The following is a 115343-nucleotide window of genomic DNA, read 5'->3' as shown; positions in this document are numbered from 1 at the left end:
CGACCTCGTCTGCCAACTGCGTGCCGCGCCGGGTGTGCGTCTCGGTGATCGGCACCACCTTCAGCCCCGGCGCGAAGCGTTCCGCCTCCGCCGCCCAGGTGCCGATGACGGAGGTGGGGGCGACGACGAGGGCCGGGTGGGTGAGCTCGCCGCGTTCGTGGGCCGCCTGGAGGAACGCCAGCGACTGGAGTGTCTTGCCCAGGCCCATCTCGTCGGCGAGGATGCCGCCGAGGCGGGTCTGCCACAGGAACGTCAGCCAGCGGAAGCCGGTGTCCTGGTACGGCCGTAGCTCGGCGTCGAGCCCCTGGGGCGGCTCGACCGGCGGCAGCGATTCCGGGTCCAGCAACCCCTGCACCGACTGGCGCCACGCCGCGGACTGCTGGGCGACCACACCCAACGAGACCAGTTCGTCCCAGAGGCCGGCGTGTTCGGGCCGCAGCCGGATGGTGTCGCCGTCGTGGTCGACCAGCATCCTGGCCTCCTCGAGCAGCTCGCGCAGCTGGGTCAGCTCGGGCACGTCGAGCGAGAACCAGACGCCGGAGTCGAGGACGAGGTGGTCGTCGCCGGCGGTCAGCGCGGCCAGCAGCTCGGCGAGCGGGACGGGTTCCCCGCCCACCTTGACGTCGACGCCCAGGTCGAACCAGTCGCCCCGCTCGGATTCGGTGACGTTGAGCTCGATCTCCGGTTCCTCGAGCGACTCCCGGTAGTCGCGCGGGGCGCCGGTGAGCTCCACCTCGACGTCCGGGTCGGCCTCGAGGCCAGGGAGCGTGTCGCTGACGAAACCGATCAGCGTGCGCCCGGTCAGGGTGGTGAGCTCGGGGCGGCGCTGGTTGAGCGGCTCGAGCCACGGGCTGGCGGCCAGCGGGAGGAGCTTGGCCTCGGCGGCGTAGTCGCGGGGGTGGGGTTCGGACGCCCTGGCGTGGAGCGGGACGTCCACGACGGTGGCGCCCACGCGGTAGCGGAAGCCCCAGGCCAGCGTCGCCGCGTCGGTGGTGAACTCGGCCCGCAGCAGCAGTTTGGGCGGCTCGGGCTCGGCGAGGTCGACGCCCTCGGCCACCTCCACCGCGAGCCGCCGCCGCAGCTGGGGCAGGAAGCCGGCGGCGAACGCGGCCTCCTCCGCGTCCGGGACGGTGATCGCGCCATGGGCGAAGACGCGCTGCTCCGACTGGTCCAGCGGACGTGCGAGCGCGCCCAGCACCATGTCGCCGCCACGGGCGAACGAGACGCCGTGCGCGGGGCGGCCCAGCAGTGCGCGGCCCGAGACCTCGACGGTGCCGGCGCCGTCGTGGACGGCCGGGACCAGCCGCAGCCCGCCGTCGTCGCGGCGCACCAGGAGCGTGGGCTCGAACGGCCCGGCCAGCACCGGCTGCGGCATGGACCGGCCGGAGGCGGCCGTGCCGGGCACGATGTCGACTCCGGCGGCAGCCGCGCGGCGCAGCGCCGCCCACACGCCGGGGTTGAGGTCGTTGAAGGCCAGCACCTGCGGCGCCCAGTTGCCGCCGCCGCGGGAGAGGTCGCGCGATTCGAGCACCGCGCGGACCGCCTCGAGGTGCGAGGGGTCGAGGTGTCCGGGGTCCCGCAGGATGTCGGCCCAGCTGACGCCGGAGCGCACCCAGTTGCCCCGCGCGCCCATCCGTGCGGGGGTGAGCCCCAACTCGGCGCCGTCCTCGGTGAGGATGAGGGCCATGGGCGCGCCGTCGGTGACGGCCGGCTGCTCCATCAGGGGTTGCAACAGGGCCCGCCAGGACACCTGCGGCCGGCTCAGCGACGGCGTGCGCATGCTGAGGATGAGGGCCACGGCGTGCTTGCAGTCCGCACGCATGGGGCAGCTGCAGGTGGCCGTGAGGACGCCGCGGCTGAGGGCGACGCTGGTCTGGTACTGCCGGAAGTTGCTGCCCCGCACCTGTGCGGTGGCGAGCGCGCCGGCCGTCTGGATGTTGGAGACGCGTCCCAGGTTGGCATAGTGCGCCCCCCGCGCCACCGTGGGGGCGCCGAAGTGGAGGGTGAGGTCCGCGTCGGTCAGCCGCGGTACCCAGTCCGGGTAGGTCGTCGTCATTGCTCGGGCGAGTCTAGCCGCCCGAGCCCACAGGGCCGTAGCGCACTAGACTCTGACGCATGCTCACGGCACGCGACTGGTTCGACGACGGCGACATCTTCGTCGTCGACGTGCCGCTTGCCTGTTGCGCGCTCGAGTCGCAGTCAGCGGCCGGCTCGCGCCCGGCCGTGGACGTCTCCTCGATCCCCGCCGGAGCCCGCGTGGTGGTGACGCTGTCGGGCACCATCACCGAACCGATGGTCCCCGCCATCCGCCACGCGCTGGGCCAGTTGCCGGGCGCCACGGTCGTCGCCTTCGGGGCCTGCGCCTGCGTCGGCGGGCCCTACTGGGATTCCTACGCAGTGGTCAAGGGTGGCGAGGAACTGGTGCGCGTCGACCACTTCATCGCCGGCTGCCCGCCGCCCCCGTCGGCGCTCGACGAGTACCTCACGGGGCTGCGCCGTGGCTGAGTACCAGATCCCGCCCGAGGAATGGGCCAATGAGGCGGCCGCCGCGAGGCGCGCGGGCTTCGCCCTCCTGATCAACCTCACGGCGGTCGACGAACTCGGCCGCTCGGACGAGATCCGGGTGATCCTCACGCTCGAGAACCCCGATACCCGTGCGAGGGCGGACCTGGTGACCCGCACGCCCCGGGCCGGCGCCCACCTGCCCGACATCGCGCAGGTCTTCCCCGGCGCGGCGTGGCTGCAGCGCCAGGTGCACGACTTCTTCGGCGTCGCGTTCGACGGCGGGGACAACCGGCCCCTGATCCACCACGGCGGCGGAGCCCCCCTGCGCAAGGACGTCCTGCTGGAACCCCGCCAGGCCAAGCCCTGGCCCGGTGCGGTCGAGCCCGGCTCCTCGGAACCCGGGCGCCGCAAGCTGCTGCCACCCGGCGTGGAGGGCACCCGATGATCCACGGCTCCATCGACCTCATCGAGGAACGCTGCACCTCCTGCATGATCTGCGCCCGCGAATGCCCCACCTGGTGCATCACGCTCACGTCGCACCAGGAGCAGACGGTGCCGGCCCCCGGTGCCCGCCCGCGCACCCACAACGTGCTCGACACCTTCAGCATCGACTGGTCGCTGTGCATGTACTGCGGCGTGTGCATCGAGCAGTGCCCCACCGACGCGCTCGTGTGGGGCGGCGCCCACGTGCCCTCGGCGGACCGGCTGGTCGACCTGCTGCACGACCGAGAGCAGTTGGCCCCTGATGCCCCGCGTGGGTGAGGTCACCCGCGCGGCGTGGGCAGGTCTGAGGCAGGCCGCCGCCACGCGCGCCGTGTGGTTCGGTTTCCTCGGCAGCCTGTTCATCCTGATCGGCTCGCTCAGCCCCGCCTACCTACCGCAGGCCTCGCCGGTCTGGGACGCCCTGCGCGCGTGGCGCATCGACGGCCCCACCACCAGGTGGTTCGGCACCATCGCCACCCTGGTGGGCCTGGCGCTGATGCTCGAGGCATGGTTCCGGCTGCGCCCGGCCCGCCGTCGAGCCCTGGGACAGCCGCAGCTGCGGCACTGGGCCGTCCTGGCGATCGTGAGCCTTCCATTCCTGTTGGGCCCGCCGATCTTCTCGCACGACGCCTACTCCTACGCCGCCCACGGCTGGCTGATCCACAACCAGTTGAGCCCCTACGCCGTCGGCCCCGGAATCCTGCCCGGCTACTACGCCGACCAGGTGGCCTGGGTGTGGCGCGGCACCACCGCGCCGTACGGGCCGTTGTCGCTGTGGCTCAGCCACGGCATCGTCAACATCGCAGGCTTCGACCCGTACCTCTCCGCAGTGCTGATGCGCATCCCCGCGCTGCTCGGCGTGATGCTGATCGGCCTCCTGGTGCCGCGCATCGCCGAGCGGGTCGGGGTCGACCCGGCCATGGCCAGCTGGTTCGCGGTGCTCAACCCCATCCTCGTGATCGACTTCATCGGCGGCGCGCACAACGACTCGCAGATGACGGGGCTGATGCTGCTGGGCATCTGGGTCACCCTCAGGTGGCGACATTGGTGGCCCGGCGCCCTCATCATCGGCCTCGCCGCGTCCATCAAGCAGCCCGCGTTCCTCGCCGCGGTCGCCCTGCCGTTCCTCGTGCACCCCTGGACGTCGTGGCGCTGGCGGCCGACGGCGTGGGCGGCGCTGAAGTCGATCACCTCGCTGGGCCTGTCGGTGGCCGTGTTCGCCGGCATCTCCGTGATCTCCGGGCTCGGCTTCGGCTGGATCAACGCCATCAACGTGCCCGGCATGGTCGACACGGTCTCGCCGTTCACGGTCGCGGGCTTCATCGTCCAGTACCCCGTCACGTGGGCGGGCCTCGACCCCACGGGCCGCGCGGTCATCACGATCTTCCGCGGCATCGGCGCCGTGGCCGCGGTGCTGGGCATCGTCTGGTTCGCGTGGCGCCACCTGGGCAGGCGACCCCTGCACTTCATCAGCTATTCGTTCCTGTGGTTCGCGTTCTGCGCGCCCGCCATCCACTCCTGGTACCTGCTGTGGGGCGCGGTGCTCCTCCCGGTGACGCGCCCGTCGTCACGTGCGCTGCGCTGGGCGATCGTGGCCACCGTGATCCTGCTGGGCTTCAACGCGATGAACTTCGGCATCCGCAACGGGCTGTGGATGATGGTGCTGATCTCGTTCGGTGCGTCCTACTGGGCGGTGCACACCCACGAGCTCAGCCAGCCGATCACAGCGAGTAGTCGACCAGTACCGGAGAGTGGTCGCTGATCCGCCCCTCGTAGGTCTCCTCCCGGCCCACCCACGCGCGGGTCGCCCGGCCCGCCAGGCCGGGGGAGGCCAGGTGGTAGTCGATACGCCACCCGGCGTCGGTCGTCCACGACTGGCCCCGCCACGACCACCAGCTGTAGGGGCCGTTGGCGTCGGGGTGCAGCCGACGCACCACGTCGACGAGGCTGCGGGGGCTCAGCAGCGTGCCGAACCACTCGCGCTCCTCGGGCAGGAACCCCTCCGAGCGCTGGTTGGTGCGCCACGCCTTGAGGTCCTGCCTGGTGTGGGCGACGTTGAAGTCGCCCATGACGAGGAACTCGCGGCCCTGGGCCGCGGCCTCGCGGCGCGACGCCGTCAGCACGCGGGCGAGGCCGCGCATGAAGCGCATCTTGCGCTGGTACTTCTCCTCGCCGTCCTCCGCGTAGGGCCACGCGGACCCCTTGGGCAGGTAGAGCGAGGCCACGCGCAGCGGGGCGTCGGCCAGGTCGACCTCGACGTAGCGGCCCTCGCCCGCGAACGTGGCGAGGTCGCGGCTGATGATCCGTTCGGCGTCGACCTCCTCGGGCTCGCCGTCGGGCGCCACCGTGGTGGCCGACTCCGACAGCGCCCGCACGTGCGCCGGCTTCTCGCGGGTGAGGACTGCCACGCCGTTGCGCCCCGCCAGCTCGCCGGCGTCGAGCGTCACGTGGTAGCCCGCGAACGCCTCCAACGGGAGGTCGCCCACGCGGCAGCGCACCTCCTGCAGGGCGATGACGTCGGCACCGGTGCGGTCCCAGTAATCGCGGAAGCCGCGGCGCAGGGCCGCGCGGATGCCGTTGACGTTGTGGGTGCCGATGCGCATGGTGCCGAAGCTTAGCGTCAGCGGTAGTTGACGAACTGGACGGCGAAGTCCAGGTCTGCCTCCTTGATCAGCGCCTGCACGGCCTGGAGGTCGTCGCGGCTCTTCGACGAGATCCGCAGCTCCTCGCCCTGGATCTGCGCCTTGACACCCTTGGGGCCCTCGTCGCGGATCAGCTTCGAGACCTTCTTGGCGTCGTCCTGCTTGATGCCCTGCTTCGTGGTGGCGGTGATCTTCCAGAGCTTGCCCGACACGCGGGGGTCGCCCGCCTCGAGCGCCTTGAGGCTGACGCCACGACGGATGAGCTTGGTCTGGAACACGTCGAGGATGGCCTTGACCCGCTCCTCGGAGTTGGCCTCCATCTCGATGGCCTCGCCGGACCAGGCGATCTTCGCCTCCACGTTCTTGAAGTCGTAGCGCTGGCTCACCTCCTTGGCGGCCTGGTTGAGGGCGTTGTCCACCTCCTGCCGGTCCACCTTGCTGACGACGTCGAATGAGCTCTCTGCAGCCATGGTTGTCCTTCCTCCGGGGCGGTCATGAGTGGTGCCATTGTGCCAGCACGCGCGCTCCCGGACCCGCTTTGTGCCCGTCCGTTTCCTCCTGCTACAGTTGTGCGTCGCCGGGTCAACCGGCGACATGGCAAGTTGCCCGAGCGGCCAAAGGGAGCGGTCTGTAAAACCGTCGGCGTAGCCTACGTTGGTTCGAATCCAACACTTGCCACCAGGCCCCGAATCGGATTGATTCGGGGCCTTATTGTGTTGTCTGGAAGAAAGGACCGACGATGGCCACACCCCACATCGCCTGTGAACGCGGCGACATCGCACCCCTCGTGATCATGCCGGGCGACCCGAAGCGCGCCGAGCGCATCGCCCGAGACCACATGGAGGGCGTCAAGCTCGTCTCCGACGTGCGCGGCATCGGCGCCTGGACCGGCACCTTCGACGGCGTCCCGGTCACCGCCATGGCCTCCGGGATGGGTGTGCCGTCGCTGTCGATCTACGCCACCGAGTTGTACTCCCAGTTCGGCGTGGAGCGCATCTGCCGCGTCGGCACCTGCGGCGGCATCTCGTCGAAGGTCAAGGTCAAGGACGTCATCGTGGCGGTGTCGGCGCACACCAACTCCAGCGTCGCCACCATCGACGTGCCGGGCGTGAGCCTGTCGCTGGCGGCCAGCTACGAGATGCTGCGCGGCGCCGTCGACCAGGCGCGCCGCGCCGGCCGCACCGTGCACGTGGGCCCCGTGTACACCAGCGACTTCTTCTACTCCGCCCGCACCGACATCATCCCGGCGCTCGACAGGCTCGGCACGCTGGGCGTCGAGATGGAGGCGGCCGGGCTGTACGCCTGCGCCGCGGCCCACGGCAAGGAGGCGCTCGCCGTGTTGACCGTGTCGGACCACCTGAAGGACGGCTCCGGCGACCTCACCGCCGACGAACGCGAGACGATGTTCGCCGACTCGCTGCAGGCCGCCGTCGCGGCCCTCAAGGCCTGAGTCAGGCCCTCGACGCGACGACGGCTTCCTCGAACGCCTCGACCACCTCGGCGGACGGGGGAGCCGTCAACAGCGACACCACCACGGCGATCACCAGGTTCGCGATGAACCCCGGCACGATCTCGTAGAGGGTGCTGCTCAGGGCCTCCGTGCGGCCCCAGATGAACGCGACGAGCAGCAACACCGCAGGGTTGTCGTCGTTGAGCGCCAGCAGCCCGACGACCACGACGGCCAACACGGCCAGCACGCCGCACGGATGCCCTCCATGACCTCGCCGGGGCGGATTTTGAGCGAGGCGGAGGGCCGAGGAACCCTCGATTTGTGCACTGCGATTCGGGTGATGTACTGTTGGTCGTCGGCTGGCCCCTATAGCTCAGTAGGCAGAGCGTCTCCATGGTAAGGAGAAGGTCTGCGGTTCGATTCCGCATGGGGGCTCTGTTCTTGCCCTGCTCCACCAGGGGGAGAACTCCTGACGGGGTAGCTCAGTCGGTAGAGCAAGCGGCTCATAATCGCTGTGTCGCGGGTTCAAATCCCGCCCTCGTCACCAAGACTGACAGAAGAGTACAAGCGCTACGCGCCGCAAGCACAAGGAAGATCATGGCCAAGAAGTCCGGGGACATCCGTCCGATCATCACGCTCGCCTGCACCGAATGCAAGGAGCGCAACTACGTCACGAAGAAGAACCGTCGCAACACGCCGGATCGTCTCGAGCTCAAGAAGTTCTGCCCGCGCTGCCGTGTGCACCAGGCGCACCGCGAGACCCGCTGAACCATCGCTGGCCCGCCAGCATCGAACGGCCGCTCCCTCAGGGGGCGGCCGTTTTCGTCGTCCCCGGCGGTGGGGCGGGGGGCGGCGCAGGCGGTAACCTTGCCCCCATGCCGATTTCCGCCGAACACGTGGGCCGTCGTTACCCGGCCGCCCCGCCGTACGTGGTCAGCCGCGCCAAGATCGCCGAGTTCGCCGAGGCCGTGCGTGACGACAACCCCGCCTACTCCGGGGACGACCCCATCGCCCCGCCGACCTTCGCCGCCGTCATCGCGGCCCAGGCGTGGGGCGCCCTCTTCGGTGACGAGGAACTCGGGCTGGCGCTCAACCGCACGATGCACACGGACCAGAACTTCACCTTCCACCGCCCGCTGCGCCCCGGCGACGCCGTCGTGGCGGAACTCAGCATCGAGAAGGTGCGGGCACGTGGCAACCTCGAGATGATCACCGTCCTGGTGGACCTCGCCGTCGACGGCGAACAGGTCTGCGAGGCCCGCTCCACCCTGATGCACACCCGCCCCGAGGAGGCAGGCGATGAGTGAGCCCACCGTCGGAACACAACTGCCGGAGCTGCGCGTGCGGGTCACGCGTTCCACCGTCGTGCGCTACTCCGGGGCCTCCACGGACTTCAACGAGATCCACTTCTCCGATCGCCACGCCCAGGCCATCGGGCTGCCGGGCGTCGTGGCGCACGGGATGTGGACGATGGGCGCCGGGCTCAAGGTCGTCACCGACTGGGTGGGCGACCCGGCCAGGGTGCTCAGCTACTTCGTGCGGTTCACCCGCCCGGTCGTGGTGCCCGACACCGACGAGGGCACCGAGGTGGTCTACACCGCCAAGGTCACCGAGGTGGCCGACGGCGTGGCGAAGCTCGCCATCACCGCCACGTGCGGCGACGACGCGGTGCTGGGCGCCGCCCGCGCCGAGGTCCGCCTTGGCTGACGACACCGCCGGCACCGACGGCGGCGCGTGCGCCGTGGACCGGGTCACCTTAGACACCCCGGCCCCGCCCATCCCCGACACCCCGGTGCTCGCGCGGCACACCACCCTGCGCGTCGGGGGGCCGGCTGAGCGGTTCGTGGTGGCCCGCACGGAGCGTGAACTCATCGACGTCGTGGCGGACTGCGACCACCGGGGCGAGCCGGTGCTCGTGCTCGGCGGCGGTTCCAACTTGCTCATCGGCGACGACGGCTTCCCCGGCACGGTGGTGCGCGTCGGCACCACCGGCATCAGGGCCGACGTGTCCGACTGCGGGGGAGCTGCGGTGCGCGTGGCGGCGGGGGAGAACTGGGACACGTTCGTGGCCCACGCCGTCGCGCAGGAGTGGAGCGGCGTCGAGATGCTCTCGGGCATCCCCGGCAGCGTCGGCGCCACGCCCATCCAGAACGTGGGGGCCTACGGCTCCGACGTGGCGCAGACCATCACCGCCGTGCGCACCTGGGACCGCAGGGAGCGCACACAGCGCACGTTCCCCGTGACCGACTGCGGCTTCGGCTACCGCACCTCCCGCTTCAAGCAGGAACCCGGCCGCTACCTGGTGCTCGAGGTGGGCTTCCAGTTCCCGCTGGGCTCGCTCGGCGCGCCCATCGCCTACGCGGAGCTCGCCGGGCGCCTCGACACGGTGCCGGGCAGGCGCGTCGACGCCGCCCGCGTCCGGGAGGCGGTGCTGGAGATCCGCCGGGGCAAGGGCATGGTCCTCGACGAGGCGGACCACGACTCGTGGAGCGCAGGCTCGTTCTTCACCAACCCCATCCTCGACGAGCAGCAGGCGGCTGCGCTGCCGCCGGAGGCGCCCCGGTTCCCCGACGCCGGGGGCAGGGTCAAGACCAGCGCCGCCTGGCTGATCCAGCACGCCGGCTTCGCCAAGGGACACGGCGACGGCGAGGCGCGGCTGTCGACCAAGCACGTGCTCGCGCTGACCAACCGCGGGGCAGCGTCGGCGTCGGACCTGGTGGCGCTGGCAGCGGAGGTGCGAGACGGCGTCGAGGAGCGGTTCGGCATCCGTCTGGTGCCCGAGGTCAACCTCGTCGGGGTGGCGTTGCCCGACCTCAAGTGATCCTTGAGAGATTTCCGGGCGCGCGCGATGTGCCGTTAGCCTCCTCGGGTGAAGATCATGCGATGGCTCAAGCTGGCCGCGGTGGCGACGGTGCTGGCGGTCGTGGCCGTGCCCATGCTGCAACGTCAGCCTGAGGCCGCGGGCAGCACGGCCAGCGAGTTCATCGCCAAGCTCGTCAAGGACGCCCAGCAGACCGAACGCGAGTCGGGCATCCCCACGTCGGTGACCATCGGCATGGCCGCGCTCGAGACCGGCTGGGGGCGCTCGTCGATGACCGGCCAGGTCACCGTCGACGGCAAGGTCTACGACGTCAACACGCTGTTCAACATCAAGTGCACCTCGACCGTGTCGCCGTACCAGACCGGCTGCGTGCCGATCCGCACCGCCGAGTACCGCTCCGACGGCACGAAGTACTACATCGTCGACGAGTTCCGCACCTACGCCAACTGGCTGGACTCCACGCGCGACTTCGCCCGGCTGCTCACCACCGCCACGCGCTACGCGGCCGCCTTCCAGTACGTCGACTACCCGGACCAGTTCGTCACCGAGGTCCGCAAGGGCGGCTACGCGACCGACCCGAAGTACTCCGAGCTGGTGATCAGCATCATGCGCACGCACAACCTGTACCAGTACAACCTGCGGGGGCAGGGGCCCGGCTACCCCGAGGGCATGGACGGTACCGCCCCCACGCCGGCGGTCACGGCGGTGGAGATGACGATGTTCCCCCGCCTGCTGACCGGGAGCCGCGGGGAGGCCGTCAAGTCGCTGCAGCGGTTGCTCAACACGCATTCCGCGGGCATCGGGGTCGACGGCATCTTCGGCTCGCAGACCTCGTCGGCGGTCAGCGCCTTCCAGCGCGCGCAGAAGCTCCCCGTCACCGGCAAGATGGACGACCCCACCTGGCAGGCGCTGCTGCCGGAGCTCAACCCCGGCGCGAAGGGCGAGGGCGTGCGGGTGCTGCAGACGCACCTCCAGCTGAAGGGCGGCAGCGTGGCCATCACCGGCACGTTCGACGCGGCCACGGCGAAGGCGCTGACGGCCTTCCAGCAACTGCACCGCATCGAGGGCAGCGGGCACTCCAGCTACGCCACCTGGGCGCGCCTGCTGGGCTGACCTCAGCCCGTGATCAGGCCAGCGGCTGCCACGTAGCCGGCGGCGAAGGCGTGCGCGGCCAGCTGCAGCGACTCGCGCCCCGGCAGGAACGCACCGTGGTGGAGGCCCACGCCGTCGACGTGGCCGGTGCCGATGAAGCACATCACCGAAGCCGCCTCCCGCCCGTACTCGGCGAAGTCGTCCGAACCGCAGGACCGGAACGGCGTCTCCGCGACGGTGAGCCCCATGCCCTTCAGGAGCGGGTCGACGCGCTTCACGAGGCCGGGGTCGTTGACGAGCGCCGGGCCGCCGCGGACGAACCTCGTGGTCGCCTGGCCGCCGCGGGACTCGGCCACGGCGGAGGCCAGCCGCGCCACCGCGTCGTGCAGCAGGTTCCTGTCGGCCTCGGAGAACGTGCGGATCGAGCCCTGGCAGCTGGCCTGGTCGGCGATGACGTTGTGCGCCGTGCCGCCGGTGATCTGGCCCACTGAGATCACCGTCGGGTGCGTGGGGCTGATGATGCGCCCCGGGAGGCTGTGGAGTTCGCCGATGATGGTCGCGAGCGCGCTGATGGGGTCGACGGCGACGTGGGGGTAGGCGCCATGGCCCGGGCGTCCGCGCACGACGATCTCGAAGGAGTCGTAGGCCGCGTTGACGGCGCCCGCCCCGGTCGACACGATGCCCCTGTCCACCTGCGGCTGCAGGTGCACGCCGATCATCGCCTCGATCTCCTGCTCGTCGAGCAGCCCCGAGCGCACGACGTCGCCCGCCCCCGGCGGGGTGACCTCCTCGCGCGGCTGGAGGATGGGCAGCAAGCCGACCGGGAGCGCCAAGTCCCGGGCCGCCGTCGCGACTGCCCACAACGCGGCCATGTGCACGTCGTGCCCGCAGGCGTGCGCGACCCCGGGCCGGCGCGACTCCCACTCGACGCCCGTGGCCTCCATGACCGGCAGCGCGTCCAGTTCGGCCCGCAGCCCCACGGCGGGCCCGTCGGGCCCCAGCCTCGCCCAGGCGCCGGTGCCGGCGACCGGGGTCCAGTCGAGCCACTCCATGGACTTCACCAGGCGGTCCCGCGTGGGGCCCTCCTCGCCGCTGATGTACGGATTGGCGTGGATGGCGCGCCGCAGCGCCGCCGCATCGGGCAGCACGACGTCGATGCGCGCCGTCAGCGCGTGGAGGAGTTCGGCGCTCATAGCGGTCTAGGCTACCGAAGCGGGACGCTCAACGGCTGGCAGCGACGGCGTCGGCTGCCGGGCGACCGCCTGCGACGGCGCGCGCCATGAGCTCGATCGTGGGCGCCGCGTGCGTGAAGAAGGCGAAGTAGCCGGCGCACAGGTAGTTCTGCCCCGGCTCGCCGTCGACCGACTTCGCGAACCTGTCCTTCGGGCACCCACCGTGGCACGCCCAGCGCACGGGGCAGCGGCGGCACTGCTCGGTGAGCGACGTCCGCTTCGACCGCCCGAATTCGCGCTGCGCCGGCAACTGCAGGTACTGCTGGAACCCGCCGTCGGCCAGGTTGCCCAGCCTGTAGCCGGGCTCGACGTAGTGGTCGCAGCTGTACACGTCGCCGTTGTGTTCCACCGCGAGCGCCGTGCCGCACTCAGGGGAGTGGACGCACAGCGAGTACTGGCCGAAGCGCGCCGCCAACATGACGTCGAAGTGCTGGACGAAGACCTTGCCGACGTCGCCGTCCAGCCACTCGTCGAAGACGGCGGACAGGAACCGGCCCCACTGCGCCGGCGCGACGGAGCGGTCGGTCACGTCGTCGCCCTGCTGGAGGTACAGCAGCCGCTTGCCGTCGGGCGCCTCGTAGCCGGCGCGCTCGACGATGGGGATGAACTGCAGGAACGTGGCGCCCAGCTCGTCGCGGAAGTAGCGGTACACCTCGGCACCGTGGTCGGCGTTGGCGGAGTTCACGGTGCAGAGGATGTTGGTCTCGACGCCGTGCTTGCGCAGGTACTCCCAGCCGCGGATGACCTGGGCGTGGGTGCCCCGGCCGGCCTTGTTGACCCGGTGGGCGTCATGGAGTGGCTGCGGCCCGTCCACCGACAACCCGACGAGGAACCCCTCCTCGGCCAGGAACTGGCACCACTGGTCGTCCAGCAGCGTGCCGTTGGTCTGCATGGTCTGCTGCACCCGCTGCCCGGGGCGCCTGTACCGCCGCGTCAGCTCGACGGCGGTGCGGTAGAAGTCCAGGCCCCTCAGCGTCGGTTCGCCACCCTGCCAGGCGAGGGTGACCTCGCCGTCGGGCTGGCCGGCGAGGAACTCGCGGACGTAGCGGTCCAACGTCTCCAGCGACATCCGCTGCCCGTCCTCGTCGTACAGCAGTTCCTTGGAGAGGAAGAAGCAATACGTGCAGTCGAGGTTGCACGCCGCGCCCGTCGGCTTGGTGACGACGCTGAAGGGGACGGGGATCACCCCCCAAGCCTACAGCTGGGCCGTCTTCGTCGCCCCCCACAAGGCAGTAGGGTGGGTCGGTGCTCCCAGCCCAGACCCCCCGTCGCCACTCGTTGGCCGCGGCGCAACCGGGGCGGGCTGACGTGCTGCGCTTCCTGCCGTACCTGCGGCCCTTCGCCCCGCAGTTCATCACCTCGTTCGCGTTGGCGCCGCTCCAGGTGCTGGCCAGCGTCGCGATCCCGCTGCTGCTCGGCGCCGTCGTCGACGGGCCCATCCGCAACCGCGACGTGGTCGGCGTGCTGTGGTACGCATTGGCGCTGCTGGGCGTGGGTGCCTTCGAGGCGCTCATGAGCTTCGTGCGCCGCTGGATCATGTCGCGGGCCACCTCGCACATCGAGGCCAACATCCGCCTCGACCTCTTCGAGCAGCTCCAACGCCTACCGCTGGGCTTCCACAAGTCATGGGAGTCGGGACAGCTGCTCAGCCGCATCATGAGTGACCTGGGGCTGCTGCGCCGCTTCATGTCGTTCGGCCTGGTGATGCTGGCCATGAGCTCGCTGCACATCGTGGTGGTCGTCGCGATCATGGTGGTGACGCTGTGGCAGGTGGGCCTGGCGGTACTGCTCTCGGTGGTCCCCGTGGTCATCGCCGTGTTCGCGCTCATGGGTCGTTTCGGCCGCATCTCGCGGCAGGTGCAGGACCAGACGGGCGACGTTGCCTCGGCGGCGGAGGAGTCCCTGCACGGCGTGCGGGTCATCCGGTCCTTCGGTCGCACCCGCCACTCGTTCGAGGGCTTCGACACGCGCGCCACCGCGCTGGCTGAGAGCGGCGTGCGCCGGATGAACCTCGCCTCGGTGCTGTGGACGCTGCTCGAGGTGTTCCCCTCCGTCCTGCTGCTCATCGTCCTGTTCGGCGTCAGCTACGGGGTCACGGCCGGCGGGCTCAGCCTCGGCGCCGCCGTCGCGTTCGTGACCCTGCTGCTCTCGCTGGCCTGGCCGGTCGGCAGCCTCGGCTTCCTCCTGTCGTTCGCCCGCGAGGCGGCCACCGCCGCCAACCGCGTCACCGAGGTGTTCGACGCGCCCGTGAGCATCGTGAGCGGCGACCGGCGAATCGAGGAGCCCCGCGGGCACCTCCAACTGCGCGGCGTCACCTTCCAGTTCCCGGACGCCGACGAACCCACGTTGAGCGACCTCGACCTCGACATCGCGCCCGGCGAGACCGTCGCGCTGGTCGGCGGCACCGGCTCCGGCAAGTCCACGCTGGTCTCCCTCATCCCCCGGCTGGTCGAAGTCACCGGCGGCCAGATCCTCCTCGACGGCGTCGACCTGCGCGACCTCGACCTCCGCCAGCTGCGCAGCCTCGTCGGCACCGCGTTCGAGGACCCCATCCTGTTCTCGATGTCGGCGCGCGAGAACCTCACGCTCGGCCGGCCCGACGCCACCGACGAGGAGATCGCCGCGGCCGTGCGCGTCGCCCGCGCCGAATTCGTCCACGACCTGCCCTGGGGGCTCGAGACGCGGCTGGGCGAGCAGGGGCTGAGCCTGTCGGGTGGCCAACGCCAGCGGCTCGCCCTGGCGCGCGCCATCCTCGTGCGGCCGCGGGTCCTCGTCCTCGACGACACGCTCAGCGCGCTGGACATCCACACCGAGGCGGAGGTGGAGGAGGCGCTCACCTCGACGCTCGTCGGGGTCACCGGCATCGTCGTGGCGCACCGTGCCTCCACCGTCCTGCTCGCGGACCGCGTCGCCATGCTGGTGGAGGGGCGCATCGCCCACACCGGCACGCACGCCGAACTCCTCGCCAGCGTGCCGGAGTACCGCGAACTGCTCTCGGCCGACTACGCGATCGCGATGGAGGGCGACAACGGTGGGCGCTGACCAGCACACTCCAGACCTGAACCCCACCTGGCGCGGTGTCAAGCACGAGATCGACGACGAGCGCGACGCGTCCGCCGGCCTGCGCGCCCCGTCGAGGCGGCTCCTCGCCATGCTCGTGCGGCCGTGGCGCACGTGGTTGCTCATCCTCGTCGGCGTGGTCGTCGTCGAGGCCGCGGCGCGCCTCGTCGTGCCGGTGCTGGTGCGCGACGTGCTCGACGAGGGGCTCACCGACGTCGACGTGCTGCTGCCCGCCCTCGGCTGGATGGCGGTGGCGATCGTCGTACAGGTCATCGCCCGGGTGGTGTTCCTGCGCGCCTCGGGCCGCATCGGCAACGCCATCCTGCTGGACCTGCGCCGCCGCCTGTACCGGAAGTTCCAGCGCCTCAGCATCGGCTTCCACGACCGCTACACGTCCGGCCGCGCCGTCTCGCGCATGACCAGCGACGTCGAGGCGGTGCAGGAGTTGGTCCTCCAGGGCCTCGACGTGGTCATCATCGCCGCACTCACCATCCTGGGCTCCAGCGTCATCATGCTCACCCTCGACTGGCGGCTCGCGCTGGTGGCGTTCCTCAGCTACCCGCCGCTGCTGCTGCTCATGCGTTGGTTCGCGCGCGCCTCGACCCGCGCGTTCCGGGCGGTGCGGACGCAGTCGGCCATCGTGATCGTGCAGTTCATCGAGACGATGACCGGCATCAAGGCGGTGCAGGCGTTCCGCCGCGAGCCGCGCGCCGCGGAGATCTTCGAGGACGTGGCCCTGGCGTACCGCGACTCCAACGTGCGCGCCATGCGCATCTTCGCCCGCGCGATGCCCGGCATCCAGTTCATCGGCAACCTCGGCATCGTGCTGGTGGTGCTCGCCGGCGGATACCTCGCCGTCGGCGGCACCGTCAGCGTGGGCACCATGGCCGCGTTCGTGCTGTACCTGCGGATGTTCTTCGACCCCATGCAGGACCTCAGCCAGTTCATCTCGACGCTGCAGTCGGCGCTGACCGCGCTCGAGAAGATCGCCGGAGTGATGGAGGAGGACGACGACGTGGCAGACCCTGCCCACCCCGTCGCCCTCCCGGAGGCCAGGGGCGAGGTGCGCTTCGACGGCGTGGACTTCTCCTACGTGCCGGACGTGCCCGTCCTGCCAGGGCTGGACCTGGCCATCCCCGCCGGCCAGACCGTCGCGCTCGTCGGCACCACCGGCGCCGGCAAGACGACCATCGCCAAGCTCATCGCCCGCTTCTACGACCCGCAGGCCGGGGCCGTGCGGCTCGACGGCGTCGACGTGCGCGAACTCGACGACGCCACGCTGCGCCGCCACGTCACTCTCCTGACGCAGGAGAACTTCATCTTCGCCGGCAGCATCGCCGACAACGTCGCCTTCGGACGCCCCGGTGCCACCCGCGAGGAGGTCGTAGCGGCCGCGCGCGCCGTCGGTGCGCACACGTTCATCGAGGCCATGCCCGACGGGTTCGACACCGACACCGGCAAGCGGGGGTCGCGGCTGTCGGCAGGGCAACGGCAGCTGGTCGCCTTCGCGCGCGTGGTGCTGGCAGACCCGCGGGTGCTCATCCTCGACGAGGCCACCAGCTCGCTCGACATCCCCACCGAACGGCTGGTGCAGGCGGCCCTGTCCACGATCCTCGCCGACCGCACGGCGATCATCATCGCCCACCGGCTCTCGACGGTGGAGATCGCCGACCGCGTCCTGGTGCTGAGCCACGGCAGGGTCGTCGAGGACGGAGCCCCGTCGGACCTGATCGCCGGCGGTGGCCGCTATGCCGACCTGCACTCCGCCTGGCTGGCCTCCCTGGCCTGAGCCGCCCGCGGCCGATGCGGGCGTTCGGGGCCCGACGCGCTACTGTGGTCGCAGCGCCCGGATGTTCTGCTCCGGGTCCCTCTGATCTTTTCCCTCGATGCCATCGCGCTGCGGATGAGTTCCGCGCCGGGCAGAACCGCCGCATCACCCCTATCTGGAGAACCACTCTTGACCTCCAAGTCCTTCGGCGCGCTCGGCGTGCCCGCGCAACTGGCTGCCGTCCTCGAGGCGCGCAACATCACCATCCCCACCCCCATCCAGGCCGCGACGCTGCCTGACTCGCTGCAGGGCCGCGACGTGCTCGGCCGCGGCCGCACCGGCTCCGGCAAGACGTACGCGTTCCTGCTGCCGATGGTCGCCAGGCTGCTGGAGAGCGGCACCCGCCGCGCCCCCAAGCGGCCCCGCGCCCTCATCCTCGCGCCGACGCGCGAACTCGCCACCCAGATCGACGAGGCCCTCGCCCCGCTCGCCGAGACCGCCGGCCTCACCTCGCGCACCGTCTTCGGCGGCGTGAAGGAGAGCCCCCAGGTGACGGCGTTGGCCAAGGGCGTCGACGTGGTGGTCGCCTGCCCCGGCCGCCTCGAGAGCCTCATCGAGCAGGGCCACGTGAGCCTTGAGTCGGTGGAGATCACGATCCTCGACGAGGCCGACCACATGGCAGACCTCGGCTTCCTGCCGTCGGTGCGCCGCCTCCTTGCCGCCACGCCCGCCACCGGCCAGCGCATGCTGTTCTCGGCGACGCTGGACAAGGCCGTCGACACGCTGGTCAAGCAGTTCTTGCACCAGCCGAAGGTCCACGAGGCGGACTCGGCCGAGTCCCCGGTGCCGACGCTGCACCACCACGTGCTGCACGTCACCAATGACCAGCACCTTCCCGTCCTCCTCAGCCTCGTGGCTGCGCCCGGGCGCACCGTGGTGTTCACCCGCACCAAGCACCGCGCGAAGAAGCTCGCCCGCCAGCTCAACGCAGCGGGCATCCCCGCCGTCGAGCTGCAGGGCAACATGAGCCAGAACGACCGCGAGCGCTCCATGCAGGCGTTCCATTCCGGCGCCGCCCAGACCCTGGTCGCCACCGACATCGCGGCCCGCGGCATCCACGTCGACGACGTGGGCCTGGTCATCCACGCCGACCCGCCGGTCGAGCACAAGGCCTACACCCACCGTTCGGGCCGCACCGCCCGGGCCGGCGCCGAGGGCACCGTCGTGACCCTGATGCTCGACGCGCAGCAGGGCGACGTGCGCACCCTCACCCGCAAGGCGGGCGTCAAGCCCACCGTCACCCGGGCCGACGAGCGGCATCCCGTGCTGCTCGAGATCGCCCCCGGCGAGCGTTCCTTCCCGGGTGGGATCGTGAAGCGCACGCCGCAGCAGCCCGCCGGCGGCAACTCCGGTGGCGGCGGCAACGGCGGTCGGCGTCGACGTGGGTCGCGTGGCACCGGCAAGCCCGCCGGCCAGCGTTCCCACAACGGCGAACAGCCGCGCTCCCAGCGGCAGCGCAGCGGACGACGCGCCGAGACCCCGACCCGCGCCGGCGGCACCGGCGGTGTCGCCGCCTTCTCCGCCAGCGGCGGGGGACGTCGGCGCGGCCGCTGACGAAAGACCCGCCGTCGGTACCAGTGACGCCGACCTTGAGTCGGATGTCGGCGGATGTCGCGGCCACGTACATTGACCCCCATGCAAGCCGCCCATGCCCGCCCCGAGAGCGTCGAGTGGGGTCTCCTCGCCGACCGGATCGCACTCGCGGTCGCCGTCGTGATCGGCGTGCCCACGTTCCTGCTCTACGCCTTCTCCAGCCCGCTGCCCGAGCGGGCGATCGGAGCGCTGTTCATGGCCGCGGTGCTGATCCTGGCGCGGCGGCAGCCCGGCGCGTCGCTCGCGGTGTTCTGGGCGGGCAGCCTGTTCATCGTGATGGCCCGGCCCGACACGGTCCCCCTGCTCATCCAGGTCGTGGCCGGTGCCTGGCTCGCCTACACCGTCACCCGCTTCGGGGCGCGTGCCACGGTCATCGTGTCCGGCGTCTCGCTGGCGTTCGGTGCGATGATCGCGGCCTCCATCATCGGCCGCCAGTTCTTCCCCGACGCCTCCTACGGCTCGACGTTCGGGCTGGGCGGTACGGCCTTCACCTTCGTGGTGGTCGCAGGCTTCCTGGGCGCGCCGTGGCTGCTGGGCCTGCGCCAACGCGCCAAGGCCCAGGTGCGGGTCCAACAGGCCCGCGCCGAGGACGCCGAGTGGCAGCGCAGGCGGGCGATCGAGGCCCAGCGGCACGCCGTCATCGAGGAGCAGCGGATGTCGCGCGTGGCGGCGGCAGAGGCGGCCAATGCCAGGCTGGCCCGCGACGTGCACGACGTCGTCGGCCACTCCCTTGCCGTGATCCTGATGCAGGCCGAATCGGCGCAGTACCTCACCAACACGCAGGACCTGCACGAATCGATGAACAACATCGCCTCCTGCGCCCGTCGCTCGCTGGGCGAGATCCGCGAGGTCCTCCAGGCCGCCCGGGGCGAGCACCCGCCGGTCCCCGCCCCGCCGGGCGGCCTCGGGGCGCTCCTCGACAGCGTGCGGGCCTCGGGGGTCGACCTGGAGGTGACCCAACTGGGGCAGGGCCGGGCACTGCCACCCGATGCCGAGACGGTCGCCTACCGGGTGCTGCAGGAGATGCTCACCAACGCCATCAAGCACGGCGAGCACGGCCAACCGATCGCCGTGGCGCTCACCTGGGCCGACCGGTTGACGATGGAGGTGCGCAACATCGACGGCGGCCACACGCTGTCGCGCGCCCTGCACGGAGGCGGCATCCCGGGCATGACCGCGCGGCTGCAGGCCGTTGGCGGTAGTTTCGAACTCAACCGGCACCCGGGCGAGGACGGCGACGTGGTCACCGCCACCGCCTGGCTGCCGCTGCGAACCAACTAGGAGTAGCCGATGCCCATCCGCGTCATGCTGGTCGACGACCAGGAACTGTTCCGCTCCGCCATCCGGGTCATCGTCAACGCGCAGGACGACCTCGAGGTGGTGGGGGAGGCCTCCGACGGCGAGGAAGCCGTCGCGCTCGCCACGCAGGTGGACCCCGACGTCATCCTGATGGACATCCGCATGCCCGGCGTCGACGGCGTCGAGGCCACGCGCCGCATCCTGGGCAACGCCGTCGCCACCGGCTCGGCCGTCAAGGTGCTGGTCCTGACCACGTTCAACCTCGACGACCGCGCGGCCACGGCCATCCGGCACGGCGCCAGCGGCTTCCTGCTCAAGGACATCACGCCGCAGATGCTCACCGACTCCATCCGGACGGTGCACAGCGGCAACGGCGTGATCGCACCGGAGGACCTGGCCGCGCTGCTGGACTCGTCGTTCCAGGAGAAGCCAGCCCCGCCCGCCGGCTTCACGGAGCTGTCCGAGAAGGAGCGCGAGGTCTTCGGTCTGGTGGCGCAGGGCCTCAGCAACGTCGAGATCGGGCAGACGATCTTCGCCTCGGAGTCCACCATCAAGTCGCACGTCGGCGCGATCCTGCGCAAGATGGGCCTGCGGGACCGGGTGCAGGTGGTGGTGGCCGCATACCAGCACGGGCTGGTCGGTCACCAGTAGTGCGCACATGGGCCCTGGTTCGACTCATCGCCGGAAAACCCCTATAGTGGACGAGCACCGGTTCAGTTGCAAAGGTCGGAGCGTGCACACCGAAAGCACGTCCCGCCCGGTCAACCAACCGCCAAAGGGTAGTAGCTCAATTGGCAGAGCAGCGGTCTCCAAAACCGCAGGTTGGGGGTTCGAGTCCCTCCTGCCCTGCTAGGTAGCCAGCACGGTTATCTCGCCCCGCCTACGGCTTCCCGGCCGGAGGCATTTTGTTTGTCAAGCGAAGGGAACGAGCGTGAGCGACAAGTCGCACGACGCGGAACCGGAGATCGAGGAGACCGTCTCCGGCGAGCCCGACGCGCCCGAAGACGACGCCGTCGAGATCGACGATCCCGAAGCGCTCGCCGCAGCCGAAGAGGAAGTGGCCGAAGCCGACGAGGACATCACCCTCGGCGAGCTCGAGAAGGACTTCACGCCCGAGGAGCAGGAGGCCGCCGCTGCGCTGGCCCCCGTCCGTCGCACCGTGAAGGCCCCCGTCCGCAAGAAGGACACCGCAACGCGCAAGCGCTCCGATGCGCTCGCCGAGCACGAGGACCCCTACCGGGCGTCCAACCCCGTCGAGTTCGCCAAGCAGTCGGGCTCGGAGCTGAGGAAGGTCGTGTGGCCCACCTGGCCCCAGACCGTGACGATGTTCACGGCCGTGTTGGTCTTCGTGCTGATCATGATCGCCATCGTCGGCCTGCTGGACCTTTTCTTCGGCTGGTCGCTGCTGCAGCTGTTTGGGAGCTGATCCATGACTGACAACCAAGATTTCGAGGTCGACCTCGGCCCGATCGAGGAGACCCCCACCGACGACGTGGAGATCGACCTCGGCGCCCTGGGCGTGACCGAGGACGACGACACCTCCATCGACCTCGGCCCGCTGGCCGGGGACGAGGGCGACGAGGCCGGGGAAGAGGCCTCCCAGGACCGCGATGAGGCCCTCGAGGCCGCCATCCGGGAACTCCGCGAGGAACTCGAGGCCAAGTTCGGCGACTGGTACGTGATCCACACGTACTCCGGCATGGAGAACCGCGTCAAGCAGAACGTGGACGCCCGTGTCACCACGCTGAACATGGAGGACTACATCTTCGAGACGGTCGTCCCCACCGAGGACGTCGTCGAGGTCCGCAACAACGGCCGCAAGACCGTCACCCGTTGCGTGCTGCCCGGTTACGTGCTCGTGCGGATGGAACTGACCGACGACTCGTGGAGCGCCGTGCGCCAGACCCCCTCCGTGACCGGCTTCGTGGGCCAGGGCCAGCAGCCCGTCCCGCTGTCGATCGACGAGGTCGTCAACATGCTGACTCCTTCCGTGGTCGCCAAGGTCAACGCCGCTCACGCGGGTGCCGAGGCGTCGCGGAAGAAGAAGGTCGAGGTCGTCGACTTGGCTGTCGGCGACTCCGTCATGGTGACGGACGGCCCCTTCACCGGGGTGCACGCCACGATCACCGAAATCAACGCCAACAATCAGCGGCTCATCGCTCTCGTCGAGATCCTCGGCCGCGAGACCCCTGTCGACCTGGATTTCAAGCAGGTCGAGAAGGTCGTCTAAGATTGTGCGTCGCGCCTGTTCCCAGGCGCGCCAACCATCCGTTTAGGTAAAGGACCCACCCATGCCTCCCAAGAAGAAGGTCGCGGCCCTCGTCAAGGTCGCCCTGCAGGCCGGCGCTGCCACGCCTGCCCCGCCGGTCGGTACCGCTCTCGGTCCCCACGGCGTCAACATCATGGAGTTCGTGAAGGCGTACAACGCCCAGACCGAATCCCAGCGCGGCAACATCATCCCCGTCGAGATCACCATCTACGAGGACCGCACGTTCACCTTCATCACGAAGACGCCGCCGGCGTCGGAACTGATCAAGAAGGCTGCGGGCCTCAAGTCGGGCTCGGCCAACCCCCTGGCTGACAAGGTCGGCAAGATCACCAAGGACCAGGTCCGCGAGATCGCCACCACGAAGCTCCCCGACCTCAACGCCAACGACGTCGAGGCCGCCATGAAGATCATCGAAGGCACCGCCCGCTCCATGGGCGTCACCGTCGCCGAGTGATCTGACCCCCAACCGAAATCCCTGGTAGGGGAGTGCTCCCCGCGCCAGAACTGGTGGACCGGGCTGCGAGCCCGGCACGAACACAAGGAACCAGCATGAAGCACAGCAAGGCATACAAGGCAGCCGCCGACAAGCGCGCCGAGGGCCAGGCGTACAGCCCTGAGGAGGCCATCCGCCTCGTCAAGGAGATGGCCTCGGCCAAGTTCGACGAGTCGATCGACGTGGCCATGCGCCTCGGCGTCGACCCCCGCAAGGCGGACCAGCTCGTCCGCGGCACCATCAACCTTCCGCACGGCACTGGCAAGACGGCACGGGTCCTCGTCTTCGCCGCCGGTGACAAGGCTGACGCCGCCCGCGCGGCCGGCGCCGACGAGGTCGGCACCGACGAGCTCATCGAGAAGGTCGCCGGTGGCTACCTCGACTTCGATGCAGTCGTCGCCACCCCTGACCTCATGGGCAAGGTCGGCCGCCTCGGCCGCGTCCTCGGCCCCCGTGGCCTGATGCCGAACCCCAAGACCGGCACCGTCACCATGGACACCGGCAAGGCCGTCGCCGACATCAAGGGCGGCAAGATCGAGTTCCGCGTCGACCGTCACGCGAACCTGCAGTTCATCATCGGCCGCGCCTCGTTCACCGAGAAGCAGCTCGCTGAGAACTACTTCGCAGTGCTCGACGAGGTCCTCCGCCTCAAGCCGTCGGCTGCCAAGGGTCGGTACCTCCGCAAGGTCGCCGTCTCCGCCACGATGAGCCCCTCGGTCAGCATCGACGCCTCCGCCGTCAAGCCGGCCGCCGAGGCCTGATCACCAACTCCGAAGAACTGCGCATGGGTGTCACAATGACACCCATGCGCATTCTCGTTTCCGGCTTCGAGCCGTTCGGCGGCGACGTGGCCAACGCCAGCGGTGACGCCGTGGAGCAGCTGGGTGCCACGTGGGACGACCCTGCGGTCGACCTGCACGTCGTGACGCTGCCGGTCTCGTTCGACCGTGCCCCGACGGCGTTGGCAGCAGCGATCGCCGCCACCCGGCCCGACGCGGTGATCTGCGTGGGGGAGGCCGGCGGGCGCACTGCCGTCACCCCCGAGCGGTGGGCGGTCAACGAGCGCAGCGCCCGCATCCCGGACAACGACGGCGCGCAGCCCTCAGGGCCCATCGACGACCTTGCGCCCTCGCTCGCCTCGCGCATCGACGTCGACGGCATCGTCGAGGCCATGCGGGCGGCAGGGATCGAGGCCCAGCCCAGCCAGGACGCTGGGCGCTACGTCTGCAACGCGGTCTTCCGGGCGGCGCTGACCGGCTTCGACGGGCCGGCCGGCTTCATCCACGTGCCGGCGCTGCGCGCCACGGGCGAGGCGCTCGTCGGAGCCGAGACTGACGGCGCCGAACCGCGCCCTGCGGACCGCGGCGGCGTCGCCGGAGTCAGCGCGCTTCCCGAACTGGTCACGGCACTCCGGGCCGCCGTCGAGGTGGTCAGCCGGAGTCGCGCTTGATCAGGTGCCAGTTGAGGTCGTGGGCGCGGGGGCTCAGACCGGGGTCGTCGATGCGGTCGAGCAGCCCGTCGATGGTCTCGGAGTAGTCCGTCTGCCGAGCGCCGAGGGTCGTGAGCCTGGGCGCCGTGGAGTTGCCCTCGTCGATGTTGCCCATGCCGGTGATGCGGACCTCCGCCGGCACGCTGATCCCGTCGCGCACGGCGCGCCACAGCAACGAGATCGCCGCGCGGTCCGAGGAACACACGATCGCAGCGCGTCCGTCCCTCCCGGCGGCGCCGAAGAGCGCACGGGCGTCCTCACCGCTGGGCGAACGCTGGTCGAAGTCGTGAAGCGCCGGCGCGGGGAAGCCGACGTCGGCCGCTGCGGCGAGGAGCCACTGCGTGCGACGCGCCGTAGTGGCCTGCCGCTGATGCGCGGCGAACGGGTCGCCTGGCGTGACGAGATCCATGGTGAGCACACCTACCGGCTGAACGGGTGGGAGTCGATGCACTGGGTCACCGACGGCCATCGCAAGCTGGTGTGGTGGTCGGGCTCCGGCATCGAGTAGTTCTTCGACCTCGACGACGATCCCCGGGAGCTGCACAACCTCGTCCACGACGCGACGCGGACCGAGGAGGTCGACGGCTGGCGGCAGCGGTTGATCCGGCACCTCGCGGGCAGGGAGGAGGGTTTCGTGGCCGACGGTCGACTCGTGGCCGGGCGGCCCGTCCGCACGGAAGCCTCGTGGGTGGAGAGCCGCCTCGCAGGGGCAGATGGCCGCCACTAGCGCAACTGACATCGGCGCAACTCACCCGTTTGGGGGTGACGCCGGGGTCTGGGACGCGGGAAAGCTAGTAAAAAGAGCGGTCCCCGCTCACAATAGTCAACAACCCGGAAGGAGTTGACCATCATGGTGATCCTCGGAATCATCCTGCTCATCATTGGCCTGATCGCGAACATCTCGATCCTCACCTGGATCGGAATCATCCTGATCGTGGTGGGTCTGATCTTGAACTTCGTGCCGCTCGGTGGCGGCCGGAGCATGAGAGTCTGGTAACCGCCTCGCAGCCACACGACGGAGGCCCCGGCAGATCGCGGATCTGCCGGGGCTTCTGCGTTCCCACCCCCAGGGGTAGAAGTGTCCTGATGCGCCGGAGAACCCTAGGCATGCCCGGAGGGCGGGGTTATGGTGCTCGGACGAAACCGATGCGGCCCTGACAGCCGCAGATGGGTGGTGGACACATGCGTTACGTGAAGATGATGGGAGTCGCCGCAGCAGTGGCGCTCACGCTGACGGCCTGTGGGGGCGGCAACGGCGACGGTGACGGAACGGCCGAGGGGAGCGACGTCGACTTCTCGGGCGAGGCCAGCGGCACGCTGAAGACCCTCGCCTTCAACCCGGGCGACGAGGTGGGGCAGTCCCGCGCCGACCTGGCCGAGGAGAAACTCGGCGGCGTCACCGTCGAGATGGACACCGCCAACTTCGACGCCCAGAAGTTCGCGACGTTGGCCGCCGCGGGGAACCTGCCCGACGTGGTGCAGATGGACCGTGCATTCATCGCGACCTACGCCCAGAAGGGCCTCCTCATGCCGATGGACGACTGCTTCGCCGCGCAGGAGGTCGACGCGGGCGAGTACTGGTACCCGGCGGTGGTGGAGGATGTCACCTGGGACGGCAACATCTACGCGGCACCGCAGTTCTTCCAGCCCTCGATCATCATCGTGAACAAGGCCGTGACGGAGCCCGCCGGTGTCACCGCGGACCAGTTCGACACCTCCAAGCCGGATGAGCTCGTGGCACTGGCGGGGGAGCTGACCCAGATGAAGGGCGCTCAGCCGACGACGCTGGGGTTCGACCCCGACATGCCCGGCTCGATCGCGACCTGGTTCACCGTCTTCGGTGGCGGCGTCATGGACGACGACGGCAAGCCCGTGATCGACGACCCCAAGAACGTCGAGGCCCTCACGTTCCTCAAGGAACTGATGGAGGCGCAGGGCGGCTACGCCGAGGTCTCGTCCTTCAAGCAGACGTGGGACGTGTTCGGTGACCAGAACCAGTACGTCGCCAACCAGACCGCCGCCGGCCTGTGGGCCCAGTGGTACATCAACGTGCTCGCCGGTGCCAAGGACGACGTCCAGCTCGACGCGGTTCCGATCAAGGACCTCGAGGGCAACCCGTTCGCGATGGCCGGCGGCACCGCACTGGCGATCCCCGCCCAGGCCAAGAACCCCGTCGCCGCCTGCCAGTGGATCACCACCGTGACCAGCCAGGAGGCCTGGGAGGCGGCCGGCGACGCCCGGGCCAAGACCGTGACCGAGAACGACTCGATCAACACCGGTCTCTTCACCGGCTCGCCGGCGGCAGACCAGGCGGTGCGGGACGCGCACGTCAAGGAGAGCGGGAACGCCGACTTCGACAAGCTCATCACCACGGCCTACGACTCGCTGGCCGACACCCGCACCCTGGGTGCCTCGCCGGTGGGCCAGCCGATCGACGAGGCCATCAAGAACGCCGCCGGTGCAGCGCTGGCCGGTGACAAGACGCCCGAGCAGGCGCTCGCAGATGCGCAGGCGCAGGCGATGACCGCATGGGACGCGTTGGACAACGGCTGATCCACCGGACGCGACGGAGGGCGGGAGCATCTCTCCCGCCCTCCGTCGTGCCCCGTCAGCCCTTCATGCCGCCGGCCGAGATGCCCTTGATGAAGTACTTCTGCCCGAAGGCGAACAGGATCAGCATCGGCAGCGTGACGAGCAGGGCGGCCACCATCACGTACTGGTAGTCGCCCTGGCCGCCGGCGGTGGGGGAGTACTTGGTCATCGCGTAGTTGATGCCCAGGGGCACCGTGAAGTTCTCCGGCGTGCCGAAGTTGAGGTAGATCAGCGCACCGGTGAAGTTGTTCCAGGACGCCTGGAACTCGAACAGGAAGATGATGATGGCGCTGGGCAACGTCAGGGGGAAGGCGATCCTGCGGAACAGGGCCCAGTAGCCGCACCCGTCGATCCGCGCGGCCTCGAACAGTTCGCGGGGCACGCCCAGGTAGAACTGGCGCATCAGGAAGATGTAGAAGGCCGATCCGAACAGGGCACCACCCCACAGCGGGATGTTGGTGCCCAGGGCGCCGAAGAACTTCCAGATGAGGTAGTTGGGGATCAGCGTGACGGCGCCGGGCAGCATCATGGTGGCCAGGACCAGCCCGAACAGGAGGTTGCGGCCGGGGAAGCGGAAGTAGGCGAAGCCGAAGGCCACCATGGACGAGGAGATCGTCATGAGGAAGGCGGCGGCGAGCGCGATGAACACCGAGTTGCCCAGCCAGGCCAGCAGCGGCAGCTGGTCCCACACCTCGACGTAGTTGGTGGGGGTGAATGTCTTGGGGATCAAGGCGTTGTCGAACACCTCGCCGCGGGGCTTGAAGCTCGCGCTGAGCAGCCAGAGCAGCGGGTACAGGAACGCGATCCCCAGCGCCAGGAGCAGTACCCAGCGCAGCACCTCGGAGACGCCGGCCCGGATGCGCCACCACTGGATGCCTGATCCGGTGTGGCTGCCTGCCGCGGACCGCGCCGCGGCCTCCTCCACGGTGGTCATCGGGCACCTCCTTCGTAGTAGACCATGCGGTTGCCCACCTTGAGTTGGACGATCGTGATGACGAGGATGATCAGGAACAGCAGCCACGCCATGGCGGCGGCTAGCCCGAAGTTGAACTGCTGGAACGCCTGTTGGTACAGGTAGACGCCGAAGAACAGTGCGGCGTCGGGGGCGGCGGAACTGGCGTCGCGGTAGAACAGCAGGTACGCCTGGTCGAACACCTGCAGCGAGGCGATCGTCAGGGTGATCGTGATGAAGAAGAGCGTGGGGGAGATCATCGGCAGCGTGATCGTCACGAACTGGCGCAACCTCCCGGCACCGTCGATCGCCGCGGACTCGTACAGTTCCTGCGGGACGCTCTGCAGCGCCGCGAGGAAGATCATGGCGGAACCGGCCACGGCCCAGGCAGCCATGATGACGATCGACGGCTTGACCCACGCCGGATCCAGCAGCCATTGGGGGCCGTCGATGCCGATGGCGGCCAGCGCCTTGTTGATCGCGCCCTGGTTGCCGTTGAGGAGCAGCAGGAACACCGCCGCCGTCGCGACGGCGGGCGTCATCTTGGGCAGGTAGTAGATCACCCGGAAGAGGCCGGCGCCGCGGTTGACGGAGTTGAGCAGCATCGCGATGAGCAGGGCCACGGCGATCTCGAGGGGCACGGCCATCACGGCATAGGTGAAGGTGTTGCCCAGGGAGGTGAGCACCTTGGGATCCGAGACGAGCGCCTCGTAGTTGCGGATGCCGCTGGGGTTCATGGTGTTGGTGACCAGGTCGTAGTTCGTGAACGACAGCACCAGGCTGTAGGTCATCGAGACCACAGTGAAGATGAGGAAGCCGACGATCCACGGCGAGATGAACAGGAAGGCGGCGAGGATCTCGCGCCGGTTGTACTTCTCCCTGGGGCCGCGTCGCCTCCTGGCCGCGCCCCGTCGCGCCGCGCCAGCGGCCGTCTCCACCTGGTCCGGTGCTGGTAGCAGCGCACCCTGTGCGGTTGAGGACATGATCACTCCCTCCCGGGTCAGCCGACGATGTTGCGCTGACTGTAATCCCGGGGGAGGGCGACCACTAGGTCCTTTAGGTCAGGGAGTGGCTCAGAGGACCTTGTTGAAGAAATCCGCAGTCCGCTGCTGCCGGGGGTGGTCGATGACGTCGCGGGGGGCGCCGCGCTCGACGATGACGCCGTCGTCCATGAACACGACCTGGTCGCCGACCTCGCGCGCGAAGCCCACCTCGTGCGTCACCACGACCATGGTCATGCCGCTGGCGGCCAACTCCTGCATCACGGCCAGCACCTCGCCCACCAGTTCGGGGTCCAGGGCGGACGTCGGCTCGTCGAACAGCATCAGGTCCGGCTGCATCGCCAGGGCGCGAGCGATCGCGACGCGCTGCTGCTGCCCGCCGGAGAGCTGCGACGGGTAGTGGTCTGCCCGCTCCGAGAGCCCGACGCGGGCGAGCTGCTCGTCGGCTAGCTGCGCCGCCTCCGCCCGGCCGAGCCCGCGCACCTGCCGCGGCGCCTCCATGACGTTCTCGCGCGCGGTCATGTGGGGGAACAGGTTGAAGCGCTGGAAGACCATGCCGACGCGCTCGCGCTGCTTGGCGATCTGCTTGTCGCTGAGGCGGTGGAGCACACCGTCGACCTCGCGCAGGCCCATGAGTTCGCCGTCGACGTACAGCCGGCCGGCGCTGATCTGCTCGAGCTCGTTGATGCAGCGGATCAGGGTGGACTTGCCGGAGCCGGACGGGCCCAGCACCACGCAGACCTCGCCCTTCTGCACCTGCAGGTCGATGCCCTTGAGGACGTGGAGTTCACCGAAGAACTTGTGCACGCCCTGGATGTCGACCATGGGGGTTGTGGCGGTCACGGGGTCACCTCCAGGTTGGGGTCGGCATGGACGGTACCGGACGCGAGGATGGCCTGCTGCTTCTTCGACATGCCCTTGGCCCTGCCGGCCGGGGCCTCGGAATCGTCGAAGCCGCGGCCGTAGTAGCGTTCCAGGCGGGCCTGGCCCACCATGAGGATCGAGGTGATCGACAGGTACCAGATGGCCGCCACGATCAGCAGCGGCACGGGGAGGAAGCTCTTGTTGCCGATGGCGTTGGTGACGAACGTCAGTTCGAGGGAGAACGGCACGGCCAGCACCAGCGACGTGGTCTTCAGCATCGAGATGGTCTCGTTGCCTGTCGGCGGCACGATGACACGCATGGCCTGCGGGATCACGATGCGACGAAGGGTCGTCGAGCGCTTCATGCCGAGGGCGGTCGACGCCTCCCACTGGCCCTTGTCGACCGAGCTGAGGCCGCCGCGGACGATCTCGGAGAGGTAGGCGCCCTCGTTGAGGCCCAGGCCGAGGATGGCGGCGACGGTGGCGTTGATGACGTCCTGGGTGTCGAACTGGAGCCACTCGGGGCCGAACGGTACGCCGATGCGCGGGTAGAGCACGGCGATGAGGCCCCAGAACACCAGCTGCGTGTAGATGGGGGTGCCGCGGAAGAACCAGATGTAGAGGTAGGCGACCCAGCGCAGGATGGGGTTGGTGCCCATCCGCATGATCGCCGTGGTGACGGCCAGGACGATGCCGAGCGCCATGGCCGCCACCGTCAGGATGAGGGTCCACCCCACGCCGGCGATCACGCGCGCGTCGAACAGGTACTGCGCGACGACGTCCCAGCGGTAGTTCGGGTTGGTGATGAGGCTGTACACCAACAGCGCGAACAGCGCGGCGACGACGACCGCCCAGATCCAGACGCTGGGCCTGGGGACGGGGCGGGCGCGGATCAGTTCCGGCTGGGGGGTGTCCATGCTCAGCTGCCGGGGTTCAGCTCGGCCGTGGTGAGGCCGGCTTCCTCGACGCCCCAGGAGTCGAGGATGGCCTGCCAGGTGCCGTCGTCCATGAGGTGCTGCATCGCCTTCTGGACGGCCTCGGTGAGTTCGGCGTCGTCCTGCGGCACCACGATGCCCTGCGGGGCCGCGTCGCGGACGCCCCCGACGACCTCGAGCTGGTCACCGGTGATGGCCACCGAGTAGCTGGCGACGGTGGAGTCGGCGTAGAAGGCCTTGGCCTTGCCGCCCACCACGTTGGTGGTGACGTCGCTCTGGCGCGGGTAGGAGAGGATGTCGATGGCCTCCTTGCCGGCGGCGGCGCACTCCTCGCTGAACGCGGTCAGCTCCTCCTCCTGCCAGGTGCCGGTCTGCACGCCGATGGACTCGCCGCACACGTCGTCGGGGTTGAGGCCCTCGGGGTTGCCCTTCTTGACGGCGTAGCTCGAGCCGACCTCGATGTAGCTGATCATGTTGTAGGCGGCGGTGCGCTCCGGCGAGATCGTGAACGACGAGATGCCGATGTCGTACTTGGAGCCCATCCCGGCCAGCAGCGAGGCGAACTCGCCGTCGACGACCTCGGCCTCGAGGCCCAGGACGCGGCCGAGCGCCTTGCTCAGGTCGACGTCGTAGCCGATGGCGGTCTGCAGGTCGTCGGCGCGGAACTCCGCGGGGGCGTAGTCGGTGGCGGCCCCGACGATGAGGGTGCCCTTCTCGGCGACGTCCTGGGGGAGGAGGGCGGCGATCTCGTCCACCTTCTCGACGCCGGAGACGTCGTGGGTGCGGTCGGTCGAGTCTGCCGACTCGGTTGCGTCCTGGCCGCCGCAGGCGGTCAGGGTGAGGGCGGCCAGCAGGCCGGTGGCGAGGATTCGGCGCATGTGATTCTCCCGATGCGGATACAAGGTGGTCTCAACTGCCAAATCCTAATGGACGCCGCTGCCCGCGCCGCATCCGCGGGGTGACCAACGTGCGGGGGGATGCGATTTGGTGCGCGGCGCGAGGTCGGGTATCGTTTCGCGAGCCGAAGACCGCAGGTGGCTCAACAGCCATAAAGCCGCAAGGCACCCGCGCAGGTGAACGTAGAAGCTTACAGGCCCAGTCCTGTCCGCCCCGCGCCGCCTGCGCAGGGGCGTTTTTTTGTGTCACGCGTCACTTCGGCCCTCGGGCCGCCCCTTCCAGGGCGGGCAGAGGTGTTAGACCGGAAGGAGACTCATATGGCGAGGCCGGACAAGGCTGCCAAGGTTTCGGAGCTTACTGAGGCATTCAGCAAGTCCGAAGCGACAGTGCTGACCGAGTACCGCGGTCTCACCGTGGCGCAGCTCAAGGAACTGCGCCGTTCGCTCGGTGAGAACGCCACCTACGCCGTTGCGAAGAACACCCTGACGGCGATCGCGGCCAAGGAAGCCGGCATCGAGGGTCTCGACGAGACCCTGACCGGCCCCACCGCCATCGCATTCGTCACCGGTGACATCGCAGCCGCCACCAAGGGGCTGCGTGACTTCGCGAAGGCGAATCCGTCTCTGGCAATCAAGGGTGGTGTCCTGGAAGGCAAGTTCCTCGACGCCCAGGCTGTCCTGAAGCTGGCTGACCTCGAATCCCGCGAGGTCCTGCTGTCGAAGATGGCAGGCGCGCTCCAGGCCAACCTGGCCAAGGCCGCCTACCTGCTGGCCGCCCCGCTGTCGCAGGGCGCTCGCGTCCTCGGCGCGCTGCGCGACGCTGCAGAGGCCAACCCCTCCCTGATCGGTGGCGCAGGCTCCGCGCCGGCCGCCGAAGCCACGGACGAGACCCCCGCCGCGGAAGCGGCACCCGAAGCAGCGGAAGCTGCGGAATAACAACTGTTCCGCACGCTGCGGACAAATCTGAAAGGAAAGCCTCATGGCTAAGCTCACCAACGACGAGCTCCTTGACGCCTTCAAGGAGATGACCCTGATCGAGCTCTCCGAGTTCGTCAAGCTGTTCGAGGACACCTTCGGCGTGACCGCCGCTGCCCCGGTGGCCGTCGCCGCCGCTGCTCCGGCCGCTGCCGCCGGCGACGCCGCTGGCGACGCTGGCGACGAGGGTGGCTCGGACAAGGTCGACGTCATCCTGACCTCCGGTGGCGACAAGAAGATCGCCGTCATCAAGGAGGTGCGCGCTCTGACCTCCCTCGGCCTGAAGGAGGCCAAGGACCTCGTCGAGGGCGCCCCGAAGCCGGTGCTCGAGGGCGTCGACAAGGACACCGCTGCCAAGGCGAAGGAGGCCCTCGAGGCCGCCGGCGGCACCGTCGAGTTCAAGTGATCTAGCGTCACCCACTCGTTCCGACGGCCCGTTCCCGCGAGGGGGCGGGCCGTTGGTCGTCTCCACCGACGCGCCCACTTGCGGGCGGCCCGTGTGCCGGTATGATTCGTAACGCGACTCGACGTGGAGTCGCTTTCACCGCAGGCTGAAATTCCCGAGCCGGCGGCTGTTGCCGTCTGCTGCTGTTTGGTGTACTGTGGTTCCTTGCCCCGCTATGCGTTGCGCCCGTGATTTGACACGGGCCGTTCGCCATGCACGGATATTTGCTTCAAGCGTTCTTGGAAGGACCCAATCTTGGCCGCCTCGCGCTCTGCGTTGAAGAACACCAATGTCGTCTCGTCCACAGGCAGGATCTCGTTCGCGAAGATTCACGAGCCCCTGGAGGTGCCCAACCTCCTGGACCTGCAGATCGACGCATACAACTGGTTGATCGGGAATGAGACATGGCGGGCGAAGGTCGAGGAGCAGCTCGCCTCCGGCCGTACCGACGTCAACACCCGTTCCGGCTTGGAGGAGATCTTCGCCGAGATCTCGCCCATCTCCGATTTCCAGGACTCGATGCAGCTGTCGTTCCGCGACCACCGCTTCGAGGAGCCCAAGTGGACCATCGAGGAGTGCAAGGACCGCGACACCACCTACGCCGCGCCGCTCTTCGTCACCGCCGAGTTCACCAACAACGAGACCGGTGAGATCAAGTCGCAGACCGTGTTCATCGGCGATTTCCCGCTGATGACCGACCGCGGCACCTTCATCATCAACGGCACCGAGCGCGTCGTGGTGTCGCAGCTCGTGCGCTCGCCGGGCGTCTACTTCGAGCAGACCCCCGACAAGACCTCCGACAAGGACATCTACTCCTGCAAGGTCATCCCGTCGCGCGGCGCGTGGCTGGAGTTCGAGATCGACAAGCGCGACATGGTGTTCGTGCGCCTCGACCGCAAGCGCAAGCAGAACGTCACCGTGCTGCTCAAGGCGCTCGGCTGGACCGAGGACCGCATCCTGGCGGAGTTCGGCGACTCCGAGTCGATGCGCCTCACGCTCGAGAAGGACACCGTCAAGACGCAGGACGAGGCCCTTCTCGACATCTACCGCAAGCTCCGCCCGGGTGAACCCCCGGCGCGTGACGCGGCGCAGCAGCTGTTGGAGAACTACTACTTCAACGACAAGCGCTACGACCTCGCGAAGGTTGGTCGCTACAAGATCAACAAGAAGCTCGGCCTGGACCTGCCGTTCGACCAGCAGGTGCTCACCGAGGAGGACATCGCCGCGGCCATCCGCTACGTCGTCGCCCTGCACGAGCACAAGGAGCTCCTGGGTGACCTCCCCGTCGAGGCCGATGACATCGACCACTTCGGCAACCGTCGACTCCGCACCGTGGGCGAGCTGATCCAGAACCAGCTGCGCACCGGCCTCGGCCGCATGGAGCGCGTCGTCCGTGACCGCATGACCACGCAGGACATCGAGGCGATCACGCCGCAGACGCTGATCAACATCCGTCCCGTGACCGCGGCGCTGAAGGAGTTCTTCGGCACCTCGCAGCTGTCGCAGTTCATGGACCAGAACAACCCGCTCGCCGGCCTGACGCACAAGCGTCGCCTGTCCGCGCTGGGCCCCGGTGGTCTGTCCCGTGACCGCGCCGGCATGGAGGTCCGAGACGTCCACCCGTCGCACTACGGCCGCATGTGCCCCATCGAAACCCCTGAAGGCCCGAACATCGGCCTGATCGGCTCGCTCGCCTCGTTCGCGCGCGTCAACGCGTTCGGCTTCATCGAGACCCCGTACCGCAAGGTCGTCGACGGCCACGTGACGGACCAGATCGACTACCTCACTGCTGACGAGGAGGACCGTTACTCCATTGCGCAGGCCAACGCGGCAGTCGACCAGGACGGCCGCCTGACGGAGGAGCGCGTGCTCGTCCGACTCAAGCACGGTGACGCCGACGAGGTGCCCGTGGCCGAGGTCGAGTACATGGACGTGTCCCCGCGCCAGATGGTCTCCATCGCCACCGCGCTGATCCCGTTCCTCGAGCACGACGACGCATCGCGTGCGCTCATGGGCGCCAACATGCAGCGCCAGGCCGTGCCGCTGCTGCGCAACGAGTCGCCGCTGGTGGGCACCGGCATGGAGTACCGAGCCGCGGTCGACGTCGGTGACGTGACCCTGGCCCGCAAGCCCGGCGTCGTGAGCTCCGTCTCGGCAGACCTCCTCGAGATCGCCAACGACGACGGCACCTACTCCAGCTTCAAGCTGGACAAGTTCGTGCGGTCGAACGCCGGCACCTGCATCAACCAGCGCCCGCTGGTCGGCCCCGGTGACCGCGTCGAGGTCGGCACCCCGCTGGCCGACGGCCCCTGCACCGACCAGGGCGAGCTCGCGCTGGGCAAGAACCTCCTCGTCGCGTTCATGCCGTGGGAGGGCCTCAACTACGAGGACGCCATCATCCTGTCGCAGCGCATCGTGCAGGACGACGTCCTCACCTCGATCCACATCGAGGAGCACGAGGTCGACGCCCGCGACACCAAGCTGGGCGCCGAGGAGATCACCCGCGAGATCCCCAACGTCTCCGACGAGATGCTGGCAGACCTCGACGAGCGCGGCATCGTGCGCATCGGCGCCGAGGTCTCGGCGGGCGACATCCTGGTCGGCAAGGTCACGCCCAAGGGCGAGACCGAGCTCACCCCTGAGGAGCGCCTGCTGCGCGCCATCTTCGGTGAGAAGGCCCGCGAGGTCCGCGACACCTCGCTGAAGGTGCCCCACGGCGAGTCCGGCACCGTCATCGGCGTGCGCGTGTTCAACCGCGAGGACGACGACGAACTGCCCCCCGGCGTGAACCAGCTGGTCCGCGTGCACGTGGCGCAGAAGCGCAAGATCTCCGACGGCGACAAGCTCGCCGGCCGCCACGGCAACAAGGGCGTCATCTCGAAGATCCTGCCGGTGGAGGACATGCCGTTCCTGGAGGACGGCACCCCCGTCGACATCGTGCTGAACCCGCTCGGCGTGCCCTCGCGCATGAACGTGGGCCAGGTCCTCGAGAACCACCTCGGCTGGATCGCCAAGACCGGTTGGGACATCACCGAGGTGCAGGCCGACTGGGCCGAGCGTCTCCGCGACGTCGGCCTCGGCCGCGTGGAGGCCGACGCCAAGGTCGCCAGCCCCGTCTTCGACGGCGCCAACGAGCAGGAGATCGCAGGCCTGCTGGAGAACTCGCTGACCACCCGTGACGGCGACCGCCTGATCGACGCCAGCGGCAAGGCCCGGCTCTACGACGGCCGCTCCGGCGAGCCGTACCCGGAGAAGATCGGCGTGGGCTACATGTACATGCTGAAGCTCCACCACCTGGTCGACGACAAGATCCACGCCCGTTCGACCGGCCCGTACTCGATGATCACCCAGCAGCCGCTCGGCGGCAAGGCCCAGTTCGGTGGCCAGCGCTTCGGTGAGATGGAGGTGTGGGCGCTCGAGGCCTACGGCGCCGCCTGGGCGCTGCAGGAGCTGCTCACCATCAAGTCCGACGACGTGCCCGGCCGCGTCAAGGTCTACGAGGCGATCGTCAAGGGCGAGAACATCCCCGAGCCCGGCATCCCTGAGTCCTTCAAGGTGCTCGTCAAGGAGATGAAGTCGCTCTGCCTGAACGTCGAGGTGCTCTCCGGCGACGGAACCGTCATCGACCTGACCGAGTCGGAGGACGACATCCGCTCGGCCGAGGACTTCGGCATCGATCTCGGCCGCCGTCCCGGAAGCGACAACTTCATGGACGTCGACGAAGTCTGAGTTCCACTCAGCCACCCGAAACTCAGACCTTTCAGACAAGGCGCCCACTGCCCAAGTGGGGGAAAGAGAAGCCCAACGTGCTGGACGTGAACTTCTACGACGAACTCCGGATCGGTCTCGCGAGCACCGAGCAGATCCAGAAGTGGTCCGAGGGCGAGGTCAAGAAGCCCGAGACCATCAACTACCGCACGCTCAAGCCCGAGCGTGACGGCCTCTTCTGCGAGAAGATCTTCGGCCCCACCCGTGACTGGGAGTGCTACTGCGGCAAGTACAAGCGGGTCCGCTTCAAGGGCATCGTCTGCGAGCGCTGCGGCGTCCAGGTGAGCCGCAGCAACGTGCGCCGCGAGCGCATGGGCCACATCGAGCTGGCCGCACCCGTGACCCACATCTGGTACTTCAAGGGCGTCCCGAGCCGTCTCGGCTACCTGCTGGACATCGCCCCGAAGGACCTGGAGAAGGTCATCTACTTCGCCGCGCACATGATCACGTCCGTGGACGAGGAGGGCCGCCACCGCGACCTGTCCTCGCTGCAGGCGAAGGTCGAGGCCGAGTCGAAGCAGGTCGCCAGCAAGCGCGACGCGGACATCGAGACCCGCATGCGCAAGCTGGAGGAGGACCTGGCCGAGCTCGAGGAGGAGGGCGCCAAGGCCGACGTCAAGCGCAAGGTGCGCGAGGCGGGGGAGAAGGAAGCCAACCTCATCCGCACCCGCGCCCAGCGTCAGCTCGACCGCATCGACGAGGTGTGGCAGCGCTTCAAGGGCCTGAAGGTCCAGGACCTCGAGGGTGACGAGATCCTCTACCGCGAGATGAAGAAGCGCTTCGGCAAGTACTTCGAGGGCTCCATGGGCGCCGAGGCCATCCAGAAGCGCCTCCAGGACTTCGACCTCAAGGCCGAGTCCGAGTCGCTGCGCGAGACCATCGCCACCGGCAAGGGCCAGCGCAAGACCCGCGCCCTGAAGCGCCTCAAGGTCGTCAGCGCCTTCCTCAACGGCCAGAACGCGCCGTCGTCGATGGTGCTCGACGTCGTCCCGGTCATCCCGCCGGACCTGCGCCCCATGGTCCAGCTCGACGGTGGCCGCTTCGCCACCTCGGACCTCAACGACCTCTACCGCCGCGTCATCAACCGCAACAACCGTCTCAAGAGGCTGATCGACCTCGGTGCCCCCGAGATCATCGTCAACAACGAGAAGCGGATGCTGCAGGAGGCCGTCGACTCCCTGTTCGACAACGGCCGTCGTGGCCGCCCGGTCACGGGTCCCGGCAACCGTCCCCTGAAGTCGATCTCCGACATGCTCAAGGGCAAGCAGGGCCGTTTCCGCCAGAACCTGCTCGGCAAGCGCGTCGACTACTCGGGCCGCTCCGTCATCGTGGTCGGCCCGCAGCTCAAGCTGCACCAGTGCGGCCTGCCGAAGGCCATGGCGCTGGAGCTGTTCAAGCCGTTCGTGATGAAGCGTCTCGACGACCTCAACCACGCGCAGAACATCAAGGCCGCCAAGCGCATGGTGGAGCGTCAGCGCCCCGTCGTGTGGGACGTCCTCGAAGAGGTCATCGCGGAGCACCCGGTGCTGCTGAACCGTGCACCAACCCTGCACCGCCTCGGCATCCAGGCGTTCGAGCCGCAGCTCATCGAGGGCAAGGCCATCCAGATCCACCCGCTCGTCTGCACGGCGTTCAACGCTGACTTCGACGGTGACCAGATGGCAGTGCACCTCCCGCTGTCGGCCGAGGCTCAGGCCGAGGCCCGCGTGCTGATGCTGTCGACGAACAACATCCTCAAGCCCGCAGACGGCCGCCCCGTGACCATGCCCACCCAGGACATGATCATCGGCCACTACTTCCTGACGTCCGAGCGTGAGGGCAAGGGGCAGGGCCGGGTGTTCTCGTCCCTGGCCGAGGCCGTCATGGCGTTCGACCGTGGCGACCTGGAGATCGGCGCGAAGATCCGCGTCGTCCTGCGTGACGTCGTGGTCGACGGTGTCGAGCCCCGTCCAGACGGCTCGCTGCTGGTCGAGACGACGCTCGGCCGCGCGCTGTTCAACGAGGCGTTGCCGGTGGACTTCCCGTTCGTCAACGCCGTCGTGGGCAAGCGTGTCCTCGGCCAGATCATCAACGAGCTGGCCGAGAGCTACCCGAAGGTACAGGTGGCCAACGCTCTGGACAACCTGAAGGACATGGGCTTCAAGTGGGCCTCCCGCTCCGGCGTGACCGTGTCCATCTCGGACGTCCAGACCCCGCCGCAGAAGGCCGAGATCCTCGACGTCTACGAGCGTCGCGCCACGAAGATCGACAAGCTCTACGACCGCGGTCAGCTGACCGAGGACGAGCGTCGCTCGGAGCTCATCGGCATCTGGGGTGACGCCACCACGGAGCTGACCGAGGCCATGAAGGCGAACTTCACCACGGACAACCCGATCTACATGATGGTCGACTCGGGTGCCCGAGGAAACATGACGCAGATGCGTCAGATCGCCGCCATGCGAGGCCTCGTGGCCAACCCGAAGGGCGAGATCATCGCGCGTCCGATCAAGTCGAACTTCCGCGAGGGCCTCTCCGTGCTCGAGTACTTCATCTCGACCCACGGTGGCCGAAAGGGTCAGGCCGACACCGCTCTGCGCACCGCAGACTCCGGTTACCTGACCCGTCGTCTGGTCGACGTGTCGCAGGACGTCATCATCCGCGAGGAGGACTGTGGCACCGAGCGTGGCCTGACCAAGGTCATCGCCAAGTGGACGGTCCCGGGCACCGATGAGACCGGCCGCCCGATCGAGGTGCCGGCCGAGCCGTTCGCCGAGGGTGCGTCCGTCGAGACGACGGTCGACGTCGAGACCGCCGTCTACGCCCGTTCGCTCGCCGTCGACGCCGTCGACGCGCAGGGCAACGTGCTGGTCACCGCAGGCACCGACCTGGGCGACGCCGAGATCCGCCAGCTGGTGGAGGCCGGTGTCACGGAGGTCAAGGTGCGCTCGGTGCTGACCTGTGAGTCGGCTGCCGGTACCTGCGCCATGTGCTACGGCCGTTCGCTGGCCTCCGGCAAGCTCGTCGACGTCGGCGAGGCCGTGGGCATCGTCGCGGCCCAGTCGATCGGTGAGCCCGGCACCCAGCTGACGATGCGTACCTTCCACACCGGTGGTGTGGCCGGTGACGACATCACGCAGGGTCTGCCCCGTGTCACCGAACTCTTCGAGGCCCGCCAGCCCAAGGGCAAGGCCCCGATCGCCGAGGCCGACGGCGTCGTGCGCATCGAGGACGGCGACCGTTCGCGCAAGATCATCATCGTGCGTGACGACGGTGGCGAGGACCTGGAGTACCCGGTGGCACGCCGTACCCGCCTCGAGTTCGAGGACGGCACGGGCCAGCGCATCCACATCCAGGACGGTGTCCGCGTGTCGATCGGCCAGCAGCTGACGGCCGGTCAGGTGGACCCGCAGGACGTGCTGCGCGTGCGCGGCCTCCGCAAGGTGCAGGAGCACCTCGTCGAGGAGGTCCAGCGCGTGTACCGCACGCAGGGTGCCCCCATCCACGACAAGCACATCGAGATCATCATCCGGCAGATGCTGCGCCGCGTGACGGTCATCGATTCCGGCGACACCACGATGATGCCGGGTGAGCTCGTGGACCGTCCCAGCTACGAGGCGGCCAACCGCAAGGCCCTGTCCGAGGGCGGCAAGCCCGCTGAGGGCCGCCCGGTGCTGATGGGCATCACGAAGGCGTCGCTCGCGACGGAGTCGTGGCTGTCCGCCGCCTCCTTCCAGGAGACGACGAAGGTGCTCACCGACGCCGCCATCCAGGGCAAGAGCGACCAGCTCCTCGGCCTGAAGGAGAACGTCATCCTCGGCAAGCTGATCCCGGCGGGTACCGGTCTCGACCGCTACCGCAACATCCGGGTGGAGCCCACCGAGGAGGCCCGAGCCACCGCCTACACGATGAGCTACGACCCGTATGACTACGCGTTCGGCTCTGACGTGGTCGGCCCGGCCGTGCCGCTCGACGAGATGGACTTCGGCGAGATCCGCTGATCCCACGCACGAGGGCCCGAGACCGCCTGGTCTCGGGCCCTTCTACGTTGTGGGGGAACTAGCCCTTGGACACCGCGCGGCGCTTGTTGAGGAGGTCGAACGCGACCGCGAACAGCAGCACGAGGCCCTTGACCACCTGCTGGGTGGGGGTCTCGACGCCGAGGAGCTGCATGCCGTTGGTCATCACGGCCATGATGGTGCCGCCGATGATCGCCCCGACGACGCGCCCGACGCCACCGGTGACGGCCGCGCCGCCGATGAAGCAGGCGGCGATGGCGTCGAGCTCGATGCCGTTGCCTGCTGCAGGCTGGGCGCCGTTGGCGCGCGACGAGTAGATGATGCCGGCGATGGCCGACAGCAGGCCCATGTTGACGTAGACCAGCATGATCGTGCGCTTCACGTTGACGCCGGAGAGGCGAGCCGCGTGGATGTTGCCGCCGATGGCGTAGGTGTGGCGCCCGTAGATGGTGTTCTGCGACACGAACGCGTAGATGATGATCAACGCCGCGAGGATGAACAGCACGATCGGGAAGCCGCGGCTGGCGGCGAGCTGGAACGCGAAGAACAGCACTGCGGCGGCGATCGCGACGAACTTCACGATCACGAGGCCCATGCTGTCGACGGGCTGCTCGTAGCGGATGCGTGCGGCGCGGTTGCGCAGGACGCTGACGATGAAGCCCACCACCGCGACGATGCCGATCAGCAGTGTGAAGATGTCCACGTTCGCGCCGAAGATCGGCACGGTGCCGAAGAGCCCCTGGATGAACCCGGTGGCGATCTGCTTGTACTCGTAGCTCATGGGGGACAGCGAGATGGAGCCCAGCACCATGAACGTGGCGCCGCGGAACAGGAGCATGGAGGCCAACGTCACGATGAAGCCGGGGATGCCCACGTAGGCCACCCAGAAGCCGTGCCAGATGCCGATCAGCAGGCCCACGACGATGCCGGCGATGACCGCGATCCACCAGGCCTGGCCCATCTTGATCACCAGCGTCGCCGCGATGGCGCCGACCAGGGCGATCACGGAACCGACCGACAGGTCGATGTGGCCGACGACGATGACGAAGAGCATGCCGATGGCCAGCACAAGGATGTAGGAGTACTGCAGCACCAAGTTAGTCACGTTGGGCGGGCTGAGCAGCAGACCCTGTGTCCAGACTTGAAAGAGGATGACGATGGCCACCAGAGCCAGGAAGATGCCGCTCTGGCGGAGGTTCACCGCCCCCAGCAGGTTCTTGACGGTCGCCATCAGGCAGCCTCCCTTTCCTTGGTCATGAGTGTCATGAGGTTTTCCTGGTTCGCTTCGCCGCGATCCAGCACGCCGGTGATCCGCCCGAAGGCCAACGTGTAGATGCGGTCGCAGATGCCGAGCAGTTCGGGCAGCTCGGAGGAGATCACGATGACGCCCTTGCCCGCGTCGGCGAGCGCGTTGATGATCGTGTAGATCTCGTACTTGGCGCCGACGTCGATGCCTCGCGTCGGCTCGTCGAGGATGAGCACCTCGGGCTCGGTCATCATCCACTTGGAGAGGACGACCTTCTGCTGGTTGCCGCCGGACAGCTGCCCGGCGAGCGTCATCACCGACGGGGCCTTGATGCGCATGCTGCCGCGGAAGCCCTCGGCGCGCTTGATCTCCTCGTTGGCGTTGACGGCGCCCAGCGGCGTCTTGAGCCGCTCGAGCGAGGCGGCCGAGATGTTGCGGCGGATGTCGTCGATGAGGTTGAGGCCGAAACGCTTGCGGTCCTCGGTGGCGTAGGCCAGTCCCGCGTCGATCGCCTCGTGGACGGTGGGGAGCTTGACCTCCTTGCCACGCAGGTATGCGGTGCCACTGACCTTGTGGCCCCACGCCTCACCGAAGATGCTCATGGCCAGTTCGGTGCGGCCGGCGCCCATGAGGCCCGCGATGCCGACGATCTCGCCGGCGCGGACGTTGAGGCTGGCGCCGTCGATGGTCTTGCGGCCCGGGATCGTGGGGTGCATGACCGACCAGTCCTCGATCCGGAACAGTTCCTCACCGATGTTCGGCGTGTGGTCCGGGTAGAGGTGCTCCAGGTCTCGACCCACCATGCCCTTGATGATGCGGCTCTGCTGCATCTCCGGGCCCTTCTGGATGGTCTCGATCGTCATGCCGTCACGGATGATGGTGTTCGCGTCGGCGATGGAGATGATCTCGCCCAGCTTGTGGGAGATCATGATCGACGTGATGCCGTCCTCGCGCAGCGCGCGCAGGAGCCCGAGCAGGTGCGCCGAATCGGTGTCGTTGAGGGCCGCGGTGGGCTCGTCGAGGATCAGCAGCTTCACCTCCTTGGAGAGCGCCTTGGCGATCTCCACGAGCTGCTGCTTGCCGACGCCGATGTCCTGGATGAGGGTCGTCGGGTTCTCGTCGAGACCGACCTGGCGCAGCAGCTGGGCCGCGCGCTGGTTGGTCTTGTTCCAGTTGATGTAGCCGTTCTCCCGCTGCTCGTTGCCGAGGAAGATGTTCTCCGCGATGGAGAGCTGGGGGACCAGCGCCAACTCCTGGTGGATGATGACGATGCCCTTGGCTTCGGACTGGTTGATCGAGTTGAACTTGACCTCTTCACCGTCGAAGAAGATCTGGCCGTCGTAGGTGCCGTGGGGGTAGACACCGGACAGCACCTTCATGAGGGTGGACTTGCCCGCGCCGTTCTCGCCGCAGATGGCGTGGATGTCGCCGCGCTGCACGCTGAGGTTCACGTCCGACAGCGCCTTCACACCAGGGAACTCCTTGGTGATGTTGCGCATCTCAAGAATGATGTCGCTCAAGGTATGCCTGCTTTCAATTGGGACGGGGCCGGTGGTTGATATTCAACCACCGGCCCCATGGCGTCAGATACCGGGATCAGGCAACGCCGGAGTCGACCTGCTCCTGCGTCCAGTAACCGGTGTCGACAAGGGCTTCGGTGACGTTGTCCTTGGTGACCGTGGTGACGTCGAGGAGGTACGACGGAACGACCTTCACGCCGTTGTCGTAGGTCTCGGTGTCGTTGGCCTCGGGCTCGTTGCCCTCGAGCAGCGCCACGGCCGCCTTGACGGCCTGCTCGGCCAGGAGGCGGGTGTCCTTGAAGATCGTCGAGTACTGGATGCCGTCGTTGATCAGCTTGACCGAGGCGATCTCGGCGTCCTGGCCGGTGACGATCGGGAAGGTCTCGCCGCTGTAGCCGTTGTTCTCCAGGGCGGTGATGATGCCACGCGACAGGCCGTCGTACGCGGACAGCGCGCCATGGAGCTTCTTGTCGCCGTAGTTGGCGGTCAGGAGGTCCTCCATGCGCTTCTGTGCGGCCTCCTGCTGCCAGCGGAGGATCGTGGCCTGCTCGATGGTGGTTTGGCCCGACGGGACGACGAACTCGCCCGAGTCGATCTTCGGCTGCAGCACCGACATGGCGCCGTTGAAGAAGAAGTGGGCGTTGTTGTCATCCAGCGAGCCGGCGAACAGCTCGATGTTGGCGGGGTTCTCCGAGCTGAAGCGCTCGGCGAGGCCGTCGATCAGCGACTGGCCCTGGGCGACGCCGACCTTGAAGTTGTCGAAGGAGACGTAGAAGTCGACGTTCTCCGAGTCGCGGATCAGGCGGTCGTACGAGATGACCTTGATGCCTGCTGCTGCAGCGGCGTCGAGCTGCGGTGCGAGGGCGGTGCCGTCGATGGCGGCGATGATGAGCACCTTGACGCCCTGCGTGATCATCTGGTCGACCTGCTGCGACTGGGTCGGGATGTCATCGTTGGCGAACTGCAGGTCGACCTCGAAGCCGGCCTCCTCCAACTGGGACTTGACGGCGTCGCCGTCAGCGATCCAGCGCTCGGAGGTCTGGGTGGGCATCGAGACGCCGACCTTGCCACCGGCGCCCGAGCCGCCGCCGTTGGTGGCGCCGGTGCTGGTTTCGGTGCCAGGCGTGGTGGCGTCGTTACCGCAGGCCGCCAGGCCCAGGGCAGCGACGCTGGCAGCGCCAAGGCTGATGAACCCGCGACGATTGATGTTCATTTGATGTTTCCTCCTTGAAACAGATCAGTGGAAGACCACGTTCGGTCATCCCTGCTGAGGCCGGTGGGCCTCTTCCCGACGAATCGGAAGGTGGTGACACGGAGTGGAAGAAACACCCGTGTCCGGTTTCCTCGCTGTCATGGTGCTCAACCGGGGAGGCCTCCGTCAACGCGAAAGGCCCATTCACTCATCTCGATTTCATAACGATCCTTGCCACTGCCCCGGCCATCCGTCATGGAGTAGAGGCGCTACAATCCGGCCCGCGCTCAGGATCGTTCGCGGCCGCCCGCAGCGAAGGCTCCCCGGGTGCCGGGGCCCCGGTGCTCAGGATTCCCCTGTGCAGCTCCTCTGCCGAGGCCGCTCAATTCCTGCGAGCGTGTTGCCGCGAGTGGGTGCCTCGTCGACTGCGCGGAGTGTTGACTGCGGCTACTCGAAAGGACCTCCATGAGCAGACCCCTCCTCCAGATACTCATCGTCGCCCTCTTCGGCAGTGTTGCCGTGGTGACGCCGGCCGACGCGCAACCCAACGACGCCCCGCTCATCGTCCCTGAGCTCCAGCAGTGGCGCGGAGGGGAGGGCGTGTTCACACTCGAGGCGGGGTCACCCACTCTGGTGGCGTCGGACGGTGCGGCAGAGTTGGCCACCCGATTCGCAGCTGATCTCACGGCCTACACCAGCTTTCCGTCGGAGGTCACTTCGGCGTCCGAGGAAGCAGACGTCGTCCTGCTGCTCGACCCGCAGCTGGCTGTCGATGGAACCGGCCAACTCTTCGCTGCGGAAGGGTACGAGCTCGTGGCCGATGCGGACCGGGTGACCATCACGGCCCGCACGGAGAACGGCCTCTACTACGGCACGCGCACGCTCCTCCAAGGGTTGATGCAGGCTGCCGGTCGCGACGAGTTCCCCGTCGGCGTGGCCGTCGACTGGCCTGACTATGCCGATCGGGGCTTCATGCTCGACGTCGGCAGGCGATACTTCACCCCGGAGTTCCTGCGGGACTACATCGCGATGATGGGGTGGTACAAGCTCAACTCCTTCCAGATCCACCTCAACGACAACCAGATTCCGCGGCCCGCCACAGGATGGCAGGACGGCTACGCCGCGTTCCGTCTCGCGTCCGAGAACCCCGAGCTGGCGGGCCTCGCAGCTGAGGATGGCAGCTACGACCGGGAGACGTGGCGGTCGTTCGAGGAGGCCGCCGCCCAGAACGCGGTGACGATCACGCCCGAGATCGACGTGCCCGCCCATTCACTGGCGTTCATCCAGTGGCGGCCGGAGCTGGGGCTCAACGGAGGCGACGACGACATGCTCGACCTCTCCAAGCCCGAGACCCGAGCCACGATCAAGATGGTCTTCGACGAGTTCATGGACTGGTTCGAAGGACCGGTCGTCCATTTCGGTGCCGATGAGTACAGCCGTGCGGAAGCCGAGGAGTACCGCGACTTCTTCAACGAGATGGCCGCACACATCCGCAGGCGAGGCAAGCAGCCCGCGGCGTGGGGGTCCATGACCGTGATGCATGGCTCTTCCGAGGGGTACGACCGCGACGTGCTCATCGGGGCGTGGAACAACGGTTGGTACGGCATGGCCGCCGCCGAGGCCGACGGCTATGACTACGTCAACATGAACGACTCGACGCTCTACGTGGTGCCCTTCGCCGACTACTACCACGGTCAGGGGCTGAACAACCAGCGCCTCTACGACGTCTGGCTCCCGAACCGTCTCGACGCCACCGACATCGTGCCGCCCGGCGGCCCCAACGGTGCACGGTTCGCGGTGTGGAACGACCTCGTCGAGGCCGACTACACCGAACTCGACGTGGATGGCCTGATCAAGGACTCCTTCCCCGTCATCGCGCAGAAGACGTGGAAGGCGCAGACGCCCTCCCGCAGCTACGCCGAGTTCACGGCTGGCGTCCGCGACATCGGGCGCGGACCCGGGCTCACGACCATCGGTGCCGTGTCGGCTCCCGGCACTGTCGAGCTGAGCCGCGGGGCCGCCGTAGCCGCGTCCTCCAGCACCTCCGAGGGGCCCGCCTCGGCGCTGACCGACGGCAGCAGCACCACGCGCTGGTCCAGCACCCAAGAGGACCCGTCCTTCACCGTGGACCTCGCAGCCTCCAGCACCATCGCGAGCGTGGAGATCGACTGGGCCCAGCCCCTGCCCACGTCATACCACGTCGAGATCTCCGACGACGGGGAGAACTGGCGTGCAGTAGCGGTGCATGCCAGCGGTGCCCTGGCGGAGTTCGAGGCGGTCACCGGCCGGTACGTACGGGTCTCCGTTCAGTCCGATGCGGGGGCGAGCGCCTGGGCAGTCGCGGTCAACGGGCAGCGTCCCCTGACCGATGGGGCCACCGCCTCGAGCTCGGGGGACGAGACCGCCTCCTTCGGTGCCGAGAACGCGGTCGACGGCAACCTGCGCACCCGATGGTCCGCCAGCTACGCGATGCCGACGTGGCTGCAGATCGACCTGGGCGTCCAGCGCGCCGTGGAGCAGGTCCAGGTCCATTGGGAGGCGGCCTCGGCTGCGGCCTACACCGTGCTCGTCTCGGACGACGCGGTGACTTGGCAGGAGGTGGCCTCGAAGACGGACCAGCCGGGCGGCGCGCGGGTGGATGCGCTGGAGTTCGACCAGGTCGAGGCGCGGTACGTGCGGATCAACGTGACGGAGAAGGCGCTGAGTCCCTACCTGTCCGTCTACGAGGTGATCATTCCTGCGGTGGAGATCGATCCGCAGGGCGACAACCTCGCCCCTGTCGTCACGCAGCTGCCCCTGCAGAAGGTCGTGGAGGGCACGGCGGCCTCCATCCGCGTCGTTGCGCAGGACGAGTCGACACCGTTGATGTTCGCAGCTCACGGCCTCCCCTCGGGCCTCGGCATCGATCCACGCACGGGCATCATTTCCGGAACCACCCACGCCCCGGGTGAGCACCGAGTGACCGTGATCGTCGGGGACGCTGCGGACAACCGCGCCCTGATGGAGTTCGTCATCTCGGTGCAGCCGAGGAAGACGCCGTCACCGTCCCCCTCGGCGAAGCCGTCGGGGACCCCGACGACCAGGCCGACGCCGACGGTGCCGCCGTCCGACGAGTTCGTGCGTACCGTGCCGTACACGTTGCCGGGTGCCCACGAGTTCAACGGGCGTCGGTGGAACACCTCGTGTGAGGCGTACTCGCAGACCGAGCGGTGTCGCACCGACATCTGGGCCACGGTGGTCAGGATGCAGGGTGGCACGTTCGTGCGCGAGTCCGGGTGGGCGTTCAACAACCTGACGTACCTGCCGTACATGACGCGTCAGGCGTGGAAGGGCAACCCGTTGGGTGACATGGGGGCCACCACGAACGGGGTGTTCACCTCCGGTGGCCGGCGGTGGCGCACGGAGTGTGACACGGCCGCCACGGGTCGCGGTGCCTGCCGCAGCTACACGTGGACGACGGTGTACGCGGCCACGGCGAAGCCCGAGGGGGGCTACGCCTTCTCCCAGCAGAACCAGTGGGTGTTCAACAACATCGTGATGTTCAAGAGCTGAGGCCGAGGGACGCCCGGCGCGCACGGGACCCAGCCCGTGCGTCGACCGGCTTTTTGACCCGGGAGGGAGCGTCGAGTAACCTTGTCAGGCGTGCCCGGTTGCTCGGGCGCCTTGTGCGTGCCCTGGCATGACGGTCAGTTCCTAAACGTTGCGAGGAATCCTGACCCGTGCGGAGGTCGCACGGCAGACAACTGCGCTTCCCGCCCGGAACGGTGACCCGGAACGGTGGTGCAGCGACCTGCGCCAGGGAAACCCCCGCCAGTTATCCAGACAACGAAAGTGAAACCAACAGGTGCCAACTATTCAGCAGCTGGTCCGGAAGGGCCGCAGGGACAAACCGTCCAAGAGCAACTCGCCCGCGCTGAAGGGCTCCCCCCAGCGCCGCGGCGTGTGCACTCGCGTGTACACCACCACGCCGAAGAAGCCGAACTCCGCGCTCCGCAAGGTTGCGCGTGTGCGTCTGAGCTCCGGCATCGAAGTCACCGCCTACATCCCGGGCGTCGGGCACAACCTGCAGGAGCACTCGATGGTGCTCGTCCGTGGCGGTCGTGTGAAGGACCTCCCCGGCGTGCGCTACAAGATCGTCCGCGGCTCGCTCGACACCCAGGGTGTCAAGGGCCGCAAGCAGGCCCGTAGCCGCTACGGCGCGAAGAAGGAGAAGTAATGCCTCGCAAGGGTCCCGCCCCGAAGCGCCCCGTGGTGATCGATCCGGTCTACGGCTCGCCGCTGGTCTCGCAGCTCGTCTCCAAGATCCTCCTCGACGGCAAGAAGTCCGTCGCCCAGGGCATCGTCTACGACGCCCTCGAGGGTACCCGCGCCAAGACCGGTGTCGATCCGGTCCAGACTCTGAAGAAGGCGCTCGACAACGTCAAGCCCTCCATCGAGGTCAAGTCCCGCCGCGTCGGTGGCGCCACCTACCAGGTCCCGATCGAGGTCAAGCCGGCTCGCCAGAACACCCTGGCGCTGCGTTGGCTCGTCAGCTTCTCCCGCGCCCGTCGCGAGAAGACCATGACCGAGCGTCTCATGAACGAGATCCTCGACGCCTCCAACGGCCTGGGTGCTTCGGTGAAGCGCCGCGAGGACACGCACAAGATGGCCGAGGCCAACCGCGCCTTCGCCCACTACCGCTGGTGATGCAGCCGCCCCCGTACCGCTTGGTCCGGGGGCGCTCATCGTCCCACGACTTGACTCTTCGAAACTCAAGAAGGACCGCACTGTGACCGACCTGAACAAGGTTCGCAACATCGGCATCATGGCTCACATCGATGCCGGCAAGACCACCACGACCGAGCGCATCCTGTTCTACACCGGCAAGAACCACAAGATCGGTGAGACCCATGACGGCGCAGCCACCATGGACTGGATGGAGCAGGAGCAGGAGCGCGGCATCACGATCACGTCGGCCGCGACGACCTGTTTCTGGCACGACCACCTCATCAACATCATCGACACCCCCGGCCACGTGGACTTCACGGTAGAGGTCGAGCGTTCGCTGCGCGTCCTCGACGGCGCCGTCGCGGTGTTCGATGGTGTGGCCGGCGTCGAGCCGCAGTCGCAGACCGTGTGGCGCCAAGCCAACAAGTACGGCGTGCCGCGTCTCTGCTACATCAACAAGCTGGACCGCACCGGCGCCTCGTTCGACCACGCCGTCAACACGATCCGTCAGCGCCTGAACACCGACCCCGTGATCCTGCAGCTGCCGATCGGCGCCGAGGGCGACTTCATCGGCGTCATCGACCTGGTCGGCATGCGCGCCCTGACCTGGCGCGGCGAGACCAAGATCGGCGAGGACTACGACGTCGAGGAGATCCCGGCGGATCGCCTGGAGGAGGCCAAGGAGGCCCGCAACGCCCTCATCGAGCGCATCGCCGACGTGGACGACGACATCATGGAGATGTTCCTCGAGGGCGAGGAGCCCACGGTGGAGCAGATCAAGGCCGCCATCCGCAAGGGTGTCATCGGCAACGAATTCACCGCCGTGGTCATGGGCACCTCGTTCAAGAACAAGGGCGTCCAGCCCCTGCTCGACGCCGTCGTCGACTACCTGCCGTCGCCGCTCGACGTGCCGGCCATCGACGGCTTCAAGCCGGGCGACGAGTCGGTCCACCTCGAGCGTCACCCCAGCGATGACGAGCCGATGGCGCTGCTGGCGTTCAAGATCGCCGCTGACCCGCACTTGGGCAAGCTGACGTTCGTGCGCGTCTACTCCGGCGTCCTCAAGTCCGGTGCGCAGGTGCTCAACGCCACCAAGGGCCGCAAGGAGCGCATCGGCAAGATCTACCAGATGCACGCCAACAAGCGTGAGGAGATCGACGAGATCGGCGCCGGCATGATCTGCGCCGTGATGGGCCTCAAGGAAACCACCACCGGTGAGACCCTGTGTGACCCGGCCGCCCCGATCGTGCTCGAGTCGATGGAGTTCCCGAACCCCGTCATCGAGCAGGCCATCGAGCCGAAGACGAAGTCGGACCAGGAGAAGCTCTCCAACGCCATCCAGCGTCTGGCCGAGGAGGACCCCACGTTCCGCGTCCACACGGACGAGGAGACGGGCCAGACCATCATCGCCGGCATGGGCGAGCTGCACCTCGACGTCCTCATCGACCGCATGAAGCGCGAGTTCAAGGTCGAGGCGAACATCGGCAAGCCGCAGGTGGCCTACCGCGAGACCCTGCGCCGCAAGGTCGAGAAGGTCGAATACACGCACAAGAAGCAGACCGGTGGTTCCGGCCAGTTCGGTCGCGTCATCATCGACCTCGAGCCCACCGAGCCCGGCTCGGGCTACGAGTTCGTCAACGCTGTCACCGGTGGCCGCATCCCCCGCGAGTACATCCCCGCGGTGGACCAGGGCATCCAGGAGGCCATGCAGTTCGGCGTCCTCGCCGGCTACCCGGTCGACAACATCAAGGTGACCCTGACCGACGGTGCGTACCACGACGTCGACTCCTCGGAACTGGCGTTCAAGCTGGCTGGTTCGCAGGCGTTCAAGGAGGCGGCCCGCAAGGCGGACCCGGCCATCCTCGAGCCCGTCATGGCCGTCGAGGTGACCACGCCGGAGGACTACCTCGGCACCGTCATCGGTGACCTCAACTCGCGTCGTGGCGCCGTCCAGTCGATGGACGAGCTGCACGGCAACCGCGTGGTGAAGGCCCTCGTGCCGCTGTCGGAGATGTTCGGCTACGTCGGTGACCTCCGCTCGAAGACCTCGGGCCAGGCCACCTACTCGATGGAGTTCGACTCCTACGCCGAGACGCCGAAGAACATCATGGACGAGATCGTCGCCAAGGCCAAGGGCGAGTAACTCGAACCAGGGCTGACACCGGCCGGGAGCACCGCTCCCGGCCGGTGTCGCATGTCCGGCGGCAGTACAGTGAGGCGGTGGACATCCGGATCAACACCTGGGCCGACCTCACCAGGGACGAGTTCTTCGACATCGCGGTGCTGCGCTCGGCGGTGTTCTACGTGGAGCAGCGCGCCGACGTCGAGGACTTCGACGCGTACGACCGGGCCCCCGAGACGCTGCACTACGCCCTCCATGACGACGACGGGGCGGCCGCCTACCTCCGGACCCTCCGGCTGCTGAAACCCGAGCACGGTGCCTCGTGGGCGCTCGGCCGCGTCGCGGTGCGGCGTGACCGGCGCGGCGAGGGCTTGGCGCGGCTGCTGATCGCCGAGGCGGTCGGCCGCGTTGGCTCGCAGCCGATGGTGCTGCACTCCCAGACGTATGTGCAGTCCTTGTATGCCGGCTTCGGCTTCGAGCCGGTGGGGGAGTTGTTCCACGAGGCCGGGATCGAGCACGTCTCCATGGTGCGTCTGCCGTCCTGAGGGACCGGATCCGGACCGCGGGACTCGCGGCTTGCCCGTGTTCGGTAGACTGGCCGATCAGTGTGGGCACCGCTGGTTTGACTATCGGCGCTCACTGCACAAAAATGAATGAGTTCCCTGTGTCCGGAATCAGGGAACCCCAAAAATCTGAAGCTGCGCACGGTGCGTGGCGAGATCCTAGAAGGAGCCCTCGTGGCAAAGGCCAAGTTTGAGCGGACCAAGCCGCACTGCAACATCGGCACCATCGGACACGTCGACCACGGCAAGACCACTCTGACCGCGGCGATCACGAAGGTGCTGCACGACAAGTACCCGCAGTGGAACGCCGCCTCGGCGTTCGACCAGATCGACAAGGCGCCCGAAGAGCGCCAGCGTGGCATCACGATCTCGATCTCGCACGTCGAGTACCAGACCGAGAAGCGCCACTACGCCCACGTCGACTGCCCCGGTCACGCTGACTACGTCAAGAACATGATCACCGGTGCTGCCCAGATGGACGGCGCGATCCTCGTCGTCGCCGCCACCGACGGCCCGATGGCGCAGACCCACGAGCACATCCTCCTGGCCCGCCAGGTTGGCGTGCCGGCCATCGTCGTCGCCCTCAACAAGTGCGACATGATCGACGAGGGCGACGCCGACCTCATCGACCTGGTCGAGATGGAGCTCGACGAGATCCTGACGGCCCAGGGCTTCGAGGACACCAAGATCGTCCGCGTTGCCGCCTTCCCCGCCCTGAACGGCGACGAGAAGTGGGCTGGCACCATCCTCGAGCTCATGGACGCCGTGGATGAGTACATCCCGCAGCCCGAACGCGACACCGACAAGCCCTTCCTCATGCCCGTCGAGGACGTCTTCACCATCACCGGTCGTGGCACCGTCATCACCGGCCGCATCGAGCGTGGCGTCGTCAACACCGGCGACACCGTCGACATCGTCGGCATCCGCGAGCAGAAGCAGACCACCACCGTCACCGGTGTCGAGATGTTCCGCAAGATCCTCGACGAGGGTCGCGCCGGCGAGAACGTCGGCCTGCTGCTCCGCGGCACCAAGAAGGAAGACGTCGAGCGCGGCATGGTCGTCATCAAGCCGGGTTCGACCACCCCGCACACCGACTTCGAGGCCAACGTCTACGTGCTGAACAAGGAAGAGGGCGGCCGTCACAAGCCGTTCTTCTCGAACTACTCCCCGCAGTTCTACTTCCGCACCACCGACGTGACCGGTGTCGTCCAGCTCCCCGCTGGCACCGAGATGGTCATGCCCGGCGACAACACCGAGATGACCGTCCACCTCAACAAGCCGATCGCCATGGAGGAGAACCTCAAGTTCGCCATCCGTGAAGGTGGCCGCACCGTTGGTGCAGGCAACGTCACCAAGATCCTCAAGTGATCTGACGCACAGCGCCTGAGAGGGGCCGCGCAGCTTTCGCTGCGCGGCCCCTTTCGTCGTTGCGGCCCTTGCCTCCACCAGGCACTGGCAGCGGGAGGTGACCTCGTCGTGAGGCCGACCGTCGCACGGGCGGCGGGCACGCTGTTCGAGGCCGAAGCCCCTTCCAGGTCCTCACCGGGTAGGCCCGCGCCATCGAACGATCCTTCGCCTCGGGCGGCAGGATCATCGGGTTTGATCGGTGGTGGAAACGGCACGCTGACCATGAAGGGTCGACATCGAGGACCCGCTGGGAGTGGCAGAACCCGAAATCTACGTGCAGGGGCCCTTCACCGGGCACCCGATGGAGGACGGAAACGTCCCCCGAGCCAGTGCGCACCCGAGCTGCGCACTTTGGTGGCAACGCTAACAAGTTGATCGAGGCGCGCTTAACGTGGTGCGACTGCATCAACGACGATCGGAATCGGAGAGATCCCATGCGCAAACATTTCGGTGGGCTGCGGACGACGCTGGTGGCCGCCCTCGCGGTGGCCCTCACGGCGACGATGAGCGCTGCCCTCCCCACAGCGAAGGCAGCGGAGACGGACGCGCTCAACGTCGGTTTCGGCGGATCACTTGGCACTGACGACTACACCGCCCAGGGCGACGAGATCAAGCGGGGCATCCTGCAGAAGATCGTCGGCACCGAGACCCAGGTGGCGGGCGAGGGCGTGGTCCTGCACGGCGGTCGTGAGGGCGTGCGTTTCACTCCCACCGAACAGCTCGTCGACACCGGAACCAAGAGCTTCCTCATGGAGGCGGAGTACACGGCCACCAAGTACGACACGCTCGACACCATCCTGGCCGCAGGGGGCAACCTCTTCGTGCGGGCCCAGACGCCCAACGGGGGTGGCGCCATGAAGCTGCGCTACGGCTGGAGCACGAATGCCAGTGGTACATGGCAGGACTACATCGCCGAAGCCGATCTCCCGGCCGTCAACGCTCGGCACGCCATCTCGCTCCACTACCGCCACACCGCCGCACTGACGACCCTCGAGGTCACTGTCGACGGCGTGCCGTTGCCCGCGGTCACGGGTGCGCACCCGCTCACCGTCAGCAGCGGCAACGCCAACATGTTCGGCTACGGCAACGACATCAACGCCGGCGGCAACACGCGCGGCCTCGACGGCACCCTGCACCGCGTCCGGACCGCCGCCACCGACGGTTCTGCCGGCGTCGCCTTCGAACTGCAGCCCCGCGAACTCACCACCGACCTCCTCAGCGTGACCTTCGACGGCACCGTGACCAGCAACGCCTACACTGCCGCAACCGGAGAACTCGTGGGCGGTGCGCTCACCACCAGGAACGGTGCCACCGTCGCGGACGGTCAGGCCACGATCAACGGCGGCGCGCAGAATGTCCGCTTCGTGGCCGACCCCAACCCGCTCATGGCGCAGGACCTCGACCAGGGCTTCGTCGCCGAGCTGGAGTTCACTCCGAGCGCCAGCCAGAGCGACCTGAGCACCGTCTTCGCGCTGGGCGGCAACTTCTTCGTTCGCTATCAGAACGGCGCGCTGCGCTACGGATACTCCCAGAACAACAATCCGGGGTGGACCAACAACGTCGCCGAGGTCGCGCTGCCCGCAGCGGGCGAGCCACACAACCTCTCCGTGGCATACGAGCCGCAGGCCGCTGGTGGCGCGAAGGTGCACCTCTGGCTCGACGGGGTCGCAGGCCCTGCCGTCACCGGTACCGGTCTCTCGCGGCAGAGCACGCCGGGCGTGGCCGCGATCGGCGGCGAGGCCAACGACACGCGCGGCTTCAACGGCTCCATCCAGCGTGCCCGGCTCGCCACGCTGAACGACGCGTTCGCGCCTGCGGCCTTCACCTTCCAGACGCTTCTCCCGGAGAACTGCACTGGCGGCCCGTTCGAGCCTGCCAACTACCATCCCGTCTCGTCGGCCGACTGCGCCCAGGATGTCGTCGCAAAGGCGAGCGCGCTGCGTCCCACCCAGGAGCAGCTCGACTGGCAGGAGCTGGAGTACACCGGCTTCCTGCACTTCGGCCCCAACACCTTCGAGAACGTCGAGTGGGGCTATGGCACCTACCCGGCCGAGAACGTCGTGCCGACCAACGCCGACATCGACTCGTGGGCGAAGAACATGCGTGACGCCGGCATGAAGATGGCCATCCTCACGGTCAAGCACCACGACGGCTTCCTGCTGTATCCCACCCGTTACTCGGACTACTCCATCAAGTACTCGCCGTGGAAGGACGGCAAGGGGGACATCGTCAAGGAGTTCACCGACGCCGCGCACAAGTACGGCCTCGGTGTCGGCCTCTACATGTCGCCGGCGGACTCGAACGCGGAGCTCAAGGGCATCTATGCCAACGGCTCGGCCGCGACGCCGCGCACCATCCCGACGCTCGTCACCGGCGACGACCGTGCCGCGGCAGTCGCCGCAGGTACGCTGCCCACCTTCGAGTACAGTGCCACCGACTACGGCCAGTACTTCCTCAACCAGCTCTACGAGATCCTGACCCAGTACGGTCAGGTCGACGAGGTCTGGTTCGACGGCGCGGGAGGCAACACGTCGGGGACCGAACGCTTCGACTACGTGGCGTACTACGACATGATCAAGGCACTCCAACCGCAGGCGCAGATCGCCGTGGGGGGCCGCGACATCCGGTGGATCGGCAACGAGGGTGGCTACGCCCGCGACAATGAGTCGAACACCGTGCCCATCCGTGAGGAGCAGGCCGCAGGCAAGATCGGCGTGTCCAGTTCCGGGCACTTCGACCAGGCCCTCGGCTCCGACGCGCAGATCATCCAGCGCGCTGCCTCCGGCGACGCCACCCATCTCCACTGGTGGCCGGGCGAGGCCGACATGAAGCTGACCCCCGGCTGGTTCTGGGGCCCCGGCAAGGACACCCCGAAGTCCGGGCAGACACTCCTGGACAACCACTGGGATGCCTCCGTGGGCCGCAACGCGGTGCTGTTGCTGAACGTACCTCCGACCAAGGAGGGCCGCCTCTCGACCTCCAACGTCAACGCGATCATGGACTTCGCGTCGCTGCGCCGCAAGGCCTATGGCAACGACCTCGCCCTCGGCAAGGACGTCACCGTGGGCAACACCACCACGAAGCTGGCGACGGACGGCAACACCAGGTCCAGCTGGGTCGCGGCCGCGGCCACGGACCGCACGCCGCTGGTGATCGACCTCGGCTCCGCCCAACGCGTCAACCGGATCAGCGTCAGCGAGGATTCGCTTGCCCATGGCCAACAGATCAACGGCATCAAGGTGGAGGCCCAAGTCGGGGGCACCTGGCAGCAGGTGGCGACGGCGGGCACCGTCGGCGTGAACCGCACGTGGCGCCTCAGCACCCCCGTCACGGCTCAGCATTTCCGCGTGACCGTGCTCGACGCCCGCGCGGCCTACTCCATCGCCAACCTCTCGCTCTACCAGACCCTCGACGCCGACCCCGGTCTGCGCAGCGAGGTCTGGATCGACTGTGAGGCCGCCACCGCGGGTGACGGCTCGCAGGCAGCGCCCCTCAGCTCGCTCGAGCAACTGCGCAGCATGGACCTGGCGCCCAGCGCCACCGTGTTCTTCAAGTCCGGCACCGCGTGCGCAGATTCGTCGGCGCGCGTCTGGTCGTACGGCTCCGAGGCCGACCCCGTCGTCATCACCACCTACGGGGGCACCACGGTGCCGACCATCGGTGGTGAACCTGCCGACCTCTGGTTCGCCGGGTACGAGAACCAGAACTTCGAGGTCTTCCTCGACCCCGAGACCAATCGTGAGCCCCGCATCACCGTTCCTGCGGACCAGTCGTTCATCGTGGCCCGCGCCGCAGAGGTCCAGGTCCTCGCCTCGGACCGCGACGGCGACAGCCTGACGTTCGCGGCCACGGGCCTGCCGGCCGGTCTGACCATCGACGAGACGTCCGGGCTGATCTCGGGCACGCCCTCCACGATCGGCACGAGCACCGTCACGGTCACGGTTGACGACGGACGCGGCGGCGTAGCCAGCGCGACGTTCCTCGTCGACGTGACCCGCGCGCCGCTCATCGAGCTTCCCCAGGAACCAACGGCCATGGCGCTGGGGACCACACAGACGCTGACGTTCGACACCAACGGACTGCCAGCCGACTCGGTGGTGAGCGTGGCTGCACCTGAGGGGTGGGTCGTCTCGCCGTCGCGCCAGTGGGCACCCGCCGGTGACGGCAGCGTCACCGTCACCCTGCGGGCCCCCGCCTCGGGGACCAGGGGGGTCATCACGGCCACGGTGCTCACGCCGTCGGGTGAGACAGGTGCCGTCAGCGCCGAGATCGCGCTGACCAACCCGGCGGCTGCGGTCGGCATCGCCGGTGTCGTGGCCTGGGACTCCGCGGAACCCGCAGAGGGCGGCGGGAACGGTTACGTATCGGCTGCCGTCGACGGTAACGCCTCGTCGTTCTGGCACACCCAGTGGGACGGCAGCAGCCCCACCCACCCGCACTTCATCACGGTTGACCTCGGCGCGGAGAGGACCATCGGGTCGCTGACCTACCTCCCGCGGGCGAAGTCGGTCTGCGGGTCGTCGATCAACGCGTCGGCCTGCAACGGCCAGATCGTCGGCTACGAGGTGCACTCGGCCACAGGTTCCTTCGGTGAACGCACCGCCACCGAGTTGCAGGGTGTGAAGTTCGCCGATCCCTCAGACGTCGCCTACACGCAGGTGGCAAAGGGCTCGTTCGACGCGTCGAACACCAACGCCAAGACCGTGACCTTCGCGCAGCCGGTGACCACCCGCTACCTCAAGCTGGTGTCCACGTCGGCCGTCAACGGGGCCAACGGCCAGAGCCAGCCATGGGCACACGTCGCCGAACTCAGCCTGCGCGAGCCGGTCGAGATGGCGAACCTGACCGACACACCCCTCACCGATGCCCGAGTTGCTGTCGAGCCAGCGACTGCCGCTCAAGGGGAGGAAGTCACGGTCACCGGCGTCGGCTTCGTGCCCGGTTCCTCCGTCGAGCTGGCGATCGGCTCCGCGAAGGTCACGGTGACGGCCAACGACGTCGGCGTGGCCAGCGGCGTGGTCACCGTTGCCTCGGACCAGCCTGTCGGCCAGGCCATCGTCACGGCCACGGCCGGTGCCGTCAGTGGAACCGCGACCCTGGCAGTGACCCAAGCCGCATCCCCGTCGCCGTCGCCCAGTGTGTCGCCGTCGCCGTCGGTGTCGCCGAGCGCGTCGCCGTCGCCGAGCGCTTCGCCGTCGAAGTCGCCTTCGGTGAAGCCGACGGTGCCTGGTGGTGAGTTCGTTCGGACGGCGCCGTACACGCTGCCGGGCCAGCACGTGCTCAACGGCCGTCGGTGGATGACGACGTGTGAGGACTACTCCCAGACGGAGCGGTGCCGCACGGAGATCTGGGCGACGGTGGTGAAGGTGGAGAACGGTCAGTTCGTCCGCGAGAGCGGTTGGGCGTTCAACAACCTGACGTACCTGCCGTTCATGACCCGTCAGGCATGGAAGGGCAACCCGCTGGGTGCCACGGGCGAGTTCGCTTCGGGTGGTCGTCAGTGGCGCACCGAGTGCGACACCGCGGCCACCGGCCGGGGCGCGTGCCGTTCGTACACGTGGACGACGGTGTACGCCGCGACCGCGAAGCCTGAGGGGGGTTACGCCTTCTCGCAGAGCAACCAGTGGGTGTTCAACAACATCGTGATGTTCAAGAGGTGAAGTTCGAGCCCAGTGTGCGCTGAACGCACGGGGCAACGGCCCCGTGCGTCCAGCGGTTCAACGGGGTGTGCGCAGTTCACCAATCAACCGTTTCATTACCCCCTCGGCCGATGCCGTACGCGGTCGGTCACCGTCGACAGAAGGTTCTCCCCATGCAGTTGCGTAGACGTTTCGCGGCATCGTTCGCGCTGTTCGCGGCCATGGCCCTCACGTTGGGGCTGCTTCCGGGCTCCGCCCTGCCCGCGAAGGCGGCGGCCACCGTGGTCAACGTGGCAGACTTCGGCGCCGACCCCACCGGCACCTACGACTCCACCCAAGGCGTTGCGGCCGCGATCGAGCACGCCAAGACCGTCACCGGACCGGTTACCCTCAACTTCCCCCGCGGCACCTACCAGATGTACTCCGATCAGGCCGCGGAGCGTGAGCTGTACATCTCCAACACGGTGGGCGCGAACCAGTCCCACAAGATGAAGCGCATCGCGCTGCTCCTCGAGGACATGGACGACGTGACCATCGAGGGCAACGGCTCGCAGCTGGTGATGCACGGACAGCAGATCATCTTCGCTGCCCTGCGTTCGACGAACTCGACCCTGCGGAACTTCACGCTCGACTGGATCTCCCCGCGTGTGGTCGACGTCACCGTCGTCGCCGCCGGCGACGGCTACCGCGACGTCCACATCCCCGATGGCTACCGCTACGCCATCAACGGCACGGACGTGTCGATCACTTCTGAGCTCAGTCCCTACACCGGCCAGCCGTACTGGAGCTACCCGAGCCTGCGCAGCGTCGGCTACAGCCAGACGTTCGAGTACAGCTCCGGCCGCCTGCTGCGCAGCGGCGGGGCCGCGGGTGCCCTCTTCAGCGGCGTGACCTCCATCACCGAGGTGGAGCCGGGCCTGTTGCGCTTCCACGGTTCCAGCATGCCGCTGGGCCGCTCCGTCCAGATCCGCACCACGACGCGCGACACCTCCGGCATGCTGATGTTCGAGTCGACCAACACCACGCTGGCGGGCCTCGACCTGGGCTACCTGCATGGCTTCGGCGTCGTCGCGCAGATGAACGACGGCCTCACCGTCCGCGGCGTGAACTTCCGCCAACCGGGCGGGTCGTGGCGCTCCACCTCCGCGTTCGCCGACCTCATCCAAGTGTCTGGAGACAAGGGTGAGGTGCTCATCGAGGACTCCACCTTCGGCTTCGCGCACGACGATCCGATCAACGTGCACGGCACCTACGTGCAGGTCGAGGCCGTCAACCGGCGCGAGGTGACGCTGAAGTACATGCACAACGAGACTGCCGGCTTCCCGCAGTTCTACCCGGGCAACCAGGCCATGTTTGTGGCCAAGTCCACGATGCTCGAGGTCCCCGACTGGGTGGGCACCGTCGTCTCTGTGGATGGCCCCTCGGGCTATGACTCCTCCAAGCCGCTCACCACCATGAAGGTCACCTTCGACAAGGACCTGCCGGTCGGCGTCACGCCCGACCAGCACGTCGTCGAGAACCTCACCTATTCGCCGCAGCTCACGGTGCGCGGCAACCACTTCGAATCCATCCCCACGCGCGGCGTGCTCGTGACCACCCGCAAGCCCGTACTGATCGAGAACAACGTCTTCGACCAGATGGAGATGGCCTCCATCTACATCTCCGGCGACGCCAACAACTGGTACGAATCCAGCGTCGTGCGCGACGTCACCATCCGGGGCAACCTGTTCACCCGGCCCGGCGGCGCGGCCGGCGGCAGCAACCCCGTGATTTTCGTGGATCCGATCCTCAACACCATCGTGCCCACGCGCAAGGCCCACGAGAACATCACGATCGAGGACAACACCTTCCTCGTCGGTGACTCCACCATCGTGGACGCGAAGTCCGTCAACGGTCTGAGGATCCTCAACAACACCGTCGGTCGCTACGACCGGGGCCTGGCCTCGGCCGTCACCCTGGGCGACGATGAACTGGCACCTGGCGAGACCACGCAGGCCACGCTGGCCGGCGGCAATCACACGCGCCCCATGTACGTGCTGCGCGGCTCCACCGCGGTGCAGATCTCCGGCAACGTGTACGACGACGGGCTCAACCGCCGCGTCAGCACCACCGACATGGCGCCCGCCGACCTCGCCAACGGCGACAGCGCGCTCGCCGTCGGCACCAACAACACCACGCCGCAGGGTCAGACCGGTTACGAGTCGAGCGACCCCTCCATCGCCACCGTCGACGCCAACGGCGTCGTCACCGCCAAGGGCGTCGGCACCGCCGAGATCAGCGGCTGGCGCAGTTCGCCGCTGGGTATCACCGAGAGCCTGTCGGCCACGGTCACGATCACGGAGGCTTCCGGCCCTCCGGTACCAGTGCTCGCCAGCGCCTTCGACGTGATCAGGCCCACCAGCGGGCGGGTCATCCCGCAGGACGACGCGTCGCTGCGTCTGCTGCCCACCGGTGGTTCGCTGTGGGCCACCGGGAACAGCGCCGGCAACATCGTCGCGCTACGCACCCCGACGCTCAAGGTGGGGGAGTCGGCCACGGTCACCATGAAGGGCCGCACGCAGCAGGGCTGGGAGGAGACCGGCATCGGCCTCTATACCAACGACGACAACTACGTCCTCCTGCAGCGCAAGCACGCCGACGGGTCTCCCGCGATCAAGGTCGTGACCGAACTGGCCGGCGCGCCCGACGAGGGCCGCTCCGTGGCCAGCCCCGCTGAGGAGACCGTGCACCTGCGTCTCACCCGCACGGCCACCGGTGTGCAGGGCTCCTACTCGCTCGACGGCACCACGTTCACCAACGTGGGCTCCGAGGTGGCCAACGCCTCCATCACCGACGCCAGCCGCGTCGTGCTGCTGGTGGCCGGATACCAGAACGCGACGTCGCTGCAGCACCCGTTCGACTTCAGCAACCTCAGCGTCGGCGCAACCGAGGTGCCGCTGGTCCAGTTCGGCGGCGGCACTGCCGGACCGCAGAGCCCGGAGCGGCCGGCCGACCTGCCCAGCCGGCACGCCGACATCGCCACCGCCGACTTCCAAGGCGTGACGTTCCCGGGTACCGCCCGCGATGCGACCACCCAAGGCGTCGTGACGGCCGTGGCGGACACCGTCACCGGCTACACGGTGAAGATCGCCACGGTCGAGACCGGTGCCAGTGTGACTATGCGCGTCAACGGAGTGCCCCTCACGCCGGCGGGGGACGGCACGTACAGCGTGCCGGTCACTGGCGGCACGACGGTGCTCGAGGCCTGGGTCACGGCCCCCGACGGCGTGAGCCAGCGCATCTACCGTTGGACCACACTGTCGCAGGCCGAGCGGGCAGCGTGGCCGCAGCCCGACCCGACCGAGGGCCCGGGGCTGGCCGTGACGGAGGCCCCGGAGACCATGGCCTACGGCTCCGACGCCGCGGTCAGCTTCGCTGGTGTCGACGTGCCGAAGTACAGCACGCTCACCGTCCAGGTGCCGGCGGGTTGGTCCGTCACACCGTCCGAGCAATGGCTCGAGGAGGGTGACCCCACTGCCTCCGTCACGGTGCGTGCCCCCGTGTCGGGCGTGTCCGGGGTCGTCCGGGCGACGCTGACCACCATCGAGGGTGACACGGTGACGATCCCGGTCATCATCAGGCTGACCGACCCGTCCGCGCTGGACGTGGCGGGCGTCGTGGCCTGGGACTCGGCGGAGCCGGCCGAGGGTGGAACCGCCAGCCCCAACGGCTACGTCACTGCTGCTGTCGACGGCAACCCTGCCACCTACTGGCACACCCAGTGGCAGGGCTCCAGCCCGACGCACCCGCACCAGATCGTGCTCGACCTGGGCAGCGAGCAGAACGTGGCATCGTTGACCTACTTGCCGCGCGCGTCGTCGGACTGCGGCGGGTCCATCGCCTACCCGGCGTGCAACGGCCAAGTGGTCGAGTACAAGATCTCAGCCTGCAGCGGTGACTACGGCGTGCGCACGGCGGCCCAACTGCAGGGCCGGGGCTTCGCGGAACCCGTGGACGCCACGTGCACCGAGGTCGCGGCCGGGTCGTTCAGCACGGCCAACGAGGCCAAGACGGTCACGTTCGACCAGCCGGTGGCCACCCGGTACCTCAAGTTCGAGTCGCTGTCGGCCGTCCTGCGCAACGGCAGTAGCCAGCCGTGGAGCAGCGTGGCGGAGCTGAGCGTCAAGGCACCGGCGGTCGCTCAGCCCGAGCCGCTGGTCGACGTGCCCCTGGGCGCCCTCATCGAGGTCTCGCCCACCACTGTGGACGCTGGCCAAACCGTCACCGTCGTCGGAGCCGGCTTCGCGCCTGACGCAAGCGTCACGTTGACGCTCGGCTCGACGTCGATCACCACGACCGCCGACGGCCAGGGCCGGATCAGCGCCTCCGTGCAGGCGCCGGCCTGGGCCACCGATGATGAGCTGGTGCTCACCGCGACCGACGGTACCGTCGCCGGTTCGGCAGCAGTGACGGTGCGTGGCGTCGTCGTGCCCGACACGACGGCCCCCGCTGTCGAGAAGCCGGCTGACCTCGCGGTCACCGCCGGTGACCGGGTGTCAGTGCAGGTGTCGGCGAGCGACGCGTCGCTGCCGCTCGGCTACCGCCTCGTGGGGGCCCCCGAGTGGCTCGCGATCAGCGGAACCGGCCTCATCACCGGTACGGCCGAGGGCATGGGCAGCTTCCACGTCACGGTCGTGGTGACGGACGCGGCCGACAACGCGGCCGACGTGTCGTTCACCGTCACGGTGCAGCCCAAGGTGACGCAGTCGCCGAGCCCGTCGGTGTCCCCGTCGCCGTCGCCCAGCGTGTCGCCGTCGCCGTCGAAGTCGCCGAGCGTCAAGCCGACGACGACTCCGACGAAGCCGTCGTTCGTGCGGACTGCGCCGTACACGTTGCCGGGCAGGCATGTGCTCAATGGTCGGCAGTGGATGACGGTGTGTGAGGACTATTCGCAGACCGAGCGGTGCCGTACCGAGATCTGGGCAACCGTGGTGAAGGTGGAGGATGGCCGGTTCTTGCGTGAGTCGGGGTGGGCGTTCAACAACTTGACGTACCTGCCGTTCATGACGCGTGCCGCGTGGCAGGGCAACCCGTTTGGTGACCTGGGTGCGACCAGCGACGGTGTGTTCACGTCGGCGGGTCGTCAGTGGCGCACGGAGTGCGACACGGCGGCCACGGGTCGTGGCGCGTGCCGTTCGTACACATGGACGACGGTGTATGCGGCCACGCCGAAGGCGTCGGGTGGCTACTCCTTCTCGCAGAGCAACCAGTGGCTGTTCAACAACATCGTGATGTTCGAGAGGTGAGTCGACCCGTGCAGTGGAAGACAAGGATGCCCAGACTCCACACCCGCGTCTCGGCGCTGCTCACCGCAGCGGCGCTGTCGGCCACGTTCCTCGTGGCGGCGGTGACGCCGCAGGCCCGTGCTGAGGAGGGCAGCAACGTCGCCTTGGCGTCCGCCGGCGCGACTGTGACTGCGTCGGGGCAGGAGGTGGCGGGGCGCAACGGGCCGGAACTCGCCGTCGATGGTGATGCCAGCACGCGCTGGTCATCCAACACTTCGGACTCGGCATGGATGCAGGTCAAGCTGGCCCGCCCCACCGTCGTGCACCACGTGACCATCCAATGGGAGGCGGCGTGTGCAGCCCGCTACAAGCTGCAGGCCTCCGCCGACGGCGTCGCCTGGGTCGACGCCACCGCCGAGCTGACCCCCACCTGTGGCACCTCCGACACGCAGGCGTTCACGCAGGGGACCACTGCCAGCACCGCGTACCAGTACGTGCGCATGCAGTCGATCGAGCGCACACCCATCGGCGGTACCAAATACGGGGTGAGCCTGTACGAGTTCGAGGTGTGGGACGGCCCAGTGCCTGCTCCCTCCTCGGCCGGGCTCTCGCTCGTGCCGCTGCCTGTGTCGGTCACGCAGCACGACGGCGACCCGTTCCAGCTGACCCCGGGCGTCACCATCGTGGCTCGTGGGGAGGCGTCCGCAGTCGGCCACCAGCTCCGTCAGGCCATGACCACGCCCACCGGGCTGGCGCTGCCCGTCCACGAGGTCGACGGCGGGCCGACGACCGACGTCATCGAACTCGTCATCGACCCCACATACGAGGCCATCTCCGCGACCAACGCCTCCGAGGGGTACCGACTCAACGTCACGGCGGCCAAGGTGACGATCACCGCGGCGGCGGCACACGGCCTGTGGAACGGCACCCGCACCCTGCTTCAGTTGCTGCCGCCCCTGATCAACGAAACCCAGCGCACGCTGAGGACGCGCTGGTCCATCAAGCCGGTCACCATCGAGGACGCGCCGCGCTTCGGCTACCGCTCCATCATGGCCGACGTGGCCCGCTCGTTCCTCACGGTGGACGAGGTCAAGAGCATCATCGACACCATGTCGTCGTACAAGATGAGTCACCTTCGCCTGCACCTGGCCGATGACCAGGGCTGGCGCATCCAGATCACCAACGACGGGAAGGATCCAGCCGATCCCGTTGACTACTCGCGCCTGACCAGCATCGGTGGCAAGTCGGCGATGCTCGACCACCCGAACGGCTCCCTGCGCGAGCTGGGGCGGGTAGGTTTCTATACCCAGGACGACTACAGGGAACTCGTGCGTTACGCGAAGGAGCGCTTCGTCACGATCGTCCCCGAGATCGACGTGCCAGGTCATACCAACGCGCTGCTGCACGCCATCCCGCAGCTCAACACTGCCAATTCCCTTCCTGCGGTGACCGCGTATGGCACGCCCGTCGAACACAACGACGGCCGGGTGGGCCGCTCGTCATTGGACGTGCGTTCCGAGCAGACCTGGAGGAGCATGCGGCACATCTTCGGTCAGGTGATGGATCTCACCGACGGTGGGATCATCCACGTCGGCGGCGACGAGGTGCACTCCACCAGTGCGGCCGACGCGGCCTACTTCGTGGAGCAGATGACCAAGATCGTGCGGGATGCCGGCAAGACCCCGATGGGATGGAACGAGTACGCCAAGGGCGACAAGCTGCAGGGCGGCGACATCATCCAGGCGTGGTACATGAACAACCAGGGCGAGCTCGACGCGGTCCTGAACTCGGTGCAGCGCGGTTCCAAGGTGGTCGTAGCCGAGGGATACCACTCGTACCTCGACATGAAGTACACCGCGAAGACGCCAATCGGCCTGACGTGGCTGGCGATGGGAGACCTAGACAAGTACTACAGCTGGGATCCGGCGGCCGTGAAGTGGCCGCTCGCCACCGGCACCATTCCCGAGTCGGCGATCCTGGGCGTCGAGGCGCCCCTGTGGTCCGAGTCCGTGCGAGGAGGAGACCAAGCCGAATTCCTCATCTTCCCGCGCGCCATCTCGCACGCCGAGGTCGGCTGGACGCCGCAGGCGCAGCGGTCGCTGCCCGACTTCCTCGGGCGGATGAGTGGACAGGGGGCGCGGCTCCTGGCCGCCGGGCAGAACTTCTATGACAGCCCCAAGGTTGCGTGGGGCACCGACTTGGCAGGCACCGACGCGTTCGTACCGCTGCGCGAGACCCGCGTAGAAGCGGCGGTCCTGCTCGCTCCAGGGACCAAGGTCTCGGCGGATGGTCGCAGCGTGGCCGTCGACTCGGTGGACGACGCCGACGGCCCGGGCAACTCGACGTTGGCCGAGCCGCTCACCGCCACCATCGACTTCGGTGACGGCACCGCACCGGTGCGTGCCACCTTCGTCCCCACCCAGGAGCGTGACGCGCTGCACGCCGGTGGACGATACACCGTTGGGGCGGAGCACGCCTACGCGGCCGGCAGCCACACGGCCACCGTCACGTTCTCGGACGGTCGCGTCGCCAGCGCGAGCGTGACCGCCGGCAGTGGCTACGGCCTGGGGGTCCCTGAGCCCACGTTCAACGAGTGCGTGGCGCCCAAGGCGACGATGGAGGCCCCCACCGTTCGCGACGACGCCAGGCTCTTCGTCGACGTCGAGGGGCTCGAGTGGGACGGATGGGCCACGGTCACCGTCGACGGAGCGGTGCAGGGTCGAGTCCGCACCGATGGCGAAGGCAAGGCCTTTGCCTCGGTCTACCTCCCCTACGGCATGGCGTCGGGCCAGCACCTCCTGCGATTCACCGACAGCACCGGTCGCTTCGCCGAGAAGGTCGTCACGGTCGACTCGCTGGTGCCGGCGCCGTCCGGCCGTGCCCTCGCGCCGGTCGGCGTCACTGCGTCGTCGGTGGCTACCAATGAGGCGGCCCCCAACGGGCTGGCGGCAGCCGCCATCGACGGCGACCGGGGTACGTTCTGGCACTCGCAGTGGTCCTCTCCCGTGCCGCCGTACCCGCACACCCTCACCGTGGACCTGGGTGAGGTGACCGATGTGCACTCGCTGAACTGGGTGCCGCGACAGAGCTCTGCCAGTGGGCAGGTCAAGGACGTCGAGATCCGCGTGAGCGACACCACCGCCTTCGCGGCCGGGCCTGCGGTGACGGCGACGCTGGGGGCGGGTGAGACGCCCACGATGATCGACGTCGACGCCATCGGCCGCTACGTGCAGGTGAAGATGACGGCGCCGCAGAACGCCACGCAGGCGTTCGCCTCGGTGGGTGAACTGGAACTCCGCGGGCTCCTGCCCGGGGAGTCGGAGCCCGCACCCGGCAGCCTGACTCCCGACGTGTACGAGCTACCCGCGGGCTGCGTACCGGTGATCGCCCCGATCGCCGCCCAGAATGGCACGTTCGGGCAGCCGCTCTCCATCCAGGTCAATGTGACCCGGGGGTCGGAGCCGTACCACTTCGCGGTCAAGGGACTGCCAGCACCGCTGACGATCAGCCCCCATGGTCAGATCTTCGGCACGCCTGGCACCGTCGGCGTCTACCATCCCGTGGTGACCGTGACCGACGACGCCGGACAGGTGGCGACGGTCACCTTCCGCTTGACGTTGGCGCAGGCCGCGCCGACGGAGTCGCCGACGCCTACCGTGCGGCCGACGACGACGCCGCCGGCCGGTGAGTTCATCCGAACCGTGCCCTACACCTTGCCGGGCACGCACGACTTCAACGGCCGTCAGTGGATGACGACTTGTGAGGCGTACTCGCAGACCGAGCGGTGCCGCACCGACATCTGGGCAACCGTGGTGAGGGTCGACAACGGCCGGTTCGTGCGTGAGTCGGGGTGGGCGTTCAACAACCTGACGTACCTGCCGTTCATGACGCGCACGGCGTGGAAGGGCAACCCACTGGGTCAGGCAGGGGAGTTCACCTCCGGCGCCCGCCAGTGGCGCACCGAGTGTGACACACCTGCGACGGGCCGTGGCGCGTGCCGCAGTTACACGATGACGACGGTCTACGCAGCCAAGCCGAAGGCCACGGGCGGCTATGCGTTCAGCCAGTCGAACCAGTGGGTCTTCAACAACATCGTGATGTTCAAGCCGGGTTCCTGAGACGACTGTGGGCCCTGGCGGCCGTCGCAACGATGACCGCCAGGACCCACCCCGTCAGCCGCGCTTCTGGATGGCGGCCCACTCGTCGCGCAGGCCGACCGTGCGGTGGAACAGCATCGGCTGGTCCAGGTCTGCCGCGAAGTAGCCCAGGCGCTCGAACTGCACCACCTCGCCGGGCTGCGCTTCGGCGAGCGCCTCCTCGGCCCATCCCTGGACGATCTCCCGCGAGTTGGGGTTCAGGTCGTCGAGCGCCTCGCCGGTGGCCTCGCCGGGCGCCTCGGTGGTGAACAGGCGCTCGTACAGTGCCGCAGTGAGCGGCACGGCGTGGGCGGCGGAGACCCAGTGCATCGTGGACTTCACCTTGCGGCCGTCGGGTGAGTTGCCGCCCTTCGACGCAGGGTCGTAGGTGGCGAGCACCTCGACGACCTCACCGTCGGCGTCCTTCACCACGTCGGTGGCGGTCACGAAGTAGGCGCCGCGGAGGCGCACCTCGCGGCCGGGGGAGAGGCGGAAGTACTTCGGCGGGGGGACCTCGCGGAAGTCGTCCTGCTCGATCCACAGCTCACCGGTGAACTCCACCTGGCGGGTGCCGTCCTCGGGGCGCTCCGGGTTGTTGGTCAGCTCGAAGTGTTCGACGACCGGCCGGCCGTTCTCGTCGACCGGCCAGTTGGTGATGCGCAGCTTCAGAGGGTTGAGCACGGCCATGCGGCGCTGCGACGTCACGTTGAGTTCGCGGCGCACGTAGGACTCGAGCGCCTCGATCGACTGACGCGAGTTCGTGCGGGTGGTGCCCACCTCCCGCATGAACTGGCGGATGGCAGCCGGCGGGTAGCCGCGTCGACGCAGCCCCCTCAGGGTGGGCATGCGGGCGTCGTCCCAGCCGTCGACGACGCCGTCCATCACCAGGCGGGCGAGCCGGCGCTTCGACGTGATCGTGTGCGTGAGCTCCAGGCGGGCGAACTCATACTGCCGGGGCCCGCCCTCCACGCCCAGCTGCTCGAGGAACCAGTCGTAGAGCGGGCGGTGCGACTCGAACTCCAACGTGCACAGCGAGTGCGTGGTGCCCTCGATGGCGTCGGACTGGCCGTGGGCCCAGTCGTAGTTGGGGTAGATGGCCCAGTCGTCGCCGGTGCGGTGGTGGGGAACCTTGCGGATGCGGTACATGACCGGGTCACGCAACTGCATGTTCTCGTGGTTCATGTCGATCTTGGCACGCAGCACGCGCGAGCCGTCGGCGTACTTGCCGGCGCGCATGTTGCGGAACAGTGCCAGGTTCTCCTCGACGGAGCGGTCGCGGAACGGGGAGTTGACGCCGGGCTTGCCGAAGCCGCCGCGGCCGGCCGAGATCGCGTCACCGTCCTGGTCGTCGACGTAGGCGACGCCCTTCCTGATCAGTTCTTCGGCCCAGTCGTAGAGCTGCTGGAAGTAGTCGGAGGCGTAGCGCACGTCGGCAGGCTCGTAGCCCAGCCATTCGATGTCCTCGATGATGGATTCGACGAAGCTCGCCTCCTCCGTCTCCGGGTTGGTGTCGTCGAGGCGCAGGAGGCAGATGCCGCCGAAGTCGGTGGCCACCCCGAAGTCGACGACGATGGCCTTGGCGTGCCCGATGTGCAGGTAGCCGTTGGGTTCCGGTGGGAACCGGGTCTGGACGCGGCCGTCTCGCTTGCCCTGTTCGACGTCGCTGCGCACGGCGTCGTAGATGAAGTTCGAGGGCATGGCTGAGGGCTCGGTCATGACCGGTAAGTTAGCACGCTCCGGCTAGCGTGGCCGGAGGAGGTCTTCGAGCCCGATGATGACCAGGACCGGGATGGCGACGACCAGCGCCAACAGCACCGCGACGAGCGCCGCGACACCGATCCAGTAGCGCACCGACGCCTTGTGCACGAGTTCCCTGTTCTCGATGGCGCGGTTGAGGAGCCGCAGGTTCTTCTTGTTGGACCGGAAGGCTGCGTCGAAGAAGGCGCCCACGAACGGGATCATGCCCAGCAGCCAGTCGAGCAGCGAGTTGGCCGCCATGCGGGCGATGACGGAGAACGGCGCGCGCAGCCGGATGGCGTCGACGAGGATGGTGCCGCCGAACACGGCGCCGACGGCTGTGCCGGCCCACGGGACCAGCGACAGCACGGGGTCGACCCCGACCCGCAGCTTGGTGCCTGGCACCTGCACCAGGTCGTCGAGCACGTAGGAGAACGCCCGCGTCAGCTTGGCGGGGGACCCGGCAGGCGCTTCGAGGGCCTCCTCGGTGACCCTCCGCGCGCGGTCGATGGCGCTGGCCGGCGTGGGCGCGGGTTCGTTGCTCATGGTCCCCAGTGTCGCGCGAGAAGGGGGCCATGACCAGCGACCACGTGGGTGAACCCCGATAGGCTGGGCCCCACTATGAGCGAATCCTTGATCCCCGCCCGCACCCGCGTCGCCCCGTCGCCCACCGGTGACCCCCACGTCGGCACCGCCTTCATGGCGCTGTTCGACCTGGCCTGGGCCCGCAAGACCGGGGGGCAGTTCGTGCTGCGCATCGAGGACACGGACCAGAACCGGCTGGTGGCCGGCTCCGAGGACCAGATCTACGAGTCGCTCGCGTGGCTGGGCCTGCAACCGGATGAGGGGCCGCACGTGGGCGGCGAGCACGGCCCGTACCGCCAGTCGGAGCGGCTGACCACCTACCGGCCGTTCGTCGAGCAGCTCATCGAGGCGGGCCACGCCTACTACTGCTGGTGCTCGTCGGAGCGGCTGGCCGAGTTGCGCCGTGAGCAGGAGCAGTCCAAGGCCTCCGTGACTGGCTACGACCGCCTGTGCCACGGCCTCACCCGGGGGGAGCGGGCCGCGCTGGCCGGCTTCTCCGAGACCCCCGTCGTGCGGATGCTCATCCCCGACGACGTGCCGCTGACGTTCCAGGACATCGTGCGCGGCGAGGTCAAGGCGCCCCGCCCCGACGACCAGGTGATCCTGAAGGCCGACGGGTTCCCGACCTACCACATGGCCGTCGTGGTCGACGACCACCTGATGGGCATCAACACGGTCGTGCGCGGCGAGGAGTGGATCTCGTCGACGCCGAAGCACATCCTGCTGTACCAGTGGTTGGGGTGGCAGCTGCCGCAGTTCGCGCACATGCCGCTGCTGCGCAACACCGACAAGTCCAAGATCTCCAAGCGCAAGAACCCGGCCGCCCGGCTCATGTGGTTCAAGGAGGAGGGCTACCTGCCCGAGGCGGTGCGCAACTTCCTCCAGCTCCTCGGCTACGCGGGCGGCGACGAGCAGGAGGTGAAGACCTTCGATCAGTTCGTCGACGAGTTCGACTGGGGCAAGGTCAACACGGTGGGCCCCATCTTCGACCTGAAGAAGCTCGACTGGCTCAACGGCCACTACCTCCGCTCTCTGACCCCCGAGGAACTGGCAGACCGGATCATGGCGTTCGAGGAGGCCAACTGGACCCCGTCCGAGGAGCAGGTGGCGGTGCTACGCAAGGCGGTGCCGATCATCCAGGAGCGCCTCGTCCTGCTCAAGGACGCCCTGCCGCAGCTGGACTACCTGTTCGTGGCCGACGGTGAGCTCACCGTCGAGGACGACGCCGTGGCGGCGCTGGCAGACAATGCCGCAGAGGTGCTCGACGCCGCGATCGCGGTTGCGGAGTCCGTGCCGTTCGACACCGACTCCATCCAGGCCGGCCTGAAGGAGCGTCTCGTCGAGGGCATGGGCATCAAGCCGAAGTTCGCGTTCGCCCCCATCCGCGTGGCGATCTCGGGGCGTCGGGTGTCGCCACCCCTGTTCGAGTCGATGGAGATCCTCGGCCGCGCATCGTCGCTGGCCAGGCTCCGAGCCCTCCGCAGCGGCTTGAGCTGACTCATCGGACATCAGACGCTCACCGACGGTGAGTGTTTTCCCCACGCGGCGCGTCGTGCGGGCATCATCAGATCGACGAAGCGATGGAGGTTCGACGATGACGCAGCTTCTTGAGCGCCGGCCCGGAGCGAGGATGGCCACAGCCGCACTGCTGGTCTTGGGAATGTTGCTGGGCGCCGCCCCTGCAACGACGGCAGCAGCCGAGGTCCCGGCGAGCACGGTCGCGTGGAAGCAACGCAACGCCTCGTTGCCCGACTACGCCGACCTGCAGGAGAGGCTGGCGCAGCCGGCGCCCCTGCGGTGGCTCTTCACAGGGGACTCGATCACCCACGGGATCGTCCACACGCGCGGCCACAAGCGCTTCACCGAGTACTTCGAGCAGTACCTTCGCACCACTGCGGTGAACGGCCACGATCGTTCCGCCGACGTGGTGCTCAACACGGGGGTGTCATCCGGCCGCACCGTCTGCCCTCCCACTGATCCCAACCAGCCCTGCCTGGACCTCTTCCATGACGCATGGATCCGGGACCGCCAAGCCGACGTCGTCTTCATCGCGCTGGCGATGAACGATGGCCGCCAGGATCCGCCATTGGTTCCCCTCACCCAGTTCCGCGCTGAACTCGAGGAGGCGATCGACGCCGTTCGCGCCCAGGGAGGCATCCCGGTGCTGCAGACGCAGAACGGCACGCAGAACGGCCAGATGAACGCCAACCTGGAGGCCTACTTCAACGCCCTGCGCGAGATGGCGATGGTCGACGACGTGATGATGGTCGACGTCGCCACGTACTGGCGCGAGCTCACTGGCGGCAACCCTTCGGCCCCGTCGCTGATGAACGATGAGATCCATCCCAATGACGCCGGCCACCTCCAGTGGGTGCGGCTCCTCCTCGACGCCGTCGGCCTCCATGACGAGGGCTCCGAGCTCGCCATGAGCGGCGATGTCGTCAGCGTGCCCCGGACCGGCCCTGAGATCAACGAGACCTACACGCTCGCCACCGCCGGTGACGACGGGTTCCGCCACAGCTCCGGCGTCGCAGGCGCCGTCAACTGGGACCTCGGCCGCACCTTCGACGGTGCCACGGCGCTCAACGCGACACACGACTTCATGTCGTTCGCCAATGCCGACCAGGGCAACGTGACCGTGCGCTTCCGCACGTCGGCCTCCTTCAGCGTCGGCCAGACGATGGCGCTGGCCTCCTTCAGCGGCGCCGGCACCCAGCGGCTGGAGGTCACGCTCTTCGAGGGAAAGGTCCGGATCGGTCGCCAGCTCCCGACGGGCGTGTACGGCTGGTTCACCGGCTCCCGAGCGCTCAACGACGGCAACTGGCACACGGTCTCGGTCAACCTCACCGCCACTGCCTTGGCCTGGTCCATCGACGGCGTCGCCGAACGGGTCCTCGACGTCGCGGCGCACGGCTCGATGGCGCCCAACGCCTACTCCCCGGTCACCCTCACCGCTGCCGCGACGGGGCTCAACGCCCCGTCGCGCTGGTACCACCGCGGCGACATCGACTACATCGACACCTTCGCCCGCACCCTGACCCAGGCTGAGATCAGCGCCGCGTCGAGCGTGGGGGGTGGCTCCACGGCGGCGGCGCTGATGACGCCCCTGTACGAGAACACCCGCCCCACCATGTTCTCCTTCATCGGTGGGCGCACCAGCGTGGGCGTCACCGATCCCATCTACGCGAAGAACTACATCCAGCTCTTCGAGGAGGTGCTCCGGGGAGAGAATGCCGGGCCGGTGATCCGACGGATGCGTTACCTGTCCAACGCCTCGGTGGACGGGCTCACTTCCGCCGGGATGCTGGCCCGCTATCACGCGGAGGTGGCCCCACAGTCGCCGGACGCGGTGTTCGTGTCGCCTGACGTGGTGCAGGGTGGCGCCGTGGTGGAAGGTGGCGTCGGCGAGTTCACGTCGAACATCGACGCGGTCCTTGACGCAGCCGTCGCCGCCGGGGCCGTCGCGATCGTCATGACCCCGGCCACGCTGGACCCTGCAGCCGTTCCGTACGCCGAGGCCCTGCGGGCCCTGGCACAGGAGTCGGGCATCGGCCTGGTGGACGTCCACCGCTGGATCGCACAGCAGTCGGCAAACCACCCCGCCATCCCGGCGCAGTGGTTCACCGACGGTTCACTCAACGCCAAGGGGCACCTTGCGCTCGGCAAGTTCCTCATGACGCAGGTCCAGATGGTGCCCGGCTCGGGTTCCCAGACCTGGAGCCTCGACTACGACGGAGGCGCCACGCCGGTGATGGCACCGCGCGCCGAGGGAGAATTCGGCACGGTGGGCATCGCCGGCCCCGACAAGGAGTTCTCCAACTACCGCATCCCGGGGGTCATACAGCTGCCCAACGGCGACATCCTGGCCGCCTATGATGGGCGCCCCGGTGGCGGTGACGCGCCCAACCCCAACTCCATCCTCCAGCGCCGTTCCACCGACGGGGGCAAGACCTGGGGCGTGCAGACCTACGTCGCCAAGGGCTCGAACTCCGGGACCAACAAGGGCGGCGCCTGGAAGTTCGGCTACTCGGATCCCTCCTATGTCCATGACGCCGTGACCGGAACGTTGTTCAACTTCCACGTCTACTCCAAGAACCAGGGTGTGTTCGGCTCGGTGGACGGCACTGACGACGGCAACCGCAACGTGCTCAGTGCCAACCTCATGGTGTCGACGGACAACGGTCACACGTGGGAGCAGCGCTCAGTCACCGCGGCGGCCAAGCCCGCTGGGGTACTGGGCACCTTCGCCACGTCGGGCCACGGCATCCAGCTCACGCGCGGCGAGCATGCCGGGAGGCTCGTCCAGCAGTTCGCGGGCCGATTCTCGGACTTCCAGATCTACTCCTACTCGCTCTACTCCGACGATCACGGGAAGACCTGGCGGGCGGGTGAACCCATCGGCGTCACCATGGACGAGAACAAGGTGGTCGAACTCAGCGACGGCACCCTGATGATGAACTCGCGCGTCAACACCGGCCAGAACGGGCGGTGGGTCGCCTACTCCCACGACGGTGGCGAGACCTGGCGGGACCGCACCCTCAACGAGCACCTGCTGGACCCGCGCAACAACGCGTCGATCATCCAGATGAACCCGGGCGCCGAGGCCGGCAGCGCCGAGGCGAAGGAACTGCTGTTCTCGAACGCCAACGCCACCACGCGGAGCAACGGCACCATCCGCTACTCCTACGACGACGGCGAGACCTGGCCGGTGGCCAAGACGTTCCGGAACGGCACCATGTGGTATTCCGACCTGGTGGCGCTCCGGGACGGAACCTTCGGCATCGTGTACGAGCCGCAGGGCGAGGCCTACATCTCGTACGGCGCGTTCGACCGGGCGTGGCTCAACCCCTTCAAGGCGAAGTTCCAGCCGAGTTCCGCGAAGGGCGTCGCCGGCCAGCAGGTGACCGTGCCGTTGACGGTGCGCAACGACGACTCGCGCCCGCTCCCGGCGGGGACCGCCTCCCTGCAACTGCGCAACGGCTGGGTCTCTGCGGACGTGGCCACCCCGTCGCTTGCCCCCGGTGCGTCCTTCACCGTCGAACTGTCGCTCGACGTGCCCTCCGGAAGCCCCGACGCCATCCACCTGGGGGACGCGAAGCTGACGGCCGGGTCCTTCGAACTGCGTGGCGATGCCCGCATCCAGGTCGGGGCGGACCCGACCCTCGGCGCGGAGATCACCGGAGCCCCCAACGCGGAGCACGCGTCGCGCGACCTCAGCACCAACCCGTACACGGTCGGCCAGCGGGTCGGCTTCGACTTCGGCGTGAGGTCGACCGGCACCATCACGCAGCGGGTCGAACCGGTCGCCGGCCCGTTCACCCCGTTCGTGCAGGCCGACGGCGCCGGCAACTGTCGCTACAGCGCGCTGCCCGCGGGCGGGTCGTACGTCTGCCGCACCGCCTCCCACGCCGTGACGGACGACGACCTCGCGCGAGGGTTCTTCGACCCCACCACCACGTGGGAACTCCACCCGGCCACCGGGACCGTCCCGGAGAAGGAGACCATCACGGTGTCGCCGCCGCTGGTGGACGTCCTGGACCGACGCCCGGCGCTCCGGGTGACCCGCACATTGGCGTTCGTCGACGTGGACCGGGACGGGTCGGCATCGGTGGGCGACACCGTCACCCATCACGACGTCGTGGTCAATACGGGCAACGTCGACCTCACCGACGTGACCGGTGCGGTCGTGGCCGGCCGCCTTCCCCGTGGGGCGGAGCTCACGGGGGAGGGCGCCCACCCGCTCACCGCCGCAGACCTCGCCGCCGCAGCGGCCGCAGACGGCACGTTCTCACTACCGGGGGAGGTCAATGCCGTCAACGGTGACCGCGCCGTCCACGACGACTTCGGGGCCACCATCACCCTCCCGTTGGCGAAGCCCTCGCCCTCACCCAGCCCGTCGCCCAGCCCCTCGAAGTCGCCGAGCGCGAAGCCGTCGGTGACGCCCACAGGCACGCCCAGCGTGACGCCCGGTGGGTTCGTGCGGTCGGCGCCGTACACGCTGGCCGGTCAGCACACCGTCAACGGGCGGCACTGGATGACGACGTGCGAGTCGTACTCGCAGACCGAGCGCTGCCGGGCGGAGATCTGGGCGACCGTGGTGAAGGTGGAGGGCGGCCAGTTCGTCCGGGAGACGGGATGGGCGTTCAACAACCTGACCTACCTGCCCTTCCTGGCGCGTGCGGAGTGGAAGGGCAACCCGCTGGCTGCCACGGGCCAGTTCTCCTCTGGTGGCCGTCAATGGCGTACCGAGTGCGACACTGCCGCTACCGGCCGGGGTGCGTGTCGGTCGTACACCTGGACGACGGTCTACGCGGCCACCCCGAAGCCCGGGGGCGGTTACGCCTTCTCGCAGGGAAACCAGTGGGTGTTCAACAACATCGTGGCGTTCGAGGCCTGAGCTCGGCTCACGCTCAGGGACCGCCGGGTCGTCAGTCGAAGACCAGCTCCGGGTAGTTCGGCATCCACATCGACTCGAACACCTGCTGCACCGGGTTGGTCAGCGGTTCCTGCGCCACGCCGTCGGCCTCCGCAGCCTTCGCGACGGCGATGGCCACCGTCGCGGACACGCGGCGCAGGTCGTTGATGCTGGGCAGCAGCGACTGGCCGGGCCGGCGGGCGTCCGCGAGCGACGCGACGGCCTCCGCCGACGCGGCGATCATCGAGTCGGTGACGCGGTCGGCGTTGCACACTGCCACGCCCAGGCCCAGGCCGGGGAACACCAGCGCGTTGTTGGCCTGTGCGATGGTGTAGGTCACGTCGTCGCGCACGACGGGCTGGAACGGCGACCCCGTGGCGATGAGGGCCCGCCCGTGCGACCACTCGAGGATGTTCTCGGGCAGCGCCTCGGCCAGCGCCGTCGGGTTCGACAGGGGCATGATGATGGGCCGTTCGACGTGGGCGGCCATGTCGCGGACGATGTCCTGGGCGAACGAATCCGGCTGCCCGGAGGTGCCGATGAGGACGGTGGGCCGCACGTTGCGCACGATGTCGGCCAGCTTGTAGAGGCCCGGGTGGTCGAGGTCCCAGTCGGTGAGTTCCCCGATGCCACGGGCGTAGGGGCGTTGGAAGTCACGGAACCGCTGGGTGGCGTCGTCGGTGACGAGGCCACGGCTGCTGGTGACCCAGAACAGCTTGCGCGCCTCGTCGGCGGTGAGGCCCTCCTTGACGAGGAGGTCCACGAGCAGGTCGGCGATCCCGATGCCTGCGGTGCCGGCGCCGTGGATCACGAACCGCTGCTGGCCGAGCTTCTCCCGCTTGGCCTGCACACCCGCCAGGATGGCGCTGGCGACGACGGCGGCGGTGCCCTGGATGTCGTCGTTGAAGGTGCAGATCTCCCCGCGGTAGGTGTCGAGGAGGCGGTGGGCATTGTTGGCCCCGAAGTCCTCCCAGTGGATCATCGCGTTGGGGAAGACCCGCCGGGCCGCGTCCACGAACGACGCGACGAAGGCGTCGTAGCGCTCACCCCGCACGCGGGCGTGGCGCTCGCCCAGGTACAACTCGTCGTTGAGCAGCTTGAGGTTGTCGGTGCCCACGTCGAGCACGACCGACAGCATCCGGTCGGGGTCGATGCCTGCGGCCGCCGTGTACAGCGACTTCTTCCCGTTGCAGATCTGGATGCCGCCGACGCCCTGGTCGCCGATGCCGAGGATGCCCTCGGAGTCGGTGACGATCAGGATGTCGAGGTCCTCGGGCGCGATCTCGGTGGCGCGGAGCGACGCCTCGACCAGTTCCGGGCGGTCGATCGAGAGGAAGACGCCGTCGATGGTCTGGAACCAGAAGCTGAACTCCTTGATGGCCTCGCCGATGGTGGGCGTGTAGACCACCGGCATGACCTCCTCCAAGTGCTCGCTCAGCAGGCGGTAGAACAGCACGGAGTTGCGCTCGCGCAGGCCTTGGAGGTACGAGAACTTCGCCAGTGGGGTGGAGGCGTTCTTGAAGCGCATGTAGGAGCGGTGCAGCTGCGCCTCGAGCGGGGTCACGTGGCTGGGCAGCAGGCCGGTGAGCCCGAGCTTCTCGCGCTCCTCGTGCGTGAACGCGGTGCCCCTGTTGATGCGCGGATCGCGCAGTACCGCGCCGCCGTGGGCCTTGATCTTGACGCGCGACCCGTGGCTGCCGGGGAGGACCTCATACTGACGCTTGGGCATAGCGCTCACCCTAGTGGTGCGCCGTGCGTGACGTGCCGTGACCCGGTGTTCCTCCGTCGCATCCCTCGACGCCGTGGGCGAACTAGTCTCTGGGGATGGACCGCGCCGAACTGTTGCCGCACCCGGTCACCGGGCAGTTGTTCCCGTCGCCCGTGCCGCCCGGCACCGGATGGCCCGAGGACCCGGCCACCCCCTCGACCCCGGTGGCGCACACGGCCGACGACGTGCTGGGCCTGTCGAGGGACGCGTCGCCGGCGGAGATCGCCGCGCGGATCTCGGTGTGCCGGGCCTGCCCGCGGCTGGTGGAGTGGCGCGAGTTGGTGGCGGTCCAGAAGAGGGCGTCGTTCGCCGGCCAGCCCTATTGGGGGAGGCCGGCCCCCGCCCTGGGGCCGGTGGACGCGCCAGTGTTGATCGTCGGGCTGGCGCCGGCGGCCAACGGTGCGAACCGCACTGGCCGCAACTTCACCGGCGACCGGTCAGGCGACTGGCTCTACGCCGCGCTGTACCGCGCGGGCATGGCCACCCAACCCACCGCGCTGCACGCGGGCGACGGGCTGAGGCTGCTCGGCGTGCGGATCGTGGCGACGGTGCGGTGCGCGCCGCCGCAGAACAAGCCGACCACGGACGAGAAACGCACCTGCGCCCCATGGCTCGACGCCGACCTGGCCTTCTCCGCCCCGCATGTCCGCTCGATCATGTGCCTGGGCAGCATCGGCTGGGACGCGGCGCTGGGCGCGGTTCGGCACGCCGGATGGGAGGTGCCCCGGCCCAAGCCGAAGTTCGGCCATGGTGCACGTGCGGTGCTGCGCACCCCCGATGGGCGCGAGGTGCAGTTGGTGGGCTGCTACCACGTGAGCCAGCAGAACACGTTCACCGGGAAGCTCACCGAGGACATGCTCGACGAGGTGCTCAGGAGCCTGTGAACATGCGGGGGACGTCGGCCGGCGCGGGCAGGTAGTACAACTCCAATGCGTCGAGCAGCGCGGCGACGTGCGCCAGCGCCGCCTCTCGCTCCTCGGCGCTGGTGGCACGCATCGCCAGCCGCGCCCGGTCAAGGGCCTTGCGAGCCTTGGCGCGCGCCACGACGGGCAGATGGGTGAGCCCCAGGGTCTCGGCGTTGGACTTCGCGGTGCGGAACGACAGCTCGACCTCCGCCGCAGCCCGGTGCACGGTCTCCTCGTCACCGGCGTCCCGGGCGTCCTCCCACCGCATCAACGCGAGCTGGAACTCGCGGGTGAGCGGGGCGGCGTCGTCGAACAGCGCCGAGTTCTCGATGCGGTAGAGCAGGTCGCCGGCCAGGCCGTGGTGCTCGGCAGCCACCGCCGCGACCTTGGCCGAGGGAGTGGCGGCGGAGCCGGCGACGGGGGCCGCCGGGCGCAGGAGACCGGCCAACCAGCCGGTCAGCCGCCCCGCCGCCTGCGTGCGGGCCCCATCGTCGTGTGTCGTCACAACTCCAGTATATGACCTAGTCAGCCGCGTCCGTGTGGGGTGTCCCACCCGCTGAGGTCCGGCCCCTTCGGCACGATGCCCAGCGGGTTGAGGTCCGTGTGGACGATGTAGTAGTGGTCCTTGATCTGGTCGAACTTGACGTTGTTGCCGAAGCCGGGCGTCTGGTAGAGGTCGCGGGCGTAGCCCCACAGGTTGGGCATCTCGGTGAGCTTGTTGCGGTTGGTCTTGAAGTGGCCGTGGTAGACGGCGTCGAAGCGCACCAGCGTCGTGAACAGCCGGACGTCGGCCTCGGTGATCTGGTCGCCCATCAGGTAGCGGCGGGTGGCGAGTCGCTCCTCGAGCCAGTCCATGGCCGTCCACAACCGGTCGTAGGCCGCGTCGTAGGCTTCCTGCGAACCGGCGAAGCCGCAGCGATACACGCCGTTGTTCACCTCGGTGTAGACGCGCTGCATGACCTCCTCCATCTCCTCGCGGAGCTCCCCGGGCCACAGGTTGGGCGCGCCCTCCTTGTGGTACTGCTGCCACTCGAAGTAGAGGTCCTCGGTGATCTGCGGGAAGTTGTTGGTGACCACCTCGCCGGTGGTCTCGTCGACCATGGCAGGCACGGTGATGCCGCGGGGGTAGCCGGGGAAGCGCTTCTCGTAGGCCTCCTTCAGCTTGCCGATGCCCAGCACCGGGTCGACGCCTCCGGGGTCGAGGTCGAAGGTCCACGAATCGGCGTCGTGCGTGGGGCCGGGGTTGCCCATGGAGATGACGTCCTCGAGGCCCAGGAGTTCGCGCACGATGATGGCCCGGTTGGCCCATGGACACGCATACGCCGCGATCAGCCGGTACCGGTTCGGCACGACGGGGTAGTCGTCGGTGCCGTCGCGCGGTTCGGCGACGATGCGGGTCTCGATGTAGCGGGAGTCGCGGCTGAACTCCTGGCCCTTGACCGAGTAGACGCCGCCCTTGGAGTGTTCTTCGCGTTCGCTCATGACCACACTATAGTTGACGATTCAACAAGATGCCAGAGGGTTGGCAAATCTGTTTCTTACTTTAAGTAAAGGTGCGGCCGTCCGTGAGGGGGAGCGCGGCCTCGGGTGCGGGCAGGTAGTGGAGCGCCAACGAGCGCAGGATACGGACCACCTGCTCCTGCGCCGCCGCGCGCTCACCTTCGGTCCTGGCGCCGACGGCGAGCCTGGCCGCCCCGGCCGCTCGCCGCGCGTCGTTTCGTGCAGTGGCCGGCAGGTGGCCCAGACCCACGGTCTCCGCGTGCGCCCTCGCGGTGTCGAAGGCCAGCTTGAGCGTGCCGGCGAGCCGCACCACGTCGTCCTCGGGGGCCGACGCGGGCTCGAGGTCCTCCCAGACGACCATGGCGTCGTCGAACCCCAGGCGGGCACCGTCGGCCTCGAAGAAGGGCGCAGCCCCGTGGGGCCACTGTGCGTGGGGCGTGGCCAGGACGCGGCGCGGCGCCACGCCCCGGCCGATGCACACGCCCGAGATGGGCAGGTACTCGGGCAGCTCGCTGTCGCGGCGCCGCTGCCAACCGAAACTGGCGTGCGTGGTGACGTGGAGCCTCGGGGCGGCGGCCCGCGGCGAGAGGCTGCGCGTGGCCACGGGGAACGAGACCAGCACCATCAGTGCGCGACCGTCGGTGGAGTCTGCGTAGAAGGTCTGGTCGATCAGTTCCGAGATCGGCGTCTCGGGCGGGATGGGGGCCCACGGGATCATCGCGGTTCGATCTCCTTGCGTCGGCCGATGAGGCTGGGTGCAGCGAGGTCCACCGGCGGCAGGGAGTACAGCGCGAGCGAGCCGAGGATATCGGCCACGCGACGCCGGGCCGCCTCGCGCTCGCCGGGCGTGTCGCCGTGCAGGGCCGCGTGGGCCGCGCGCGCGGCGCGGCGGCCGGAGTCGCGCGCCGTCGTCGGCAGGTGGTCCAGGCCGAGGTCCTCGGCATGGCGGCGGGCCTCGTCGAACGCCCGCTCCACCTCGGTGGCCAGCTGTGTCGCCTCGGGTGAGCCCTCGTCCCAGGAGAGGAGGGCCAGCTCGAGCCGCTCGGTCTGGGGGACCGCCGCGTCGAACAGCGCCGAGTTCTCGATGCGGTAGACGATGTCGGTGCGCAGGCCGCCGAGCCGCTCCTTGACCAAGTCCACCCGGCTGCGAGGACTCAGCCCGGCGGCGTCGACCTCCGTGTGGTCGACGGGGAGCCTGCCGTGGACGCCTGAGGCGAGCACCTCGGTGGCGCCGTCGAAGACGCGTGGCTTCATCCCGGCCGTGACCGCGGCGCTGTGGAACGAACGGGAGACGAGCAGGACGATGCCCGGCAGGAGCGCGCTCAACAGGAGCATCGGCTGTCCCAGCACGACGGCCAGCACGACGATGGCGGCCACGGCGGCGCCGAGCCACCGCCTGCCGGCGGTGGGGTTCTGGCTCCGCATGCCCTTGACCTTCGGTGGCACGGCAGCACGGTCCGGCCTCACGTGCGCCAGGGCCAGCACGGCCTCGCTGACGGTCAGGTCTGCGGGCAGCGTCACGTCCGAGGGTGGGTCCAGCTTCTCGTGCGCCATGTCGGTGTGCACCACCCGCACGTGGCCGCTGCGGGTGGGTTTCCCGATCTGCAGCAGGGCAGTGGTGGGGCGGCCGAGGTCACCCGGCCCGCCCGCAGCGATGGTCCGGCCGGCCCAGTCGCCCAGCGTCGAACGCAGGGGGACGGCGGGCCAGCTCATGGGGGAGAGCCTATCCGCGCAGCCACGCACGGATGGAGCGCACGCGTTCCTCCACCTCGGCCTGGGTCGCCTTGGCCAGCGGCGGACCCCCGCATTCGCGCCGCAGGTCTGCGTGGACGTGGCTGTGCGGCACGCCCTTGAGGCGGGCGTACTGGCTGACCAGCGAGTTGAGCTCCTTGCGCTTGGAGGCCATCGCGCGGTGCAGCGCCACCTCCGGCTCGGCCTTGCGGTCCTCACGCTCGCGGCGACGCATCTGCCGTCGTTGCCGCTCGGCGAGGAGTTGGCTGACCTGGCCGGCGTCGAGCAGGCCGGGCAGCCCCAGGTAGTCCGCCTCGTCCTGGCTGGTGGGTTCGGCGTGCATGCCGAAGGCCTGCGAGTCGAACAGGACGTGGTCGAACGTCGCCTTCGACTCGAGCGCCTCGAACTCCCCGAGCAGGTCGTCGGACGCCGACTCCGAGCGGTTGGCCGCCTCGATCAGCGCGTCGGTCTCCGCCCAGATGTCGTCCTCGTCGGACTTGGGCCGGCCCAGCACGTGGTCACGCTGCTTCTCGAGCGTGGCGGCGTGCGCCAGCAGCACGGGGACGGTCGGCAGGAAGACCGTGGCCACCTCACCCTTGCGGCGCGAGCGCACGAAACGCCCCACCGCCTGGGCGAAGAACAGCGGGGTGGAGGTGGCCGTCGCGTAGACGCCGACGGCGAGGCGCGGCACGTCGACACCCTCCGACACCATGCGCACCGCCACCATCCAGCGTTCCTCCGAGGCGGAGAACTCGTCGATCCTGCCGCTGGCCTTCGTGTCGTCGGACAGGACGACGGTGGGCCTGGCGCCCGTGATCTCCGTCAGGAGCTTGGCGTAGGCGCGCGCGGCCGTCTGGTTGGTGGCGATGACGAGGCCACCGGCGTCCGGCACGTGGCGCCGCACCTCGGTGAGGCGCTTGTCGGCGGCGCGCAGCACGGCCGAGATCCACTCCCCGGTGGGGGACAGTGCGGTGCGCCACGCATGGGCGGTGAGGTCCTTGGTGGTGGGCACCCCGAGGTCGAGTTCGAGTTCGTCGCCGGCCTTGGTGCGCCAGCGCATGGGGCCGCCGTAGTTCATGAAGATCACTGGGCGCACGACGGAGTCGGCGAGGGCCTCGGCGTAGCCGTAGGTGTAGTCGGCCCGCGACTGCTTCACGCCTGGCGCCAGCTCGTCATAGGCGACGAACGGGATGGGGTTCTCGTCGGAGCGGAACGGGGTACCGGTCAGCGACAGGCGGCGGGCGGCGTGCGTGAACGCGTAGAGGATCGCCTCGCCCCAACTCTTGGAGTCTCCCGCGTGGTGGATCTCGTCGAAGATGACGAGCGTGTCCTGCGAGTGGCACAGCGCCTCGTACACGTAGGAGCGGGCCGCGACGCCGGCGTAGGTGACGGCGGAGCCGTGGAACTCCCTGGACCGGCCGCGCTTCGAGGACGCGCCCAGCCCCGGGTCGAGCTGGATGCCGACCCGGGCCGCGGCGTCGGCCCACTGGACCTTCAGGTGCTCGGTGGGGGTGACCACGACGATGCGGCGCACGGCCCTGGTCTGCAGCAGCGTGAGGGCCACGCGCAGCGCGAAGGTCGTCTTGCCGGCGCCCGGGGTGGCGACGCACAAGAAGTCCGTGGGCTGGTCACGTTCGTACTGGTCGAGGGCCTCCTGCTGCCAGGCGCGCAGCGACGACGCAGTGCCCCAGGCGGCGCGCTGGGGGAATGCGGGGGAGAGGTGGTCGAGGGCCGAGGACGACATACGGGGCCCGACTCTAACCGCCCCCTGCGACCTTTCCAAGCATCCGCGTGTCCGCTTGACCCTCCGTCGGGTCAGGACAAGCGCAGCGCCGCGCCGAGGTCGCGCAGCCCCAGTTCCTGTGCCAGCGCGAGGTACAACTCGGCGCACGCGAGCGCGTCGACGACGGCGTCGTGCCCCTTGTAGCTGGGCAGGCCGGCGCGGCGGCGGAGCCTCCAGAGGCGCAGCGCGTCGCGTGGGTGGTCCTCGTCGATGCCCAGCGCCCGCAGCCCCAGGCCGAGTGTGTCGACGGCGCGGATCGAGATGCCGACGCCGTGGACCCGCTTGACCGCCGCCGCGAGGAAGCCCACCTCGATCGCCGCGTGGTGCGCCAGCAGGACGCGGCCCGCGAGGCGGTCGAAGACGCGGTCCAGCGCCTCCTGCATGGTCACGCCGTGGGCGAGCACCTCGTCGTCGGTAAGGTGGTGGATGATCGCCGACTGCCCCACGCCGCCGCCGGGGTTGACGAGGAAGTTGGTGGCGCTGCCCAGCGGGATCCGCAGCCCGTCGACGTCGACGAGCCCCACGGAGATGACCTCGTCGGTGCCGGGGACCAGCCCGGTGGTCTCGAAGTCGACCGCCAGCAGCGGCGCCTGCCCGATGGGCGTGTCGCGCGACGGCGGGGGGTCAGCAGGTAGCGCCTGAGTCCGCCGTCGGGGACCCTGTCCGCCAGGCCGGCGTTTCCACGCCGCAGCGACCACCTCATGAGATGTACTGCGTCTGGAAGGCGACGGTGAGCGCCGTCTGCGCCTTCCCGACGATGACGAAGGCGTCGCGGAGCGAGCGGCGCTCGAAGTCGGAGAGGGCCGCCGGGTCGATGTGGTTGTCCGGCTCGCGGCCCGCGGCCACGAGGCGCCCCTGATGCTGCAGCCGGGTGTAGCCCAGGAACTCGTGGGCGTCGAGGAGGTTGTCCACCTCCGCGCCGTGTTCGGCCGCCGCGGCGAGCCGGGCACGGGTGCTGACCTGGGGCAGCGCCCAGCGCAGTGCGTAGATGCGGGCCACGTCGACGATGGGGTTGATGCCGCCGAGCTTGATGTCGAGCCTGTCGCGATGCTCGCCGCGCTTCTCCACCACGAAGCCACGCAGGAAGCCGACGGGGACCTCTGCGTCGTTGGCGTGCTTGGCGAGGTGACCCAGGAACCGTGTGGACCCCGGGGCGGCGCGCAGCACGTGCTGCTGGAGTGAGGTGTAGAGGGTCTGGTCACCGTGCACGGGCCTCATGTCGAAGAAGATCGACGAGTTGAGCACCGCCTCCGACGTCGGCGCGGCCAGCCAACCGGAGAACGTCCGCTGCCACTGCCGCAGCGGGACGCGCCAGCGCGGGTCGGTGGCCATCGCCTCACCGCGGCACCGCGGGAAACCGCAGGCCACCAGCGCGGCGGTGACGTACTCGGCCAGCGCGGCGAAGTAGTGGTCGTGCTCCGGGCGGGCCTCGTCGCTGAGGATGAAGGCGTGGTCCTGGTCGGAGCCCAGTGCCTGCTCCTGTCGGGCGAGGGAGCCGAGCGCCACCCAGGCATAGGGCACCGGCGGCGCGCCCAGTTCGGCCTCGGCCATCTCCGCGACCCGTTGGCACAGCGCCTCCGTCGTGCGGCTGATGATGCGGGTGATGTCCTCGGCGGTGGCGTCCTGCCGCAGGAGCCGGCCGACGAGGGCGGGCACGCGACCCATGACCTTGACCAGGCCCGGCACGTCGTCCTGCCGGGCCAGGTCGCCCACCATGTAGAGCGGGCTGGAGCGTTCGAGTCGCATGAGGTCGCCAGAGGTGACCATGCCGACCACCCGGCCGTCCTCCAGCACCGGAAGGTGGTGGATCTTGTGCTGGACGAGCGAGAGCAGGACGTCGAGGGCCAGCGCCTCGGCATCGATCGTGAACGGCTGCTCGCTCATCACCGATGACAGCGCCGTGTCCGGGTCGATGGCCTCGGCGACGACGCGCCGCAGGTCGCGGTCGGTGAGGATGCCGGCCAGGTCGCCGTCGCCGCGGGTCACGATGATGGCGCTGATGCGGTGCTCCGCCATCGCCTGGGCGGCCCGGCGCACGGTGTGCCCGACGTCGATGGTGACGGGCGAGCGTGTGATCATCTCGCGGACTGGTACCTGGAGCACGGGCCCGCCCCCCGGGGCGTGGCGCACGACGTCGCCGAGGCGGGCCTCCGTGAAGAAGCGGCGCACTTCGGGGAAGGCGACGAGTTCGCGCACCACCTCGGGCGCGAATGACCACAGCAGCGAGTCCTCGATGGCGGTGAAGGTGAAGCGGGAGGGCCGCTCCTCGAGGATCGACGACTGGCCGAAGCAGTCGCCCTGCTCGTCGTGGTCGATCAGCACGCCGTCGGCATCGACGATCTCGATGGCCCCGGAGCGCACGACGAACATGGCCAGGGGGGCCTGGCCTGCGGCGAGGACCACTTCGCCGCGCCGGACGTACTGGCCCACCGCCCGGCGCGCGAACGACTCGATCTGGACGGGTGCCAGGAGCGACCACGGCTCGCGGGCCGCCAGGAACTGGGTTGTCTCGGCCAATTCGGACACGGTGATCTCCCTTGATCAGAGGCGTCGCCCCAGCCTAGCCGCCCCGCGTGGGCCCGGCGCCGAGCCGGGCCCGTCGTCGCCGGACCACTCTGCGCTATCGGGTTGCGCACTTGGCTTTCGTCACCTGACCGCGCGCGATGCCGCGTGCTTTCATGGCCTGAGTTTCGCGCAGTCGTATCGAGGAGGATCCGATGCAAGGTCAGACAGCCCCGTTCAACCGGAGGGCGTTCCTGGCGGCAGGGGGCGGTGCCATGGGTGCCGCCGCGTTCGCCAGCGCAGCCTGGACGCAGACGAGCGCCCACGCTGCATCCGCCGGGCGGAGGTTGCCCAACATCGTGATCGTGCTCACCGACGACCTGGGGTACGGAACCCTGGGTAGCTACGGACAGGAGCAGATCAAGACCCCGGTCCTGGACAAGTTGGCTGCCGAGGGAGTGCGGTACACCGATTTCTACGCAGGCGCTGCGGTGTGTGCCCCGTCCCGGTGCACCCTCCTTACCGGCATGCACACCGGGCATGCCACGGTGCGGCAGAACCCCACCACCACCGTCGACGACCCCTTCAGGCCGGACGAGGTGACCTTCGGCCACCTGCTCCAGTCACGCGGCTACACGACGGCGCTCTTCGGCAAATGGGGTTTCTCGCCGGACGTTGGCGAGCACTTCAGCCATCCGAACTTGCAGGGCTTTGACGAGTTCTACGGCTACCTGACCCACATCCACGCCCATCAGTACTACCCCTCGTACCTGTGGCACAACCACACTCGGGTCGAGATCCCCGAGAACAAGAACAACGCGCAGGGGGTCTACGCGCCCGACCTGATGCTCGAGCGCACCCTGGACTTCATCGACACCAACAAGGACCATCCGTTCCTCGCGCTGGTCTCCACCAACATCCCCCACGCACCCCAGCACGTCCCCGACTACGGGCCCTACGCCAACGAGCCGTGGGGGGAGGGGGAGAAGGCGCACGCCGCGCAGATCACCCGCATGGACGGCCACGTCGGCCGCATCGTGGCCAAGCTGGAGGAGCACGGGATCGCGGATGACACCGTCCTGATCTTCCTGAGCGACAACGGCCCGCACGAAGAGGCCTCGCACGGCGGCATCCCGCTCAACCCGGACTTCTTCGACGACAACGGTCCGCTGCGGGGCTACAAGCGCAACCTCCACGAGGGCGGCATCCGCACCCCCGCCATCATTTGGGCGCCCGGCTACATGGGCCACACCGCTGGAACGGAGGTGTCGCAGCCGCTCGCCTTCTGGGACATCCTGCCCACGCTCGCCGACCTGGCCGACGCGCCCGTTCCGCCATTCGTGGACGGCGGCTCCATCCGCCACACGTTCGACGCCGCCGCCCAGCCGACCGACCGCGACCACCGTCCGCCCCTGGCTGACCGCCCGCTCTACTGGTGGCGGCTGGAGCCCCATTCCACGTCGCGGGCCAACGCTGCCGAAGGGGGTTCCGTGACGCGTGCAGCAGAGGCGGTGCGTCGAGGCGACTGGAAGGCGATCCGATTCGCGCCGGGGCAGGACCGCACGGTTCCCGACAGCCAGTGGGACCTGCGCCTGTACAACCTCGCCACCGACATCGGCGAGGACCGCAATGTCGCCGCCGAGAACGCCTCTCTCGCCGCAGCCATGCTGGCGCTGATGAAGCAGGAGTGGACCGAGCCCAGCGTGCCCCGCGAGAAGTGGAGCGTCAATGGCCTCGTCGTCGACGCGCCGGCGTACCTCCCGCCGGGCCAGGCTGCGCAGGTCACGGTTCGCCTCGACAACCACGACGACAAGCCCTACACCCGCATCGAGGTGCAGTTGCAGGCGCCGGCGGGCTGGACGGTGAGGGCGCCGCGCCGCAGCCGCGCTGCGGTGCGCCCAGGGGGAAGCCGGGAGTTCGTCTTCCTGGTGAGCGTCCCGTCCAACGCCTCGGGGTCGCATCAACTGACGGCTACGGCCAAGTACCTGCTCGACCACCGCGAGGTGGTCACAGCGACCGCGACGGCCGGCGTGGTGGCAGTCGTGCCTCCCCTGGAGGATTCCGAGCGGGTGCCCACCACGGGCTGGACCTTCACGGCCAGTTCTTCCACGGACCTCTCCGGCAACGGCCGGGGCGGCCGTCCGCAGCACGCCTTCGACGGCAACACCGACACCTTCTGGCACAGCCAGTGGACGCCCACCCAGGTGCCACCGCCGCACTGGATCCAGGCGCAGGCGCCGGTCGCCGCCACTGTGGCGGAGGTGCAGTTCCTGCTGCGCAGCGACCTGGAACGCCCCAGGACGCTGGACGTCAAGGTCTCCGACGACGGCTCGAACTGGACCACCGTCGCCACCCGCGGCTACGCCAACGGCACCAGCGCCGGGCCCACGTGGAACACGGTCACCTTCCCGTCCGTCCGGGCAGCGTATGTCCGCCTCGAGACCAACGGCACCTATGAGGCGAGCAACGGGCACTTCGTGGTGCGTGAGATCGAGTTCTGGCGCTGACCAGGGACTTTCGAGAAGGATTGAGATCTAGATGTTGTTCAAGAAGCACCCCATCATCTCCCTGGTCACGGCGGCCGCGCTGGCAGCAGGAGCAGTGACGCTCACCGGCCAGTTCGCATCCGGCGACCCTGCCGTCGTCGTGCCCGCAGGCGCGATCGAGCTGCAGGACTATGACTTCAAGGTGCGCCTGCACCCGGGATTCCCGCAGGTCGTCGACTATCGGCTGGGTGACCACCAGCTGACAGGCCGGCTCGGCGCGGCGCTCACGGCCGTCGAGGTCAACGGCACGAGCGAGCCGGTGAGCGTCGCCGCGCCCGTCGTGGCCCATGACAGGACGAGCGCGTCCTACGCGCTCACATTTCCCACCCTGACGAACGTCTCGCTGACGGTCGTCGCGGAGGTGTCCGAGCAGAAGCTACGGTTCACGATCACCGACCTCGTCGACCCGGGCTCCGTGGTGGAATCCCTCCGGATCCCCCACCACGACCTCGTGACCCTCGATGCCACCGACTCCGCCGCGCAGTTGACCACCGCCCGCGTGGGCAGCGCCGGGAACCCCGGGGGAGACACCTTCGAGAAGTTGGCTGGGTCCACCGCTGGGGACGTCCAGGGCTCCTGGCTGACGCTGGCCCATGAGTCGAACCTCGCAGTGGCGTTCAGCACCAATGCCTCCGGCGCCGATGCCAACAGTCGCTGGCAGCACCAGATCAGGTCGGCGGAGTCCACCAAAGTCGGCTCGGTCTGGGCAGGTGCCTGGTCTGCGGTCGGGGAGGGCGCCGACCCGTACGTCGAGGTGAAGGTCACCGGCGACGCGAACGCCGACGGTGTCGTCGACTGGCAGGACGCCGGAGTCGCCGCGCGGGACATCCTGGAGTTCGGCAACGGTGCCGAGGAGGTGGCCAACGAGGTCATTCCTCGCGTCGCTCCCGCGGCTTCCCCCAACGACGTGCTCGCCGACACCCAGCGGATCTCTGCGGCCACGGAGAACCTCGGACAGGCAGTGATGCTCGCCGGGCTCGACGCTCCCCTCGCCGGCATCGAGTCCCTCGCGGACGCAGGCGTGGCGCTGAACACCACTTTCGGCTACGACGCCAGCGCAGCCGACCCCGCGCCGTCGCTGGCGGCCGGCTACGAGGAACTCTGGGAGGCCGGGCCCGTCAACATCGACACCCTGTACTTCGATGAGGCCCTCGTCGGAGGGCCTGGCCAGGTCCTGGACGCGGCACTGCAGGAGCAGGGTTGGGTGGTGGCCACCCGTCCGAGCGTCAACCCCGCCAAGGATTCCGACGTGATCCGCTTCGTCTACAACGCCGTGCGTGATGGCTGGGACGACGACCCCGTCCTGGGCGCTGCCCGGGATGTGTCCGACGAGGACGCGGCGTTCGCCGCGACGGTGTGGGGCACGAACCTCCCGGCGAAGTTCCTGCAGCGCTCCGATCTCGTCAAGCGCACCGACACGGAAGCGACGTTCGCCGACGGAACCGTGGCCACGGCCGACGAGGTGCGCCATGACGGCGCCACCGTCGTCCGGGACGGGGCCTACCTGCTGCCCTGGCACGGCGGGGGCGAGGAGTGGAACGACGCCGGACCCGCCCGCCTGTACCACTACAACCCCGCCGGTGGCACCACGACGTGGGAGCTGACCGAGGAGTGGCGCGCCCATCCGTCGTTGACGCTGTTCAAGCTGGGTGACAACGGCCGGGCCAAGGTGGGCGTCGTCACGCCCAGCAACGCCGAGGTGTCGATCACGGCCCAGCCCGGGGTGGCCTACGTGCTGTTCCCGACGACCGAGGCGCCAGCGGGGGAGAGCCTGCCGCCGGTGGGCTTCACGATTGCCGATGTCGACATCAAGGTCGGCTCACCCGTGACGATCGCCGTGCACACCACCGACCCCGAGGGCGGCACCATCGCGTACTCCGCGCAGGGCCTTCCCGCGGGCCTGGCCATCGACGCCGCCACCGGGACGATCGCCGGTACTCCCTCGAAGGACGGCACCTTCACGGTGACGGTCACTGCTCGCGACGCAGCGGACCTCACGGCCGAGGCGACCTTCACCATCAAGGTCTCGGCGAAGGTCAGCCCCACCCCGTCGGTGAACCCTTCGTCGAAGCCGACCGTCAGCGCGCCTCCCAAGTTCGTCCGCGCGGCCCCGTACACGATGCCCGGCAGGCACTTCCTCAACGGTCGTGACTGGAACACCACGTGTGAGCCCTACTCGCAGACCGAGCGGTGCCGCACTGACATCTGGGCGACGGTGGTGAAGGTGCAGGACGGACAGTTCGTCCGCGAGAGCGGCTGGGCATTCAACAACCTCACCTACCTGCCGTTCATGACCCGGCAGGCATGGAAGGGCAACCCCCTCGGTGATCTGGGTTCGACCACCAACGGCGTGTTCACGTCCGGCGGCCGCCAGTGGAAGACCGAGTGTGACACCGCAGCCACCGGCCGCGGCGCGTGCCGCAGCTACACGATGACGACGGTGTACGCCGCCACTGCCAAGCCGGGTGGCGGTTACGCCTTCTCGCAGAGCAACGAGTGGGTCTTCAACGACATCGTCATGTTCGGCGGTCCCGCACTGCGCTGATCGTCCCCTCGGCCTCCGCTGCCGTCCGCTGCCGGACGGCAGCAGAGGCCTTTTCATCGCCTGCGTTGGACGGTGCAGCCGTGCATGGTCGACGGCGGGTGAGCGGTGTGCGGGCCCGGCTGGGACCCCCAGTGACCCTCCATTAGGGTGGCAGCGTCCCATCCGTTCCCGGCCCGAGAGGCTATCCCCAAATGTCTGAGATCACGTCGTATTCCCCCGGCTCGGGCGACCGCGTCCGACCCCGCGCCAGAGTCGCGTCGACCGCCCCCGAGATCGATCTGAGTGGCTCCTGGCGGTTCCGCTTCTCGGCACGCCCGGATCTCGCGCCCGAGGGCGCGGCTGCGGTCGACTTCGACGACTCAGGGTGGGACACCATCGCAGTGCCGTCGCACTGGGTGCTGCAGGGCCGCGACGACTGGGGCAGGCCGGCGTACACCAACATCAGCTATCCGTTCCCGGTGGATCCTCCCTTCGTGCCGGACGAGAACCCCACCGGTGACTACCGCACCACGTTCGAGCTACCGGAGGGATTCGGAGATTCGGTGTACCTGCGCTTCGACGGAGTGGAGTCGCTGGCGATCGTGTCCCTCAACGGCGCCGAGGTGGGCGTCGTGCGCGGCAGCCGGTTGACGCAGGAACTCGACGTGACCGACCAGGCCCGGACGGGCACCAACGTCCTGCACGTGCGCGTGCACCAGTGGTCGGCGGCCACCTACCTGGAGGATCAGGACCAGTGGTGGCTCCCCGGCATCTTCCGCCCCGTCACCGTGGTGTCGCGTCCGGCAGGCGGCGTCGACGACGTGTGGCTGCGCGCCGACTTCGACGCCACCACGGGCACCGGCCGCCTCATCCCCGAGATCCGCGCCGCTGCCGAGGCCTACCCCGTCACCGTGCGGGTGCCGGCGCTGGGCGTCGAGCGGACGTTCGACTCGCCGGAGGACGTGGCCTTCATCGAGGTCGGCGAGGTCCGCCCCTGGAGTGCCGACCGCCCCACCCTGTACGACGCCGAGGTCGGCAACGCCGTCGAGACCCGCACCGTGCGGGTGGGGTTCCGCCGCATCGAGATCGTCGGGCACGAGTGGCGCGTCAACGGCCGCAAGCTGCGCCTGCGCGGCGTCAACCGCCACGACTACGACCCGGACCACGGCCGCGTGTTCGACGAGGACGTGGTGCGGGAGCAGTTCATGCTGATGAAGCAGCACAACATCAACGCGGTGCGCACCGCGCACTACCCGCCGCACCCGCGCCTGCTGGACCTCGCCGACGAGATCGGCCTGTGGGTCATCGCGGAGAACGACATGGAGACCCACGGGTTCGAGGAGGACGGCTGGGTGGGCAACCCGACGGACGATCCCCGCTGGCGCGATGCCCTCCTCGACCGCATCGAGCGGTTCTTCGAGCGCGACAAGAACCACCCGTCGATCATCGCGTGGTCGCTGGGCAACGAGTCCTGGACCGGCCAGAACGCCGCGGCCATGGCGGCGTGGCTGCATCGGCGTGACCCGGAGCGCCCCGTGCACTACGAGCCGGACTTCGAGGGCCGCTACTCCGACGTCGTGTCCCGGATGTACCCGTCGCTGGAGGAGATGGAGGACCTGTCTGCCGGCCTGGGCAACAACCGCCACGCCTCGCCCGGCCGCGCCGCCGTGCTCGCTGCTCGGCCCATGGTGCTGTGCGAGTATGCGCACGCGATGGGCAACGGCGCCGGGGGCCTGGCGGACTACGAGGAGCTGTTCGACACGCTGCCCCAGTGGCACGGCGGCTTCGTGTGGGAGTGGCGCGACCACGGCATCCGCACCCGCACCGAGGACGGCACCGAGTTCTTCGGCTACGGCGGCGACTTCGGTGAACCGCTGCACGACGGCTCGTTCATCACCGACGGCATGGTGCTGTCCGACGGCACGCCCAGCCCCGTGCTGGCCGAGTACTCGGCGGTGATCACGCCCATCAAGCTGCACCTGGCCGACGACGGGCTGCTCATCGAGAACCGCCGCCACGACGGCGACACCTCGGACCTGCGCTTCATCTGGCGCGACGAACTCGACGGCCGACAGATCGGCTCCGGCGAACTGCGCGTCGACCCCGTCGCCCCGGGCGAACTGGTCGCCGTGGGGTTGCCGGGATTCGAGCCGCACGACGGTGAACTCTGGCGCACCGTCGAGGCCGTGCTCGTCGGCGACAACGGCTGGGCGGGGGAGGGGCACGTCGTCAGCCGCAGCCAGGTGCTCCTGGCAGTGCGCCGTCCCCTCGTGCGCCCGCTCGTGACGCCCACGCTCCCCGTGGAGGCCGACGGCGTGCTGTCGCTGGGTCCGGCGCGCTTCGACGCCCGCACCGGGGACCTGCTGTCCGTCCACGGCCGTGAGGTGAAGGGGCCGCGCCTCGAGCTGTGGCGCGCACCCACGGAGAACGACTCGCTGCCAGGCTTCTACTCCTACGCGGAGGAGGAGCCCGCCGTCGCCCGGCACATGGTGAGCGACAGCCCGGCTTGGGCCGACCGATGGCGCGAGGCGGGCCTCGACCGCCTGCAGCGCCGCATCCTGTCGGTGACCACGGCACCCGGCACGGTGACGGTGCTGCACCGCTATGCCCCCGCCGCCACTCAGCGCGCGGTCACCGTCGAACTGGTCTGGACGCTCGACGCGGAGGGCCTGCGGCTGGACGCCACGGCACTGCCCACGGCGAACTGGACGGGTGCCTGGCCCCGTCTCGGGCTGCACTTCGAGCTGCCCCCGGGTCTCGGGCGGGCGGAATGGTTCGGCACCGGGCCGGCGGAGAACTACGCCGACTCGCGGGCGGCGGCCCGCGTCGGCCGGTTCTCGTCGGCCATCGCCGACCTCGTCGTCGACTACGCGGTGCCGCAGGAGAGCGGCCACCGCGGCGAGCTGCGCGAGCTGACGCTGCCCGACCTGGGCCTCACGCTCACGGCAGAGCCGGCCGGGGGTGAGCTGCCCGGGTTCACGCTGCGGGCGCACGACGCGCACCAGGTCACCGCTGCCGCGCACCCGCACGAGCTGGCGGAGTCCTACGCCACCCACCTGTACCTCGACGTGCAGCAGCAGGGGCTCGGCGGCCGTTCGTGCGGCCCGGACGTCAGGCCTGAGTACCAACTGCGGCCTCGCGCCGGCGCGTGGTCGCTTCGCTTCGACGCGTGACCCGGCGGCCCCACCCTGTGCATTCGCGCAGGGTGGAGGCCCCCCGGATTTGGCCGAGCCGGGGCGACATGCTTAAATAGTCAGGTTGCTCCGCGAGGAGTTCGGTGGCGTGTCTGCGCCCCGAGCGCCTCTGCACGGGGTCGCTGCTGGATCCTCGGGGTCCGGTCGGCACAGATCACAGAGGTCCACCCTCTCGCGAGGGCCGCCTCGATCTGTGGCGAAGTGCGCGACACTCCCGACCGCGTGGTACGGAGTGACAAGGGGTTTTACCCCACAGGAACTTGAAATTTCCAAAGGGCAAGAGAAGTTAGGAACGACTGTGGCTGGACAAAAGATCCGCATCAGGCTGCGGGCGTATGACCATGAGGTCATCGACAGCTCGGCGCGCAAGATCGTCGACACCGTGACTCGCACGGGTGCGAAGGTGGCCGGCCCGGTGCCGCTGCCGACGGAGAAGAACGTGTACTGCGTCATCCGTTCGCCCCACAAGTACAAGGACAGCCGTGAGCATTTCGAAATGCGCACGCACAAGCGTCTGATCGACATCCTCGATCCCACGCCGAAGACAGTCGATTCGCTGATGCGTCTTGACCTGCCTGCTGGTGTCGACATCGAGATCAAGCTTCCGTGAGGTCTGCTGAAATGAGTGAACGAATCGTGAAGGGCATCCTGGGCACCAAGCTCGGCATGACCCAGCTCTGGGACGAGAACAACAAGATCGTCCCCGTGACCGTGATCCAGGCCGGCCCGTGTGTCGTGACCCAGGTTCGCACCCCCGAGGTTGACGGCTACAACGCCGTGCAGCTCGGCTTCGGCGCCATCAAGGCCAAGCACGTGACCAAGCCCGCCGCTGGCCACTTCGCCAAGGCCGATGTCACGCCCCGCAAGCACCTGCTGGAGATCCGCACCGCCGACGCCTCGGAGTTCGAGCTCGGCCAGGAACTGACCGCCGAGGTCTTCGCCGACGGCGAGTTCGTCGACGTGACCGGCACCACCAAGGGCAAGGGCACCGCTGGTGTCATGAAGCGCCACGGCTTCTCCGGCCTCAAGGCCTCGCACGGTGTGCACCGCAAGCACCGCGCGCCGGGCTCCATCGGTGGCTGCGCCACCCCTGGCCGCGTGTTCAAGGGCCTCCGCATGGCTGGCCGCATGGGCAACGCCAAGGTCACCGTCCAGAACCTGAAGATTCACGCCGTCGACGCGGACCGTGGCCTGCTCATCGTGCGCGGCGCCATCCCCGGCAACAACGGGTCCCTCGTCGTCGTCCGCAGCGCAGCTAGGAAGGGTGACGCAGCATGAGCGATCTGACCATCGACGTGATCGACGCCAAGGGCAAGAAGGCCGGCAAGGCCGAGCTTCCCGCCGCGCTGTTCGACGCGAACACCAACATCCCCCTGATCCACCAGGTCGTCGTGGCCCAGCTGGCCGCCGCCCGTCAGGGCACGCACGACACCAAGACCCGCGGCGAGGTCCGCGGCGGTGGCGCCAAGCCCTGGCGCCAGAAGGGCACCGGCCGCGCCCGTCACGGCTCGCGTCGTTCGCCCATCTGGACCGGTGGTGGCGTCGTGCACGGCCCCACGCCGCGCAACTACGCCCAGCGCACCAACAAGAAGATGATCGCCGCCGCGCTCCGCGGGGCGCTGTCGGACCGCGCCCGCGACGGTGAGGTCTACGTCATCTCGGAGATCGCCGGCGACAAGCCGTCGACCAAGGGTGCCCTCGAGCTCCTGAACAAGGTGGCGGGCGACATCCGCAAGGCCCTCGTGGTCCTCGACCGCTTCGAGGACAACGCCTGGCTGAGCCTGCGCAACGTCCCCACGCTGCACCTGATCGCGGTTGACCAGCTCAACACCTACGACGTGCTGGCCAACGACAAGATCGTGTTCACCTCCGCCGCCCTGGCCGCCTTCGTCGCGGACAAGGCCGAGGCTGACGACCAGACCGAGGAGAAGGCCAAGTGACTCCGCTGAAGATCCGCGATCACCGCGACGTCATCCTGCGTCCCGTGGTGAGCGAGAAGAGCTACAACCTGCTCGACGACGGCAAGTACACCTTCGTCGTCGCCCCCGACGCGAACAAGACCGAGATCAAGATCGCCATCGAGGCCATCTTCGGCGTCAAGGTCGTGTCCGTGAACACCCTCAACCGTCAGGGCAAGCGTCGTCGCACCCGCTACGGCATCGGCAAGCTGGTCGACACCAAGCGTGCGATCGTCACCGTGGCCGAGGGTCAGAGCATCGACATCTTCGCCGGGCCGGTTGGCTGACCGGAACGCTAGAGAAGGAAACGAAACCTCATGGGTATCCGTAAGTACAAGCCGACTACGCCGGGTCGTCGCGGCTCCAGCGTGTCCGATTTCGTCGAGCTGACCCGCTCCACCCCGGAGAAGTCGCTCCTCGTCGCGAAGCCGAAGACCGGTGGCCGCAACAACTCCGGCCGCATCACCACCCGTCACATCGGTGGTGGCCACAAGCAGGCCTACCGCCTGATCGACTTCAAGCGCTACGACAAGGACGGCGTGCCGGCCAAGGTCGCTCACATCGAGTACGACCCCAACCGCACCGCCCGCATCGCGCTGCTGCACTACGCCGACGGCGAGAAGCGCTACATCATCGCGCCGGCCGGCCTGAAGCAGGGCGTCGTCGTCTCCGCTGGTGAGGGCTCCGACATCAAGCCCGGCAACAACCTGGAGCTGCGTCAGATCCCCGTCGGCACCACGGTGCACGCGGTGGAGATGCGCCCCGGTGGCGGCGCCAAGCTCGGTCGCTCCGCCGGTTCGGCCATCCAGCTGGTGGCCCGCGAGGGCAAGTACGCCACGCTGCGCATGCCGTCGGGTGAAATGCGCATGGTCGACGTCCGCTGCCGCGCCACCATCGGCTCGGTCGGCAACGCCGAGCAGGCCAACATCGACTGGGGCAAGGCCGGCCGCAAGCGTTGGAAGGGCGTCCGCCCGACCGTCCGCGGTGTCGTCATGAACCCGCACGACCACCCGCACGGTGGTGGCGAAGGCCGCACCTCCGGTGGCCGTCACCCCGTTTCGCCGTGGGGCAAGCCCGAGGGCCGCACCCGCAGCAAGAAGAAGGCGAGCAACCGCCTGATCGTCCGCCGTCGCAAGACCGGTAAGAAGCGCTGATAGGGAGCCTGAAGAAATATGCCACGCAGCCTGAAGAAGGGCCCCTTCGTCGACGACCACCTGCAGAAGAAGGTGGACGTGCAGAACGAAAAGGGCACCAAGAACGTCATCAAGACCTGGTCGCGCCGTTCGATGATCGTCCCCGACATGCTCGGGCACACCATCGCGGTGCACGACGGCCGCAAGCACGTCCCGGTGTTCGTCACCGAGTCGATGATCGGTCACAAGCTGGGCGAGTTCGCTCCCACGCGTACCTTCAAGGGTCACGTGAAGGACGACAAGAAGGCCCGTCGCCGCTGAGGCGCGAGATAAGGAACTGATTCAACTATGAGCAACGAAAACGGCAACAGCCGTCGTCGCGAGAACCTGCTCGGGGATCGTCCTGGCTCGTTCGCCATCGCGAAGCACGTCCGGATGAGCCCCACCAAGGTTCGCCGCGTCGTCGACCTGGTCCGCGGCATGGACGTCAAGGACGCCCTCGTCGCCCTCAAGTTCGCCCCGCAGGCCGCTTCCGAGCCGGTCTACAAGGTCGTGGCTTCGGCCGTGGCCAACGCGGAGTCGGCTGAGGCCCTGCGTTCCGACGACCTGTACATCTCCAAGGCGTTCGTCGACGAGGGTGTCACCCTCCGGCGGATCCGCCCGCGCGCCAAGGGTTCGGCCAGCCGCATCCTCAAGCGTGGGTCGCATATCACCGTTGTTGTCGAACCCCGCGAGACGAAGGGAGCCTGAGCCATGGGCCAGAAGATCAACCCGCATGGCTTCCGCCTGGGCATCACCACCGACCACAAGACCCGTTGGTACAGCGACAAGCAGTACTCGGAGCTCGTGGGCGAGGATGTCAAGATCCGTGAGTTCCTCACCGAGAACCTCGAGCGCGCCGGCATCTCGTCCATCGAGATCGAGCGCCGCTCCGAGCGCGTGACCATCTTCCTGCACGCCGCCCGTCCGGGCATCGTCATCGGCCGCAACGGCGCCGAGGCAGAGAAGACCCGCGCGGAGCTCGAGAAGCTCACCGGCAAGCAGGTCCAGCTGAACATCCTCGAGGTCAAGAACCCCGAGATCGATGCCCAGCTCGTGGCCCAGGGTGTCGCCGAGCAGCTCGGCGCCCGCGTCGCCTTCCGTCGCGCCATGCGCCGTGCCCAGCAGACCGCCATGCGTGCCGGTGCCAAGGGCATCCGCATCAAGTGCTCCGGTCGTCTCGGTGGCGCCGAAATGTCGCGCTCCGAGGGTTACCGCGACGGCCAGGTGCCGCTGCACACCCTCCGCGCCGACATCGACTACGGCTTCTACGAGGCCCGCACCCAGTTCGGCCGCATCGGCGTCAAGGTGTGGATCTACAAGGGTGACGTCGCCGGCACGCGTGCCGAGCGCGCCGCTCAGAAGGCCGCCCGTCAGGCAGCCCCCGCCGGCCGTCAGCAGCGTCCGGGCCGTCGCCCGGCCCGCGGCGAGGGTCGCGGTGACCGTCCCGAGCGCGGCGGCCGCCGTCGCGCCGACGCAGCCCAGGCTGAGGCTGCGCCCGCAACCGAGAACGCAGGAGCCTGAGCATGCTGATTCCTCGTCGCGTCAAGTTCCGTAAGCAGCACCACCCCCGCCGCAACGGTGCCTCCAAGGGCGTCACCAAGCTGGCCTTCGGTGATTACGGCATCCAGGCGCTCGAGCCGTCGTACCTGACCAACCGTCAGATCGAGGCCGCTCGTATCGCCATGACCCGTCACATCAAGCGTGGCGGCAAGGTCTGGATCAACGTGTACCCGGACCGCCCCCTGACCAAGAAGCCGGCCGAGACCCGCATGGGTTCCGGCAAGGGTTCCCCCGAGTGGTGGATCGCCAACATCAAGCCGGGCCGCGTCATCTTCGAACTCTCCGGTGTTTCCGAGGACGTCGCCCGCGAGGCCATGCGCCTGGCCATCCACAAGCTGCCCTTCAAGGCACGCTTCATCAAGCGCGAAGCAGGTGACATCTGATGAGTAAGTCTCTCGCCGCACACGACCTGCGTGGTCTGTCGCGTGACCAGCTCAACGCCAAGGTCGTTGAGCTCAAGGAGGAACTGTTCGGTCTTCGGTTCCAGGCGGCCACCGGCCAGCTGGAGTCGAGCAGCCGGCTGCGCAACGTCCGCAAGGACATCGCCCGCATCTACACCGTGCTGCAGGAGCGCAACCTCGGCATCGTGGACGAGCCCGCTGAGGAGAAGTGACCATGACTGATTCCACCACCCCCGCCGAGACCCCCCAGGTCGAGGAGCGCAACCGCCGCAAGGTGCTCACCGGCATCGTCGCCTCCGACAAGATGGACAAGACCATCGTCGTCGTCGTCGAGGACCGCGTGAAGCACCCGCTGTACGGCAAGGTCATGAACAAGACCTCGCGCCTCAAGGCCCACGACGAGAACAACGAAGCCGGCATCGGCGACCGCGTCCGCGTCATGGAGACCCGCCCGCTGTCGGCGCAGAAGCGCTGGCGCCTGGTCGAGATCATCGAGCGCGCCAAGTAAGGCACCGCTCACGGCAGAAGGCCCGTCCCGTCAGGGGCGGGCCTTCCGCCATGCTTATCGGTGTTTCAGTCCTTGTCGCGGCTGCTTCCGAGGAGGCCGCCGAGCAGTGCGCCCACGACGGAGATCACGATGGATCCCCAGAACGCGGCCCAGAAGCCGTCGACGTGGAAGTCGAGGCCCAGGGTGCCTGCCAGCCACGACGTGAGCATCAACATCAGGGCGTTGATCACCAGGAGCGCGATGCCCAACGTCAGGACGATGAAGCACGTGCTGAGACCCTTGACGAGCGGGGCGACGACTCCGTTGACCACGCCGAAGACGAGGGCCACCGCGAGCAGCGTGACCACCTTGTCGGTGAAGTCGGACGAGGACAGGGTGATTCCGGGCACCAGCCAGACCGCTACGGCGGTGGCGAGCGCAGTGACGATGAGCCTGCCGATGAACTGCATGCCGCCAGCCTGCCACGTGCCCGGCGTCCCGTCCGGAGATCCGACCCTGACTGATCCCTGAACCTGTCACCCACCGGTCGACGGCAGCCCGGGACGTGGGCGGGTCCCCGGGGCTGCCGGCACGGGGACGCTGGGTGCAGGGCTCGCCGGAGGCTGGGCGCTCGGCGTCGGGGCCGGGGTTGGCGTCGGTGTGGGGGTCGGTGTCGGCGCGGGCGATGGGGGCGCCGAGGGCTCGGGTGAGGGCTCCGGCGAGGGCGAGGGCGAGGGCGTCGGCTCGACGGGTGCCGTCACCAGGATGGTCTGCTCAGGCAAGCCCAAGGCATGCTGGAGGGCGCTGATCACCTTGCCGCCGTGGGTGACCTCCTGGGTGGCCTCCGCCGAGTAGCAGCCCGGCTCGGTGGGCGACGCCCTGCCGAGCCCCTGCAGCGGTTCACCGGTCCACGTTGCGGGGCCGTAGCTCGAGAAGGTCGGGGCGTCGGACCAGTCCGCGGCGGCGCAGGAGTCGCCGTCGGCGGTCCGGCCGGGCGGCACGGGCCCGGCGATCCTGCCGGTCACGGTGACCGCCAACGGCTCGTCGCTACCCGGGACGGCCAGGCCCTCCGGGATGCCGGCGACCATCACCTCGTCTGCCAGCACGGCGCCGGTGACCGCAGGGCCGCGTCCGCCGTCTGCGGTGAGGACGGAGGCGATCTCCGGGCCCAGCACCACGCTGGTCTCGGGGAGTTGGGGCCAGGCGGGCGCTGCTGGCGGCACCACCGTCGGCCTCGGGTCGAGCGCCTCGACCCAGCTGTAGTACCCCGGCTCCGGGAACCGGAGCGGGTCGGTGGCCACCTCCGCGGCGCCCTTGGCGTCATAGGTGCCGGAGAACGAGGCGGTGCCCACCTTCGGCGCCCGGGCCGGTGCAGCTGCGGTCAGCTCTGCCATGGTGGCGAAGGGCCCGTACAGGGTGCTCGTGCCGCTGAAATCAGCCCCCGGCCGGCCGCCGCGGACGGTGACGACGTCGACGGCCTCGCCCCCGGCCCGGGCGATGACGTCGCGCGTACGGGTGGTGACCTCGGGGTGGAACACCTCCGGGGTCAGTTCGATGGTGGTCTCGTCGTTGAGCTTGATGAGGTCTGGCGCGGCCAGCAGGCGTTGCACCGTGGCGGGCTGCGGGATGAACAGCTTGGGCCGCGGGCCCGGCAGCCCCCGGAGTTGGACCTTCAGGGTGCCGCGCACCGGGGTCTCGCCGGGGGAAGGGAGCGCGACGCGGACGTGTGCGGCACCGCCGGCGCCCGTCGAGGTGGGGGCCTGCGTGACGCGGAGGCTGCCGCCGCCCGCCACGCTGAAGGCGCGGTGCGGCACCGCCACCCCGGCGGCGCTGCGCACCGCCACGATGACGTGCCCCTGCGGCGACGTGCGCGAGGGGCGCACCTGCCAGTTGAACTCCACGCGGTAGGGGCCGGCGTAGCGGCGCGCCTCCCGCTCCAGCTTCTCGAACTGCGCCAACGCCCCGGGGTGTGCCTGGGCCACTGCCGCCCACCGCTCCCGCTCGCGCGCCTGCTGCTGCGCGCCGCTGACGGTCCGCAGCCGGACGAAGTGTTCCATGGCCGTGCCGACGTCGGCCGAGGGCTTGGGCCCTGTGGCCATCAGCGCCCAGGACAGTTCGGCCAGTTCGCGGCTGGTTGCAGCGTCGCCGCCGTTGCCGTGCGTGCCGTGCGTGGCACGGTCCTGCTTGCGCAGCACGTAGGTGGCCGGGGCCTGGACCCAGCTGGCGGCCTGGCGGGGGCCGTCGGCCATCAGGTCGGCGCAGTACGCCGTCTGCCGGTCGACGTGGTAGGCGCCGTACCAGTTGGTGCCGGTGCGGGGGAGGCTCACCATGTGGCCGGAGCCGGGGAGGTGGCCGTCCTTGGGGCCGGCGGCGGCAGGCGGCAGCACCAGGCTCAGGGTCAGCAGGGTGATCAGGGCGGTGACGAGGGGACGCCAACTCATCGGGTTCTCCAGGGCGGTGAGGCGGACGGGACACCCACCACTCTGGCCAGTGCGCCCCCGGGATCACCACGCAGGCCGGACCCTGTGGACAACTGGTTGTGCGCGGGTGGGAAACTGGGGACGGGGATCATCACGCCAGGAGGCCGGCCATGCTCGAGTTGAGGGATGTGCGCAAGTCGTACACCACGGGCGACTTCACGCAGGTCGCGCTCGACGACGTGTCCATCGCCTTCCGCGACAGCGAGTTCGTGGCCGTCCTCGGCCCGTCCGGGTCCGGCAAGACCACCATGCTCAACCTCATCGGCGGCCTCGACCAGTACGACTCGGGAGACCTCGTCATCGACGGCGTCTCCACCGAGCAGTACCGCGACCGCGACTGGGACACCTACCGCAACAACCGCGTCGGCTTCGTCTTCCAGAGTTACAACCTCATCCCGCACCAGAGCGTGCTGGCCAACGTCGAACTCGCGCTCACGCTGGCGGGCGTCGCGCCGGGGGAGCGCCGCCGTCGTGCCCTCGCCGCGCTGGCCGACGTCGGCCTGGCCGAGCACGCCCACAAGCGGCCCAACCAGCTGTCCGGCGGCCAGATGCAGCGGGTGGCCATCGCCCGCGCACTCATCAACGACCCCGAGATCCTGCTGGCCGACGAGCCGACCGGCGCCCTCGATTCGGCCACCAGCGTCCAGATCATGGGGCTGCTGACCAGCATCGCCCGCGACCGGTTGGTGGTCATGGTCACCCACAACCCGGAACTGGCGCACGAGTACGCCACCCGCACCGTCCACCTCAGCGACGGCGCCGTCGTGGCGGACTCCGACCCGTTCCTGCCGGCGGCCGCCGAGGCGACCGACCACAGGTGGGCGCGGCGCACCAGCATGGGCTTCCTCACCGCCATCGCGTTGTCGTTCAACAACCTGATGACCAAGAAGGGCCGCACGCTGATGACGTCGTTCGCCGGCAGCATCGGCATCATCGGCATCGCGGCGATCCTGGCGTTGGCCAACGGCGTGCAGGGCTACATCAAGGGCGTCGAGGAGGACACCCTCTCGCAGTACCCGCTGACCATCCAGGCGCAGGGCTTCGACATGACGTCGATGCTGCTGTCGGCCGGGATGGGCGACGGGGAATCCGGCGGCGGGGCAGGACCTGCCGAGGTGCGGGAGGCGCCGCTCATGGCGAGGATGTTCTCCAGCGTGGGCACCAACGACCTGGGCTCGTTGAAGGCCTTCCTCGACGACGACGGCGGCGGGATTGACTCGCTCGTCAACGCCGTCGAGTACACCTACGACGTGACGCCACAGATCTACGCCGAGGACGCGGCGGGCCGACCGCGCCAGGTCAACCCCGACGCTGCCATGACCGCCCTGGGCTTCCAGCGCCCGACGGCCGCAGCCGGCGTCACGGCCGGCCTGCGCAGCAGCGCCTTCGACGAACTGGTCGGCGACCTGGGCCTGGTCGAGGAACAGTACGACGTGGTCAGCGGACGCTGGCCCGCCGCCCCCGACGAGTTGCTGGTGGTGCTCACCGACACCGGCGGCATCAGCGACCTGGCGCTCTACGCCATGGGCCTGCTGGACCCGGCCGACCTCGACGAGATGGTGCGCCAGATGATGGCGGAGGAGGAGGTGACGACGCCGTCGACCACCCGCAGCTTCAGCTACGACGACGTGATGGGCGTCACCTTCAGGCTCGTGGAGGCCGCCGACTACTACGTGCACGACGACGACTTCGACGTGTGGACCGACCGCAGCCAGGACCAGGCCCACGTCGCCCAGCTGGTGCGCGACGGCATGCCGCTGAAGGTCACCGGCATCGCGCGCCCCTCCGGCGACGGCAACGCGACGCTGAGCCCGGGCATCTACTACACGCCGCAGCTCACCGAGCACCTGATGGCGGAGGCGGCCGAGGCGCCCATCGTGCAGGAGCAACTCGCGACCCCCGGCACCAACGTGTTCACCGGCCGCGGGTTCACCGACGAGGCCCCCCTCGAGGAGTTGGACCTCACCTCGCTCTTCACCATCGACGAGGCCGCGGTCACGGCCGCGTTCACCGTCGACGAGGCGAAGCTGCAGCCCGACCTCGGCGCGCTGGACCTGGACCTCGACATGTCGTCGATCAGCCTCGACCCGGCCAAGCTGCCGCCGCTGGACCTCACCTCGGTGCTCGACGGGCTCGACCCCGCGAGCCTGGTGACCCTGCCGGAGGTGCCGGCGCTGCAGCTGCCCGACCTTCCCTCGGTCGACACCGAACTGGTCCTCACCCAGGTGCCGGTGTTCCTCGAGGCGTACACCGCCCACGCAGCGGCGAACGGGCTCGACCCCACCGATGTCGCCGTGGGCGTGCCGTTGTTCGTCGCCTCGGAGGAGGGGGACCTGCTGGTGACCACGATGGCCCAGACGGTGGGGATCGACCGGGCCGCCGTCGAGGCGCAGCTGGGGTCGTACCTGGCGTGGGCGGCCGAGCGGGGGCTCGACCCCGCCGATGTCGCCGGCAACCTCCAGGTGTTCGTCGCGGACCAGCAGCAGGCCTTCCTCGCCGCGGCCATGGACATGGTCGACACCACCGCGCTGCAGGACCAGTTGCAGGCCGAGCTGTCGTCGTACCTGCAGGAGGTGATGGAGGTCTACATGGCCGATGTCGCCTCCCAGCTCACCGAGGAGCTCACCGCACAGGTGGGCAGCGCCCTCGAGTCGACTATGGCCGGCATGGCAGACAACCTGCGCGACGCCGTGGGCATCGACCAGGAGGCCTTCATGTCCGCGTTCCGGATGGAGAAGAGCCAGGAGGAGCTCACCCAGCTGCTGATCGCGGCCGCGTCGACGCGGGCGGCGACGTACGAGTCGAACATGCGCACGCTCGGCCACGCCTCGCCCGACGACCCGTCCGCCGTCAACATCTATCCGATCGACTTCGAGTCCAAGGAGCAGATCACCCAGCTGCTCGACTCGTACAACCAGCGCATGCGCGACTCCGGCCGTGACGAGCAGGTGATCAGCTACTCCGACCTGGTGGGGGCGCTGATGAGTTCGGTCACCGACATCATCAACACCATCAGCTACGTCCTGATCGCGTTCGTGGCGATCTCGCTGGTGGTCTCGTCGATCATGATCGGCGTGATCACCTACATCTCGGTGCTGGAGAGGCGCAAGGAGATCGGCATCCTGCGCGCCGTCGGTGCGAGCAAGCGCGACATCCGCCGCGTGTTCAACGCCGAGACGCTCATCGTCGGGTTCGTCGCGGGCGTGCTGGGCGTGCTGATCACCGCGCTGCTGACGATCCCCACCAACGCGATCGTGCTGGCCCGCTTCGACGTGCCGAACGTCGCGGTGCTGCCATGGGAGGCCGCGGCGGTCCTGGTGCTGGTGAGCATGGGCCTGACTGCGGTCGCCGGGCTGTTGCCCGCGTCGTCGGCCTCGCGCAGGGACCCGGTCGAAGCCCTGCGCAGTGAGTAGGGTGGGCGATTTCGCGCGTGGATACGCCTCCGCTAGACTGATCAGGTTGCCTTGGGTCTGTGCCCCTTCGGGGGGACCTTTCCCGGGCTTCACCATGGCCTCCTCTCCCTCGAGCTGGGGGTTGCCTCCTGGCAGAATCCAGGGGGTTCGTTTCTAGTTTCACAAGGCCTTTCACACGGGAACCGGTGGAGCAAGGAGTAGTAATGATCCAGCAGGAGTCGCGACTCAAGGTCGCCGACAACACTGGTGCGAAGGAAATCCTCTGCATCCGTGTGCTCGGCGGTTCCGGACGTCGCTACGCATTCCTCGGCGACACCATCGTCGCCACCGTCAAGGACGCGATCCCTGGCGGCAACGTGAAGAAGGGCGACGTGGTCAAGGCCGTCGTCGTCCGGACGACCAAGGAACGCCGTCGTCCCGACGGTTCCTACATCAAGTTCGACGAGAACGCAGCCGTGATCCTCAACGCCAACGGTGAGCCCCGCGGCACGCGCATCTTCGGGCCCGTGGCCCGCGAGCTCCGCGACAAGAAGTTCATGCGCATCATCTCGCTCGCCCCGGAGGTGATCTGACATGGCGCTCCACGTCAAGAAGGGTGACCGCGTGAAGGTCCTGTCCGGCAAGGACAAGGGCGTCATCGCCGAGGTCATCGCCGTCGATCCCGCCAACGAGCGCGTGACGGTCCAGGGTGTCAACCTCGTCAAGAAGCACCGTCGTGAGTCGCAGACCGCGACCGGTCGCAAGATCGAAGGCGGCATCATCAACGTCGAGGCCCCCATCCACGCCAGCAACGTGCAGCTCGTGGTGAAGGTCGACGGCAAGGAGGTGACCACACGCGTCGGTTACAAGCGCGTCGAGGTCACCAAGCGTCGTGCCGACGGTTCCGAGTACAAGGCCGAGCGCTCCGTGCGCGTCGCCCGCAAGACGGGGGAGGAGATCTGATGACCGCCACCGCTGAAACCAAGACGATGCCGCGCCTGAAGGCCAAGTACCGCGAGGAGATCGTGCCCGCGCTCCAGCAGGAGTTCGAGTACGCCAACGTCATGCAGATCCCCGGTCTGGTCAAGATCGTGGTGAACATGGGTGTGGGTGAGGCTGCCCGCGACTCGAAGATCATCGAGGGCGCCCTGCGCGACCTGACGGCGATCACCGGTCAGAAGCCCACCGTCACCAAGGCCCGCAAGTCGATCGCGCAGTTCAAGCTGCGTGAAGGCATGCCGATCGGCGCCCACGTCACCCTCCGCGGTGACCGCATGTGGGAGTTCGCCGACCGTCTCCTGACGCTCGCCCTGCCCCGTATCCGTGACTTCCGTGGCCTCAACGGCAACCAGTTCGACGGCAACGGCAACTACACCTTCGGTCTGTCCGAGCAGGTCATGTTCCTCGAGATCGACCAGGACAAGATCGACCGCGTCCGCGGCATGGACATCACCTTCGTGACGTCGGCCAGCAACGATGAGGAAGGCCGTGCGCTGCTGAAGCACCTGGGCTTCCCCTTCAAGGTGAAGGACGACCCGAAGAAGGCGAAGGCCAAGCGTGGCCCCGCGTTCTACGCCAAGAAGAAGAAGTGAGTGAGATAGATGGCTAAGACAGCACTCAAGGTCAAGGCAGCCCGCAAGCCCAAGTTCGCGGTGCGCGCCTACACCCGTTGCCAGAAGTGCGGCCGACCCAAGTCGGTCTACCGCAAGTTCGGTCTGTGCCGCGTCTGCCTGCGCGAGATGGCCCACGCCGGCCAGCTCCCGGGTGTGACCAAGTCGTCCTGGTGACGAGACCCACTACGTCAAATCAACTAACACCAGGTCCGGTCAACCGGAAACCGGTGTGAGAAAGAGGCAATAGTCATGACGATGACTGATCCGATCGCAGACATGCTGACACGTCTGCGCAACGCCAACCAGGCGTACCAGGACTCCACGTCCATGCCGTCGTCGAAGATCAAGGTGGGCATCGCTGAGATCCTCAAGAAGAACGGTTACATCACCGACTACGAGCTCACCGAGGTCGAAGGCCAGGTCGGCAAGGTCCTGAAGGTGACCCTGAAGTACGGCGACTCGCGCGAGCGCTCCATTGCGGGCCTCAAGCGCGTGAGCAAGCCCGGCCTCCGCGTCTACGCGAAGTCCAACGAGCTCCCGAAGGTCCTCGGCGGCCTGGGCATCGCCATCATCTCGACGTCGCAGGGCCTGCTGACCGACCGCGACGCCAAGGCCAAGTCCGTCGGCGGCGAAGTTCTCGCCTACGTCTGGTGACCGGGCGAAGGAAGAGGAGAAACTGATATGTCGCGAATTGGCAGGATGCCCATCACCATCCCGTCCGGTGTCGACGTCAAGCTCGACGGCCGCCAGGTCGACGTCAAGGGGCCCAAGGGCTCGCTGTCGCTGACCATCGCTGAGCCGCTGACCATTGACAAGAACGACGAGGGCCAGCTCGAAGTCACCCGTCCCAACGACGAGCGTGAATCCCGCTCCCTCCACGGCCTGACCCGCACCCTGGTCAACAACATGATCGTGGGCGTCACCGAGGGCTACGAGAAGAAGCTCGAGATCGTCGGTGTCGGTTACCGTGTCATCTCCAAGGGCCCGAAGCAGCTCGAGTTCGCACTCGGCTACTCGCACCCGGTGATCATCGACGCCCCCGAGGGCATCGAGTTCATCGTGGAGACCCCCACGAAGCTGACGATCCAGGGCATCGACAAGCAGGTCGTCGGTGAGACTGCGGCCAACATCCGCAAGCTCCGCAAGCCCGAGCCCTACAAGGGCAAGGGCGTCCGCTACGCGGGCGAGCACGTCCGCCGCAAGGCTGGAAAGGCTGGTAAGTAATCCATGGCGATTTCGATCAGGACCAACAAGACGCTGGCCGCAAAGAGCGCTGCACGCGCTCGTCGCCAGCTGCGTGCCCGCAAGAAGATCAGCGGTTCGCCTGAGCGTCCCCGCCTGGTGGTCACCCGCTCCGCACGTCACCTGTTCGTTCAGGTGATCGACGACCGCGCCGGCAAGACGCTTGCCTCGGCCTCCACCATGGAAGCCGACCTGCGCGCCGCCGAGGCGGACAAGTCGGAGAAGGCCCGCAAGGTCGGTGCCCTCATCGCCGAGCGTGCGAAGGCCGCCGGCGTCGAGAACGTCGTCTTCGACCGTGCCGGCAACAAGTACCACGGGCGGATCGCGGCTCTGGCCGACGCCGCCCGCGAGGCCGGGCTCGGCTTCTAACGACGAAAGGAAAGGGACATCACGATGAGTGAAACCCAGCAGCGCCGTGGCGGTGCTCAGGGGGAGCGTCGTGGCCGTGACGATCGTCGTGGCCAGCAGGCTTCCAAGGAAGAGAACAAGTACCTCGAGAAGGTCGTGGCGATCAACCGTGTCGCCAAGGTCGTCCAGGGCGGTCGTCGCTTCAGCTTCACCGCACTGGTCGTCGTCGGCGACGGCGAGGGCATGGTGGGCGTCGGCTACGGCAAGGCGAAGGAGGTTCCGGCCGCCATCGCCAAGGGCGTTGAGGAGGCCAAGAAGAACTTCTTCCGCGTGCCGCTGATCCAGCGCACCATCCCGCACCCGGTCCAGGGCGAGAAGGCCGGCGGCGTTGTGCTGCTGCGCCCCGCGTCCCCCGGTACCGGTGTCATCGCCGGCGGTGCCACCCGTGCGGTGCTCGAGTGCGCCGGCGTGCACGACGTGCTCGCCAAGTCGCTCGGCTCGCCGAACGCCATCAACGTCGTCCACTCCACCGTGGTCGCGCTCAAGAAGCTCGAGCAGCCTGAGGCCGTGGCCAAGCGCCGTGGCATGGCTGTCGAGGACGTCGCCCCGGCGGCGCTCCTCCGAGCTGCCCGCGAGACCAAGGAAGAGGTGGCTTCCTGATGGCAGAGCTCAAGATCACGCAGGCCAAGTCCTCGGCCGGCGGCAAGCAGTACCAGCGTGACACGCTGCGTACGCTCGGACTCAAGCGCATCGGCGACTCGGTGGTGCGGGAGGATCGTCCCGAGGTCATCGGCATGATCCGCACCGTTGCCCACCTGGTCACCGTGGAAGAGGTGAAGTGAGATGGCGCTGAAACTGCATCATCTGCAGCCCGCCCCGGGCGCCAAGACGGCCAAGACCCGTGTTGGCCGCGGTGAAGGCTCCAAGGGCAAGACCGCCGGTCGCGGTACCAAGGGCACCGGCGCGCGCAAGAACACGCCCGCGAACTTCGAGGGTGGCCAGATGCCTCTGCACATGCGCCTCCCGAAGCTCAAGGGCTTCAAGAACCCGTTCCGGGTCGAGTACCAGGTCGTCAATGTCGGCCGCATCGCTGAGCTCTTCCCCAAGGGCGGCGAAGTGGGCGTCGACGAGTTGGTGGCGGCCGGCGCGGTGCGCGCAGGCAACCTGGTCAAGGTGCTGGGCAACGGCGAGGTGTCCGTGGCCCTCAACGTGACCGCCCACGCGTTCTCGAACTCCGCCAAGGAGAAGCTCGAGGCCGCTGGCGGCTCCGTGACGGCACTGTGACCCGGTCACGCTAGACACACGATTGCGGGGCGGCTCCGGTGACGGGGCCGCCCCGCCGTCATGTGCACGCTCACTCGCACTGTGAGTTGAGTTTCAGCCGGGACCGCCAGCTTGGTAGGCTGCCCTGGTTGCCGTGCTGCGAAAAGCACGGTGGATACGTATCTGCTACCTGGAAAGTAGGGTCGGATGATCTCCGCCTTGGCTAACGCGTTGAGGACGCCGGACCTTCGCAAGAAGCTCCTCTTCACGCTGGGCATCATCGCCGTGTTCCGTCTGGGATCGACGATCCCGTCCCCGAACGTGAACATGGCGCGCATCGACGAATGTCTGGCCATCGCCACGCAGGGCCCGTCCGCGGGCATCTACAACATCATCAACCTCTTCTCCGGTGGTGCGCTGTTGCAGTTGACGATCTTCGCGCTGGGCATCATGCCCTACATCACCGCGTCGATCATCCTCCAGCTCCTCACCGTCGTGATCCCGCGCCTGGAAGCCCTCAAGAAGGAGGGCGCCTCCGGCACCGCGAAGATCACCGAATACACCCGGTACCTCACCCTGGTGCTCGCAGTCCTGAACGCCACCGCGTTCGTGACGCTGGCCCGCACCGGCCAGCTCCTGCCGGGCTGCGAGGGCATCCTCTACTCGGAGGAACTCTTCCCGCTCATCACCATGGTCATGGTCATGACCGCCGGCACCGGCATCATCATGTGGATGGGCGAGCTCATCACCGAGCGCGGCGTCGGCAACGGCATGTCGATCATGATCTTCACCCAGATCGTCGCCAGCTTCCCGACGGGCCTGTGGTCCATCAAGCAGTCGCACCAGGGCGCCACGGGCTGGATCCTGTTCTTCCTCGTGATCGGCATCGGCCTCCTCGTGATGCTGGGCATCATCTGGGTGGAGCAGGGCCAGCGCCGCATCCCGGTGCAGTACGCCAAGCGCATGGTGGGTCGTCGCCTCGTGGGCGGCTCCACCACCTACATCCCGCTGAAGGTCAACCAGTCCGGCGTCATCCCGGTCATCTTCGCCTCGTCGATCATGTACCTGCCCGTGCTCTACGCCACGTTCCGCCCGGAGAGCGCCTTCTCGCAGTGGATCCAGGCGAACTTCACCGGCACCGGCGTGTACTCGTGGGTCTACAACGTGATCCAGTTCGTCCTCATCGTGGCGTTCTGCTACTTCTACGTGTCCATCACCTTCAACCCCGAGGAAGTCTCGGACAACATGAAGAAGTACGGTGGCTTCATCCCTGGCATCCGTGCAGGCAAGCCCACCGAGCGCTACCTCGCCTACGTGCTGTCGCGCCTGACCGCACCTGGCTCGCTCTACCTGGCCGTCGTCGCGCTCATCCCGACCATCGCGTTCATGGCCGTGGGTGCCCAGCAGAACTTCCCGTTCGGCGGTACCTCGATCCTGATCATCGTCGGCGTCGCGCTTGACACGGTCAAGAAGATCGAGAGCCAGCTCCAGCAGCGCAACTACGAGGGCTTCCTGCGGTGAAGCTCCTGATCATGGGTGCCCCCGGAGCTGGGAAGGGCACGCAGGCAACGGCGTTGGCCGACCGCTACGGTGTCCCCGCGATCTCCACCGGCGACATCTTCCGGTTCAACATCAAGAACCAGACGCCGCTCGGCGTCAAGGTCAAGGAGATCATCGACGCGGGGGAGTACGTACCCGACGACGTGACCGAGGAGATCGTGGCCGACAGGCTGGCGCAGCCAGATTGCGAGCCCGGCTTCCTGCTCGACGGCTTCCCGCGCACCATGCACCAGGTGCACTTCCTCGACCGGTACCTGTCGGAGCGGGGCGAGCGGCTCGACGCCGTCGTCTCGCTGCACGTGGAGCCCGAGGCCCTCGTCCAGCGACTGCTGGACCGCGCCATCAAGGAAGGCCGGGCCGACGACAACGCCGACACGATCCGCCGCCGCATGGAGGTCTACGCCGGCCAGACCGCACCGCTGCTGTTCCACTATGAGTCCAAGGGCCTCCTCGTCGACGTCGAGGGCACCGGCACCGTCGACGAGGTGCGCCAGCGCATGTTCGGCGAGCTCGACGCGCACGTCAGCCAGCAGTGACGATGATCGAACTCAAGACGCCGGACGAACTGCGTCTCATGCGCAGGGCGGGCCTCGTCGTCGCTGAAGGGCTCGACGCGATGGTCGCCGCCGCCAGGGCGGGCGTCACCACCGCAGAGGTCGACGCGGTCGGCCGCGAGGTCCTCGCCCGCCACGGCGCCACGTCCTCGTTCCTCGGCTACGGGGCCGACTACGGCGCGCCGTTCCCGGGTGTCGCCTGCATCTCGACCAACAACGAGCTGGTCCACGGGATCCCCGGCGAGCGCGTCCTGCAGGAGGGCGACGTCGTCTCGATCGACTTCGGCGCCATCGTGGACGGCTGGCACGGCGACGCGGCCCGCACGATCATCGTGGGCGCGGGCGCTCCGGAGGACGAGGCGCTGATCGCCGCCACCCGTGAGGCCTTCTGGGCCGGTGCGGCCGCGATGCGCGACGGGGGCCGCGTGGGCGACGTCTCCAAGGCCATCGAGGGCTACGTCAAGGGCCTGCCCACCCGTTACGGCACCCTGCGCGAGTACACGGGACACGGCATCGGCTCCGAGATGCACATGGAGCCCGACGTGCCCAACTGGCACCGCCGCCGCCCCACCCCGCGCCTCTCGGTGGGCATGGCCCTGGCCATCGAGCCGATGCTCACCACGGGCACCCACCAGACGCTCGAACTCGACGACGACTGGACCGTCGTCAGCCGTGACGGTTCCAACGGCTCGCACTGGGAGAACACGGTCGCGATCACGGAGAAGGGCATCTGGGTGTTGACCGAGCACGACGGTGGCGCCGCCCGCCTCGGGGAGCTGTTCGGCCCGCTCGCCGACTGAGGCACCTGCCCCGCCGCCTATGATGGGGACCATGCCGCTGCCTCCCAGCTCGAAGTATCTGCAACGCGCCAATGACCCCGTCGACGAGACGGAGCGGTCGTCCATCACGCAGCGGCTCAACGACGCGTTCGCCGACGGCAGGCTCACCCACGACGAGTACGCCGCGGCCATGGACGTCGTCTACGACGCCCGGACGCTGGGTGACCTCGTGCCGGTCATGGAGAAGCTGCCTGCAGCGGCCACGTCCGTTCCGGCCATCGTCGAGCAGGGTGGCCCACCCGCAGGGCAGGTGTCCGAGGCCCGCAGCCTGGTGCCCGTGGCGGCGCTCGTCGGCATCGTGGGGGTCTCGTTGGTGGCGGTGTTGATCATCCTCCTCCTGCTCATCTTCTGAGATAGTTGCTGCACGCAGTGCAGCAGACAGGGGGTGACCGATGCGCGACCCCGCACGCCGGGTCCGCCCCCGGCGGGCCAAGCGCCGCTTTCCTCGCGGGTTGGTGCTGGGCGCTGCGGCCATCCTCCTGGTGGCGGTGCTGTCCTTCGGGTTGATCGGCCACCGCTTGCTCTCACCGCCCCAGGGGCCCACCCACGACGGCGGGGTGGCCGCCCCCGAACCGGGCGCGGGGGAGTGGGAGCTGCCCGAGCGCAGGTGGGAGGAGATCCCGGAGCCCGACCCGTCGTCGCCGTTCCACGAGGCCCAGGTCACGCCGCTCGACGCGCTGCCCCCTGTGACACTGGAGCGCTGCGCGCAGCCGCAGACGGTCGACAGCGTCACCGCCTGGGAGTCGGCCGTGCGGGACCAGTGGTACTGCGTGCACCGCTCCTGGGCGCCGATCCTGCAGCGGCTC

General features: G+C 68.6%; 95 protein-coding genes and 4 tRNA genes (2 of these 99 only partly in view). 72 read left to right on the top strand and 27 right to left on the bottom strand.

What is annotated here, in order from left to right; all coding sequences use genetic code 11:
- Positions 1 to 2056, bottom strand: the 5' portion of a protein-coding gene (locus ABEA30_RS12950) for a DEAD/DEAH box helicase (protein ID WP_345583477.1). Its footprint begins 1094 nt before the window's first position; 2056 of the gene's 3150 nt are visible here — the first part of the coding sequence; the start codon lies at positions 2054 to 2056; its stop codon lies beyond the left edge, outside the window.
- Positions 2057 to 2115: 59 nt separating this feature from the next.
- On the opposite strand from ABEA30_RS12950, the gene ABEA30_RS12945 reads away from it, so the two are divergent.
- The 4 genes from ABEA30_RS12945 to mptB are packed head-to-tail and all read left to right on the top strand — an operon-like array spanning position 2116 to position 4750.
- Positions 2116 to 2505, top strand: a complete 390-nt coding sequence (locus ABEA30_RS12945) for an NADH-quinone oxidoreductase subunit B (RefSeq protein ID WP_345583475.1) — start codon at positions 2116 to 2118, stop codon at positions 2503 to 2505.
- Positions 2498 to 2950 (top strand): NADH-quinone oxidoreductase subunit C, encoded by a 453-nt coding sequence (locus ABEA30_RS12940; RefSeq protein ID WP_345583473.1) that lies wholly within the window; start codon positions 2498 to 2500, stop codon positions 2948 to 2950. Before ABEA30_RS12945 ends, ABEA30_RS12940 begins: the two co-directional genes overlap by 8 nt.
- Entirely contained in the window at positions 2947 to 3267 is a 321-nt protein-coding gene (locus ABEA30_RS12935; RefSeq protein WP_345583471.1) for a 4Fe-4S binding protein, read from the top strand. The genes ABEA30_RS12940 and ABEA30_RS12935 overlap by 4 nt, the downstream gene beginning before the upstream one ends.
- Positions 3251 to 4750, top strand: coding sequence for a polyprenol phosphomannose-dependent alpha 1,6 mannosyltransferase MptB (mptB, locus tag ABEA30_RS12930; protein WP_386085791.1), 1500 nt, complete (start codon positions 3251 to 3253; stop codon positions 4748 to 4750). Before ABEA30_RS12935 ends, mptB begins: the two co-directional genes overlap by 17 nt.
- Here mptB and ABEA30_RS12925 read toward each other — a convergent pair.
- Together ABEA30_RS12925 and ABEA30_RS12920 are read right to left on the bottom strand one after the other, a co-directional pair.
- Positions 4710 to 5591, bottom strand: a complete 882-nt coding sequence (locus ABEA30_RS12925) for an exodeoxyribonuclease III (RefSeq protein WP_345583467.1) — start codon at positions 5589 to 5591, stop codon at positions 4710 to 4712. The two genes, mptB and ABEA30_RS12925, sit on opposite strands and share 41 nt — an antisense overlap.
- A gap of 17 nt (positions 5592 to 5608) precedes the next feature.
- Positions 5609 to 6100, bottom strand: a complete 492-nt coding sequence (locus tag ABEA30_RS12920) for a YajQ family cyclic di-GMP-binding protein (RefSeq protein ID WP_345583465.1) — start codon at positions 6098 to 6100, stop codon at positions 5609 to 5611.
- A 126-nt stretch (positions 6101 to 6226) separates the two neighbouring features.
- Here ABEA30_RS12920 and ABEA30_RS12915 point away from each other — a divergent pair.
- Together ABEA30_RS12915 and deoD are read left to right on the top strand one after the other, a co-directional pair.
- Positions 6227 to 6311, top strand: a tRNA-Tyr gene (locus ABEA30_RS12915).
- Between the two features lie 58 nt (positions 6312 to 6369).
- Entirely contained in the window at positions 6370 to 7080 is a 711-nt protein-coding gene (gene deoD / locus ABEA30_RS12910; RefSeq protein WP_345583463.1) for a purine-nucleoside phosphorylase, read from the top strand.
- A gap of 1 nt (position 7081) precedes the next feature.
- On the opposite strand, the gene ABEA30_RS12905 is transcribed toward deoD, so the two are convergent.
- Positions 7082 to 7327 (bottom strand): hypothetical protein, encoded by a 246-nt coding sequence (locus ABEA30_RS12905; protein ID WP_345583461.1) that lies wholly within the window; start codon positions 7325 to 7327, stop codon positions 7082 to 7084.
- Between the two features lie 115 nt (positions 7328 to 7442).
- Here ABEA30_RS12905 and ABEA30_RS12900 point away from each other — a divergent pair.
- The 7 genes from ABEA30_RS12900 (at position 7443) to ABEA30_RS12870 (ending at position 11014) form a co-directional block, all read left to right on the top strand.
- Positions 7443 to 7515, top strand: a tRNA-Thr gene (locus ABEA30_RS12900).
- Between the two features lie 36 nt (positions 7516 to 7551).
- A tRNA-Met gene (locus ABEA30_RS12895) sits at positions 7552 to 7627 on the top strand.
- A 50-nt stretch (positions 7628 to 7677) separates the two neighbouring features.
- Positions 7678 to 7848 (top strand): 50S ribosomal protein L33, encoded by a 171-nt coding sequence (gene rpmG / locus ABEA30_RS12890; protein WP_345583459.1) that lies wholly within the window; start codon positions 7678 to 7680, stop codon positions 7846 to 7848.
- Between the two features lie 107 nt (positions 7849 to 7955).
- A complete protein-coding gene (locus tag ABEA30_RS12885; protein ID WP_345583457.1) occupies positions 7956 to 8387 on the top strand; it encodes an FAS1-like dehydratase domain-containing protein in 432 nt (143 codons plus the stop codon).
- Complete coding sequence (locus ABEA30_RS12880) at positions 8380 to 8787, top strand: MaoC/PaaZ C-terminal domain-containing protein (protein WP_345583455.1); 408 nt, start codon at positions 8380 to 8382, stop codon at positions 8785 to 8787. The genes ABEA30_RS12885 and ABEA30_RS12880 overlap by 8 nt, the downstream gene beginning before the upstream one ends.
- A 34-nt stretch (positions 8788 to 8821) precedes the next feature.
- On the top strand, positions 8822 to 9901 hold the full coding sequence (locus tag ABEA30_RS12875) for a UDP-N-acetylmuramate dehydrogenase (protein ID WP_345583541.1): 1080 nt from the start codon (positions 8822 to 8824) through the stop codon (positions 9899 to 9901).
- A gap of 57 nt (positions 9902 to 9958) precedes the next feature.
- Positions 9959 to 11014, top strand: a complete 1056-nt coding sequence (locus ABEA30_RS12870; RefSeq protein WP_345583539.1) for a peptidoglycan-binding protein — start codon at positions 9959 to 9961, stop codon at positions 11012 to 11014.
- Between the two features lie 2 nt (positions 11015 to 11016).
- Here the strand turns inward: ABEA30_RS12870 and ABEA30_RS12865 are convergent, their stop codons facing one another.
- The gene (locus ABEA30_RS12865) at positions 11017 to 12186 is read right to left on the bottom strand and encodes a M20 metallopeptidase family protein (protein WP_345583453.1); all 1170 of its coding nucleotides are present in this window, start codon (positions 12184 to 12186) and stop codon (positions 11017 to 11019) included.
- 28 nt (positions 12187 to 12214) lie between these two features.
- Positions 12215 to 13411 (bottom strand): anaerobic sulfatase maturase, encoded by a 1197-nt coding sequence (locus ABEA30_RS12860; protein WP_345583451.1) that lies wholly within the window; start codon positions 13409 to 13411, stop codon positions 12215 to 12217.
- Between the two features lie 59 nt (positions 13412 to 13470).
- Between ABEA30_RS12860 and ABEA30_RS12855 the strand changes: the two genes are divergently transcribed.
- The 11 genes from ABEA30_RS12855 (at position 13471) to ABEA30_RS12805 (ending at position 24217) form a co-directional block, all read left to right on the top strand.
- Positions 13471 to 15267 carry an ABC transporter ATP-binding protein gene (locus ABEA30_RS12855; RefSeq protein ID WP_345583449.1) on the top strand — a complete coding sequence of 599 codons (1797 nt, stop codon included), beginning with the start codon at positions 13471 to 13473 and terminating at the stop codon, positions 15265 to 15267.
- Positions 15257 to 17074 carry an ABC transporter ATP-binding protein gene (locus ABEA30_RS12850; protein ID WP_345583447.1) on the top strand — a complete coding sequence of 606 codons (1818 nt, stop codon included), beginning with the start codon at positions 15257 to 15259 and terminating at the stop codon, positions 17072 to 17074. Before ABEA30_RS12855 ends, ABEA30_RS12850 begins: the two co-directional genes overlap by 11 nt.
- 168 nt (positions 17075 to 17242) lie before the next feature.
- Complete coding sequence (locus ABEA30_RS12845; protein WP_345583445.1) at positions 17243 to 18667, top strand: DEAD/DEAH box helicase; 1425 nt, start codon at positions 17243 to 17245, stop codon at positions 18665 to 18667.
- Positions 18668 to 18748: 81 nt separating this feature from the next.
- Positions 18749 to 19987 (top strand): sensor histidine kinase, encoded by a 1239-nt coding sequence (locus tag ABEA30_RS12840; protein ID WP_345583443.1) that lies wholly within the window; start codon positions 18749 to 18751, stop codon positions 19985 to 19987.
- 9 nt (positions 19988 to 19996) lie between these two features.
- Complete coding sequence (locus ABEA30_RS12835) at positions 19997 to 20656, top strand: response regulator transcription factor (protein WP_345583441.1); 660 nt, start codon at positions 19997 to 19999, stop codon at positions 20654 to 20656.
- 125 nt (positions 20657 to 20781) lie between these two features.
- Positions 20782 to 20854: transfer RNA gene (locus tag ABEA30_RS12830), tRNA-Trp, on the top strand.
- Between the two features lie 82 nt (positions 20855 to 20936).
- On the top strand, positions 20937 to 21431 hold the full coding sequence (gene secE, locus ABEA30_RS12825) for a preprotein translocase subunit SecE (RefSeq protein ID WP_345583439.1): 495 nt from the start codon (positions 20937 to 20939) through the stop codon (positions 21429 to 21431).
- 3 nt (positions 21432 to 21434) lie between these two features.
- On the top strand, positions 21435 to 22235 hold the full coding sequence (gene nusG, locus ABEA30_RS12820) for a transcription termination/antitermination protein NusG (RefSeq protein WP_345583437.1): 801 nt from the start codon (positions 21435 to 21437) through the stop codon (positions 22233 to 22235).
- A gap of 61 nt (positions 22236 to 22296) precedes the next feature.
- Positions 22297 to 22728, top strand: a complete 432-nt coding sequence (gene rplK / locus ABEA30_RS12815; protein ID WP_345583435.1) for a 50S ribosomal protein L11 — start codon at positions 22297 to 22299, stop codon at positions 22726 to 22728.
- 95 nt (positions 22729 to 22823) lie between these two features.
- Positions 22824 to 23528 (top strand): 50S ribosomal protein L1, encoded by a 705-nt coding sequence (gene rplA, locus ABEA30_RS12810; RefSeq protein WP_345583433.1) that lies wholly within the window; start codon positions 22824 to 22826, stop codon positions 23526 to 23528.
- Between the two features lie 44 nt (positions 23529 to 23572).
- The gene (locus ABEA30_RS12805) at positions 23573 to 24217 is read left to right on the top strand and encodes a pyroglutamyl-peptidase I (RefSeq protein ID WP_345583431.1); all 645 of its coding nucleotides are present in this window, start codon (positions 23573 to 23575) and stop codon (positions 24215 to 24217) included.
- Here the strand turns inward: ABEA30_RS12805 and ABEA30_RS12800 are convergent.
- On the bottom strand, positions 24198 to 24995 hold the full coding sequence (locus ABEA30_RS12800) for a substrate-binding domain-containing protein (protein WP_345583429.1): 798 nt from the start codon (positions 24993 to 24995) through the stop codon (positions 24198 to 24200). The two genes, ABEA30_RS12805 and ABEA30_RS12800, sit on opposite strands and share 20 nt — an antisense overlap.
- Before the next feature lie 111 nt (positions 24996 to 25106).
- Here ABEA30_RS12800 and ABEA30_RS12795 point away from each other — a divergent pair, with 111 nt between their 5' ends.
- Together ABEA30_RS12795 and ABEA30_RS12790 are read left to right on the top strand one after the other, a co-directional pair.
- On the top strand, positions 25107 to 25253 hold the full coding sequence (locus ABEA30_RS12795) for a hypothetical protein (protein ID WP_345583427.1): 147 nt from the start codon (positions 25107 to 25109) through the stop codon (positions 25251 to 25253).
- Between the two features lie 185 nt (positions 25254 to 25438).
- The gene (locus ABEA30_RS12790) at positions 25439 to 26809 is read left to right on the top strand and encodes an ABC transporter substrate-binding protein (protein ID WP_345583425.1); all 1371 of its coding nucleotides are present in this window, start codon (positions 25439 to 25441) and stop codon (positions 26807 to 26809) included.
- A 55-nt stretch (positions 26810 to 26864) separates the two neighbouring features.
- On the opposite strand, the gene ABEA30_RS12785 is transcribed toward ABEA30_RS12790, so the two are convergent.
- From ABEA30_RS12785 to ABEA30_RS12765, 5 genes are all read right to left on the bottom strand, one after another.
- Entirely contained in the window at positions 26865 to 27782 is a 918-nt protein-coding gene (locus tag ABEA30_RS12785; RefSeq protein ID WP_345583423.1) for a carbohydrate ABC transporter permease, read from the bottom strand.
- Positions 27779 to 28783 carry a carbohydrate ABC transporter permease gene (locus tag ABEA30_RS12780; RefSeq protein WP_345583421.1) on the bottom strand — a complete coding sequence of 335 codons (1005 nt, stop codon included), beginning with the start codon at positions 28781 to 28783 and terminating at the stop codon, positions 27779 to 27781. The genes ABEA30_RS12785 and ABEA30_RS12780 overlap by 4 nt, the downstream gene beginning before the upstream one ends.
- Positions 28784 to 28873: 90 nt before the next feature.
- Positions 28874 to 29626 carry an amino acid ABC transporter ATP-binding protein gene (locus tag ABEA30_RS12775; protein WP_345583537.1) on the bottom strand — a complete coding sequence of 251 codons (753 nt, stop codon included), beginning with the start codon at positions 29624 to 29626 and terminating at the stop codon, positions 28874 to 28876.
- Between the two features lie 14 nt (positions 29627 to 29640).
- Positions 29641 to 30582: an amino acid ABC transporter permease gene (locus ABEA30_RS12770; protein WP_345583419.1), complete on the bottom strand. Its 942-nt coding sequence runs from the start codon at positions 30580 to 30582 to the stop codon at positions 29641 to 29643.
- Between the two features lie 2 nt (positions 30583 to 30584).
- Entirely contained in the window at positions 30585 to 31478 is an 894-nt protein-coding gene (locus tag ABEA30_RS12765; RefSeq protein ID WP_345583417.1) for an ABC transporter substrate-binding protein, read from the bottom strand.
- Between the two features lie 336 nt (positions 31479 to 31814).
- Here ABEA30_RS12765 and rplJ point away from each other — a divergent pair, with 336 nt between their 5' ends.
- The 4 genes from rplJ to ABEA30_RS12745 all read left to right on the top strand — a co-directional run bounded on the left by rplJ (position 31815) and on the right by ABEA30_RS12745 (position 40661).
- Positions 31815 to 32432, top strand: a complete 618-nt coding sequence (gene rplJ, locus ABEA30_RS12760; protein ID WP_345583415.1) for a 50S ribosomal protein L10 — start codon at positions 31815 to 31817, stop codon at positions 32430 to 32432.
- A 43-nt stretch (positions 32433 to 32475) separates the two neighbouring features.
- Complete coding sequence (gene rplL / locus ABEA30_RS12755; protein WP_345583413.1) at positions 32476 to 32877, top strand: 50S ribosomal protein L7/L12; 402 nt, start codon at positions 32476 to 32478, stop codon at positions 32875 to 32877.
- Positions 32878 to 33171: 294 nt separating this feature from the next.
- Positions 33172 to 36645, top strand: a complete 3474-nt coding sequence (gene rpoB / locus ABEA30_RS12750) for a DNA-directed RNA polymerase subunit beta (protein WP_345583411.1) — start codon at positions 33172 to 33174, stop codon at positions 36643 to 36645.
- Between the two features lie 77 nt (positions 36646 to 36722).
- Positions 36723 to 40661 carry a DNA-directed RNA polymerase subunit beta' gene (locus ABEA30_RS12745; protein ID WP_345583409.1) on the top strand — a complete coding sequence of 1313 codons (3939 nt, stop codon included), beginning with the start codon at positions 36723 to 36725 and terminating at the stop codon, positions 40659 to 40661.
- Positions 40662 to 40719: 58 nt separating this feature from the next.
- Here the strand turns inward: ABEA30_RS12745 and mmsB are convergent, their stop codons facing one another.
- From mmsB to chvE, 3 genes are all read right to left on the bottom strand, one after another.
- Positions 40720 to 41910 carry a multiple monosaccharide ABC transporter permease gene (gene mmsB / locus ABEA30_RS12740; RefSeq protein WP_345583407.1) on the bottom strand — a complete coding sequence of 397 codons (1191 nt, stop codon included), beginning with the start codon at positions 41908 to 41910 and terminating at the stop codon, positions 40720 to 40722.
- Positions 41910 to 43445 carry a multiple monosaccharide ABC transporter ATP-binding protein gene (mmsA, locus tag ABEA30_RS12735; protein ID WP_345583405.1) on the bottom strand — a complete coding sequence of 512 codons (1536 nt, stop codon included), beginning with the start codon at positions 43443 to 43445 and terminating at the stop codon, positions 41910 to 41912. Before mmsA ends, mmsB begins: the two co-directional genes overlap by 1 nt.
- 76 nt (positions 43446 to 43521) lie before the next feature.
- Positions 43522 to 44658 (bottom strand): multiple monosaccharide ABC transporter substrate-binding protein, encoded by a 1137-nt coding sequence (chvE, locus tag ABEA30_RS12730; protein WP_345583403.1) that lies wholly within the window; start codon positions 44656 to 44658, stop codon positions 43522 to 43524.
- A 444-nt stretch (positions 44659 to 45102) separates the two neighbouring features.
- Between chvE and ABEA30_RS12725 the strand changes: the two genes are divergently transcribed.
- The 9 genes from ABEA30_RS12725 to ABEA30_RS12685 all read left to right on the top strand — a co-directional run bounded on the left by ABEA30_RS12725 (position 45103) and on the right by ABEA30_RS12685 (position 68457).
- Positions 45103 to 48189 carry a discoidin domain-containing protein gene (locus ABEA30_RS12725; protein ID WP_345583401.1) on the top strand — a complete coding sequence of 1029 codons (3087 nt, stop codon included), beginning with the start codon at positions 45103 to 45105 and terminating at the stop codon, positions 48187 to 48189.
- 292 nt (positions 48190 to 48481) lie between these two features.
- Positions 48482 to 48853 carry a 30S ribosomal protein S12 gene (rpsL, locus tag ABEA30_RS12720; RefSeq protein WP_345583399.1) on the top strand — a complete coding sequence of 124 codons (372 nt, stop codon included), beginning with the start codon at positions 48482 to 48484 and terminating at the stop codon, positions 48851 to 48853.
- Positions 48853 to 49323 carry a 30S ribosomal protein S7 gene (gene rpsG / locus ABEA30_RS12715; RefSeq protein WP_345583397.1) on the top strand — a complete coding sequence of 157 codons (471 nt, stop codon included), beginning with the start codon at positions 48853 to 48855 and terminating at the stop codon, positions 49321 to 49323. Before rpsL ends, rpsG begins: the two co-directional genes overlap by 1 nt.
- Before the next feature lie 118 nt (positions 49324 to 49441).
- Positions 49442 to 51487 (top strand): elongation factor G, encoded by a 2046-nt coding sequence (gene fusA, locus ABEA30_RS12710; protein ID WP_386084591.1) that lies wholly within the window; start codon positions 49442 to 49444, stop codon positions 51485 to 51487.
- Positions 51488 to 51564: 77 nt separating this feature from the next.
- A complete protein-coding gene (locus ABEA30_RS12705; RefSeq protein WP_345583393.1) occupies positions 51565 to 52011 on the top strand; it encodes a GNAT family N-acetyltransferase in 447 nt (148 codons plus the stop codon).
- A gap of 192 nt (positions 52012 to 52203) precedes the next feature.
- Entirely contained in the window at positions 52204 to 53397 is a 1194-nt protein-coding gene (gene tuf / locus ABEA30_RS12700) for an elongation factor Tu (protein ID WP_345583391.1), read from the top strand.
- A 473-nt stretch (positions 53398 to 53870) separates the two neighbouring features.
- Positions 53871 to 59096, top strand: coding sequence for an alpha-L-fucosidase (locus ABEA30_RS12695; protein ID WP_345583389.1), 5226 nt, complete (start codon positions 53871 to 53873; stop codon positions 59094 to 59096).
- A 152-nt stretch (positions 59097 to 59248) separates the two neighbouring features.
- On the top strand, positions 59249 to 64360 hold the full coding sequence (locus tag ABEA30_RS12690; protein WP_345583387.1) for a discoidin domain-containing protein: 5112 nt from the start codon (positions 59249 to 59251) through the stop codon (positions 64358 to 64360).
- A 26-nt stretch (positions 64361 to 64386) separates the two neighbouring features.
- On the top strand, positions 64387 to 68457 hold the full coding sequence (locus tag ABEA30_RS12685; RefSeq protein WP_345583385.1) for a family 20 glycosylhydrolase: 4071 nt from the start codon (positions 64387 to 64389) through the stop codon (positions 68455 to 68457).
- A 54-nt stretch (positions 68458 to 68511) separates the two neighbouring features.
- On the opposite strand, the gene ABEA30_RS12680 is transcribed toward ABEA30_RS12685, so the two are convergent.
- Positions 68512 to 70191, bottom strand: coding sequence for a glutamine--tRNA ligase/YqeY domain fusion protein (locus tag ABEA30_RS12680; RefSeq protein ID WP_345583383.1), 1680 nt, complete (start codon positions 70189 to 70191; stop codon positions 68512 to 68514).
- 24 nt (positions 70192 to 70215) lie between these two features.
- Entirely contained in the window at positions 70216 to 70758 is a 543-nt protein-coding gene (locus ABEA30_RS12675) for a DUF4112 domain-containing protein (protein WP_345583381.1), read from the bottom strand.
- 75 nt (positions 70759 to 70833) lie between these two features.
- Here ABEA30_RS12675 and gltX point away from each other — a divergent pair, with 75 nt between their 5' ends.
- On the top strand, positions 70834 to 72294 hold the full coding sequence (gene gltX / locus ABEA30_RS12670) for a glutamate--tRNA ligase (RefSeq protein ID WP_345583379.1): 1461 nt from the start codon (positions 70834 to 70836) through the stop codon (positions 72292 to 72294).
- A 97-nt stretch (positions 72295 to 72391) separates the two neighbouring features.
- Positions 72392 to 77194, top strand: a complete 4803-nt coding sequence (locus ABEA30_RS12665) for a GDSL-type esterase/lipase family protein (RefSeq protein ID WP_345583377.1) — start codon at positions 72392 to 72394, stop codon at positions 77192 to 77194.
- Positions 77195 to 77225: 31 nt separating this feature from the next.
- Here ABEA30_RS12665 and ABEA30_RS12660 read toward each other — a convergent pair whose 3' ends face one another.
- A complete protein-coding gene (locus ABEA30_RS12660) occupies positions 77226 to 78941 on the bottom strand; it encodes an NAD-dependent malic enzyme (protein ID WP_345583375.1) in 1716 nt (571 codons plus the stop codon).
- Positions 78942 to 79036: 95 nt separating this feature from the next.
- On the opposite strand from ABEA30_RS12660, the gene ABEA30_RS12655 reads away from it, so the two are divergent.
- Positions 79037 to 79864 carry a uracil-DNA glycosylase gene (locus ABEA30_RS12655; protein ID WP_345583373.1) on the top strand — a complete coding sequence of 276 codons (828 nt, stop codon included), beginning with the start codon at positions 79037 to 79039 and terminating at the stop codon, positions 79862 to 79864.
- Here the strand turns inward: ABEA30_RS12655 and ABEA30_RS12650 are convergent.
- The 7 genes from ABEA30_RS12650 to ABEA30_RS12620 form a co-directional block, all read right to left on the bottom strand.
- The gene (locus tag ABEA30_RS12650) at positions 79851 to 80390 is read right to left on the bottom strand and encodes a hypothetical protein (RefSeq protein WP_345583371.1); all 540 of its coding nucleotides are present in this window, start codon (positions 80388 to 80390) and stop codon (positions 79851 to 79853) included. The two genes, ABEA30_RS12655 and ABEA30_RS12650, sit on opposite strands and share 14 nt — an antisense overlap.
- 20 nt (positions 80391 to 80410) lie before the next feature.
- A complete protein-coding gene (locus ABEA30_RS12645) occupies positions 80411 to 81367 on the bottom strand; it encodes a glutathione S-transferase family protein (RefSeq protein ID WP_345583369.1) in 957 nt (318 codons plus the stop codon).
- Between the two features lie 61 nt (positions 81368 to 81428).
- Positions 81429 to 82103 (bottom strand): hypothetical protein, encoded by a 675-nt coding sequence (locus ABEA30_RS12640; RefSeq protein ID WP_345583367.1) that lies wholly within the window; start codon positions 82101 to 82103, stop codon positions 81429 to 81431.
- Positions 82100 to 83098, bottom strand: a complete 999-nt coding sequence (locus ABEA30_RS12635; RefSeq protein WP_345583365.1) for a hypothetical protein — start codon at positions 83096 to 83098, stop codon at positions 82100 to 82102. Before ABEA30_RS12635 ends, ABEA30_RS12640 begins: the two co-directional genes overlap by 4 nt.
- Positions 83099 to 83108: 10 nt before the next feature.
- Positions 83109 to 84860 (bottom strand): DEAD/DEAH box helicase, encoded by a 1752-nt coding sequence (locus ABEA30_RS12630; RefSeq protein WP_345583363.1) that lies wholly within the window; start codon positions 84858 to 84860, stop codon positions 83109 to 83111.
- A 71-nt stretch (positions 84861 to 84931) separates the two neighbouring features.
- Positions 84932 to 85597 carry a 3'-5' exonuclease gene (locus ABEA30_RS12625; protein WP_345583361.1) on the bottom strand — a complete coding sequence of 222 codons (666 nt, stop codon included), beginning with the start codon at positions 85595 to 85597 and terminating at the stop codon, positions 84932 to 84934.
- Position 85598: 1 nt separating this feature from the next.
- Entirely contained in the window at positions 85599 to 87425 is a 1827-nt protein-coding gene (locus ABEA30_RS12620; protein ID WP_345583359.1) for a DUF294 nucleotidyltransferase-like domain-containing protein, read from the bottom strand.
- A gap of 191 nt (positions 87426 to 87616) precedes the next feature.
- Between ABEA30_RS12620 and ABEA30_RS12615 the strand changes: the two genes are divergently transcribed.
- The 14 genes from ABEA30_RS12615 (at position 87617) to rpsQ (ending at position 101267) form a co-directional block, all read left to right on the top strand.
- The gene (locus ABEA30_RS12615; RefSeq protein WP_345583357.1) at positions 87617 to 89908 is read left to right on the top strand and encodes a sulfatase-like hydrolase/transferase; all 2292 of its coding nucleotides are present in this window, start codon (positions 87617 to 87619) and stop codon (positions 89906 to 89908) included.
- Between the two features lie 31 nt (positions 89909 to 89939).
- Entirely contained in the window at positions 89940 to 92492 is a 2553-nt protein-coding gene (locus ABEA30_RS12610; protein ID WP_345583355.1) for a glycoside hydrolase family 101 beta sandwich domain-containing protein, read from the top strand.
- A 191-nt stretch (positions 92493 to 92683) separates the two neighbouring features.
- Positions 92684 to 95644: a glycoside hydrolase family 2 TIM barrel-domain containing protein gene (locus ABEA30_RS12605; protein WP_345583353.1), complete on the top strand. Its 2961-nt coding sequence runs from the start codon at positions 92684 to 92686 to the stop codon at positions 95642 to 95644.
- A gap of 319 nt (positions 95645 to 95963) precedes the next feature.
- Positions 95964 to 96275, top strand: coding sequence for a 30S ribosomal protein S10 (gene rpsJ, locus ABEA30_RS12600; RefSeq protein WP_040284687.1), 312 nt, complete (start codon positions 95964 to 95966; stop codon positions 96273 to 96275).
- Positions 96276 to 96286: 11 nt separating this feature from the next.
- Positions 96287 to 96943 (top strand): 50S ribosomal protein L3, encoded by a 657-nt coding sequence (gene rplC, locus ABEA30_RS12595; RefSeq protein ID WP_345583350.1) that lies wholly within the window; start codon positions 96287 to 96289, stop codon positions 96941 to 96943.
- A complete protein-coding gene (rplD, locus tag ABEA30_RS12590) occupies positions 96940 to 97605 on the top strand; it encodes a 50S ribosomal protein L4 (RefSeq protein WP_345583348.1) in 666 nt (221 codons plus the stop codon). Before rplC ends, rplD begins: the two co-directional genes overlap by 4 nt.
- Positions 97602 to 97910 carry a 50S ribosomal protein L23 gene (rplW, locus tag ABEA30_RS12585; RefSeq protein WP_345583346.1) on the top strand — a complete coding sequence of 103 codons (309 nt, stop codon included), beginning with the start codon at positions 97602 to 97604 and terminating at the stop codon, positions 97908 to 97910. Before rplD ends, rplW begins: the two co-directional genes overlap by 4 nt.
- A gap of 30 nt (positions 97911 to 97940) precedes the next feature.
- The gene (gene rplB / locus ABEA30_RS12580) at positions 97941 to 98777 is read left to right on the top strand and encodes a 50S ribosomal protein L2 (protein WP_345583344.1); all 837 of its coding nucleotides are present in this window, start codon (positions 97941 to 97943) and stop codon (positions 98775 to 98777) included.
- Between the two features lie 18 nt (positions 98778 to 98795).
- A complete protein-coding gene (rpsS, locus tag ABEA30_RS12575) occupies positions 98796 to 99077 on the top strand; it encodes a 30S ribosomal protein S19 (RefSeq protein WP_345583342.1) in 282 nt (93 codons plus the stop codon).
- 27 nt (positions 99078 to 99104) lie between these two features.
- Entirely contained in the window at positions 99105 to 99506 is a 402-nt protein-coding gene (rplV, locus tag ABEA30_RS12570; protein ID WP_345583340.1) for a 50S ribosomal protein L22, read from the top strand.
- Between the two features lie 3 nt (positions 99507 to 99509).
- A complete protein-coding gene (gene rpsC, locus ABEA30_RS12565) occupies positions 99510 to 100319 on the top strand; it encodes a 30S ribosomal protein S3 (RefSeq protein WP_345583338.1) in 810 nt (269 codons plus the stop codon).
- 2 nt (positions 100320 to 100321) lie between these two features.
- The gene (rplP, locus tag ABEA30_RS12560) at positions 100322 to 100741 is read left to right on the top strand and encodes a 50S ribosomal protein L16 (protein WP_345583336.1); all 420 of its coding nucleotides are present in this window, start codon (positions 100322 to 100324) and stop codon (positions 100739 to 100741) included.
- Positions 100741 to 100971, top strand: a complete 231-nt coding sequence (rpmC, locus tag ABEA30_RS12555) for a 50S ribosomal protein L29 (protein WP_076060659.1) — start codon at positions 100741 to 100743, stop codon at positions 100969 to 100971. Before rplP ends, rpmC begins: the two co-directional genes overlap by 1 nt.
- A gap of 2 nt (positions 100972 to 100973) precedes the next feature.
- Positions 100974 to 101267, top strand: a complete 294-nt coding sequence (rpsQ, locus tag ABEA30_RS12550) for a 30S ribosomal protein S17 (protein ID WP_345583333.1) — start codon at positions 100974 to 100976, stop codon at positions 101265 to 101267.
- A 65-nt stretch (positions 101268 to 101332) separates the two neighbouring features.
- On the opposite strand, the gene ABEA30_RS12545 is transcribed toward rpsQ, so the two are convergent.
- Both ABEA30_RS12545 and ABEA30_RS12540 read right to left on the bottom strand, forming a co-directional pair.
- On the bottom strand, positions 101333 to 101716 hold the full coding sequence (locus ABEA30_RS12545; protein WP_345583332.1) for a phage holin family protein: 384 nt from the start codon (positions 101714 to 101716) through the stop codon (positions 101333 to 101335).
- 66 nt (positions 101717 to 101782) lie between these two features.
- Complete coding sequence (locus tag ABEA30_RS12540; protein ID WP_345583330.1) at positions 101783 to 103687, bottom strand: hypothetical protein; 1905 nt, start codon at positions 103685 to 103687, stop codon at positions 101783 to 101785.
- 149 nt (positions 103688 to 103836) lie between these two features.
- Between ABEA30_RS12540 and ABEA30_RS12535 the strand changes: the two genes are divergently transcribed.
- The 16 genes from ABEA30_RS12535 to ABEA30_RS12460 form a co-directional block, all read left to right on the top strand.
- Positions 103837 to 107139 carry an ABC transporter ATP-binding protein/permease gene (locus ABEA30_RS12535; RefSeq protein ID WP_345583328.1) on the top strand — a complete coding sequence of 1101 codons (3303 nt, stop codon included), beginning with the start codon at positions 103837 to 103839 and terminating at the stop codon, positions 107137 to 107139.
- A gap of 203 nt (positions 107140 to 107342) precedes the next feature.
- Positions 107343 to 107711: a 50S ribosomal protein L14 gene (gene rplN, locus ABEA30_RS12530; protein WP_076058004.1), complete on the top strand. Its 369-nt coding sequence runs from the start codon at positions 107343 to 107345 to the stop codon at positions 107709 to 107711.
- 1 nt (position 107712) lies between these two features.
- A complete protein-coding gene (gene rplX, locus ABEA30_RS12525; protein ID WP_345583324.1) occupies positions 107713 to 108081 on the top strand; it encodes a 50S ribosomal protein L24 in 369 nt (122 codons plus the stop codon).
- Positions 108081 to 108710: a 50S ribosomal protein L5 gene (rplE, locus tag ABEA30_RS12520; protein WP_345583322.1), complete on the top strand. Its 630-nt coding sequence runs from the start codon at positions 108081 to 108083 to the stop codon at positions 108708 to 108710. Before rplX ends, rplE begins: the two co-directional genes overlap by 1 nt.
- A 9-nt stretch (positions 108711 to 108719) precedes the next feature.
- Entirely contained in the window at positions 108720 to 108905 is a 186-nt protein-coding gene (locus tag ABEA30_RS12515; protein ID WP_040284670.1) for a type Z 30S ribosomal protein S14, read from the top strand.
- 75 nt (positions 108906 to 108980) lie between these two features.
- The gene (gene rpsH, locus ABEA30_RS12510) at positions 108981 to 109385 is read left to right on the top strand and encodes a 30S ribosomal protein S8 (protein ID WP_345583319.1); all 405 of its coding nucleotides are present in this window, start codon (positions 108981 to 108983) and stop codon (positions 109383 to 109385) included.
- Positions 109386 to 109412: 27 nt separating this feature from the next.
- Complete coding sequence (rplF, locus tag ABEA30_RS12505) at positions 109413 to 109955, top strand: 50S ribosomal protein L6 (RefSeq protein ID WP_345583317.1); 543 nt, start codon at positions 109413 to 109415, stop codon at positions 109953 to 109955.
- 3 nt (positions 109956 to 109958) lie between these two features.
- Positions 109959 to 110342, top strand: coding sequence for a 50S ribosomal protein L18 (rplR, locus tag ABEA30_RS12500; protein ID WP_345583315.1), 384 nt, complete (start codon positions 109959 to 109961; stop codon positions 110340 to 110342).
- A 24-nt stretch (positions 110343 to 110366) separates the two neighbouring features.
- Positions 110367 to 110981, top strand: coding sequence for a 30S ribosomal protein S5 (gene rpsE, locus ABEA30_RS12495; RefSeq protein ID WP_345583313.1), 615 nt, complete (start codon positions 110367 to 110369; stop codon positions 110979 to 110981).
- On the top strand, positions 110981 to 111163 hold the full coding sequence (gene rpmD / locus ABEA30_RS12490) for a 50S ribosomal protein L30 (protein ID WP_345583311.1): 183 nt from the start codon (positions 110981 to 110983) through the stop codon (positions 111161 to 111163). The genes rpsE and rpmD overlap by 1 nt, the downstream gene beginning before the upstream one ends.
- Position 111164: 1 nt before the next feature.
- Positions 111165 to 111605, top strand: coding sequence for a 50S ribosomal protein L15 (gene rplO, locus ABEA30_RS12485; protein ID WP_345583309.1), 441 nt, complete (start codon positions 111165 to 111167; stop codon positions 111603 to 111605).
- Between the two features lie 186 nt (positions 111606 to 111791).
- Positions 111792 to 113105 (top strand): preprotein translocase subunit SecY, encoded by a 1314-nt coding sequence (gene secY / locus ABEA30_RS12480; protein WP_345583307.1) that lies wholly within the window; start codon positions 111792 to 111794, stop codon positions 113103 to 113105.
- The gene (locus ABEA30_RS12475; RefSeq protein WP_345583305.1) at positions 113102 to 113680 is read left to right on the top strand and encodes an adenylate kinase; all 579 of its coding nucleotides are present in this window, start codon (positions 113102 to 113104) and stop codon (positions 113678 to 113680) included. The genes secY and ABEA30_RS12475 overlap by 4 nt, the downstream gene beginning before the upstream one ends.
- 2 nt (positions 113681 to 113682) lie before the next feature.
- On the top strand, positions 113683 to 114498 hold the full coding sequence (gene map / locus ABEA30_RS12470; RefSeq protein ID WP_345583304.1) for a type I methionyl aminopeptidase: 816 nt from the start codon (positions 113683 to 113685) through the stop codon (positions 114496 to 114498).
- A gap of 31 nt (positions 114499 to 114529) precedes the next feature.
- Positions 114530 to 114889: a DUF1707 SHOCT-like domain-containing protein gene (locus ABEA30_RS12465; RefSeq protein WP_345583302.1), complete on the top strand. Its 360-nt coding sequence runs from the start codon at positions 114530 to 114532 to the stop codon at positions 114887 to 114889.
- Between the two features lie 40 nt (positions 114890 to 114929).
- On the top strand, positions 114930 to 115343 hold the beginning of the coding sequence (locus tag ABEA30_RS12460; RefSeq protein ID WP_345583300.1) for a neutral zinc metallopeptidase. Its footprint extends 495 nt past the window's final position; 414 of the gene's 909 nt are visible here — the first part of the coding sequence; it begins with the start codon at positions 114930 to 114932; the stop codon falls past the right edge of the window.

The sequence above is a fragment of the Tessaracoccus lubricantis genome (genome assembly GCF_039544535.1).
Classification (GTDB): Bacteria; Actinomycetota; Actinomycetes; order Propionibacteriales; family Propionibacteriaceae; genus Arachnia; species Arachnia lubricantis.
This window is presented reverse-complemented; position numbering and strand designations above follow the sequence as displayed.

What these genes read in the sequence shown, in the direction of transcription:
- gltX (WP_345583379.1), top strand. Translation starts at nt 70,834, where the DNA reads ATGAGCGAATCCTTGATCCCCGCCCGCACCCGCGTCGCCCCGTCGCCC.
- ABEA30_RS12640 (WP_345583367.1), bottom strand. Translation starts at nt 82,103, where the DNA reads ATGATCCCGTGGGCCCCCATCCCGCCCGAGACGCCGATCTCGGAACTG.
- ABEA30_RS12835 (WP_345583441.1), top strand. Translation starts at nt 19,997, where the DNA reads ATGCCCATCCGCGTCATGCTGGTCGACGACCAGGAACTGTTCCGCTCC.
- ABEA30_RS12635 (WP_345583365.1), bottom strand. Translation starts at nt 83,098, where the DNA reads ATGAGCTGGCCCGCCGTCCCCCTGCGTTCGACGCTGGGCGACTGGGCC.
- mmsB (WP_345583407.1), bottom strand. Translation starts at nt 41,910, where the DNA reads ATGGCGACCGTCAAGAACCTGCTGGGGGCGGTGAACCTCCGCCAGAGC.
- nusG (WP_345583437.1), top strand. Translation starts at nt 21,435, where the DNA reads ATGACTGACAACCAAGATTTCGAGGTCGACCTCGGCCCGATCGAGGAG.
- map (WP_345583304.1), top strand. Translation starts at nt 113,683, where the DNA reads ATGATCGAACTCAAGACGCCGGACGAACTGCGTCTCATGCGCAGGGCG.
- ABEA30_RS12610 (WP_345583355.1), top strand. Translation starts at nt 89,940, where the DNA reads ATGTTGTTCAAGAAGCACCCCATCATCTCCCTGGTCACGGCGGCCGCG.
- ABEA30_RS12920 (WP_345583465.1), bottom strand. Translation starts at nt 6,100, where the DNA reads ATGGCTGCAGAGAGCTCATTCGACGTCGTCAGCAAGGTGGACCGGCAG.
- rplA (WP_345583433.1), top strand. Translation starts at nt 22,824, where the DNA reads ATGAAGCACAGCAAGGCATACAAGGCAGCCGCCGACAAGCGCGCCGAG.
- rplB (WP_345583344.1), top strand. Translation starts at nt 97,941, where the DNA reads ATGGGTATCCGTAAGTACAAGCCGACTACGCCGGGTCGTCGCGGCTCC.
- ABEA30_RS12865 (WP_345583453.1), bottom strand. Translation starts at nt 12,186, where the DNA reads ATGAGCGCCGAACTCCTCCACGCGCTGACGGCGCGCATCGACGTCGTG.
- rplC (WP_345583350.1), top strand. Translation starts at nt 96,287, where the DNA reads ATGAGTGAACGAATCGTGAAGGGCATCCTGGGCACCAAGCTCGGCATG.
- ABEA30_RS12880 (WP_345583455.1), top strand. Translation starts at nt 8,380, where the DNA reads ATGAGTGAGCCCACCGTCGGAACACAACTGCCGGAGCTGCGCGTGCGG.
- ABEA30_RS12725 (WP_345583401.1), top strand. Translation starts at nt 45,103, where the DNA reads ATGAGCAGACCCCTCCTCCAGATACTCATCGTCGCCCTCTTCGGCAGT.
- ABEA30_RS12935 (WP_345583471.1), top strand. Translation starts at nt 2,947, where the DNA reads ATGATCCACGGCTCCATCGACCTCATCGAGGAACGCTGCACCTCCTGC.
- ABEA30_RS12775 (WP_345583537.1), bottom strand. Translation starts at nt 29,626, where the DNA reads ATGGTCGACATCCAGGGCGTGCACAAGTTCTTCGGTGAACTCCACGTC.
- ABEA30_RS12805 (WP_345583431.1), top strand. Translation starts at nt 23,573, where the DNA reads ATGCGCATTCTCGTTTCCGGCTTCGAGCCGTTCGGCGGCGACGTGGCC.
- rplJ (WP_345583415.1), top strand. Translation starts at nt 31,815, where the DNA reads ATGGCGAGGCCGGACAAGGCTGCCAAGGTTTCGGAGCTTACTGAGGCA.
- ABEA30_RS12660 (WP_345583375.1), bottom strand. Translation starts at nt 78,941, where the DNA reads ATGCCCAAGCGTCAGTATGAGGTCCTCCCCGGCAGCCACGGGTCGCGC.
- rplX (WP_345583324.1), top strand. Translation starts at nt 107,713, where the DNA reads ATGGCGCTCCACGTCAAGAAGGGTGACCGCGTGAAGGTCCTGTCCGGC.
- ABEA30_RS12680 (WP_345583383.1), bottom strand. Translation starts at nt 70,191, where the DNA reads ATGACCGAGCCCTCAGCCATGCCCTCGAACTTCATCTACGACGCCGTG.
- rpsH (WP_345583319.1), top strand. Translation starts at nt 108,981, where the DNA reads ATGACGATGACTGATCCGATCGCAGACATGCTGACACGTCTGCGCAAC.
- ABEA30_RS12655 (WP_345583373.1), top strand. Translation starts at nt 79,037, where the DNA reads ATGGACCGCGCCGAACTGTTGCCGCACCCGGTCACCGGGCAGTTGTTC.
- ABEA30_RS12535 (WP_345583328.1), top strand. Translation starts at nt 103,837, where the DNA reads ATGCTCGAGTTGAGGGATGTGCGCAAGTCGTACACCACGGGCGACTTC.
- ABEA30_RS12615 (WP_345583357.1), top strand. Translation starts at nt 87,617, where the DNA reads ATGCAAGGTCAGACAGCCCCGTTCAACCGGAGGGCGTTCCTGGCGGCA.
- rplR (WP_345583315.1), top strand. Translation starts at nt 109,959, where the DNA reads ATGGCGATTTCGATCAGGACCAACAAGACGCTGGCCGCAAAGAGCGCT.
- rplK (WP_345583435.1), top strand. Translation starts at nt 22,297, where the DNA reads ATGCCTCCCAAGAAGAAGGTCGCGGCCCTCGTCAAGGTCGCCCTGCAG.
- ABEA30_RS12780 (WP_345583421.1), bottom strand. Translation starts at nt 28,783, where the DNA reads ATGTCCTCAACCGCACAGGGTGCGCTGCTACCAGCACCGGACCAGGTG.
- rpsC (WP_345583338.1), top strand. Translation starts at nt 99,510, where the DNA reads ATGGGCCAGAAGATCAACCCGCATGGCTTCCGCCTGGGCATCACCACC.
- rplL (WP_345583413.1), top strand. Translation starts at nt 32,476, where the DNA reads ATGGCTAAGCTCACCAACGACGAGCTCCTTGACGCCTTCAAGGAGATG.
- rplF (WP_345583317.1), top strand. Translation starts at nt 109,413, where the DNA reads ATGTCGCGAATTGGCAGGATGCCCATCACCATCCCGTCCGGTGTCGAC.
- ABEA30_RS12665 (WP_345583377.1), top strand. Translation starts at nt 72,392, where the DNA reads ATGACGCAGCTTCTTGAGCGCCGGCCCGGAGCGAGGATGGCCACAGCC.
- ABEA30_RS12870 (WP_345583539.1), top strand. Translation starts at nt 9,959, where the DNA reads ATGCGATGGCTCAAGCTGGCCGCGGTGGCGACGGTGCTGGCGGTCGTG.
- rpsQ (WP_345583333.1), top strand. Translation starts at nt 100,974, where the DNA reads ATGACTGATTCCACCACCCCCGCCGAGACCCCCCAGGTCGAGGAGCGC.
- ABEA30_RS12885 (WP_345583457.1), top strand. Translation starts at nt 7,956, where the DNA reads ATGCCGATTTCCGCCGAACACGTGGGCCGTCGTTACCCGGCCGCCCCG.
- rplN (WP_076058004.1), top strand. Translation starts at nt 107,343, where the DNA reads ATGATCCAGCAGGAGTCGCGACTCAAGGTCGCCGACAACACTGGTGCG.
- fusA (WP_386084591.1), top strand. Translation starts at nt 49,442, where the DNA reads ATGGCTCACATCGATGCCGGCAAGACCACCACGACCGAGCGCATCCTG.
- ABEA30_RS12765 (WP_345583417.1), bottom strand. Translation starts at nt 31,478, where the DNA reads ATGCGCCGAATCCTCGCCACCGGCCTGCTGGCCGCCCTCACCCTGACC.
- rplE (WP_345583322.1), top strand. Translation starts at nt 108,081, where the DNA reads ATGACCGCCACCGCTGAAACCAAGACGATGCCGCGCCTGAAGGCCAAG.
- ABEA30_RS12785 (WP_345583423.1), bottom strand. Translation starts at nt 27,782, where the DNA reads ATGACCACCGTGGAGGAGGCCGCGGCGCGGTCCGCGGCAGGCAGCCAC.
- rpsG (WP_345583397.1), top strand. Translation starts at nt 48,853, where the DNA reads ATGCCTCGCAAGGGTCCCGCCCCGAAGCGCCCCGTGGTGATCGATCCG.
- ABEA30_RS12465 (WP_345583302.1), top strand. Translation starts at nt 114,530, where the DNA reads ATGCCGCTGCCTCCCAGCTCGAAGTATCTGCAACGCGCCAATGACCCC.
- ABEA30_RS12515 (WP_040284670.1), top strand. Translation starts at nt 108,720, where the DNA reads ATGGCTAAGACAGCACTCAAGGTCAAGGCAGCCCGCAAGCCCAAGTTC.
- ABEA30_RS12540 (WP_345583330.1), bottom strand. Translation starts at nt 103,687, where the DNA reads ATGAGTTGGCGTCCCCTCGTCACCGCCCTGATCACCCTGCTGACCCTG.
- rpmC (WP_076060659.1), top strand. Translation starts at nt 100,741, where the DNA reads ATGAGTAAGTCTCTCGCCGCACACGACCTGCGTGGTCTGTCGCGTGAC.
- ABEA30_RS12690 (WP_345583387.1), top strand. Translation starts at nt 59,249, where the DNA reads ATGCAGTTGCGTAGACGTTTCGCGGCATCGTTCGCGCTGTTCGCGGCC.
- rplD (WP_345583348.1), top strand. Translation starts at nt 96,940, where the DNA reads ATGAGCGATCTGACCATCGACGTGATCGACGCCAAGGGCAAGAAGGCC.
- rpmD (WP_345583311.1), top strand. Translation starts at nt 110,981, where the DNA reads ATGGCAGAGCTCAAGATCACGCAGGCCAAGTCCTCGGCCGGCGGCAAG.
- ABEA30_RS12645 (WP_345583369.1), bottom strand. Translation starts at nt 81,367, where the DNA reads ATGAGCGAACGCGAAGAACACTCCAAGGGCGGCGTCTACTCGGTCAAG.
- ABEA30_RS12630 (WP_345583363.1), bottom strand. Translation starts at nt 84,860, where the DNA reads ATGTCGTCCTCGGCCCTCGACCACCTCTCCCCCGCATTCCCCCAGCGC.
- ABEA30_RS12695 (WP_345583389.1), top strand. Translation starts at nt 53,871, where the DNA reads ATGCGCAAACATTTCGGTGGGCTGCGGACGACGCTGGTGGCCGCCCTC.
- ABEA30_RS12545 (WP_345583332.1), bottom strand. Translation starts at nt 101,716, where the DNA reads ATGCAGTTCATCGGCAGGCTCATCGTCACTGCGCTCGCCACCGCCGTA.
- ABEA30_RS12925 (WP_345583467.1), bottom strand. Translation starts at nt 5,591, where the DNA reads ATGCGCATCGGCACCCACAACGTCAACGGCATCCGCGCGGCCCTGCGC.
- ABEA30_RS12840 (WP_345583443.1), top strand. Translation starts at nt 18,749, where the DNA reads ATGCAAGCCGCCCATGCCCGCCCCGAGAGCGTCGAGTGGGGTCTCCTC.
- ABEA30_RS12685 (WP_345583385.1), top strand. Translation starts at nt 64,387, where the DNA reads ATGCCCAGACTCCACACCCGCGTCTCGGCGCTGCTCACCGCAGCGGCG.
- ABEA30_RS12605 (WP_345583353.1), top strand. Translation starts at nt 92,684, where the DNA reads ATGTCTGAGATCACGTCGTATTCCCCCGGCTCGGGCGACCGCGTCCGA.
- rplV (WP_345583340.1), top strand. Translation starts at nt 99,105, where the DNA reads ATGAGCAACGAAAACGGCAACAGCCGTCGTCGCGAGAACCTGCTCGGG.
- mptB (WP_386085791.1), top strand. Translation starts at nt 3,251, where the DNA reads ATGCCCCGCGTGGGTGAGGTCACCCGCGCGGCGTGGGCAGGTCTGAGG.
- rpsE (WP_345583313.1), top strand. Translation starts at nt 110,367, where the DNA reads ATGAGTGAAACCCAGCAGCGCCGTGGCGGTGCTCAGGGGGAGCGTCGT.
- ABEA30_RS12945 (WP_345583475.1), top strand. Translation starts at nt 2,116, where the DNA reads ATGCTCACGGCACGCGACTGGTTCGACGACGGCGACATCTTCGTCGTC.
- ABEA30_RS12795 (WP_345583427.1), top strand. Translation starts at nt 25,107, where the DNA reads ATGGTGATCCTCGGAATCATCCTGCTCATCATTGGCCTGATCGCGAAC.
- secY (WP_345583307.1), top strand. Translation starts at nt 111,792, where the DNA reads ATGATCTCCGCCTTGGCTAACGCGTTGAGGACGCCGGACCTTCGCAAG.
- ABEA30_RS12770 (WP_345583419.1), bottom strand. Translation starts at nt 30,582, where the DNA reads ATGGACACCCCCCAGCCGGAACTGATCCGCGCCCGCCCCGTCCCCAGG.
- rplP (WP_345583336.1), top strand. Translation starts at nt 100,322, where the DNA reads ATGCTGATTCCTCGTCGCGTCAAGTTCCGTAAGCAGCACCACCCCCGC.
- chvE (WP_345583403.1), bottom strand. Translation starts at nt 44,658, where the DNA reads ATGAACATCAATCGTCGCGGGTTCATCAGCCTTGGCGCTGCCAGCGTC.
- ABEA30_RS12675 (WP_345583381.1), bottom strand. Translation starts at nt 70,758, where the DNA reads ATGAGCAACGAACCCGCGCCCACGCCGGCCAGCGCCATCGACCGCGCG.
- deoD (WP_345583463.1), top strand. Translation starts at nt 6,370, where the DNA reads ATGGCCACACCCCACATCGCCTGTGAACGCGGCGACATCGCACCCCTC.
- ABEA30_RS12790 (WP_345583425.1), top strand. Translation starts at nt 25,439, where the DNA reads ATGCGTTACGTGAAGATGATGGGAGTCGCCGCAGCAGTGGCGCTCACG.
- ABEA30_RS12800 (WP_345583429.1), bottom strand. Translation starts at nt 24,995, where the DNA reads ATGTCAGTTGCGCTAGTGGCGGCCATCTGCCCCTGCGAGGCGGCTCTC.
- rpmG (WP_345583459.1), top strand. Translation starts at nt 7,678, where the DNA reads ATGGCCAAGAAGTCCGGGGACATCCGTCCGATCATCACGCTCGCCTGC.
- rplO (WP_345583309.1), top strand. Translation starts at nt 111,165, where the DNA reads ATGGCGCTGAAACTGCATCATCTGCAGCCCGCCCCGGGCGCCAAGACG.
- rpsS (WP_345583342.1), top strand. Translation starts at nt 98,796, where the DNA reads ATGCCACGCAGCCTGAAGAAGGGCCCCTTCGTCGACGACCACCTGCAG.